At 68.5% G+C, this 111,535-nt stretch carries 104 protein-coding genes and 1 pseudogene (2 of these 105 only partly in view); 49 read left to right on the top strand and 56 right to left on the bottom strand.

The features are described 5' to 3' along the window. The 5 genes in view from hisB to AC1RUS_RS13070 are tightly spaced (at most 12 nt apart) and all read left to right on the top strand, a layout consistent with a single transcriptional unit that may run on beyond the window. Positions 1-285: the end of an imidazoleglycerol-phosphate dehydratase HisB gene (gene hisB / locus AC1RUS_RS13050; protein WP_492916731.1), read on the top strand. The gene continues 306 nt to the left of window position 1, outside the view; only the last 285 of its 591 coding nucleotides appear in the window; the start codon falls outside the window, past its left edge; its stop codon occupies positions 283-285. A 12-nt stretch (positions 286-297) separates the two neighbouring features. Next, positions 298-939: an imidazole glycerol phosphate synthase subunit HisH gene (gene hisH, locus AC1RUS_RS13055; RefSeq protein ID WP_492916733.1), complete on the top strand. Its 642-nt coding sequence runs from the start codon at positions 298-300 to the stop codon at positions 937-939. Further along, on the top strand, positions 927-1,661 hold the full coding sequence (gene hisA, locus AC1RUS_RS13060; RefSeq protein ID WP_492916735.1) for a 1-(5-phosphoribosyl)-5-[(5-phosphoribosylamino)methylideneamino]imidazole-4-carboxamide isomerase: 735 nt from the start codon (positions 927-929) through the stop codon (positions 1,659-1,661). Before hisH ends, hisA begins: the two co-directional genes overlap by 13 nt. Next, positions 1,661-2,443 carry an imidazole glycerol phosphate synthase subunit HisF gene (hisF, locus tag AC1RUS_RS13065; RefSeq protein ID WP_492916737.1) on the top strand — a complete coding sequence of 261 codons (783 nt, stop codon included), beginning with the start codon at positions 1,661-1,663 and terminating at the stop codon, positions 2,441-2,443. The genes hisA and hisF overlap by 1 nt, the downstream gene beginning before the upstream one ends. Further along, positions 2,440-2,763, top strand: a complete 324-nt coding sequence (locus AC1RUS_RS13070; RefSeq protein ID WP_492916739.1) for a phosphoribosyl-ATP diphosphatase — start codon at positions 2,440-2,442, stop codon at positions 2,761-2,763. The genes hisF and AC1RUS_RS13070 overlap by 4 nt, the downstream gene beginning before the upstream one ends. 41 nt (positions 2,764-2,804) lie before the next feature. Here AC1RUS_RS13070 and AC1RUS_RS13075 read toward each other — a convergent pair whose 3' ends face one another. Genes AC1RUS_RS13075 through timA form a run of 3 tightly spaced genes read right to left on the bottom strand, consistent with a single transcriptional unit; the run spans position 2,805 to position 5,133 of the window. Beyond that, positions 2,805-3,365 carry a Smr/MutS family protein gene (locus AC1RUS_RS13075; RefSeq protein WP_492916741.1) on the bottom strand — a complete coding sequence of 187 codons (561 nt, stop codon included), beginning with the start codon at positions 3,363-3,365 and terminating at the stop codon, positions 2,805-2,807. Between the two features lie 2 nt (positions 3,366-3,367). After that, entirely contained in the window at positions 3,368-4,528 is a 1,161-nt protein-coding gene (gene mltA, locus AC1RUS_RS13080; protein WP_492916743.1) for a murein transglycosylase A, read from the bottom strand. After that, positions 4,528-5,133, bottom strand: a complete 606-nt coding sequence (gene timA, locus AC1RUS_RS13085) for a TIM44-related membrane protein TimA (protein WP_492917112.1) — start codon at positions 5,131-5,133, stop codon at positions 4,528-4,530. The genes mltA and timA overlap by 1 nt, the downstream gene beginning before the upstream one ends. Positions 5,134-5,288: 155 nt before the next feature. Between timA and secB the strand changes: the two genes are divergently transcribed. Further along, positions 5,289-5,783, top strand: a complete 495-nt coding sequence (secB, locus tag AC1RUS_RS13090; protein WP_492916745.1) for a protein-export chaperone SecB — start codon at positions 5,289-5,291, stop codon at positions 5,781-5,783. A 189-nt stretch (positions 5,784-5,972) separates the two neighbouring features. Here the strand turns inward: secB and AC1RUS_RS13095 are convergent, their stop codons facing one another. Beyond that, on the bottom strand, positions 5,973-6,659 hold the full coding sequence (locus tag AC1RUS_RS13095; RefSeq protein ID WP_492917114.1) for a response regulator transcription factor: 687 nt from the start codon (positions 6,657-6,659) through the stop codon (positions 5,973-5,975). Positions 6,660-6,722: 63 nt separating this feature from the next. Between AC1RUS_RS13095 and AC1RUS_RS13100 the strand changes: the two genes are divergently transcribed. Further along, positions 6,723-7,232 carry a L,D-transpeptidase family protein gene (locus AC1RUS_RS13100; protein ID WP_492916747.1) on the top strand — a complete coding sequence of 170 codons (510 nt, stop codon included), beginning with the start codon at positions 6,723-6,725 and terminating at the stop codon, positions 7,230-7,232. 111 nt (positions 7,233-7,343) lie between these two features. On the opposite strand, the gene AC1RUS_RS13105 is transcribed toward AC1RUS_RS13100, so the two are convergent. After that, a complete protein-coding gene (locus AC1RUS_RS13105) occupies positions 7,344-7,991 on the bottom strand; it encodes a YggS family pyridoxal phosphate-dependent enzyme (protein ID WP_492916749.1) in 648 nt (215 codons plus the stop codon). Between the two features lie 12 nt (positions 7,992-8,003). Between AC1RUS_RS13105 and AC1RUS_RS13110 the strand changes: the two genes are divergently transcribed. Then, complete coding sequence (locus AC1RUS_RS13110) at positions 8,004-8,615, top strand: thiamine phosphate synthase (RefSeq protein WP_492916751.1); 612 nt, start codon at positions 8,004-8,006, stop codon at positions 8,613-8,615. Here the strand turns inward: AC1RUS_RS13110 and AC1RUS_RS13115 are convergent. Further along, positions 8,612-9,022, bottom strand: coding sequence for an NtrZ family periplasmic regulatory protein (locus AC1RUS_RS13115; RefSeq protein ID WP_492916753.1), 411 nt, complete (start codon positions 9,020-9,022; stop codon positions 8,612-8,614). The genes AC1RUS_RS13110 and AC1RUS_RS13115 overlap by 4 nt on opposite strands. A 249-nt stretch (positions 9,023-9,271) precedes the next feature. Between AC1RUS_RS13115 and AC1RUS_RS13120 the strand changes: the two genes are divergently transcribed. The 4 genes from AC1RUS_RS13120 (at position 9,272) to holA (ending at position 14,134) form a co-directional block, all read left to right on the top strand. Further along, complete coding sequence (locus tag AC1RUS_RS13120) at positions 9,272-9,802, top strand: DUF3576 domain-containing protein (RefSeq protein WP_492917116.1); 531 nt, start codon at positions 9,272-9,274, stop codon at positions 9,800-9,802. Positions 9,803-9,942: 140 nt separating this feature from the next. Beyond that, positions 9,943-12,549: a leucine--tRNA ligase gene (leuS, locus tag AC1RUS_RS13125; protein ID WP_492916755.1), complete on the top strand. Its 2,607-nt coding sequence runs from the start codon at positions 9,943-9,945 to the stop codon at positions 12,547-12,549. An 18-nt stretch (positions 12,550-12,567) separates the two neighbouring features. Further along, positions 12,568-13,071: an LPS assembly lipoprotein LptE gene (gene lptE / locus AC1RUS_RS13130; RefSeq protein ID WP_492916757.1), complete on the top strand. Its 504-nt coding sequence runs from the start codon at positions 12,568-12,570 to the stop codon at positions 13,069-13,071. Positions 13,072-13,081: 10 nt separating this feature from the next. Next, on the top strand, positions 13,082-14,134 hold the full coding sequence (holA, locus tag AC1RUS_RS13135) for a DNA polymerase III subunit delta (RefSeq protein WP_492916759.1): 1,053 nt from the start codon (positions 13,082-13,084) through the stop codon (positions 14,132-14,134). A 125-nt stretch (positions 14,135-14,259) separates the two neighbouring features. Here the strand turns inward: holA and ubiB are convergent, their stop codons facing one another. Beyond that, positions 14,260-15,762, bottom strand: a complete 1,503-nt coding sequence (ubiB, locus tag AC1RUS_RS13140; protein ID WP_492916761.1) for a 2-polyprenylphenol 6-hydroxylase — start codon at positions 15,760-15,762, stop codon at positions 14,260-14,262. A gap of 4 nt (positions 15,763-15,766) precedes the next feature. Further along, positions 15,767-16,525 (bottom strand): class I SAM-dependent methyltransferase, encoded by a 759-nt coding sequence (locus tag AC1RUS_RS13145; RefSeq protein ID WP_492916763.1) that lies wholly within the window; start codon positions 16,523-16,525, stop codon positions 15,767-15,769. A gap of 81 nt (positions 16,526-16,606) precedes the next feature. Between AC1RUS_RS13145 and mutM the strand changes: the two genes are divergently transcribed. Next, entirely contained in the window at positions 16,607-17,470 is an 864-nt protein-coding gene (mutM, locus tag AC1RUS_RS13150) for a bifunctional DNA-formamidopyrimidine glycosylase/DNA-(apurinic or apyrimidinic site) lyase (protein WP_492916765.1), read from the top strand. A 3-nt stretch (positions 17,471-17,473) separates the two neighbouring features. On the opposite strand, the gene AC1RUS_RS13155 is transcribed toward mutM, so the two are convergent. Next, a complete protein-coding gene (locus AC1RUS_RS13155; RefSeq protein WP_492916767.1) occupies positions 17,474-18,376 on the bottom strand; it encodes a LysR substrate-binding domain-containing protein in 903 nt (300 codons plus the stop codon). Between the two features lie 117 nt (positions 18,377-18,493). Between AC1RUS_RS13155 and AC1RUS_RS13160 the strand changes: the two genes are divergently transcribed. After that, a complete protein-coding gene (locus AC1RUS_RS13160) occupies positions 18,494-19,249 on the top strand; it encodes an SDR family oxidoreductase (RefSeq protein ID WP_492916769.1) in 756 nt (251 codons plus the stop codon). A 43-nt stretch (positions 19,250-19,292) separates the two neighbouring features. Here the strand turns inward: AC1RUS_RS13160 and AC1RUS_RS13165 are convergent, their stop codons facing one another. Next, on the bottom strand, positions 19,293-19,478 hold the full coding sequence (locus tag AC1RUS_RS13165; RefSeq protein ID WP_492916771.1) for a hypothetical protein: 186 nt from the start codon (positions 19,476-19,478) through the stop codon (positions 19,293-19,295). Between the two features lie 144 nt (positions 19,479-19,622). Between AC1RUS_RS13165 and AC1RUS_RS13170 the strand changes: the two genes are divergently transcribed. From AC1RUS_RS13170 to dnaA, 3 genes are all read left to right on the top strand, one after another. Further along, entirely contained in the window at positions 19,623-20,411 is a 789-nt protein-coding gene (locus tag AC1RUS_RS13170; protein ID WP_492916773.1) for an enoyl-CoA hydratase, read from the top strand. A 128-nt stretch (positions 20,412-20,539) separates the two neighbouring features. Then, a complete protein-coding gene (gene rpsT / locus AC1RUS_RS13175) occupies positions 20,540-20,815 on the top strand; it encodes a 30S ribosomal protein S20 (protein ID WP_421739847.1) in 276 nt (91 codons plus the stop codon). Between the two features lie 400 nt (positions 20,816-21,215). After that, positions 21,216-22,682, top strand: coding sequence for a chromosomal replication initiator protein DnaA (gene dnaA / locus AC1RUS_RS13180; RefSeq protein WP_492916775.1), 1,467 nt, complete (start codon positions 21,216-21,218; stop codon positions 22,680-22,682). Positions 22,683-22,872: 190 nt separating this feature from the next. Here the strand turns inward: dnaA and AC1RUS_RS13185 are convergent, their stop codons facing one another. Continuing rightward, complete coding sequence (locus AC1RUS_RS13185; protein ID WP_492916777.1) at positions 22,873-23,484, bottom strand: alpha-ketoglutarate-dependent dioxygenase AlkB; 612 nt, start codon at positions 23,482-23,484, stop codon at positions 22,873-22,875. Positions 23,485-23,610: 126 nt separating this feature from the next. Here AC1RUS_RS13185 and AC1RUS_RS13190 point away from each other — a divergent pair, with 126 nt between their 5' ends. The 3 genes from AC1RUS_RS13190 to dnaJ all read left to right on the top strand — a co-directional run bounded on the left by AC1RUS_RS13190 (position 23,611) and on the right by dnaJ (position 29,778). Continuing rightward, on the top strand, positions 23,611-26,220 hold the full coding sequence (locus AC1RUS_RS13190; protein ID WP_492916779.1) for a M1 family metallopeptidase: 2,610 nt from the start codon (positions 23,611-23,613) through the stop codon (positions 26,218-26,220). 350 nt (positions 26,221-26,570) lie between these two features. Then, positions 26,571-28,466: a molecular chaperone DnaK gene (gene dnaK / locus AC1RUS_RS13195; protein ID WP_492916781.1), complete on the top strand. Its 1,896-nt coding sequence runs from the start codon at positions 26,571-26,573 to the stop codon at positions 28,464-28,466. A 163-nt stretch (positions 28,467-28,629) separates the two neighbouring features. Further along, positions 28,630-29,778, top strand: coding sequence for a molecular chaperone DnaJ (dnaJ, locus tag AC1RUS_RS13200; protein WP_492916783.1), 1,149 nt, complete (start codon positions 28,630-28,632; stop codon positions 29,776-29,778). Between the two features lie 12 nt (positions 29,779-29,790). On the opposite strand, the gene AC1RUS_RS13205 is transcribed toward dnaJ, so the two are convergent. Beyond that, a complete protein-coding gene (locus AC1RUS_RS13205) occupies positions 29,791-30,351 on the bottom strand; it encodes an energy transducer TonB family protein (protein ID WP_492916785.1) in 561 nt (186 codons plus the stop codon). Positions 30,352-30,488: 137 nt separating this feature from the next. Here AC1RUS_RS13205 and rhuM point away from each other — a divergent pair, with 137 nt between their 5' ends. From rhuM to AC1RUS_RS13225, 4 genes are read left to right on the top strand one after another with little or no spacing between them, the layout of a single operon-like run. After that, positions 30,489-31,544 carry a RhuM family protein gene (gene rhuM / locus AC1RUS_RS13210; protein ID WP_492916787.1) on the top strand — a complete coding sequence of 352 codons (1,056 nt, stop codon included), beginning with the start codon at positions 30,489-30,491 and terminating at the stop codon, positions 31,542-31,544. 46 nt (positions 31,545-31,590) lie between these two features. Next, positions 31,591-34,290, top strand: coding sequence for a DNA mismatch repair protein MutS (gene mutS / locus AC1RUS_RS13215; RefSeq protein WP_492916789.1), 2,700 nt, complete (start codon positions 31,591-31,593; stop codon positions 34,288-34,290). Positions 34,291-34,311: 21 nt separating this feature from the next. Beyond that, positions 34,312-37,137: a [protein-PII] uridylyltransferase gene (locus AC1RUS_RS13220; RefSeq protein ID WP_492916791.1), complete on the top strand. Its 2,826-nt coding sequence runs from the start codon at positions 34,312-34,314 to the stop codon at positions 37,135-37,137. Positions 37,138-37,166: 29 nt separating this feature from the next. Further along, the gene (locus tag AC1RUS_RS13225) at positions 37,167-37,343 is read left to right on the top strand and encodes a hypothetical protein (RefSeq protein WP_492916793.1); all 177 of its coding nucleotides are present in this window, start codon (positions 37,167-37,169) and stop codon (positions 37,341-37,343) included. 4 nt (positions 37,344-37,347) lie between these two features. On the opposite strand, the gene AC1RUS_RS13230 is transcribed toward AC1RUS_RS13225, so the two are convergent. Then, entirely contained in the window at positions 37,348-37,701 is a 354-nt protein-coding gene (locus AC1RUS_RS13230) for a DUF2200 domain-containing protein (RefSeq protein WP_492916795.1), read from the bottom strand. A 610-nt stretch (positions 37,702-38,311) separates the two neighbouring features. After that, complete coding sequence (locus tag AC1RUS_RS13235; protein ID WP_492916797.1) at positions 38,312-38,692, bottom strand: DUF2237 family protein; 381 nt, start codon at positions 38,690-38,692, stop codon at positions 38,312-38,314. 120 nt (positions 38,693-38,812) lie between these two features. Here AC1RUS_RS13235 and AC1RUS_RS13240 point away from each other — a divergent pair, with 120 nt between their 5' ends. After that, positions 38,813-39,688, top strand: coding sequence for an HpcH/HpaI aldolase/citrate lyase family protein (locus AC1RUS_RS13240; protein WP_492916799.1), 876 nt, complete (start codon positions 38,813-38,815; stop codon positions 39,686-39,688). 8 nt (positions 39,689-39,696) lie between these two features. After that, complete coding sequence (locus tag AC1RUS_RS13245) at positions 39,697-40,731, top strand: hypothetical protein (protein WP_492916801.1); 1,035 nt, start codon at positions 39,697-39,699, stop codon at positions 40,729-40,731. On the opposite strand, the gene AC1RUS_RS13250 is transcribed toward AC1RUS_RS13245, so the two are convergent. Continuing rightward, the gene (locus AC1RUS_RS13250) at positions 40,728-41,141 is read right to left on the bottom strand and encodes an HIT domain-containing protein (RefSeq protein ID WP_492916803.1); all 414 of its coding nucleotides are present in this window, start codon (positions 41,139-41,141) and stop codon (positions 40,728-40,730) included. The genes AC1RUS_RS13245 and AC1RUS_RS13250 overlap by 4 nt on opposite strands. Next, positions 41,134-42,195 carry a MaoC family dehydratase gene (locus AC1RUS_RS13255; RefSeq protein WP_492916805.1) on the bottom strand — a complete coding sequence of 354 codons (1,062 nt, stop codon included), beginning with the start codon at positions 42,193-42,195 and terminating at the stop codon, positions 41,134-41,136. Before AC1RUS_RS13255 ends, AC1RUS_RS13250 begins: the two co-directional genes overlap by 8 nt. Before the next feature lie 133 nt (positions 42,196-42,328). On the opposite strand from AC1RUS_RS13255, the gene mdh reads away from it, so the two are divergent. Further along, the gene (gene mdh / locus AC1RUS_RS13260) at positions 42,329-43,291 is read left to right on the top strand and encodes a malate dehydrogenase (protein ID WP_492916807.1); all 963 of its coding nucleotides are present in this window, start codon (positions 42,329-42,331) and stop codon (positions 43,289-43,291) included. Positions 43,292-43,363: 72 nt separating this feature from the next. On the opposite strand, the gene AC1RUS_RS13265 is transcribed toward mdh, so the two are convergent. After that, positions 43,364-43,780 (bottom strand): CBS domain-containing protein, encoded by a 417-nt coding sequence (locus tag AC1RUS_RS13265; RefSeq protein ID WP_492916809.1) that lies wholly within the window; start codon positions 43,778-43,780, stop codon positions 43,364-43,366. 120 nt (positions 43,781-43,900) lie between these two features. Here AC1RUS_RS13265 and AC1RUS_RS13270 point away from each other — a divergent pair, with 120 nt between their 5' ends. Continuing rightward, entirely contained in the window at positions 43,901-44,407 is a 507-nt protein-coding gene (locus AC1RUS_RS13270; protein WP_492916811.1) for a DUF1993 domain-containing protein, read from the top strand. A 3-nt stretch (positions 44,408-44,410) separates the two neighbouring features. On the opposite strand, the gene AC1RUS_RS13275 is transcribed toward AC1RUS_RS13270, so the two are convergent. After that, positions 44,411-45,175, bottom strand: coding sequence for a class I SAM-dependent methyltransferase (locus tag AC1RUS_RS13275; protein WP_492916813.1), 765 nt, complete (start codon positions 45,173-45,175; stop codon positions 44,411-44,413). A 273-nt stretch (positions 45,176-45,448) separates the two neighbouring features. On the opposite strand from AC1RUS_RS13275, the gene ffh reads away from it, so the two are divergent. From ffh to AC1RUS_RS13295, 4 genes are read left to right on the top strand one after another with little or no spacing between them, the layout of a single operon-like run. Then, positions 45,449-46,969 carry a signal recognition particle protein gene (gene ffh / locus AC1RUS_RS13280; protein WP_492916815.1) on the top strand — a complete coding sequence of 507 codons (1,521 nt, stop codon included), beginning with the start codon at positions 45,449-45,451 and terminating at the stop codon, positions 46,967-46,969. Between the two features lie 23 nt (positions 46,970-46,992). Next, complete coding sequence (gene rpsP / locus AC1RUS_RS13285) at positions 46,993-47,529, top strand: 30S ribosomal protein S16 (protein ID WP_492916817.1); 537 nt, start codon at positions 46,993-46,995, stop codon at positions 47,527-47,529. 56 nt (positions 47,530-47,585) lie between these two features. Further along, entirely contained in the window at positions 47,586-48,170 is a 585-nt protein-coding gene (gene rimM / locus AC1RUS_RS13290; protein ID WP_492916819.1) for a ribosome maturation factor RimM, read from the top strand. Positions 48,171-48,182: 12 nt separating this feature from the next. Next, complete coding sequence (locus AC1RUS_RS13295) at positions 48,183-48,761, top strand: NUDIX hydrolase (RefSeq protein ID WP_492916821.1); 579 nt, start codon at positions 48,183-48,185, stop codon at positions 48,759-48,761. A gap of 7 nt (positions 48,762-48,768) precedes the next feature. On the opposite strand, the gene AC1RUS_RS13300 is transcribed toward AC1RUS_RS13295, so the two are convergent. After that, complete coding sequence (locus tag AC1RUS_RS13300; RefSeq protein ID WP_492916823.1) at positions 48,769-49,623, bottom strand: acyl-CoA thioesterase; 855 nt, start codon at positions 49,621-49,623, stop codon at positions 48,769-48,771. Between the two features lie 81 nt (positions 49,624-49,704). Between AC1RUS_RS13300 and AC1RUS_RS13305 the strand changes: the two genes are divergently transcribed. Beyond that, positions 49,705-50,625, top strand: a complete 921-nt coding sequence (locus AC1RUS_RS13305) for a histone deacetylase family protein (RefSeq protein WP_492916825.1) — start codon at positions 49,705-49,707, stop codon at positions 50,623-50,625. Positions 50,626-50,684: 59 nt separating this feature from the next. On the opposite strand, the gene AC1RUS_RS13310 is transcribed toward AC1RUS_RS13305, so the two are convergent. The 5 genes from AC1RUS_RS13310 to AC1RUS_RS13330 form a co-directional block, all read right to left on the bottom strand. Further along, positions 50,685-53,159, bottom strand: a complete 2,475-nt coding sequence (locus tag AC1RUS_RS13310; RefSeq protein ID WP_492916827.1) for a TonB-dependent receptor — start codon at positions 53,157-53,159, stop codon at positions 50,685-50,687. 281 nt (positions 53,160-53,440) lie between these two features. Beyond that, a complete protein-coding gene (locus AC1RUS_RS13315) occupies positions 53,441-53,539 on the bottom strand; it encodes a hypothetical protein (protein ID WP_492916829.1) in 99 nt (32 codons plus the stop codon). 133 nt (positions 53,540-53,672) lie between these two features. Beyond that, positions 53,673-53,939: a DUF2256 domain-containing protein gene (locus tag AC1RUS_RS13320; protein ID WP_492916831.1), complete on the bottom strand. Its 267-nt coding sequence runs from the start codon at positions 53,937-53,939 to the stop codon at positions 53,673-53,675. Next, positions 53,857-54,276, bottom strand: coding sequence for a PaaI family thioesterase (locus AC1RUS_RS13325; protein WP_492916833.1), 420 nt, complete (start codon positions 54,274-54,276; stop codon positions 53,857-53,859). Before AC1RUS_RS13325 ends, AC1RUS_RS13320 begins: the two co-directional genes overlap by 83 nt. Further along, complete coding sequence (locus AC1RUS_RS13330; RefSeq protein ID WP_492916835.1) at positions 54,273-54,773, bottom strand: PaaI family thioesterase; 501 nt, start codon at positions 54,771-54,773, stop codon at positions 54,273-54,275. The genes AC1RUS_RS13325 and AC1RUS_RS13330 overlap by 4 nt, the downstream gene beginning before the upstream one ends. A gap of 25 nt (positions 54,774-54,798) precedes the next feature. Here AC1RUS_RS13330 and AC1RUS_RS13335 point away from each other — a divergent pair. Beyond that, a pseudogene (locus tag AC1RUS_RS13335) lies at positions 54,799-55,826 on the top strand (ligase-associated DNA damage response exonuclease). A 790-nt stretch (positions 55,827-56,616) separates the two neighbouring features. Here AC1RUS_RS13335 and AC1RUS_RS13340 read toward each other — a convergent pair. Further along, positions 56,617-57,033: a PaaI family thioesterase gene (locus AC1RUS_RS13340; protein ID WP_492916837.1), complete on the bottom strand. Its 417-nt coding sequence runs from the start codon at positions 57,031-57,033 to the stop codon at positions 56,617-56,619. A 94-nt stretch (positions 57,034-57,127) separates the two neighbouring features. On the opposite strand from AC1RUS_RS13340, the gene AC1RUS_RS13345 reads away from it, so the two are divergent. The 3 genes from AC1RUS_RS13345 to AC1RUS_RS13355 all read left to right on the top strand — a co-directional run bounded on the left by AC1RUS_RS13345 (position 57,128) and on the right by AC1RUS_RS13355 (position 61,312). Then, a complete protein-coding gene (locus AC1RUS_RS13345; protein ID WP_492916839.1) occupies positions 57,128-57,850 on the top strand; it encodes a hypothetical protein in 723 nt (240 codons plus the stop codon). A gap of 29 nt (positions 57,851-57,879) precedes the next feature. Then, entirely contained in the window at positions 57,880-59,505 is a 1,626-nt protein-coding gene (locus AC1RUS_RS13350) for a cisplatin damage response ATP-dependent DNA ligase (protein WP_492916841.1), read from the top strand. 61 nt (positions 59,506-59,566) lie between these two features. Further along, positions 59,567-61,312 carry an ATP-binding protein gene (locus AC1RUS_RS13355; protein ID WP_492916843.1) on the top strand — a complete coding sequence of 582 codons (1,746 nt, stop codon included), beginning with the start codon at positions 59,567-59,569 and terminating at the stop codon, positions 61,310-61,312. Here the strand turns inward: AC1RUS_RS13355 and AC1RUS_RS13360 are convergent. Together AC1RUS_RS13360 and AC1RUS_RS13365 are read right to left on the bottom strand one after the other, a co-directional pair. Then, positions 61,309-62,508, bottom strand: coding sequence for a multidrug effflux MFS transporter (locus AC1RUS_RS13360; protein WP_492917118.1), 1,200 nt, complete (start codon positions 62,506-62,508; stop codon positions 61,309-61,311). The two genes, AC1RUS_RS13355 and AC1RUS_RS13360, sit on opposite strands and share 4 nt — an antisense overlap. A 239-nt stretch (positions 62,509-62,747) precedes the next feature. After that, entirely contained in the window at positions 62,748-63,908 is a 1,161-nt protein-coding gene (locus tag AC1RUS_RS13365; RefSeq protein ID WP_492916845.1) for a DegT/DnrJ/EryC1/StrS family aminotransferase, read from the bottom strand. Positions 63,909-64,075: 167 nt separating this feature from the next. Here AC1RUS_RS13365 and AC1RUS_RS13370 point away from each other — a divergent pair, with 167 nt between their 5' ends. Next, entirely contained in the window at positions 64,076-65,062 is a 987-nt protein-coding gene (locus tag AC1RUS_RS13370) for a mechanosensitive ion channel family protein (protein WP_492916847.1), read from the top strand. Here AC1RUS_RS13370 and AC1RUS_RS13375 read toward each other — a convergent pair. From AC1RUS_RS13375 to AC1RUS_RS13390, 4 genes are all read right to left on the bottom strand, one after another. Next, positions 64,992-66,167 carry a trans-sulfuration enzyme family protein gene (locus tag AC1RUS_RS13375; protein ID WP_492916849.1) on the bottom strand — a complete coding sequence of 392 codons (1,176 nt, stop codon included), beginning with the start codon at positions 66,165-66,167 and terminating at the stop codon, positions 64,992-64,994. The genes AC1RUS_RS13370 and AC1RUS_RS13375 overlap by 71 nt on opposite strands. Positions 66,168-66,180: 13 nt before the next feature. After that, entirely contained in the window at positions 66,181-66,486 is a 306-nt protein-coding gene (locus AC1RUS_RS13380) for a type II toxin-antitoxin system RelE/ParE family toxin (protein ID WP_492916851.1), read from the bottom strand. Between the two features lies 1 nt (position 66,487). After that, positions 66,488-66,754 carry a type II toxin-antitoxin system ParD family antitoxin gene (locus AC1RUS_RS13385; protein ID WP_492916853.1) on the bottom strand — a complete coding sequence of 89 codons (267 nt, stop codon included), beginning with the start codon at positions 66,752-66,754 and terminating at the stop codon, positions 66,488-66,490. Between the two features lie 61 nt (positions 66,755-66,815). Next, positions 66,816-68,213, bottom strand: coding sequence for a pyridoxal-phosphate dependent enzyme (locus AC1RUS_RS13390; protein ID WP_492916855.1), 1,398 nt, complete (start codon positions 68,211-68,213; stop codon positions 66,816-66,818). 138 nt (positions 68,214-68,351) lie between these two features. On the opposite strand from AC1RUS_RS13390, the gene AC1RUS_RS13395 reads away from it, so the two are divergent. Both AC1RUS_RS13395 and AC1RUS_RS13400 read left to right on the top strand, forming a co-directional pair. Next, positions 68,352-68,786: a MarR family winged helix-turn-helix transcriptional regulator gene (locus AC1RUS_RS13395; protein WP_492916857.1), complete on the top strand. Its 435-nt coding sequence runs from the start codon at positions 68,352-68,354 to the stop codon at positions 68,784-68,786. Further along, positions 68,783-69,019, top strand: coding sequence for a hypothetical protein (locus AC1RUS_RS13400; protein ID WP_492916859.1), 237 nt, complete (start codon positions 68,783-68,785; stop codon positions 69,017-69,019). The genes AC1RUS_RS13395 and AC1RUS_RS13400 overlap by 4 nt, the downstream gene beginning before the upstream one ends. Positions 69,020-69,186: 167 nt before the next feature. Here AC1RUS_RS13400 and AC1RUS_RS13405 read toward each other — a convergent pair whose 3' ends face one another. The 4 genes from AC1RUS_RS13405 to AC1RUS_RS13420 all read right to left on the bottom strand — a co-directional run bounded on the left by AC1RUS_RS13405 (position 69,187) and on the right by AC1RUS_RS13420 (position 71,691). Continuing rightward, positions 69,187-69,420, bottom strand: a complete 234-nt coding sequence (locus tag AC1RUS_RS13405) for a hypothetical protein (protein ID WP_492916861.1) — start codon at positions 69,418-69,420, stop codon at positions 69,187-69,189. Between the two features lie 152 nt (positions 69,421-69,572). Beyond that, complete coding sequence (fsa, locus tag AC1RUS_RS13410) at positions 69,573-70,226, bottom strand: fructose-6-phosphate aldolase (RefSeq protein WP_492916863.1); 654 nt, start codon at positions 70,224-70,226, stop codon at positions 69,573-69,575. A gap of 38 nt (positions 70,227-70,264) precedes the next feature. Continuing rightward, positions 70,265-71,152, bottom strand: coding sequence for a dTDP-4-dehydrorhamnose reductase (rfbD, locus tag AC1RUS_RS13415; RefSeq protein WP_492917120.1), 888 nt, complete (start codon positions 71,150-71,152; stop codon positions 70,265-70,267). Positions 71,153-71,154: 2 nt separating this feature from the next. Continuing rightward, complete coding sequence (locus AC1RUS_RS13420) at positions 71,155-71,691, bottom strand: D-glycero-alpha-D-manno-heptose-1,7-bisphosphate 7-phosphatase (RefSeq protein ID WP_492916865.1); 537 nt, start codon at positions 71,689-71,691, stop codon at positions 71,155-71,157. A gap of 100 nt (positions 71,692-71,791) precedes the next feature. Between AC1RUS_RS13420 and AC1RUS_RS13425 the strand changes: the two genes are divergently transcribed. Further along, positions 71,792-72,949 (top strand): AGE family epimerase/isomerase, encoded by a 1,158-nt coding sequence (locus AC1RUS_RS13425; RefSeq protein ID WP_492916867.1) that lies wholly within the window; start codon positions 71,792-71,794, stop codon positions 72,947-72,949. On the opposite strand, the gene AC1RUS_RS13430 is transcribed toward AC1RUS_RS13425, so the two are convergent. Both AC1RUS_RS13430 and AC1RUS_RS13435 read right to left on the bottom strand, forming a co-directional pair. Beyond that, entirely contained in the window at positions 72,933-74,225 is a 1,293-nt protein-coding gene (locus tag AC1RUS_RS13430) for a mannose-1-phosphate guanylyltransferase (RefSeq protein WP_492916869.1), read from the bottom strand. The genes AC1RUS_RS13425 and AC1RUS_RS13430 overlap by 17 nt on opposite strands. A gap of 115 nt (positions 74,226-74,340) precedes the next feature. Beyond that, the gene (locus AC1RUS_RS13435; RefSeq protein ID WP_492916871.1) at positions 74,341-76,377 is read right to left on the bottom strand and encodes an NAD(+) synthase; all 2,037 of its coding nucleotides are present in this window, start codon (positions 76,375-76,377) and stop codon (positions 74,341-74,343) included. 190 nt (positions 76,378-76,567) lie between these two features. On the opposite strand from AC1RUS_RS13435, the gene tkt reads away from it, so the two are divergent. Continuing rightward, a complete protein-coding gene (tkt, locus tag AC1RUS_RS13440) occupies positions 76,568-78,529 on the top strand; it encodes a transketolase (RefSeq protein WP_492916873.1) in 1,962 nt (653 codons plus the stop codon). 52 nt (positions 78,530-78,581) lie between these two features. On the opposite strand, the gene AC1RUS_RS13445 is transcribed toward tkt, so the two are convergent. The 9 genes from AC1RUS_RS13445 to purU form a co-directional block, all read right to left on the bottom strand. Beyond that, entirely contained in the window at positions 78,582-79,727 is a 1,146-nt protein-coding gene (locus AC1RUS_RS13445) for a glycosyltransferase family 61 protein (protein ID WP_492916875.1), read from the bottom strand. 53 nt (positions 79,728-79,780) lie between these two features. After that, the gene (locus tag AC1RUS_RS13450) at positions 79,781-81,025 is read right to left on the bottom strand and encodes a glycosyltransferase family 61 protein (RefSeq protein ID WP_492916877.1); all 1,245 of its coding nucleotides are present in this window, start codon (positions 81,023-81,025) and stop codon (positions 79,781-79,783) included. A 5-nt stretch (positions 81,026-81,030) separates the two neighbouring features. Then, the gene (locus AC1RUS_RS13455; protein ID WP_492916879.1) at positions 81,031-83,499 is read right to left on the bottom strand and encodes a glycoside hydrolase family 99-like domain-containing protein; all 2,469 of its coding nucleotides are present in this window, start codon (positions 83,497-83,499) and stop codon (positions 81,031-81,033) included. After that, positions 83,496-84,242, bottom strand: a complete 747-nt coding sequence (locus AC1RUS_RS13460; protein WP_492916881.1) for an ABC transporter ATP-binding protein — start codon at positions 84,240-84,242, stop codon at positions 83,496-83,498. Before AC1RUS_RS13460 ends, AC1RUS_RS13455 begins: the two co-directional genes overlap by 4 nt. Positions 84,243-84,248: 6 nt before the next feature. Further along, on the bottom strand, positions 84,249-85,046 hold the full coding sequence (locus AC1RUS_RS13465; protein ID WP_492916883.1) for an ABC transporter permease: 798 nt from the start codon (positions 85,044-85,046) through the stop codon (positions 84,249-84,251). 286 nt (positions 85,047-85,332) lie between these two features. Next, positions 85,333-86,202, bottom strand: a complete 870-nt coding sequence (gene rfbA, locus AC1RUS_RS13470; RefSeq protein ID WP_492916885.1) for a glucose-1-phosphate thymidylyltransferase RfbA — start codon at positions 86,200-86,202, stop codon at positions 85,333-85,335. A gap of 41 nt (positions 86,203-86,243) precedes the next feature. Then, positions 86,244-87,122, bottom strand: a complete 879-nt coding sequence (gene rfbD, locus AC1RUS_RS13475) for a dTDP-4-dehydrorhamnose reductase (RefSeq protein WP_492916887.1) — start codon at positions 87,120-87,122, stop codon at positions 86,244-86,246. Then, positions 87,122-88,189 carry a dTDP-glucose 4,6-dehydratase gene (gene rfbB / locus AC1RUS_RS13480; protein ID WP_492916889.1) on the bottom strand — a complete coding sequence of 356 codons (1,068 nt, stop codon included), beginning with the start codon at positions 88,187-88,189 and terminating at the stop codon, positions 87,122-87,124. Before rfbB ends, rfbD (AC1RUS_RS13475) begins: the two co-directional genes overlap by 1 nt. A 203-nt stretch (positions 88,190-88,392) precedes the next feature. Continuing rightward, a complete protein-coding gene (gene purU / locus AC1RUS_RS13485; protein ID WP_492916891.1) occupies positions 88,393-89,235 on the bottom strand; it encodes a formyltetrahydrofolate deformylase in 843 nt (280 codons plus the stop codon). 189 nt (positions 89,236-89,424) lie between these two features. On the opposite strand from purU, the gene argE reads away from it, so the two are divergent. Then, a complete protein-coding gene (gene argE / locus AC1RUS_RS13490) occupies positions 89,425-90,603 on the top strand; it encodes an acetylornithine deacetylase (RefSeq protein ID WP_492916893.1) in 1,179 nt (392 codons plus the stop codon). A 118-nt stretch (positions 90,604-90,721) separates the two neighbouring features. Here argE and AC1RUS_RS13495 read toward each other — a convergent pair whose 3' ends face one another. Beyond that, positions 90,722-91,741, bottom strand: coding sequence for a glycosyltransferase family 2 protein (locus AC1RUS_RS13495; protein ID WP_492916895.1), 1,020 nt, complete (start codon positions 91,739-91,741; stop codon positions 90,722-90,724). A 33-nt stretch (positions 91,742-91,774) separates the two neighbouring features. Between AC1RUS_RS13495 and rfbC the strand changes: the two genes are divergently transcribed. The 3 genes from rfbC to AC1RUS_RS13510 all read left to right on the top strand — a co-directional run bounded on the left by rfbC (position 91,775) and on the right by AC1RUS_RS13510 (position 94,608). Then, positions 91,775-92,338 carry a dTDP-4-dehydrorhamnose 3,5-epimerase gene (gene rfbC, locus AC1RUS_RS13500; RefSeq protein WP_492916897.1) on the top strand — a complete coding sequence of 188 codons (564 nt, stop codon included), beginning with the start codon at positions 91,775-91,777 and terminating at the stop codon, positions 92,336-92,338. 101 nt (positions 92,339-92,439) lie between these two features. Further along, a complete protein-coding gene (locus AC1RUS_RS13505) occupies positions 92,440-93,327 on the top strand; it encodes an alpha/beta fold hydrolase (RefSeq protein ID WP_492916899.1) in 888 nt (295 codons plus the stop codon). A 78-nt stretch (positions 93,328-93,405) separates the two neighbouring features. After that, positions 93,406-94,608 carry a threonine ammonia-lyase gene (locus tag AC1RUS_RS13510; protein WP_492916901.1) on the top strand — a complete coding sequence of 401 codons (1,203 nt, stop codon included), beginning with the start codon at positions 93,406-93,408 and terminating at the stop codon, positions 94,606-94,608. Between the two features lie 167 nt (positions 94,609-94,775). Here AC1RUS_RS13510 and bamJ read toward each other — a convergent pair whose 3' ends face one another. After that, the gene (gene bamJ / locus AC1RUS_RS13515; RefSeq protein ID WP_492916903.1) at positions 94,776-95,273 is read right to left on the bottom strand and encodes a BamJ family beta-barrel-assembly machinery protein; all 498 of its coding nucleotides are present in this window, start codon (positions 95,271-95,273) and stop codon (positions 94,776-94,778) included. 162 nt (positions 95,274-95,435) lie between these two features. On the opposite strand from bamJ, the gene AC1RUS_RS13520 reads away from it, so the two are divergent. Next, entirely contained in the window at positions 95,436-96,308 is an 873-nt protein-coding gene (locus tag AC1RUS_RS13520) for a UTP--glucose-1-phosphate uridylyltransferase (protein ID WP_492916905.1), read from the top strand. A 68-nt stretch (positions 96,309-96,376) separates the two neighbouring features. On the opposite strand, the gene queG is transcribed toward AC1RUS_RS13520, so the two are convergent. The 5 genes from queG to AC1RUS_RS13545 form a co-directional block, all read right to left on the bottom strand. Next, positions 96,377-97,528 (bottom strand): tRNA epoxyqueuosine(34) reductase QueG, encoded by a 1,152-nt coding sequence (queG, locus tag AC1RUS_RS13525; protein WP_492916907.1) that lies wholly within the window; start codon positions 97,526-97,528, stop codon positions 96,377-96,379. Further along, positions 97,509-98,195 carry an FtsZ-binding protein FzlA gene (fzlA, locus tag AC1RUS_RS13530; protein ID WP_492916909.1) on the bottom strand — a complete coding sequence of 229 codons (687 nt, stop codon included), beginning with the start codon at positions 98,193-98,195 and terminating at the stop codon, positions 97,509-97,511. The genes queG and fzlA overlap by 20 nt, the downstream gene beginning before the upstream one ends. A gap of 120 nt (positions 98,196-98,315) precedes the next feature. Beyond that, entirely contained in the window at positions 98,316-99,773 is a 1,458-nt protein-coding gene (rfaE1, locus tag AC1RUS_RS13535) for a D-glycero-beta-D-manno-heptose-7-phosphate kinase (RefSeq protein WP_492916911.1), read from the bottom strand. Between the two features lie 37 nt (positions 99,774-99,810). Beyond that, the gene (locus tag AC1RUS_RS13540; protein WP_492916913.1) at positions 99,811-100,740 is read right to left on the bottom strand and encodes a cation diffusion facilitator family transporter; all 930 of its coding nucleotides are present in this window, start codon (positions 100,738-100,740) and stop codon (positions 99,811-99,813) included. A gap of 152 nt (positions 100,741-100,892) precedes the next feature. After that, positions 100,893-101,978 (bottom strand): citrate synthase/methylcitrate synthase, encoded by a 1,086-nt coding sequence (locus AC1RUS_RS13545; protein WP_492916915.1) that lies wholly within the window; start codon positions 101,976-101,978, stop codon positions 100,893-100,895. Positions 101,979-102,054: 76 nt separating this feature from the next. Between AC1RUS_RS13545 and AC1RUS_RS13550 the strand changes: the two genes are divergently transcribed. Further along, a complete protein-coding gene (locus AC1RUS_RS13550; protein WP_492916917.1) occupies positions 102,055-103,203 on the top strand; it encodes a citrate/2-methylcitrate synthase in 1,149 nt (382 codons plus the stop codon). A 127-nt stretch (positions 103,204-103,330) separates the two neighbouring features. Here AC1RUS_RS13550 and gltB read toward each other — a convergent pair whose 3' ends face one another. Together gltB and AC1RUS_RS13560 are read right to left on the bottom strand one after the other, a co-directional pair. Further along, on the bottom strand, positions 103,331-107,848 hold the full coding sequence (gene gltB / locus AC1RUS_RS13555; RefSeq protein ID WP_492916919.1) for a glutamate synthase large subunit: 4,518 nt from the start codon (positions 107,846-107,848) through the stop codon (positions 103,331-103,333). A gap of 132 nt (positions 107,849-107,980) precedes the next feature. After that, positions 107,981-109,429, bottom strand: a complete 1,449-nt coding sequence (locus tag AC1RUS_RS13560) for an NAD(P)-dependent oxidoreductase (RefSeq protein ID WP_492916921.1) — start codon at positions 109,427-109,429, stop codon at positions 107,981-107,983. A 259-nt stretch (positions 109,430-109,688) separates the two neighbouring features. Here AC1RUS_RS13560 and AC1RUS_RS13565 point away from each other — a divergent pair, with 259 nt between their 5' ends. After that, the gene (locus tag AC1RUS_RS13565; protein WP_492916923.1) at positions 109,689-110,498 is read left to right on the top strand and encodes an undecaprenyl-diphosphate phosphatase; all 810 of its coding nucleotides are present in this window, start codon (positions 109,689-109,691) and stop codon (positions 110,496-110,498) included. A 179-nt stretch (positions 110,499-110,677) separates the two neighbouring features. On the opposite strand, the gene AC1RUS_RS13570 is transcribed toward AC1RUS_RS13565, so the two are convergent. Next, a protein-coding gene (locus tag AC1RUS_RS13570; RefSeq protein ID WP_492916925.1) for a complex I NDUFA9 subunit family protein crosses the window boundary here: on the bottom strand, positions 110,678-111,535 show its 3' portion. Its footprint extends 108 nt past the window's final position; the window shows 858 of its 966 coding nt (coding positions 109-966); its start codon lies off the right edge, out of view — the gene reads right to left on this strand; the stop codon is at positions 110,678-110,680.

Raw genomic sequence — 111,535 nt, forward strand, 5'->3', positions numbered from 1 at the left:
CTGACGCGCTGCGCCATCGATCTGTCCAACCGGCCCTATCTGATCTGGAAGGTCGACTTCAAGCGGCCCAAGGTCGGCGAGATGGACACCGAGCTCTTCAAGGAGTTCCACCACGCGTTCGCGATGAACGTCGGGGCGTGCGTGCATCTGGAGACCCTCTACGGCGACAACACCCACCACGTCGCCGAGAGCGGGTTCAAGGCCCTGGCCCGGGCGCTGCGCGAGGCGGTCGAGATCGACCCCAAGACCGGCGGCCTGGCCCCCTCCACCAAGGGCGTTCTGTAGGACACTGAGCTCATGCAGACCGTCGCCCTGATCGATTACGGGTCGGGCAACCTGCGTTCGGCCGAAAAGGCCCTGCGCGAGGCGGCCCGTCGCCAGGCGATCGCCGCTGACATCGTTGTCACCGCCGATCCCGCTCTCGTGGCCGCCGCCGACCGGGTGGTGCTGCCCGGCGTGGGCGCGTTCGCCTCGTGCCGCGCGGGCCTGGACGCCTCGGGCGTCTACGAGGCCATGAACGACGCCGTGCGCGGTCGCGGCGTTCCCTTCCTGGGCATCTGCGTGGGTCACCAGCTGCTGGCCAGCGAAGGCCTGGAGTTCGGCGTCACCCCGGGCCTGGACTGGATTCACGGCCAGGTGAAGAAGCTGGAACCCGGCGATCCGACCCTGACCATCCCGCACATGGGCTGGAACGCGATCAAGCTGACACGCGACCATCCCCTGTTTTCGGGCGTCGAAAACGGCGCCCACATGTACTACGCCAACTCCTTCGCCCTGACGCCGACCGATCCGGCCGACGTCCTGGCGACGACCGACCATGGCGGCCCGTTCACGGCGGCGGTGGTCAAGGACAACGTGGCGGGCGTACAATTCCACCCCGAGAAATCTCAAGCCGCAGGGCTATCCCTGCTCGCCAACTTCCTGGAATGGCGCCCATGATCCTCTATCCCGCCATCGACCTGAAGGACGGCCAGTGCGTGCGGCTGCTGCACGGCGACATGGAAAAGGCCACGGTCTTCAACAACAGCCCCGCCGACCAGGCCGAGCGCTTCGTGCGTGACGGCTTCTCGTGGCTGCACGTGGTGGACCTGAACGGCGCCATCGAGGGCAAGTCGGTCAACACCGCCGCCGTGCAGTCGATCCTGGAGTCGATCTCGATCCCCGTGCAGCTGGGCGGCGGCATCCGCACGTTGGAGGGCGTCGAGGCCTGGATCGAGGCGGGCGTGTCCCGGGTGATCCTGGGCACCATCGCCGTCCATGACCCTGACCTTGTCCGCAAGGCCGCCCGCCTGTGGCCCGAGCAGATCGCCGTGGCGGTCGATGTGCGCGACGGCAAGGTCGCCGTCGACGGCTGGACCGGCCTGTCGGACATCGACGCCATCACCCTGGGCAAGCGCTTCGAGGACGTGGGTGTGGCCGCTCTGATCGTCACCGACATCAGCCGCGACGGCGCCCTGACCGGCGTCAATGTCGAGGGCGTGGGCGAACTGGCCGACGCGGTGTCGATCCCGGTGATCGCCTCGGGCGGCGTCGCCGCCGTGGCCGACATCGAACGTCTGAAGGCCCGCGAGGGCGTCAAGATCGCCGGGGCCATCCTGGGCCGCTCGCTCTATGCCGGCACCATCAAGCCCGCCGAGGCCCTGACGGTGGCGGCGGCCTGATGCTGAAGACCCGGATCATTCCCTGCCTCGACGTGAAGGACGGGCGGGTGGTCAAGGGCGTCAATTTCGTGGCCCTGCGCGACGCCGGTGATCCGGTGGAGCAAGCAAGAGCGTATGACGCGGCCGGGGCCGACGAGCTGATGTTCCTGGACATCACCGCCTCCAGCGAAAAGCGCGGCCTGCTGCTGGACGTCATCTCCCGCACCGCCGAGGTCTGCTTCATGCCGGTCTCGGTCGGCGGCGGCGTGCGCCAGGTGTCGGACATGCGCCGGCTGCTGCTGGCGGGGGCAGACAAGGTCTCGACCAACACCGCCGCCGTCGAGAACCCCGACCTGATCGCCGCCGGCGCCGACGCCTTCGGGGCGCAGTGCGTGGTGGTGGCCATCGACGCCAAGCTGCGCGAGGACGGTTCGGGCTGGAACGTCTGGACCTATGGCGGCCGCAAGGACACCGGCCTGGATGTCGTCGACTGGGCGGCCAAGGTCGTCGAGCGCGGCGCGGGCGAGATCCTGCTGACCTCGATGGACCGCGACGGCGCCAAGATCGGCTACGACATTCCGCTGCTGAAGGCCGTGACCGGCGCGGTTTCGGTGCCGGTGATCGCCTCGGGCGGCGCGGGCAAGACCGAGCACCTGGTCGAGGCCGCCCGCGACGGCCACGCCGCCGCCGTGCTGGCCGCCTCGATCTTTCACTTCGGCGAGATCAGCATCGGCGAGGCCAAGCGGGCCATGGCCGAGGCCGGCATCGCGGTTCGCCTGGACGATGTGCGAGGCGCGGCGTGAGCAAGCTGTTCGATACCCTCGAGCGCCTGGCCGCCACGATCGACAGCCGCAAGGGCGGTGATACGACGGCGTCCTACACTGCCAAGCTGCTGGCCGATCCCAAGCTGGCCGCCAAGAAGCTGGGCGAGGAAGCCGTCGAGACGGTGATCGCCGCCGTGGCCCAGGGGCCTGATGCCGTCGCCTCCGAAAGCGCCGATCTGCTGTATCACTGGCTGGTGTTGCTGGCGGCTTCGGGGGTTTCGCTCGACGCTGTGGCGGAGAAGCTGGCGGCGCGTGAGGGGACCTCGGGGCTGGCCGAGAAGGCTTCGAGGCCTCAATAAGCATCGAGGTAGATGCTCCCCCTTTGGGGGAGGATCGAACGTCAGTTACCCCCCCGCCGCTTCAACGCAACGTACAGGGCCCCCTCGCCCCCATGCCGCTGATCGGCCTGGGACACCCCCGCGATCATCTCCCGCAGCGCAGGCGAGGCCAGCCACTCGGGCGTGCGCTTCTTCAGCACCCCGTGGCCGATCTTGCCCTTGCCGGTGATCACCAGCACGGCGCGGTGGCGATCCTCATAGGCGCGGCGGATGAAGGCCTCCAGGGCCGGGCGGGCCTGGTCCTGGTCGAAGCCGTGCAGGTCCAGGCGCGCGCCGATCGGGTCGTGCTCCTTGATCAGGCGGCGACGGCGATTGGGTTCGATGTGCTCGGGCGCGGATTTCGAGACCCGCGGCGCGGCCGGCTTGATCTCGGCGGGGTCGATACGCAGCGGCGCGATCGAGGCCAGGTAGGTGGGCTGGGCCTTCTCGGCCTTGGGCGCCTTGACCGGCTTGAGCTTGACCTTGGCGCGCAGCTTCAGCGGCTTGTCGCCCGGCCGGGCGCGCACCGTGTCGGCCACCATGCCCCACAGGCGCAGCTCTTCCGGGCGCGGCGGACGTTTCACGACTAGGACTTGGGAACAGGGATCAGGCGGTAGAGGCGCAGGTCGTGACGGACCCGGCCCGCCTCGGCCCCGGCCGCCGGGCCGGTGCCGGTATAGAGATCGGCGCGGACCTCGCCCTTGATCGCGCCGCCGACGTCCAGCGCCACCGCCAGGCGGCGATAGGCCGGAAAGGCGCCGGCCAGCTTCGGCGCGGCGGCGTCCAGCCAGTAGAGCTCGCCCATGGCGTGGCGGCTGGGATCGACGGCGATGGCCCGACCGGCCGGCAGCGGGATCCCCGCCGCGCCCACGGCTTCCTTGCCGTCGTCCTCGGTGATCTTAAAGAAGATGTAGCGCGGGTTCAGCTGCATGATCTCGTCGGCCTTGGGGCCGCGATTGTCGGCCAGCCAGGCGCGGATCGCGTCGCCCGAGGTGTTGTTGTCGGGCAGCAGACCCCGGTCGCGCATGGCCGTGGCGATGCCGACGAAGGGCTTGCCGTTGCCGCCGGCGAAGGCGGCGCGCACGCGACGACCGTCAGGCATCACCAGAATGCCCGAGCCTTGGATCTGCAGGAAGAACAGCTCCTCGGGCCGCATCCAGGCCAGGGGCTTGTCGGCAGTCGAAGCCTCGATGGTCGCGCGGTCGGGATAGGGCTGGAACTTGCCGTCCTTGACCCGGCCGGTGACCTTCTTGCCCGCGAAGCTGGGCTCGAACTGGCCAAGGTCCAGCACCACCAGATCGGCCGGCACGCCGCGCACCGGGGCGCTGAACTCGGCCGAGCGCGACAGGCGCGCGTCGTACTTGGGGGCGAAATAGGCGGTCAGCAGGCCCTGGTCGCCGACGGCCTGGGGCCGGAAATTGGCTTCCAGGAACAGGCGCGCGCCCCACTCCTCACGCGGACCGTCGGTGCGGGCCAGCTTGCAGACCCGGGACATCTCGGCGTCGCGGGCCGCGCCGCAGCCGGCCCGGAACGCGTCGAGGGCGGCCAGGTGGTCTTCCTCCTGCCAGCCAGGCAGCGAGGCGAAGCTCAGATAGGGACCGGATGGCGGCGGCGTGGTCGGGCCTGCCGGCGTCCCGATGGGCGGGACGACCGGTCCGGTCGCGATCGGCGGCGGGGGCGCGGTGGTCGTACAGGCCGCCAGGGTCAGGGAGACCAGAGCGGCGATCAGGCCAAGACGCGCGGACATCAGGCCTCCGCGGCGCCGACGTGGACCAGGGTCCAGTTGGGATTGGACGATTTGAGGCTGCGCTCGAACGTCCAGAGCTCGGCGGTGCGGCGGTCGTCGACGGCTTCGCCGGCGGCGCTGGTCGACCGGGCGCGGACCTCGGCCAGGATGCGGACGATGGCGCGGGCGGTGTCGCCCTCCACCGTCACCGACTCCAGGTCGACGCGCGGCGGCGACAGGATCTCGATCTTTTCCGAACGGCTCTCGGCCTCGCGGGCGACGATGGCGCTCTCGAAATTGGCCATGACGTCGGGAGCCAGCAGCGGCTTGAGCGTCTCGCGGTCGCCGGCGGCGAACGCCTTGACGATCATCTCGTAGGCGCCGCGCGCGCCGGCCAGGAAGCGGGCGGGGTCGAAGTCGGGCTGGCGGGCGCGCAGGGCCGCGACGCCTTCCAGGCGGCCGCCGACCAGGGGTTCGGCGGTCGGGACGGAGGGCGCGCCGGCCTTGGCGGGGGCGACGACATCCTCGGGTCCGCGGCCCACGCGACGGCCCAGCGTCGCGTAGAGTTGGTAGAGGACAACGGCGGCGATGACCGCAAGGACGAGAATCTGAATGAACACCTGGATATCCGCGGCTGCTTCGACTGGCGGGTCGCCATGCCTATATAGGCGAGGCGAGCTCCCGCGTCAGGCGCCCGGCGTTGCGCCAGGGCCGCCCGCGTGTTAGCAGCGCCGCTCTCTCCTAGCGGCCTTTTTAGACGCCGAGTACGGATTTATTCCTAATGACCGACACGACCGCCGCCCCCGAGGGGCCCCAGGACGACAACGCGGCCGCTCAATCGGGCATCCGCATCATCGCCCAATTCGTCCGTGATTTCTCGTTCGAGAGCCCGCATGCGCCCGACAGCCTGCGCTCGGGCACGGCCCAGCCGGCCATCGACATGGGCGTGGAAATGAACGCCCGCGGCCGCACCGACGGCCTGTTCGAAGTGGACCTGAAGCTTTCGGCCCGCGCCACCCGCGAGGACCAGGCCGTGTTCCACGTCGAGGTCGTCTATGGCGGCCTGTTCCACATCGGCGGCGTGCCCGAAGCCGATCTGGAGCCGGTGCTGCTGATCGAGTGCCCCCGCTTCCTGTTCCCGTTCGCCCGCCGCCTGATCGCCGACGTCACCAGCGAAGGCGGCTTCCCGCCCTTCCTGATCGACCCGATCGACTTCGCCGGCGTCTACGCCGCGCGCAAGGCCCAGGCCGAAGGCCAGATCGTCGGCAACGCTTAAGCGTTTCTTCGATCCGCTGAGTTGAGAAACCCCGGCGCAGCGATGCGGCCGGGGTTTTTCTTTTTGACCTTAGCAGCTGTCATCCCGACCAAGCGCGAAGCGCGCCGAGCCGGGACCGCCGTAAGCGCAGGCGCGCGCCGTGGTCCCGGGCCTTCGCTGCGCTGCACCCGGGATGACAGCTTTTTCAAATCACGGCTGCAGCCGGTACCCGCCCATCTCGGTGATCAGGATCTTGGCCACGGCCGGATCGGGCTCGATCTTCTGGCGCAGGCGATAGACGTGGGTTTCCAGCGTGTGGGTGGTGACGCCGGCGTTGTAGCCCCAGACCTCGGTCAGCAGCTCCTCGCGCGACACCGGCTTGGAGCCGGCGCGATAGAGGTACTTGAGGATGTTGGTTTCCTTCTCGGTCAGCCGCACCTTCTTCTGCTTTTCATCGACCAACAGCTTGGCCGAGGGGCGGAATTCGTAGGGACCGATGCGGAACAGCGCGTCTTCCGAGGCCTCGTAGCTGCGCAGCTGGGCGCGGATGCGGGCCAGCAGCACGCCGAAGCGGAAGGGCTTGGTGACGTAGTCGTTGGCCCCGGACTCCAGGCCGAGGATGGTGTCGCTGTCGCTGGCCGCCGCCGTCAGCATGATGACCGGCGCCATCACCCCGCCCTTGCGCATCAGCCGGCAGGCCTCGCGGCCGTCCATGTCGGGCAGGTCGACGTCGAGCAGGACCAGGTCCGGCTTGATCTCGCGCGCCATGCGCACGCCCTCGCCCGCCGTGGCGGCCTCGGCCACCGCGAACTCCTCGTGCAGGGCGAGCTGTTCGGCCAGCGCGCCGCGCAGGTCGTCGTCGTCGTCGATGAGTAGAAGGGTCTTGCGTTGCGCCATGGGTCGGAACATGCACCGCTGCGGCCCTCGGCGACAACCCTCGGGACTGTGGAGAACCCGACAATGATATTCCTGGCGCGTCCGGACGGTCATATCCGGCTGAAGGAACGCACCGTGCGCTGCGCCCTGGGCAAGGCCGGGGTCATCGCCGCCGCCGACAAGCGCGAGGGCGACAACAGGAGCCCAGTGGGAACCTGGACCCTCCGCCATGTGCTGTACCGCCCCGACGTCTATCCTGAGGGTCCGAAGACCGACCTGCCGATCCAGGCCCTGGAACCCGACGACGGCTGGTGCGACGCGCCGGGCGATCCGAACTATAACCGGCCGGTCAAGCTGCCTTATCCGGCCAGCGCCGAGCGGATGTGGCGCGACGATCCCGTCTACGACCTGGTCGGGATCCTGGCCCACAACGACGATCCGCCGGTCTCGGGGATGGGTTCGGCGATCTTTCTGCACCTGGCGCGCGACGGCTATCCGGGCACCGAGGGCTGCGTTGCCCTGGCGCGGGCGGATCTCGAGGCGCTGCTGGCGGAGGCCAGCCCGGGGGATGCAATCGGGATCGCGGCGGATTAGCGGGTCCGCAAACCTCGTCCTTCGACAGGCTCAGGATGAGGTTTTCTACGGATCGGTCTTTGCATTTGAACCTCACCCTGAGCCTGTCGAAGGGCGAGGTTCACGCCGCGCCTAGCCCCGCACCCCAAAGATCGCCGAGCCCACGCGCACCGAGGTGGCGCCCTGGGCGATCGCGGTCTCGAAATCGTCGCTCATGCCCATCGACAGCTTCGCCACACCATTGCGCTCGGCGATGGCGCGCAGCAGGGCGAAGTGCGGGGCCGGATCGTCCTCGGCGGGCGGAATGCACATTAGGCCGTCGATCGTCAGGCCCAGGTCGTCACGGCAAAGGGCGATGAAGGCCTCGGCCTCGCCCGGCGCGACGCCGGCCTTCTGCGGTTCCTGCCCGACATTGACCTGGACATAGAGGCGCGGCGCCTTGCCGGCGCGGGCGATCTCGGCGGCCAGGGCCCGGGCCAGCTTCTCGCGGTCAACCGTCTCGATGACGTCGAAGAAGCCGACCGCGTCGCGAACCTTGTTGGTCTGCAGCGGCCCGATCAGATGCAGCTCCAGGCCGTCGCGATGCGGCGTCCAGCGCTCGATCGCCTCCTGCACGCGGTTTTCGCCGAACACCCGCTGGTCAGCGGCGAGAACCGGGGCGATATGGTCCCAGGGCTGGGTCTTGGACACCGCCACCAGCGCGACCGATCCCGGCGCGCGGCCGGCCGCCGTTTCGGCGGCGGCGATACGGGACCGGATGGCAGTGAGGGCGTCGGACATGAAGGGGATCGCTTGAACGAGCTGGAAGCCCTGTCTAGGACGGCCGCGACGTATCCGCCAAGGACGGCGCGCGGAATCGTCCTGCCGTCCCTGCTTTTCTTCACCGATCCGGCGCGGGTCGCCGATCCCGTGACCGTGGCCGAGCATCTGCCGCGCGGGGCGGGGGTGGTGTTCCGGGCGTTCGGGGCCTCAGATGCGACGGATCAGGGCCTGAAGCTGCGGGCCGTCGCCGATGCGCGCGGCTTGATCCTGCTGGCCGGGGCAGATGCGGATCTGGCGGAGAGCATTGGAGCCGACGGGATGCACCTGCCCGAGCGGCTGCGGGGCGAGGCCTCGGTCCTGCGGACGAAACGACCGACCGGCCTGATCACCGTGGCGGCCCACGGCCGAGACGCCGTCCTGGCGGCGAGCACGCCCGACATCGACGCCCTGGTGATCTCGCCGGTGTTTGTCAGCAACAGCCCGTCGGCGGGCGCACCCCTGGGCGTCGACGGTCTGCGTGCGCTGCTCGAAATGACGGACAAGCCGGTCTACGCCCTGGGCGGAATCCGAACTGATACTGTCAAGTCACTGGAAAATATCGGAATCGTCGGCGTGGCGGCCGTCGAGGCGCTGGCGTCTTAGAACTTGAAGGCGGTTTCCAGCCGAACGCGCGGGGCGGGTTCGACGGGTTCGGCCTTGCGGGCGGCCAGGGCCGGGTTGGTCTCGCCCAGGGCCACGGCGCCGCCGACGCGGATCGACGGGGTCACCTTGAAATAGGCGCCGGCTTCGACGTCCTTCAGTTCCATTTCGCGGCCGACGGGCTGGTCGAGGTCGAGCTTGAGGCCCCACTTGCCCTTCTTGGCGTCCCACTGAAGGGTCTTCTTGGAATCCTGCGGGGCGAACACGCCCTTGGGGGTGGCCGTGAAGTCGTTCTTGACGGTGAAGTCAGGAGTCGGGGCTCGGGTCTTGACCTGGGCGCTGGCGATCGTCGCCGAACCCGTGAGGATCAGCGCGCAAGCTCCTGCCGTGAAAAAACGCGTCGCGAACATCGCTACTCGTCACCTGTCCCCAAAACCCCACGGACTCCATATAGGAACCCGCGCCCTTAAAAGCGATTAAAGGCCTGGCTTGAACGCGGTCAACCGGCGTTTGGTCGCATGATACCGCAATCGGCATGATTCAGACGGCGCCTGTGGCGGTCTGGTCACGCGATTCCTGTTTTGAGGCGGCGCGGCCATGCTATAGACCGGCTCCGGCCGCGGGGGCGCGCCAGAGTGCGCGATCGCGCCGGCGAGACATTGGAGCGAGGTACTATGGCGTTTGAGCGTGGGTCGGTGTTGCGCGGCGTCGCCGCTGGCGTACTGGCGCTGTCGGTTATGGGCGTGTCCGCCTGCGGCAGCACCAAGGGACCCAAGACTTTCACCACTCAGGAAGAGGGCGGCTTCCAGCCGTTCAAGCGCCTGGGTCTGGGCGGCGGCGACAAGGCCCCGGCCAGCGAGGGCTCGATCGGCGTCAACGGCTATCTGTGGCGTGCGTCGCTGGACACCCTGGCCTTCATGCCCCTGGCCTCGGCCGACCCGTACGGCGGCGTCATCGTCACCGACTGGTACGTCAGCCCGGAAAAGCCGGACGAGCGCTTCAAGGCGACCGTCTACATCCTGGACACGCGCCTGCGCGCCGACGGCCTGAACGTCAACATCTTCAAGCAGGTCAAGGACTCCGCCGGCGGCTGGACCGACGCGCCGGCCACCGACCAGACGGCGACCGACATCGAGAACGCGATCCTGACCCGCGCGCGTCAGCTTCGACTTTCGAACATCAAGGGCTAAATCGCCCCGAAAGGCCTTCGCCGCCCCCGGCGAAGGCCTTCTCGCCCGCACTTTCAGCGCGCCTCGGCCGCGAAACCGCTTATATGTCCGCGGACGCGCCTCTTGGAGCGCCTTTCCGCATATCCAGACATTCGGTTCGCATGGCCCGCTACAATCCCAAAGACACCGAGCCCAAATGGCGCAGCGCCTGGGCGGAAGCCGACGTCTTCAAGACGGCGGACATCACGGACGGCCGACCGAAATACTACGTGCTCGAGATGTTCCCGTATCCGTCGGGCCGCATCCACATGGGCCACGTGCGCAACTACGCCATGGGCGACGTCGTGGCCCGCTACAAGCGCGCCCAGGGCTTCAGCGTCCTGCATCCGATGGGCTGGGACGCGTTCGGCATGCCGGCCGAGAACGCCGCCATGGAGCGGGGCGTCCACCCCAAGGGCTGGACCTACGACAACATCGCCGCGATGCGCGAGCAGCTGAAGGCCCTGGGCCTGTCGATCGACTGGTCGCGCGAGTTCGCCACCTGCGACCCGGAATATTACGGCAAGCAGCAGGCCTGGTTCCTGAAGTTGCTGGATCGCGGCCTGGTCTATCGCAAGGAAGCCTCGGTCAACTGGGATCCGGTCGACATGACCGTCCTGGCCAACGAGCAGGTCATCGACGGCAAGGGCTGGCGCTCGGGCGCGCCGGTCGAGAAGCGCAAGCTGACCCAGTGGTTCCTGCGCATCACCGACTATGCCGACGCCCTGATCGACGGCCTGAAGACCCTGGATCGCTGGCCCGAGAAGGTCCGCATCATGCAGGAGAACTGGATCGGCCGGTCCAAGGGCCTGCGCTTCACCTTCAAGTTCGACGGTGAGGCTCCGGACGGCCACGCCGCCGGCCTGGAAGTCTACACCACCCGTCCCGACACCCTGTTCGGCGCCAGCTTCGTGGGCATCGCCCCCGAGCACCCGCTGGCCGAGCAGCTGGCGGTCGAGAACCCCGAGCTGCAGGCCTTCATCGCCGAATGCCGCAAGGGCGGCACGTCGGAAGCCGATATCGAGGGCGCCGAGAAGCTGGGCCGCGACACCGGCCTGCGCGTCGTCCACCCGCTGGACCCGACCATCACCCTGCCGGTGTGGATCGCCAACTTCATCCTGATGGACTACGGCACGGGCGCGATCTTCGCCTGCCCGGCCCACGACCAGCGCGACCTGGACTTCGCCCGCAAGTACGACCTGCCGGTGCTGCCGGTGGTTCTGCCGCCCGGCGAGGATCCGGCCACCTTCGACGTCGGCAAGGAGGCCTATGTCGGCCCCGGCTCGATCTACAGGTCGAAATTCCTGGACGGCCTGGACATCGAGGCCGCCAAGTCGGAAGCCATCAATCGCATCGAGGCGCAGGACCAGGGCCAGGGCGCGACGGTCTATCGCCTGCGCGACTGGGGCGTCAGCCGCCAGCGCTATTGGGGCTGCCCGATCCCGATCATCCACTGCGAAAGCTGTGGTCCGGTTCCGGTGCCGGAGGACCAGCTGCCGGTGGTGCTGCCCGAGGACGTCACCTTCGAGGCCGACAAGCCCGGCAACCCGCTGGTTCGTCACCCGACCTGGAAGCACACCACGTGTCCGTCCTGCGGGGCCCCGGCCCAGCGCGAGACCGACACGCTGGACACCTTCATGGACAGCTCGTGGTATTTCGCCCGCTTCGCCAATCCGACGGCCGACGAATGCATCGACAAGGCCTCGGCCGATCACTGGATGCCGGTCGACCAGTATATCGGCGGCGTCGAGCACGCCATCCTGCACCTGCTGTACGCTCGCTTCATCACCCGCGCCCTGAAGGACGAGGGCCTGCTGTCGGTGGAAGAGCCTTTCGCGGGCCTGTTCACCCAAGGCATGGTCACCCACGAAGCCTACAAGAACGCGGCCGGCGAGTGGGTCGAGCCGTCGGACATCCGCATCACGGTCGAGGGCAATACGCGCTCGGCCGCCCACGCCACGACCGGCGAGCCGATCACCATCGGCGACATCGAGAAGATGTCGAAGTCCAAGAAGAACGTCGTCGCCCCCGAGGACATCTTCGAGGCCTATGGCGTCGACGCCGCGCGCCTGTTCGTGATGAGCGACAGCCCGCCCGAGCGCGACGTGCAGTGGACCAACGCCGGGGTCGAAGGCTCCTGGCGCTTCACCCACCGTCTGTGGAACGAGTTCGACAGCCAGCCGGCCGGCGACTTCGCCCACGATGCGTCGGATGAAGCCGCCGTGACCCTGCGCAAGTCGGCCCACAAGCTGATCCGCTTCGTCACCGACAGCATCGAGGGCTTCCGCTTCAACAGCGGCGTGGCGCGCCTGTACGAATTCCTGAACGCCCTGAAGGCGGCTCCGGCCGCCCTGTCTGATGGGGGAAGCGCGTCGCAAGGCGTGCTGGCCGCGCGCAAGGAAGCGCTGAACATTCTGGCGCGCCTGGTCTCGCCCTTCACGCCCCACCTGGCCGAAGAGGCCTGGGCGTCGATCGGCGGCGAGGGTCTGGTGGTCGACGCGGCCTGGCCCGTGGCCGATCCGGCCCTGGCGGCCGACGACGAGCGCGTGCTGCCGATCCAAATCAACGGCAAGCGTCGCGGCGAGATCAAGGTCAAGGCCGGTACGGTCGAGGCCGAGGTCGAGAAGATCGCTCTGGCCGATCCCGCCGTTCTGGCCCACCTTGAGGGCGTCACGGTCCGCAAGGTGATCGTGGTCAAGGATCGTATCGTCAACATCGTGGCCAACTGAGACCTCCAACAGATGCCGATGAAACGCACTCTGCTCGCTGGCGCGCTGGCGCTCTCGACCCTGGCTCTGTCGGCCTGCGGGTTCACGCCGCTCTACGCAACGCCGGGCGTGACGCCGGGCCTGGCGGCGATCGAGACCGTGGCCCCGGCCGGCCGAGCTGGCTTCCTGCTGCGCGAGCAGCTGGACGACGTCCTGGCCCGCGACGCCGGCCTGGCGCCGGCTTACAAGCTGACCCTGGACGTGCGCGAGCAGCGCTACGCCCGCGGGGTGCGCGTCGACAACATCGCCAACCGCTACGAGCTGCGGATGACGGTGAAGTGGCGCCTGGGCGACGCCAAGACCAACGCCGAGATCCGCAAGGGCACGGCCGAGGCCGCCGTCACCTACGACTCCGCCGACCAGCCCTACGCCGCCATCGCCGCCCAGAACGACGGCCAGGAACGCGCGGCGACCGAGGTGGCCCGCAAGATCCAGCTCGACCTGGCCACCTGGCTGGCGGCGGGTCCGAAGACCAAGATCTGACGACCGCGTCATGATCCTGTCCAAGCGACCGGACGTCGAGCGCTACCTGAAGGATCCCAATCCCGACATCCGCGCCGTCGTGATCTACGGCAAGGATCGCGGGGTGGTGCGCGACCGCGCCGACCAGCTGGCCAAGCGCCTGTTCGCCCGCCCCGACGATCCCTTCGACACCGCCCAGCTGACCGAGAGCGACGTCGACTCCCATCCCGGCAAGCTGGAGGAGGAGCTGTCGGCCCTGTCGATGATGGGCGGCCGGCGTCTGGTGCGCCTGCGTCTGACCGGCGAAAAGGCCGGTCCCGATAAGGCCACCGCAGAGGCCCTGACCCGCCACGTCGAGGGCGAGCTCAATCCCGACGCCTTCTTCATCGTCGAGGCCGGGGCCCTGGGGCGCGATTCCACGCTGCGCAAGGTCGGCGAGAAGGCCGCCGGTTGCGCCGTCATCCCCTGTTACGAGGACGAGGCCGGCGACATGGCCCGCCTGGCCCGTGAGACCCTGGCCAAGGACAAGGTCAGCCTCAACAGTGAGGCCCTGGACCTCTTCGTTTCGCGCCTGCCCAAGGAGCGCGGCGTGGCGCGGATGGAGATCGAGCGCCTGGCCCTGTTCCTGGGCCCTGGCAGCGGCGTCAACGCCACCGCCGCCGACCTCACCGACTTCCTGGGCGTCGAGCCGGAGGCCTCGCTCAGCGACGCCGCCGCCGATGCGTTCGGCGGCCGCCTGGGTCCGGCCCAGGCCGGCCTGCGCCGCGCCGCCGCCGAAGGCGAGGGCGGTCCGGCCGCCGTGCGGGCCATGGGCTATTATCTGGGTCGACTGCGCCGCACCCTGACCCTGCACAAGAACGGCATCGACCTGGCCCAGGCCGCCAAGGCCTCCGGCGTGTTCTGGAAGCAGGAGCGCGAGTTCCTGCGCCAGGCCCGCGCCTGGACCCTGGAGACCCTGCTCGACATCCAGGGCGAGATCCTCAACGCCGACCGGGCCTGCAAGACGTCAGGGTCGCCGGATCAGCTGATCTCGGAGCGGCTGGCGTTGATGATCGCCGGCCGGGCGCGGCGGCTAGGGCTGTAGAAAGCCCCCTCTCAATTGTCATCCCGGGCGAAGCGCAGCGTAGACCCGGGACCGCAAAAGGCTCCGAGCTTCCGGCGGTCCCGGCTCTCCGCTTCGCTGCGGCCTGGATGACAGGTTTTGTTGAGCTAGAAGATCGCCGCGCCGGCGGCCAAGGCGAAGATCGCCACAACCGCGCCGGCCAGGAACCACAGCACCGGCCGTCCAGGCCGGGCCGTCGCCACCACCACCGCCGGCGCCGGCGTCTCCGCCAGTCGCGCCATCGCCTTCAGCGCCCGCAGCGCCTCTTCCGCGAAGTCGCGGACCTTGGCGGCGGGGGACAGCTCGCGGGTGATCCAGCGGCGGACCACGGGGTCGGCGGCCGCCCAGATGTCGTGGGCCGGATCGATGCGGCGGGCCACGCCCTCGACCGTGACCATGGTCTTCTGCAGCAGCACCAGCTCGGGCCGCAGGGCCATTTCGAACAGGGCGGTGATCTCGAACAGCTGGGCCAGCAGCTTGCCCATCGACACCTCGCGGGCGTCCCGGCCGAACACCGGCTCGCCGACCGCGCGCAGGGCCTGGGCGAAAGCGTCGACATCCTGGTGGGCGGGCACATAGCCGGCGTCGAAATGGATGCGGGCCACGCGCGGATAGTCGCGATTGAGGAAGCCGTAGAGGATCTCGGCCAGATATTTCCGCTCGCCCGGACCCAGCCGCCCGATGATGCCGTAGTCGACGGCGACCACCTTGCTCGGCGCGGCGACGAACAGATTGCCCTCGTGCAGGTCGGCGTGGAACAGGCCGTGGTCCAGGGCCTGGGCCAGGAAGCCGCGCGTGATGTTCTCCGCCAGGGCCTTGCGGTCCAGGCCCGGCAGGGTCAGGGCTTCGGGCGTGGACAGCGGCGCGCCGTCGGCCCAGGCCAGGGTCAGGACCCGCTTGCCGACGCCGTCCCACACCACGTTCGGCGCGGACATGTAGGCGTCCTTGGCCATGGCCTCGCCCAGCTCGGCGCAGCCGGCGGCCTCGAAGCGCAGATCCATCTCCAGGTCCAGCGCCCGGATCACCACCTCGACGAACTCGGTGGGCTTCAGGCGGCGGGCCTCGGGCACGAAGCGTTCGGCCAGGGAGGCGGCCAGGCGCAGCACGGCGCTGTCCTGGGCCACCCGCAGCTCGATGCCGGGGCGGAGCACCTTCACGGCGACTTTCGTCCCGTCCAGCAGGCGGGCCGGGTGGGCCTGGGCCAGGGAGGCGGCGGCGACGGGCTCGTCCAGCTCCGCGAACAGGGTCTCGATCGGCCGGGCCAGGTTGCGCTCGATCTCGGCGCGGGCCTGCTCCAGCGGGAAGGCCGCCAGACTGTCCTTCAGGTGCGACAGGTCCTCGGCGAAGGCGGTCCCGAAGATGTCGGCGCGGGTCGACAGGAACTGGCCCATCTTGATCGCCGCCGGACCCAGCCCCTCCAGCGCGCCGGCCAGCCGCTGCCCGGGTCGGCCCAGGCGCGCGCGAGGACCGGCGAAGATCCGCAAGGTCCTGGCGACCAGGCGCGCCGAGGGCGGCAGGACAGGGTCCAGCTCACGCGGGATCAGGGCGTCGGCCCGGACCAGGATCCAGCCCGCGCCGATCAGGCGCCAGAACGCGGACAGTCGGGCCATGGAGCTAGATCGCCCAACCCTGGTGCAGGGCCGCCACGCCGCCGGTGAAGTTGGTGTAGGTGGCCCGCTTGAAGCCGGCCTCCTGCATCATCGCCAGGAAGGTGCGCTGGTCGGGGAAGCGGCGGATGCTCTCGACCAGGTACTGGTAGGCGTCGCGATCCTTGGCGACCCATTCGCCGACCTGCGGGATGACCTTGAAGCTGTAGGCGTCGTACGCCTTGGCCAGCGCCTCGGTGGCCGGGCGCGAGAACTCCAGGCACAGGAAGCGGCCGCCGGGCTTGAGCACGCGGCGGGCCTCGCGCAGGGCCGCGTCGATGTCGGTGACGTTGCGGATGCCGAACGAGATCACGTAGGCGTCGGCATAGGCGTCTGGCAGCGGCAGGCGCTGGGCGTCGCCGACCGTCCAGGTGATCTCCGGCTCGCCGCCCTTCTCGATGCCGGCGGCGATCATCTCGGCGTTGTAGTCGATGATATTGACCAGGGCGTCGGGGCCGCCCCGGCGCTCCTGCGCGCGGCGGGCCATCCTGGCGAAGCGGCGGGCCATGTCGCCGGTGCCGCCGGCGCAGTCGATGATCACCTCGCCCGGCTGCGGATTCAGGCGCGCGGCGACGGCGTCCTTCCAGAGCCGGTGCACGCCGCCGCTCATCAGATCGTTCATCAGGTCGTAGTTCTTGGCGACGCGGTCGAAGACCCCGCGCACCAGGCCGGCCTTCACCGAAGGATCGACGTCCTTGAAACCGAAAGTCGCGGCAGGCTTGCTCATGACGTCTTTTGACCAGGCTCTCTATATGCTGGTTCGCTCTTAGACCGCGCGCCGCGTCGCGTCATCACCTTGAGGCCCTCCTTGCCCGAATTGCCCGAAGTCGAGACCGTCCGGCGTGGTCTGGAGCCTGTCCTTAGCGGCGCACGCCTGACCCGCGTGCGCGCCAACCGGCCCGACCTGCGCTTTCCGCTGCCGGACGGCTTCGTCCAGCGGCTGACGGGCGCGAAGATTCTGCGCCTGGATCGGCGGGCCAAGTACCTGCTGGCCCCGCTGGATCGCGGCGACACCCTGGTGATGCACCTGGGCATGACCGGCCGGTTCGAGATCGCCTCGCCCGAGGGGACGATCCGGCCCGGCGACTTCGTTCGCGAGGTCAAGCCCGACGACAAGCACGCCCACGTCATCTTCGAGACGGAGGACGGGGCGGTGGTCACCTATCACGACCCCCGGCGGTTCGGGTTCATGGACCTGATCCCCACCGACCGCGTCGACCGCCATCCCTGGTTCGCGACCATGGGCCCCGAACCCCTGGGCGAGGGCTTCGACGCCAGAACCCTGGTCAAGGCCTTCGCCGGCCGCAAGCAGGGGCCCAAGACCCTGCTGCTAGACCAGAAGACCGTGGCGGGCCTGGGCAATATCTATGTCTGCGAGGCCCTGCATCGGGCCCACATCTCGCCGTTCAAGCCCTCGGGCATGATCGCCGGCAAGCGGCTGGGCCCGCTGACCACGGCGATCAAGGACGTGCTGACCGAAGCCGTCGAGGTCGGCGGCTCGTCCCTGAAGGACTTCGCGGCCGCCGACGGGGCGCTGGGCTATTTCCAGCACCGATTCCGCGTCTACGACCGCGAGGGCGAGCCGTGCCCGACCCCGGGGTGCAAGGGCGTGATCGCCCGGGAGGTCCAGGCGGGCCGCTCGACCTTCTTCTGTCCGGTCTGCCAGGTCTGAGGTCTATCCGATCGGCCGGTCGCGGCTGAACACCGACGCCAGGTGGTCGATGAACGCCCGCACCGCCGGCGGCAGGCCGCGCCGCGTCGTGAAGACGATGTGCACGACGCCGTCCTCCGAGCGCCAGTCCGGAAACACCCGCACCAGCCGGCCGGTGGCCAGGTCGTCGCGGCAGGCGTGGTCGGGCAGGAAGGCGACGCCGGCGTTGGCCGCGGCCGCGTCGCGCAGGGCCAGGAAGTCGCCGCAGGTCAGGCGCGGTTCGTGGCGGATCGTCCGCGTCGCCTCGTCCGGCCCCACCAGCTCCCAGGCGATCTCGCCCGACTGGTCGGTGGGGCTGAGGGTCGGCAGGCCCGCGAGCGCCTCGATCGCCAGTCCGTCGCAACGCGCCGCCAGCTGCGGGCCCGCCACCAGGATCCGCCGCGATCGGCCCAGGGTCCGCATGGTCAGGGCTGCGTCAGTGGCCAGGACCGTGCGCACGCGCAGCGCCACATCGATCCGCTCGTCGATCAGGTCCACCGCCCGATCGACCGCGATCACCTGCAGCCGCACCTTGGGAAAGCGCGCCAGGAACTGCGGCAGGGTCGGCGACAGGCTCTCGACCAGGCCGGTGGGACAGCTGAAGCGGATGACGCCGTGCGGCTCGTTCTTGGCCTCGGCGGCGACGGCGTCGGCCTGCTCGACGTCCAGGGCCACGATCCGGCAACGCTCATAGAAGGCCTGGCCCACCTCGGTGACCCGGAACCGCCGGGTGGTGCGCTCGATCAGCCGCACGCCCAGCCGCGCCTCCAGCTGGGCGACGCGGCGGCTCAGGGTCGACTTCGGCTGGCGCAGGGCGCGGCTGGCCGGCGCGAAGCCGCCATGGGTCACGACGGCGGCGTAGAGCAAGTAGTCGTTGAGGTCCGGCATTTTATTGTCCCATTTCCGGGACAGTCATTACCATATTGCCTGGCTACCGGCCTCATCGTTCCAGAGGCATCTGTTTCTCCACGGCGAACGGTTCGCCGCAAGCCAAGGAGAATTCAGATGAGCGGTCAATTCGAAGGCAAGGTCGTGGTGGTCACCGGCGGCACCAGCGGCATCGGCCTGGCCACGGCGCGCCAGTTCGCGGCCGAGGGCGCCAGCGTCTTCATCACCGGCCGGCGCCAGGCCGAGCTGGACGCGGCGGTGGCCTCGATCGGCGGCAAGATCGTCGGCGTCCAGGCCGACATGTCCAAGCTGGCCGACATCGATCGCCTGTACGACGCCGTCCAGCAGCGCCACGGCCAGATCGACGCCCTGTTCGCCAACGCCGGCGGCGGCGACATGCTGCCCCTGGGCGCGATCACCGAGCAGCACTACGCCGACATCTTCGATCGTAACGTCAAGGGCGTGATCTTCACCGTGCAGAAGGCGCTGCCGCTGCTGCGCGACGGCTCCAGCGTGATCCTGTCGGGCTCGACCACGGCGAGCACCGGCACGGCCGCCTTCAGCGTCTACAGCGCGTCCAAGGCCGCGGTGCGCAACCTGGCCCGCAGCTGGACGCTGGACCTCAAGGATCGCGGCATCCGGGTCAATGTCGTCAGTCCCGGCCCGATCAAGACGCCGGGCCTGGTCGAGCTGGCCGGTTCGGATCCGGTCCAGCAGCAGGGACTTCTCGACTACATGGCCAGCCAGGTCCCGGTCGGTCGCGTCGCCGAGCCCGAAGAAGTCGCCAAGGCGGTGCTGTTCCTGGCCTCCGACGCCTCGGCCTTCATGGCGGGTTCGGAACTGGCCATCGATGGCGGCGTCGCCCAGGTCTAAGGCGATCCGGAGTAAGCGGCGCGCCTGGCGCGCCGCGTCTTCGTCACTCCACGGGATGGGCCCGGCCGATCGGCTCTTCGGCCGCGTCGTCCTCGTCGCCCTCTTCGGGAACGATCTGCTCGGGTTCGCCCTGCTTGGCGAGATCGCGGGCTCCGACGCCGCCGCCTTGCTGGATGTTGTGGTTCGCCTCGGGGGTGGACGGATCGTAGACGTCGTCGCGCTCGGCCATGTCGTGTCTCCTCGTGAGGCTGATCAAACGGGCCGGCGGGCCCCGCGTTCCTCCCGTCTCACCGATGCGCGAGCTTTGCCGCGCGGGGCTCCCCTTCGCCGCACGGCCCTCTATAAAAGCGACGCATCACCAAGGAGCCTCCGCGTGGCCTACGAGACCCTGATCGTCGAAACCGCCCCGGAAGGGGCCGCCGGCGTCGTCCTGATCCGCCTGAACCGTCCCGAGGCCCTGAACGCGCTGAACGCCCAGCTGCTGGGCGAGCTGGGCCAGGCCCTGGCGGCGGCCGAGGCCGACGACGCTGTCGGCGCGATCGTGCTGACCGGCTCGGCCAAGGCCTTCGCGGCCGGCGCCGACATCAAGGAGATGTCGGAGAAGTCCTATGCCGAAATGTTCAAGGCCGACTTCTTCACCGCCGGGGCCCGCGCCGTCGAGCAGTGCCGCAAGCCGATCATCGCCGCCGTCTCCGGCTACGCCCTGGGCGGCGGCTGCGAGCTGGCGATGATGTGCGACTTCATCATCGCCGCCGACACGGCCAAGTTCGGCCAGCCCGAGATCAATCTGGGCGTCGCGCCCGGCATCGGCGGCACCCAGCGCCTGACCCGCTTTGTGGGCAAGTCCAAGGCCATGGACATGATCCTGACCGGCCGGATGATGGGCGCGGAAGAAGCCGAGCGTTCGGGCCTGGTCAGCCGGATCTTCCCGGCCGACACGCTGGTCGCCGAGGTCCTGGCCATCGCCGCCAAGATCGCCGGCCAGTCGCCGCTGGCCGTGGCGATGAACAAGGAGCTGGTCCAGGCCGCCTACGAGACCACCCTCAGCACGGGCGTGGCCCTGGAGCGGCGCCTCTTCCACTCGCTGTTCGCCTTCGAGGATCAGAAGGAGGGGATGGCGGCCTTCGTCGAGAAGCGCAAACCCGCGTTCAAGGGCCGCTGACCGACAGGCGACGGAATCCGCAAACGGCCCGTTGACCCGGGCCTAGGGTTCCCGTATATCCGCGCGCTCAAGATTTTCCCTGCTTCGCGGACGTCCCGCGCGGCTGTCCGTTTCGAGGTCCAACTTCCATGGCCAACAATCCCGGCGCCAAGAAGGCGATCCGCAAGATCGCCCGCCGCACCGAGGTGAACACCGCGCGTCGTTCGCGCGTGCGCACCTTCCTCCGCAAGTTCGAAGACGCGATCTCGGCCGGCGATGTCGCCGTCGCCAAGGCCGCTTTCATCGAGGCTCAATCGGAGCTGATGCGCGCCGTTTCCAAGGGTGTGGTTCATCCGAACACGGGCTCGCGCAAGGTGTCCCGCCTGGCCGCCCGCCTGAAGAAGCTGGACAAGGCCGCCGCCTAGTCCAGATTCTAGACGAACGACGTTCGTCCAAGGATTTCAAGTATTTGTGAGGGCCGGCTGAAGCAATTCAGCCGGCTTTTGCTTTGTGTTCAACTGCACGCTTTGTTGAAATAACGACGTCCGAAAAATAGCTGACTTAACTATTCCCTTGCCAGGCGAGGGGGTCTCGCGAGTCAACAGAAATATCCGCGATCGGACGCAAGTTTTCCGTTTGACCGGCCCGGGCCGCTGGCTAGTTTAAGCGTCTCAGCGCTCTTCCAGTCCATGGATAAATGGCGGCGTCGGACAACCTGCGTCCGGCGACTAAGAACCTGTGCGTGCTGAGGAAAAACCGGTCGTTCCGCCATGGGGGGCGTGCGGCTGGGTATGCGGCGGTGTTTTTGTGCGAGGCGGTGGACTGATGACAATCAAAGGTGGGGTGGCGAGCCAAGAGTTCTCGGCTGCGATCTCTGCGGTTGCCTGTGAGCCGGCCGGTGGGGTTTGGCAAAAGGTCTGCGTGGCTTTGAAGCGCGAGCTGGGTGATGCGGCCTTCGGGTCGTGGATCGCTCCGGCCAACCTGCGCGAGGGCCCGACGGGGGACGTCATCCTGGTCACCCCGACCGGGATCGCCCGTGACTGGATCCGTCGTGGCGCGTGGCGCCGGATCGGCGAGCTGTGGACGGCCAACGATCCGATGGCCCGTCGCATCGACCTGAAGTCGCGTCTGGAATTCGAAGCCTCGTCCGGCGCCTATGTCGACGTGGCCAAGGCCGAGCCGATCGAGATCGTGCTGCCGGTATCGACCGACGCTCCGGCGGTTGCGCCCGTCGCGGCCGGCAAGGCCTCTCGGACCCAGGGTCTGCAGGAGCGCTTCACGTTCGAGACCTTCGTCCCTGGTCCCGCCAATGAATTCGCCCACGCCGTGGCGCGCCGCGTGGCGAGCTGGGCCGACGGCCACTTCAATCCGGTCCTGTTTCACGGCCCCTATGGCTTCGGAAAGACCCACCTGCTGAACGCCCTGGCCTGGGAGGCCATGCGTCAGGCTCCGACCAAGCGCGTGGTCTATCTGACCGCCGAGCGCTTCCTGTCGACCTTCGTGCGCGCCGTGATGGATCGCCAGACGGCCGCCTTCAAGGAAGAGTTGCGCGCCGCTGACCTCTTGATCATCGACGATGTCCACTTCATCGCCGGCAAGCAGTCGACCCAGGAAGAGCTGTTCCACACCCTGACCGCCTTGGTCGAGGAAGGCCGGCGCGTCGTGTTCTCGTCGGACCGTCCGCCGTCGGCCATGACCGAGATGGACGCCCACCTGCGCTCGCACCTGTCGGCGGGGCTGGTCTGCGGCCTGGAGCCGGCCGACCGCTCGCTGCGGATGGGCATCCTGGAGCGCAAGATCCAGACCCTGTCGGTGGCGCACGGCTCCGAGCCGACCATGCGTCCCGACGTGCTGCAGTTCCTGGCCGACCGCTTCACCGACAGCGTCCGCGAGCTGGAAGGCGCGCTGAACACCCTGTCGGCCCGCGCCGGCGAGGGCCTGTCGCGCCTGTCGCTCGACGAGGTGCAGGCCATCCTGCGCCCGCACCTGCGGTCGGGCGAGAAGCGCATCACCATCGACGACATCCAGAAGGCCACCGCCGACCACTACGGCATGAAGCAGGCCGATCTGCTGTCCGAGCGCCGCAACCGCGCCGTGGCCCGTCCGCGCCAGGCGGCGATGTGGCTGGCCAAGCAGCTGACCACCCGGTCGCTGCCGGACATCGGCCGTCGCTTCGGCGGTCGCGACCACACCACCGTGCTGCACGCCGTGCGCCGCATCGAGGCCCTGCGCCTCGAGGACAGCGCCCTGAACCACGACCTGGAAGTGCTGACGCGCAAGCTGCGCGGCTAGGCCGGGGCGGTCCGGGTAACCGGTTTCCGCTGCGTCAGGTATAAGATGATGAGAGGGCCGTCCCGGTGGGGCGGCCCTTTTTCGTTCGAGGCTGTCATCCCGGCCAAGCGCGAAGCGCGCCGAGCCGGGACCGCCGGGAGCGCCGAGCCTATTGCGGTCCCGGGTCTTCGCCCGGGATGACAGAGATTGGTCACCGCGCCCGCCGCAGCGTCAGATTGATCCTCCCCCCGCCCGGGACCAGGCTCGACGAGCCCGGCAGGATGCGATCCACGCCGTGGAAGGCCAGGCGCGCCGGACCCGACAGGCGGCAGACATCGCCGGAGGTCAGTTTCAGGCTCCGTGTCGGGTCCTTGCGCGACGTCCCGCCGATGCGGAACACCGCCGTGTCGCCTAGCGACACCGATAGCACCGGAAAGCGCGGATCGGCTTCGTCGCGGTCCTGGTGCAGGCCCATGCGGGCGTCGTCGCGATAGAGATTGACCAGGCAGCTGTCCGGCGGCGTCTCCGCGTCGCCCAGGCTGGCCCACAGATCGAGCAGGGGCTGGGGCAGGGCGGGCCAGGGCCGGTCCGTGCCGGGATGGTGGTCGGCGTAGCGATAGCCCGCGGCGTCGCTGGTCCAGCCCAGCGGGCCAAAGCTGGTCATGCCGACGCTCATCGCCTTGCCATAGGACGTCGCGTAGTTCGCGAACGGCGCGACCTCGGCGGCCTCGAACACGGCGGCGACCAGCGCGTGCTGGGCCTCGGCGTCCAGCAGGCCCGGCCACAGGTCGAAACCCGGAATGATGGAGAGGCGTTGGTTCATTACCGATATTTAACGCGCCGGATCCGGACGAAAGGTGTTGGTTCGCGCCTCCGGTCAGGAAGGCCGGTGGAATATTCCATTTCAAGGTCGTCCATGCGTCGTCTTTTGTCTTCCGCGGCGGTCGCCGTGATCCTTCTCGCCGCCAACGGCGCCCTCGCCGCGCCCGTCACGAAACCGGCCGCCTCGCCCACCGCCGCCAATGTCACGACCCAGCTGCCGCGCAACGTCCGGCCCTCGCACTATGACGTGGCCTTCACGCCCGACGCCGGCAAGATGAGCTTCACGGCCAGCGTCAAGATCGCCATTGAGGTGGTCGAGCCGACCAGCACCGTCACCCTGCAGGCCGCCGACCTGACCTTCGCCAAGGCCGAGATCGCCGGGATCGGCGCGGCCAAGATCAAGGTCGACGATGAGGCCCAGACCGCCAGCTTCACCTTCGACAAGCCGCTGGCCAAGGGCAAGTACGTCCTGGCCATCGACTATGCGGGCAAGATCTACACCCAGGCCGCCGGCCTGTTCGCCCTGGATTACGAGACCGAGGCCGGCAAGAAGCGGGCGCTCTACACCCAGTTCGAGAACTCCGACTTCCGCCGCTTCGTCCCCTCGTGGGACGAGCCGTTCTACAAGGCCACCTTCAGCGTCGAGGCCACGGTGCCGACCGGCCAGCTGGCCCTGGGCAACATGCCGATCGCCTCGTCCAAGGACCTGGGCGGCGGCAAGACCCTGGTCAAGTTCGCCACCTCGCCGAAGATGTCGACCTATCTGCTGTTCTTCGGCCTGGGCGAGTTCGAGCGCGCCAAGGTCAAGGCCGCCGGCGTCGACATCGGCGTGGTGGCCAAGACCGGCGACACCGGCAAGGCCGACTTCGCCCTGAAGTCGGCGGCCGACCTGCTGCCCTGGTACAACGACTATTTCGGCGTCCCCTATCCGCTGCCGGCCCTCGACAACGTCGCCGCGCCGGGCCGCAGCCAGTTCTTCAGCGCCATGGAAAACTGGGGCGCCATCTTCACCTTCGAATACGCCATGCTGCTGGATCCGAAGATCTCGACCCAGGCCGACGCCCAGCGGGTGTTCACCACCGTGGCCCACGAAATGGCCCACCAGTGGTTCGGCGACCTGGTCACCATGGCCTGGTGGGACGACCTTTGGCTGAACGAGGGCTTCGCCTCGTGGATGGAGGGCCGGGCCACCGAGCACTTCCACCCCGAATGGAACAGCGCCCTCGACGCCGTCGGCGCGCGCGAATACGCCATGGGCATGGACGCCCTGAAGACCACCCACCCGGTGGTGCAGCACGTCGAGACCGTCGAGCAGGCCAGCCAGGCCTTCGACGCCATCACCTACCAGAAGGGCGAGGCGGTGATCCGCATGCTCGAGGCCTATGTCGGCCGCGACGCCTGGCGGGCCGGCGTGCGCGCCTACATGAAGAAGCACGCCCACGGCAACACGGTCAGCGACGACCTGTGGCGCGAGATCGAGGCCGCCGCCGGCAAGCCGATCACCGACATCGCCCACGACTTCACCCTGCAGCCGGGTGTGCCGCTGGTCACCGTGACCAACGCGACCTGCGCGGCCGGCAAGACCACCCTGACCCTGACCCAAGGCCAGTTCAGCAAGGACTCTCCCGACGCCAAGCCCCTGACCTGGCGCACGCCGGTGACGGTCAAGGCCGTCGGCGGCGGCGAGGCCAAGACCCTGATCACGGGCGGCAAGGGCTCGGTCACGGTCGACGGCTGCGACCCAGTGATCGTCAACGCCGGCCAGAGCGGCTACTTCCGCACGCTCTACGGCGAGCAGCGCTTCAAGGGCGTGGTGCAGGACTTCGCCAAGCTGCCGGCGATCGACCAGCTGGGCGTGATGTCCGACGCCTGGTCGATGGGCCTGTCGGGCTACCAGCCGGCCACGGACTTCCTCGACCTGGCCAAGGCCACCCCGACCAACGCCGAGCCGCAGGTGCTGTCGAAGATCGCCAGCGTGTTCCAGTCGATCGACGGCTATTACGAAGGCATGCCGACCGAGCGCGCGGCGTTCCGCAAGATGGCCCAGGCCCGCCTCTCACCGCTGCTGGCGAAGGTCGGCTGGCAGCCCAAGGCCGGCGAGCTGGACACCGTCGCCATCCTGCGCGGCGAGCTGATCAGCGCGCTGGGCGGCCTGGGAGACCCCGCGGTGATCGCCGAGGCCAACCGACGCTTCGCCGCCGACAAGACCGACCCCTCGGCCATCCCCGGCCCGCTGCGCAAGGCCATCCTGGGCGTCGTCGCCCAGAACGCCGACGCCGCCACTTGGGACGCCCTGCACGCCCAGGCCCTGGTCGAGAAAACGCCGCTGGTCCGCCAGCAGCTCTACACCCTGCTGGCCTCGGCCCAGGACGAGGCCCTGGCCGCCAAGGCCCTGGACCTGGCCCTGACGCCGGAGCCGGGCGAGACCCAGTCGAGCACGATGATCTCCCGCGTGGCCGCCAACCATCCGGATCTGACCTTCGACTACGCCGTGGTTCACAAGGATGCGGTCAACAGCAAGGTCGACTCCAGCTCGCGCACCCGCTTCATCCCGGGCCTGGGCGCCGCGTCGTCGGATCCGGCTATGGCCGACAAGATCCGCGCATACGCGGCCGCCAACCTGGCCGAAGGCTCGCGCAAGGACGCCGAGAAGTCGGCCGCCTCGGTCGTCAACCGGGTGAAGATCCGCCAGAGCCGCCTGCCCGCCATCACCGCCTGGGTGGCCAAGGCGCAATAGCGCGCAAAGAAACTTTGGCGGCCTTGGGTCGCACATCGCAGGACTTGACGACGGCCGCGCCCCCCAGGCGTGGCCGTTTTCCCTTGTTCAGCTTGAGATTCCCCTTCGTAGAATGAGGGAATGGCCTTGCGGCGTGGTAGCTATCCCCCATATCCGCCTGCGAAGCGGGGTTGACGGGCTCGTCAACTTCGAAGAACGCATTCTGCCCGCACGACTTCGGTCGCCGCGACAGGATTGGATCAACCGTTAGAGAGTTCGACCAGACGGGGACGGAGCGAGAATAACCGGGGCGCTTGAGTCTGAGGCCCTTGTCACCGCCGTCCGCCATTCAGGAGCGACAGGTTCGTAATATGAGCAAGATTATTGGTATCGACCTTGGCACCACGAATTCGTGCGTGGCCATCATGGACGGCAAGAATCCGAAGGTGATCGAGAACGCCGAGGGCGCCCGCACCACCCCGTCGGTGGTCGGCTTCCTTGAGGACGGCGAGCGCCTGGTTGGCCAGCCCGCCAAGCGCCAGGCCGTCACCAATCCGACCAACACCCTGTTCGCGATCAAGCGCCTGATCGGCCGCAACGCGAGCGACCCGGTGGTCGAGAAGGACAAGGGCATGGTGCCCTACGAGATCGTCAAGGGTCCGACCGGCGACGCCTGGGTGAAAGCCCAGGGCAAGGACTACTCGCCGCAGGAAGTGTCCGCCTTCATCCTGCAGAAGATGAAGGAAGCGGCCGAGACCCATCTGGGCGAGACCGTGACCAAGGCCGTGATCACCGTTCCGGCCTATTTCAACGACGCCCAGCGTCAGGCCACCAAGGACGCCGGCAAGATCGCCGGCCTTGAAGTCCTGCGCATCATCAACGAGCCGACCGCGGCCGCGCTCGCCTATGGCCTGGACAAGAACGACGGCAAGAAGATCGCCGTGTACGACCTGGGCGGCGGCACGTTCGACGTCTCGATCCTGGAAATCGGCGACGGCGTCTTCGAAGTGAAGTCGACCAACGGCGACACCTTCCTGGGCGGCGAGGACTTCGACCTTCGGATCGTCGACTACCTGGCCGACGAGTTCAAGAAGGAGCAGGGCGTCGACCTGCGCAAGGACAAGCTGGCCCTGCAGCGCCTTCGTGAAGAGGCCGAAAAGGCCAAGAAGGAACTGTCGAGCACCGCTCAGTACGAAGTGAACCTGCCGTTCATCAGCATGAACGCGTCGGGCCCGCTGCACCTGAACATCAAGCTGTCGCGCTCCAAGCTGGAAGCCCTGGTGGAAGACCTGATCAACCGGACCATCGGTCCGTGCGAGCAGGCCCTGAAGGACGCCGGCCTGAAGAAGAGCGACATCGACGAAGTGATCCTGGTCGGCGGCATGAGCCGCATGCCCAAGGTCCAGCAGGCGGTGCAGGACTTCTTCGGCCGCGAGCCGCACAAGGGCGTGAACCCTGACGAAGTCGTGGCCCTGGGCGCCGCCGTTCAGGCCGGCGTTCTGCAAGGCGACGTCAAGGACGTGCTGCTGCTGGACGTGACCCCGCTCACCCTTGGCATCGAAACCCTGGGCGGCGTGTTCACCCCGCTGATCGAGCGCAACACCACCATCCCGACCAAGCGCTCGCAGACCTTCTCGACCGCCGACGACAACCAGTCGGCCGTGACCATCCGCGCCTTCCAGGGCGAGCGTCCGATGGCGTCGGACAACAAGTTCCTGGGTCAGTTCGACCTGCAGGGCATTCCGCCGGCGCCGCGCGGCGTGCCGCAGATCGAGGTCACCTTCGACATCGACGCCAACGGCATCGTCAATGTCCACGCCAAGGACAAGGCGACCAACAAGGAGCACTCGATCCGCATCCAGGCCAACGGCGGCCTCTCCGACGCAGACATCGAGCGCATGGTCAAGGAAGCCGAGGCCAACAAGGCGTCGGACGAGAAGAAGAAGGCCCTCGTCGAGGCCAAGAACCAGGGCGAGGCCATCGTGCACTCGACCGAGAAGGCCTTCGCCGAACACGGCGACAAGGTCGGACCGGCCGAGAAGTCCGCCATCGAGACCGGCCTGACCGATCTGAAGGCGGCTCTGGAAGGCGAGGACGTCGAGGCCATCCAGGCCAAGACCCAGGCGCTGATCCAGGCTTCGATGAAGCTGGGCGAGGCCATGTACGCCTCGCAGCAAGGCGCTGACGGCGAAGACGGCCAGGCCGCGGACGATGGCGTCGTCGACGCCGAGTTCGAGGAAGTCGACGAAGACAAGTCGGCGAAGTAACCTTCGCCATGCGCGCGCCGCGGAACGTTTGCCTATCGATCGTTCCGCGGCCGCGATTGCGGTCTCCGCGCGCTTTTGACGCCTTGCGTCGAGCCCCGGGCCGCCCCACCTCTCTTCCTATCAACGCCTCTCCCGTGGGCCTTTTGAGCGCCAGACGCTGACGATGCGCGACTATTACGAAATTCTCGGCGTAGCCCGAACCGCTGACGACGCGGCCCTCAAATCCGCGTTCCGCAAGCTGGCGATGGAGCACCATCCCGACCGCAATGGCGGCTGCGAGGACGCTTCGGGCCGCTTCAAGGAAATCAACGAAGCCTACAGCGTGCTGTCCGACGCCCAGAAGCGCGCGGCCTATGATCGCTTCGGCCACGCCGGCGTGAACGGCCCGCAGGGCGGCGGCGGCCAGGGCGGCTTCGACGCCAGCGACATCTTCAGCGACGTCTTCGGCGACGTGTTCGGCGAGATGTTCGGGGGCGGTCGCCGCCCGTCGAACGGTCCCCAGCGCGGCCAGGACCTGCGCTACGACCTGGAGATCACCCTCGAGCAGGCCTATGCGGGCGCCGAGGTCGAGATCAAGGTTCCGGCCGCCATCACCTGCGAGGTCTGCGACGGCTCGGGGGCCAAGCCCGGCACCAGCCCGACGGTCTGCGGCACCTGCGGCGGCGCCGGCCGGGTCCGCGCCACCCAGGGCTTCTTCGCGGTCGAGCGCGGCTGTCCCCGCTGCGGCGGTTCGGGCCGCCTGGTGCTGGACCCCTGCGCCAACTGCAACGGCCATGGCCAGGTGCGCCGCGAGCGCATCCTGTCGGTGCGCATCCCCGCCGGCGTCGACGACGGCGCCCGCATCCGCCTGGCCGGCGAAGGCGACGCGGGGGCCCGCGGCGGGCCGCGCGGCGATCTCTACATCTTCCTGTCGGTGATCCCGCACGAACTGTTCGAGCGCGACGGCCTGGACCTGCTGTGCACCGTGCCGGTGCCGATGACGGTCGCAGCCCTGGGCGGCGACATCGACGCCCCGTGCCTGCTGGGCGGCGAGGCCTGCGACGGCAACTGCAAGGTCGCGGTCAAGGTTCCCGAAGGCTCCCAGACCGGCAAGACCGTCCGCCTCAAGGGCCGGGGCATGCCGTCTCTGCGCAGCCGCCAGCGCGGCGACCTGGTGGTCGAACTCTTCGTCGAGACCCCGACCCACCTGTCGGCCCGCCAGAAGGAGCTCCTCAAGGAGCTGGCCGAGCTGTGCGGCGAGAAGCAGAACCCCAAGTCGGCCAATTTCGTCGGCAAGGCCAAGCGCTTCTGGGACGAGGTCACCGGCAGCTAGGTCGACGGCGACCTAGAGGTCCCGACCTCGTCGCCGGCTCCGTCCCAGAGCCAGGACCAGAACCGCCAGGATCAGCAGCGCCGCCGCGCCGATCACGATCGGTCCGACGTCGCCGGCCTTGGCCACGGCGTCGGTCAGCGGCTTCAACGACTGAACTTCGCCCAGGTGCTCGAAGCGGTTCTTGGCGGTCGCCGGGCTCGACGGCTTCTGCGGGCGCTGCAGCCGATTGTATTCGGGCACCTGGAAGACGATCGGGATGGTGATCTCGGGCGGCGCGCGCCCGGCCGGCAGGTCCGGCGGCAGCATCCGGAACTTCTCCGACAACGACAAGGCCGCCGCGCCGAAGCCCTCGTCCTTGGGCGACTCCGCCCGCACCACGCAGGCGTTCAGTCGCCCGTCCATCCCGACCTGGCACCTGAGCGTCGCGCGCCCGTTGATGTCGTGGCGCTGCGCGTGGTCGGGATAGAACGACGACATGTCGTCGCTGTCCGGCTTCTCGATCCAATAGGGCTTGTACCTGCCCATCACGGCCGGCCGTTCCGGAACGGCGTCGACCGCCTTGGATGCAGACATGCGAAACCCCCAACCCCAGCGCGATCTGGCACGAAGTTGCGAGAGCGGGCCAGCGGTTTGTGACGGGTAATTTCTTGTAGCGCTCAAGCCTAGGTTGTTCTACTAATGTTCTCATCAAGTTCAGCGGGGTAAGCGCTTTGGAACAGGGCGAAGCTGCACCGGTGCATCTGCTCGAAGATGCCGATACGGGTCACCGCTTTCTGATCTATGGGACCGAGCGCGGGCTCAAGGTCGAGCTACGCTACGATGGTGATGCGTTATGGATGACCCAGGCGCAGATGGCGGCGCTGTTTGGGCGAGACCCGTCCGTGATCTATCGTCATGTGACCAATATCTTCGAGGAAGGTGAGCTCGTCGAAGCGGATAACTTGCAAAAAATGCAAGTAATTGGCTCTGGCCGTCCGGGCACACTCTATAGCCTCGATACGGTCATTTCCGTCGGCTACCGGGTCAGCTCCGCCCAGGCCACGCTGTTTCGGAAATGGGCGACGAGCGTGCTCGTTCGGTTCGCGACCAAGGGCTTCGTGGTCGATGTCGAGCGGCTGAAGGACGAGAACGATCAGGATCGTGTCCGCGAACTGCGCGAAATCGTCCGCGACATTCGGGCGTCGGAGGCCAACGTCTATGCTGAACTTCGCCGGATTTGTTCCCTATGCCAGGACTATGAGCCGAGCTCCCCGGCGGCGGCCGATTTCTATCGGCGAACTCAAGCCAAGCTCTTCTATGCCGTGGTGAACCAGACGCCGTCCGAAGTGCTGAAGGCGCGTTCGGATGCGGCGGAGCCCAACATGGGCCTTCAGACAGGGCCGAAGGACGAGATCCGACAGGCTGACGCCATCGTCGCCAAGAACTATCTCGCGCCCGCCGAATTGAAGGAGCTGAACAGGCTGACGACCATCCTGCTCGACATTTTCGACGATCAGCTCGAGATCGGCAGGCTGGTTTTGATGGAACAGGCCTCGCGGCTTCTCGATCAGCAGCTCGCGAGTCTGAACCGCCTTGTTCTGGATCACGGCGGCCGTGTCCGCCATGATCAGGCCGAAGCTCGCGCCAAGGCGGAATACAAGGTGTTCGATGAGGCTCGGAAGGCCGCCAGGCGCGAAGAGGCGGATCGCGGGCTGGCGGAACTCAAGCAAACCGAGAGCGCGCTGCCCAAGACGCGGAGAGTCCAAAGTCGGCCTGAGAAACCTTAACGCCGCCCCTTAACGCGGGCCGCGACGCTCTGTAGTTTCCCGGGCGATGAACGCGCCCGTTTCCCAGACCGTCCAGACCTATGACGCCACCGGCGCGACGCCGGTGATGCAGCAGTTCTTCGAGATGAAGGCGCGCCAGCCCGATGCGCTGATCTTCTTCCGGATGGGCGATTTCTACGAGCTGTTCTTCGATGACGCCTACAAGGCCGCCGCCGCCCTGGGCATCTCCCAGACCTTCCGGGGCACCCATGCCGGCGAGCCGATCCCGATGGCGGGCGTGCCGCAGCACGCGGCCGAGGCCTATCTGTCGAAACTGATCCGCCTGGGCTTCAAGGTCGCCGTCTGCGAGCAGATGGAGGACCCGGCCGAGGCCAAGAAGCGCGGCTCCAAGTCGGTGGTCCGCCGCGACATTGTCCGCGTTGTGACGCCCGGCACCCTGACCGAGGACGGCCTGCTGGACGCCCGGGGCGCCAACCGCCTAGCCGCCGTCGCGGTGCGGGCCGGGCAGGCCGCCGTGGCCTCGGTCGAGCTGTCGACCGGCGAGGTCGAGGTGTTCTCCGTGGCCAAGGATGCGGTCGCCGCGATCCTGGCCGCCCTGGCTCCGTCCGAGACCCTGGTGGCCGACCGGCTGCTGTCGGACGACAACCTGTCCCAGACCCTGAAGATCTGCGGCGGCCTGGTGCAGCCGATGCCGTCGGCCCTGTCGGAGCCGCAGGCGTCGGAGACCCGCGTCAAGCGGCTCTACGGCGTCGACACCCTGGACGGCTTTGGCGGGCTGTCGCCGGCCGAGATCGGGGCCCTGGGCCTGATCGCCGCCCACCTGGAAATGACCCAGGCCGGCAAGCTGCCGGCGCTCCGTGCGCCCCGGCGGGCGGCCGAGGCCGATGTCATGGCCATCGACCCGGCCACGCGCGGCAGCCTGGAGATCGACCGCACCCAGTCGGGCGACCGCAATGGCTCGCTGCTGGCGGTGGTCGACCGCACCATCACCTCGGGAGGCGCGCGTCTGCTGGCCTCGCGCCTGGCCCGGCCGCTGCTGGACACTGCCGCCATCGATTGCCGCCTGGACGCGGTGGAGTGGTTCGTCGAGCACCGCCAGCTGCGCCAGCGCCTGCGCGAGGTGCTGAAGGGCTCGGGCGACATGGCCCGCGCCCTGTCGCGCCTGGCCCTGGGACGCGGCGGCCCGCGCGATCTGGGCTGCATCCGCGACACCCTGAAGACCGGTCAGAGCCTGGCGGCGATGATCGCCGGCTCGGGCGACGCCCTGACCTCGCCGCCGTTCGAGCTGGAGCACGCCTTCCGCGCCCTGACGCCGTCGCTGCACGAGGGCCTTTCGGGCTTCCTGGAGGCGCTGGAGACGGGCCTCGGTCCCGACCTGCCGGCCCTGGCCCGCGACGGCGGCTTCGTGGCCGCCGGGGTGCGCGAGGAGCTCGACGAGGCCCGCTCGCTGCGCGACGACAGCCGCCGGGTGATCATCGGCCTGGAGACCCAGTTGGCGGCCGAGAGCGGCGTGCCGCTGAAGATCCGCCACAACGGCGTGCTCGGCTATTTCGTCGAGGCCACGGCCGGCAAGGCCGACCCGCTGTTCCAGCCGCCGCTGAACGCCACCTTTATCCATCGCCAGACCCTGGCCAACCAGGTCCGCTTCACCACGGTGGAGCTGGCCGACCTCGACGCCCGCATCGCCCAGGCCGCCGAGCGCGTGCTGGCCATGGAGATCGCCGCCTTCGAGACCTGGCGCGAGGTCGCCCGCCTCCTCGCGGATGCCATCCAGATCGCCGCCGAGGCTCTGGCCAGGCTCGATGTCGCCGCCGCCCTGGCCGAATGGGCCGAGGACGCCGGCGCGGTGCGGCCGATCGTCGACAAGTCCCTGGCCTTCGACGCGCGCGGCGCCCGCCATCCGGTGGTCGAGGCCGCCGTGAAGCGGGCCGGCGACCCCTATACCCCCAACGACTGCCGGCTGGACGCCTCGGGCGAGATCGCCGCGCGGCTGTCGATCGTCACCGGTCCGAACATGGCCGGTAAGTCGACCTTCCTGCGCCAGAACGCGCTCTTGGCCATCCTGGCCCAGTCCGGCTGCTATGTGCCCGCCGCCAGCTTCCGTCTGGGCGTGGTCGATCGGCTGTTCAGCCGCGTGGGCGCGGGCGACGACCTGGCCCGGGGCCGCTCGACCTTCATGATGGAGATGGTCGAGACCGCCGCCATCCTGACCCAGGCCGGGCCGCGCGCGCTGGTGATCCTGGACGAGATCGGCCGGGGCACGGCCACCTATGACGGCCTGGCCATCGCCTGGGCCTGCGCCGAGGCCCTGCACGACACCAACCGCTGCCGCGCTCTGTTCGCCACCCACTATCACGAGCTGGCGACCCTGGAGGAACGGCTGGACCACGTCTCCAACCTGTCCCTGCGGGCCAAGGAGTGGAACGGCGACTTGGTCTTCCTGCACGAGGCCGCGCCCGGTCCCGCCGACCGCTCTTACGGCGTACAGGTGGCCAAGCTGGCCGGCGTGCCCGGACCGGTCGTGGCGCGCGCCCGTGAGGTGCTGGACCGCCTGGAGACCAAGGACGAATCACCGGCCAAGCTCGACGACCTGCCGCTTTTCGCCGTCAGCCAGGCCATGTCGGCGCCTGCCAAGGCGGCGCCCAGCGTCGTGGATGCGGCCCTGAAGGACCTGGACGTCGACGGCATGTCGCCCCGCGAAGCTCTTGAGGCGCTTTATCGCCTTAAGGGTCTGCTCAAGACCTGACGGGTAAACCATATAACCATCATGCCCCGTCGCCTTCGCCCCACCCCGCTGGAACATGTCGTCGACGGTCACGCCCTGCGCGCCCGTCTGTCCGCCGCCGCTTTGGACGCCCTCGGCGATGAGGCCGCCCAGCGCGCCCGCGCCATCGAGATTCTCAAGCAGGCGCTGTTTCGCGGCCGGATGATCGCCAAGGAGCGGCTGGAGAACGGGGCGGGCGGTCTTGAGACCTCGCGCCTGCTCAGCGGCGTCACCGACGAGGTGATCACCGCCCTCTACGACTTCACGACGGTGCACGTGTTCCGGGCCCGCAACCCCACCGAGGGCGAGCGCCTGTGCCTGCTGGCCGTGGGCGGCTATGGCCGGCGCACCCTGGCGCCGTTCAGCGACATCGATCTGCTGTTCCTGCGGCCCTACAAGCAGACGCCGCATGCCGAGAGCGTGATCGAGTTCATGCTCTATGCGCTGTGGGACCTGGGCTTCAAGGTCGGCCACGCCTCGCGCACCGTCGAGGAATGCGTGCGCCTGTCGCGCGAGGACTACACGATCCGCACCTCGATCCTGGAGGCCCGCCGCCTGACCGGCGACGAGCGCCTGGGGGCCGAGCTGAAGAAGCGGTTCCAGGACGACGTGATGAAGGGCACCGGCGCCCAGTTCGTCGCCGCCAAGCTGAAGGAGCGTGACGATCGCCAGGCCCGCGCCGGCGCCAGCCGCTACATGGTCGAGCCCAACGTCAAGGAAGGGAAGGGCGGTCTTCGCGACCTGCACACCCTGATGTGGATCGCCGAATATCTGCACCCCGTCGATCGCCCGGAAGACGTCTTCAAGCTGGAGGTGTTCGACCGCCGTGAAGCGAAAGCCTTTATCCGCGCCTTCGACTTCCTGCACGCCGTGCGCGCGCACCTGCATTTCACGACGGGCCGCCCCGAAGAGCGCCTGACCTTCGACCTGCAGCCCGAGATCGCCCGCCGCATGGGCTATGGCGACCGGGGCGACGCGCCGGCGGTCGAGCGCTTCATGCGTCGCTACTTCCTGATCGCCAAGGAGGTCGGGACCCTGACCCGCGCCTTCTCGGCCAAGCTGGAAGCCGAGCACTTCAAGAACGAGCCCAAGGGCATTTCCCGCTTCCTGCCGGGCGGCGGCCGACCCAAGCGCAAGGCGCTGGACGTCGACGGCTTCTACGAGGACGGCGGTCGTCTGAACATCGACGGGCCCGAGGTGTTCGAGGCCGATCCGGTCAACCTGATCCGCCTGTTCAAGATCGCCGACGAGCGCGATCTGGACCTGCATCCCGACGCCTTCACGGCCGTGACCCGCAGCCTGGGCCTGATCACCTCGCGCGTGCGCCGCGACGAGGAGGCGACGAAAGCCTTCCTGCACCTGCTGGCGCGCGGCAAGCGCAGCTACCGCACCCTGACCCTGATGAACGACGCCGGCGTGCTGGGGCGCTTCATCCCCGAGTTCGGCCGCGTCGTGGCCCAGATGCAGTTCAACATGTACCACTCGTACACGGTGGACGAGCACACCCTGCGGGCCGTGGGCATCATCGGCGACATCGCCGCCGGTCGCCTGGCCGACGAGCATCCGCTGGCCGTGTCGATCATGCCGCTTATCGAGGACCGCGAGGCCCTGTTCCTGGCCATGCTGCTGCACGACACCGGCAAGGGCGGGGTGGGCGGCCAGGAGAAGGCCGGGGCCCGCTCGGCCCGCAGCGCCTGCGAACGCCTGGGTGTCGACCGACTGAAGGTCGAGCTGGTGGCCTGGCTGGTCGAAAACCACCTCGTGATGAGCGACTTCGCCCAGAAGCGCGACGTCTCCGATCCCGGCACCGTCGCCGCCTTCGCTCGCATCGTCGAGAACCCGGAGCGCCTGCGCCTGTTGCTGGTGATCACCGTCGCCGACATCCGTGCCGTGGGTCCAGGCGTCTGGAACGGCTGGAAGGGCCAGCTGCTGCGCGAGCTCTACAACGCCACCGAGGCGGTGTTCCGGGGCGGTCGCGGCAGCGACGCCGCCGCCAATGTCCAGCGCCACCAGGAAGCCCTGGCCGAGGCCGCGCGCGACGCCCTGGTCGCCGATGACCCCGCCGCCAAGGGCTGGGCCTCGGCCATGGAAGCCGCCTATTTCGGAGCCTTCCAGGCCCAGGAGCTGAAGGACCACGCCGCTCTGGCCCGCCGCGCCGCCATCCAGGGCGGGGCCGCCGCCGAGGGCAAGGTGACGCCCGGCTCCAACGCCGCCGAGATCGTGGTCGCCGCCAAGGACCGGCGCGGCCTGTTCGCCGACCTGGCCCTGGCCATCTCGTCGCTCGGCGGCAACGTCGTCGGCGCCCGGGTCTTCACCTCCCGCCAGGGCCAGGCGCTGGACGTCTTCCATGTGCAGGACGTCACCGGCGCCCCGCTGGGCTGCGAGAACCCCCGGGCGCTGCGCCGCATGGCCGACGCCCTGGAGGCCGCCAGCCGCGGCGACACCCTGAGCTTCGAGCCCCGGCGCGGCGGCGAGCTGTCGCGCACGGCGGCCTTCTCCATCGCCCCGAGCGTGGTGCTCGACAACGAGTCCTCGGATGACGCCACCGTGGTCGAGGCTTCGGGCCGCGACCGCCCGGGCCTGCTGCACGCCCTGGCCCAGACCCTGGCGCAGAACGGCCTCTCCATCCAGTCGGCCCATATCGATGGCTATGGCGAGCGGGCGGTCGACGCCTTCTACGTCCAGACCGCCGAGGGCGGGAAGCTCAGCGAGACCCGCAGGCTGAACGCCCTGAAGGCGGACCTCCTGGCGGCGCTGGAACAGAACGAAGCCGGGGCGCCCAATACGCGTCCGGGCCTGAAACGCGCGCGAGCCAGCGTGGCGCGGTAAAGACGGCCTGGGCCGACGAGAGGAACGCGATGAAGCCGCCGATCAAACGCCTGACCGACCTGAAGCCCGCCGCGCCCGCCGCCCAGGCCGGCGCCTATGCGCGGCCCACGCCCAAGGTGGTGCGGCGCAAGAGCGCCAAGGTGCTGACCGACGCGGAAAAGGCGGCTTTCCTGGCTTCGCGGCCGGACCTGACCTCGAAGTCCTGAAGCGTCAGGCCCTGAGGATCTTGGCCATCGGCCGTCCCTTGGCCAGTTCGTCGACCAGCTTGTCCAGATAGCGGATCTCGCGCATCAGCGGATCCTCGATCGTCTCGATGCGAACGCCGCAGATCACGCCCTTGATGTCGGCCCGGGCGGGATGGAGCTTGGGGGCCTGGGCGAAGAACGTCTCGAAGTCCGATCGCCGCTCCAGCTGGTCGTCGAACGCTTCGCGACTGAAGCCGGTCAGCCACAGGATGATCTCGTCCACCTCGGCCCTGGTCCGCCCCTTCTTCTCCGCCTTGGCGACGTAGTGCGGATAGACGCTCGCGACGCTGGTTGTGTAGATTCTGTGCTTGGTCGTCACGATCCGGCTCCGGGCTCGAAGGGCTCCGCGAGATTAACGGCTGGGGCTGGGGACGGCTACCGCGCGGGTGCGAAACGCGCCTCGGAACCCCTCCCTCTTCCTCTGGGAGAGGGGGCAGATGGCCGCGAACACCGTGCGTTCACGCTCTCAATCCCAACGATTTCAACGCCCTGCAACTTTCTCGCACCGCGCTTTCCGCCGCGCCCGAAACCACCCCCATACTCAATCCCACCTGACGGCACGGGAAGGGCGTCCGGCCGGCGACTGCGACGGCTGTCAGGGGTGATTGCGCGGGAGCGAGGATGGGGGACGTAAACCCATCCATCGGGGAAGAGCCAAGGTCCCCGCCCGTCCGAAGGTTCGCTCCGGGTCCCTCCGGAATCGGCGTGGCTTGCAGCCCCAGGGCTGGGTCCGTCGCGAGGCAGGGGAAATCCGGGTGGGGCAAAGGGTTGAACAAGACCCGCGCGCCCCGGCCAGAGGGAAAACGGTCACGCGGAGCGTCTGTCTTCGTCGAAACGGTACTCATCTAACTCACATCCGGGCGAGGCCCGGGCGCTCCGCACCTCTTCCCACCCCATCGCAGCGAAAGCGCGAGGCGGCGAAGCCGTGCCTAGACCGCCGCGTGGTCCTTCAGGACGCCCAGCGGAACGATGGCCAGCATCTCCTCATGGCTGGCCTCCAGCACCACCTGCGGGGCCATGCCGGCGTCCAGGGCTTCCTTCCAGCGCCCGGCGCACAGGCACCAGCGGTCGCCGGCCTTCAGGCCCTGGAAGGCCAGCTCAGGGCGCGGCGTGGACAGGTCGTTGCCCATGCTCTTGGAGAAGGCCAGGAACTCGTCGGTCATGATGGCGCAGACCGTGTGCAGGCCCAGGTCGTGCGGCCCGGTCTCGCAGCAGCCGTTGCGGTAGAAGCCGGTCACCGGGTCCAGCGAGCAGGGCTTCAGCTCGCCGCCCAGCACGTTCTTGGCCCTGTCGTCATAGCGCGTCGTCATGCCCTGATCCTAACCCGCTTCGCGCGATCCGGGACCAACATTAGCGCGCCTTACGCGTGATGGGTTTTACCAAGGCCCGTCGATGCTTAAGAAGGAAGCCAAGACTCGTGGGGAGTTTCGATGTCCGACGTCGCCAGGCCGCGCCGCAGCGCCCTCTACATGCCCGCTTCCAATGCGAAGGCGGTGGAGAAGGCGCGCACGCTCGACGCCGACGTGATCGTGCTGGACCTGGAAGACGCGGTCGCCCCCGAGATGAAGGCGGCCGCGCGCGACGCTGCCGTGGCGGCGGTCAAGGCCGGCGGCTTCGGCTCCCGTGAGATCGTCATCCGCACCAATGGCCTCGACACCCCCTGGGGCGCCGATGACCTGAAGGCCGTGGCGGAAGCTGGGCCCGACGCGGTGCTGGTCCCCAAGGTCAATGACGCGGCCGACGTCCACGCCTACGAGGCCGCCCTGCATGCGGCCCCGATCAAGACCCGGCTGTGGACCATGATCGAGACCGGCAAGGCCGTCTTCCACCTGTGGGAGATCGCCGCGGCCAGCAAGTCGACCCGGCTGTCGGTCTGGGTGATGGGCGTCAACGACCTGGCCAAGGAGATGCGGGCCCGCCAGACGCCCGACCGCGCGCCGTTCCTGCCGCTGCTGTCGCTGTCGGTGGCCGCCGCCCGGGCCCACGGTCTGAGCATCCTGGACGGGGTCCACAACGACATCGAGGATCTGGAGGCGCTGGAGGCCGTCTGCGCCCAGGGCGTCGACTTCGGCTTCGACGGCAAGACCCTGATCCATCCCAAGCATCTGGAAATCTGCAACCGGGTATTCTCGCCCACCGAGGGCGAGATCGCCTGGAGCCGTGCGGTGATCGCCGCCTTCAAGGCGCCCGAAAACGCCGGTAAGGGGGCCTTGCGGGTCGAGGGCAAGATGGCCGAACGGTTGCATCTGGCCCAGGCCGAACGCCTGGTCGCCGTGGCCGCCGCCATTGCCGCCAAGGCCGCTTAAGGATGTCGATGCGGGTTTTCCTTCTCTCCGCCGTTCTGATCGCCGGGCCGGTCCTGGCCCAGGAGGCGCCGGTGGCGACCGCGCCTCAGTCGACCGTCGCCACGCCGACTCCGGCCCCCGCGCCGGCCTCGACCGATCCGATCCAGACCCCGCCCGCGCCGGCCCCGAACCAGCAGGTTCCGGCCGCCATCGATCCGCTGGGCGACCTGATCGACCAGACCGGCACTACCGACGAGGAAGACGCGACCCCGACCGCGCCGGTCCCCTATCACAAGCCGACCATCCTCCCGATCCCGGCCCCCGAAGCGCCCGCCCCGGCCTATCCGCCGTCGGGCCAGCCGGCCGTGACCCAGGGCGCCTATGTCCCGGCCGAGCAGATCTACGAGCTGCGGGTCAAGGGTTCGATCGTCGCCGCCCAAGGTCTGCAGGGCCCGCTCGACGGCGGCTGGAAGGTGGCGGGGCCTGACGGCTCGGTGCTTTACGCCCTGCAGATGGTCGATCCGGCCGGCGGCTACGGTCCGGTCGAGGGTGCCTGGCGCGACGTCCGGCGGGCTGGAGCCGTGGGCTCCACGGGCCTGATCGAGAGCGTCGAGCGCTCGGGCTCGGACCTGATCGTGCGCTTCAGCCCCAAGGCCGGCCAGTCGACCGTGCTGACCCTGCGCCCCACCGGCGAAACCCGTTGGGCCGGCGACCTGGTCGAGGCCGGCGCCGCCCGGTCGGTGGTCGCCGAGCGCGAGGCGCCGCCCAGCCTGCCGCCGGGCTATGTGATCCAGAGCCGGGGTCCGGTGATCTGGGGCGCGGCCCGCGCCGCCGCCAGCCGTCCGTCCGCCCCCGCGCCGGTCGCCTGCTCGACCAAGGGCAAGAAGGGCAAGGCCCTGAAGGCGGCCAAGGCCAAGTGCGCCGCGGTCGCCAAGAAGAGCGGCGGCAAGGGCAAGGCCACGGCGTCGAAGGGCAAGGGCTCCAAGGCCAAGGCGACCCCGGCCCGCAAGGGCAAGGCGACGGCCAAGAAGGCTTCGACGAAGAAGAAGCCGAAGCTGCGCTAGAGCTGCAGCGCGGATCTCGCCGCCGCGATGGCCTGGTCCAGCGCCTCGGCCGCATAGGCCTCGCCCGGCCTGTGGCCCCAGACCGGACCCGGCCAGGCCGGATCGCCGACCCGCCGGCCGATGACGTGGACGTGCAGCTGCGGCGTGACATTGCCCAGGGCGCCGACATTGAGCTTGTCGACCTGAAGGCCCAGGGTCCGCACCGCTGCTCCGGCCAGGACGATCTCGTCCATCAGCGCCACACGGTCGACGGGCGACAGGTCCTCGATCTCGCGCAGGCCGGCCTGGCGGGGGATCAGCACGATCCACGGATAGCGGGCGTCCAGCTGCAGCCGCGCCTCGCACAGCGGCAGGTCGCCCAGCGCGGCGGAGGTGGCCACGAAGGCCGGATCGAGGACGAACTCAGCCACGCGCCGTTCCTCGTTTGGGAACCGCCGCCCAATAATCGAAGTCGAGGATGACGTGGTCATTATAGGCCCCGGTCTCGTCCTTGCCGGGGAAGTCGTCGCAGGGCCGGTCGCGGGTGGCCACCATCCGCAGCCGCAGGGCCCCCACGCCGTCGCCCAGGTCGGCCTTGTCCAGCACCTCGCTCCAGGCGAACACCGTGCCGCCGGCGAAATAGGGGCTGACATGGCGCCCGCCATTGATGGCCAGGATCAGGCCGGCGCTCTGCAGGCCGTTGAACGACAGCGCCTTGGCCGTCGAGATCACCACCCCGCCATAGACCAGCCGCCGGCCCGACGGGTCCTTGGACCGCTCGAACTGGTTGAAGTGCACCTTGGCGGTGTTCTGCCACAGCCGCGTGGCCATGGCGTGCTCGGCCTCCTCGATCGCCATGCCGTCGACATGGTCGATGCGCTCGCCGATCTCATAGTCCTCGAAGGCGTGCGGCGCGCCGGCAAGGGCCCAGTCATACTTGGAGAAATCCAGGGTGGCCGGGATGATCAGGTCCGTCGCCGCCACGGCCTCCGCCAGCTCGGGCGCCGACTGCTCGACGAGCTCGGCCTCTGCCGAGCGCTTGCGCACCATCACCCAGCGCACATAGCGCAGCACGGCCTTGCCATGCTGATTGGTCCCGGTGGTCCGCACATAGACGACACCGGTCTTGCGGTTGGAGTTTTCCTTCAGCCCGATCACCTCGGACTCCGCCATCAGGGTGTCGCCGGGATAGACCGGGGCCAGGAACAGGCCCTCGGCGTAGCCCAGATTGGCCACGGCGTTCAGGCTGATGTCCGGCACGCTCTTGCCGAACACGATGTGGAAGGCGACCAGCGGATCGACCGGGGCCGCGGGGAGGCCGCAGGAACGGGCGAATTCATCGGACGAGAAGAGCGCAAAGCGCGGTCCGTAGAGCGCCGTATAAAGCGCCACATCGCCCGCCGTGACCGTTCGCGGCGTGGCGTGGACCAGGGTCTGGCCCAGCCGGAAGTCCTCGAAATAGCGCCCCGGATCGGTCTTGCTCATCCCCACGCGTCCTTATCGTTGTTCAGACAGTTCTGCCGCAGTGCAGCGAATGGGGAAAGAGGGCTTGAGAGTAAGGCCCGGCGGGCGTAGACCGCGCGCGACATTTCTCGTCCACAGCCTTGATGGAGACCCCATGGCTCGCGCGAAGATCGCCCTCATCGGCGCCGGTATGATCGGCGGCACCCTGGCCCACATCGCCGCTCGCGAAGAGCTGGGCGACGTGATCCTGTTCGACATCGCCGAGGGCACCCCGCAGGGTAAGTCGCTCGACATCGCCGAAGCCTCGGCCGTGTTCGGCAAGGACGTCGCCCTGAAGGGCGCCAACGACTACGCCGACATCGCGGGCGCCGACGTCTGCATCGTCACCGCCGGCGTGCCGCGCAAGCCGGGCATGAGCCGCGACGACCTGCTGGGCATCAACCTGAAGGTCATGAAGGCCGTCGGCGAAGGCATCAAGGCCCACGCTCCCAACGCCTTCGTCATCTGCATCACCAACCCGCTCGACGCGATGGTCTGGGCCCTGCAGCAGTTCTCGGGCCTGCCCAAGGAAAAGGTCATCGGCATGGCCGGCGTCCTGGACTCGGCGCGCTTCGCCTACTTCCTGGCCGAAGCCACCGGCGTGTCGGTCGAAGACATCCACGCCTGGACCCTGGGCGGTCACGGCGACGACATGGTGCCGATGGTCCGTCACTCGACGGTCGGCGGCCTGCCGCTGCCGGAACTGGTCAAGCAAGGCTGGCTGACCCAGGAAAAGCTCGACGCCATCGTCAAGCGCACCCGCGGCGGCGGCGGCGAGATCGTCGCCCTGCTGAAGACCGGTTCGGCCTTCTACGCCCCGGCTGAATCGGCCATCGCCATGGCCACCAGCTACCTGAAGGACAAGAAGCGCGTCCTGCCGTGCGCCACCTTCCTGACCGGCCAGTACGGTCTGGACGGCCTCTATGTCGGCGTGCCGGTCGTCATCGGCGCCGGCGGCGCGGAAAAGATCGTCGAGTTCGAAACCAACGAAGACGAAAAGGCGATGTTCGCCGCTTCGGTCGCGTCGGTTCAGGGCCTGATGGAAGCCTGCAAGGCCATCGACCCCTCGCTGGTCTAGGTCTTCAGCACTCCGAAACGACGAAGGGCGGCTCCTCGCGGAGCCGCCCTTTTTCTTTGGATGTCGAGACGCCTAGTCGTCGGCGGAGATGTCTTCCAGCGTCTTGCCGACCTGCTTGGCGCCGTAATCCTTGGCCACGTCGCCCAGGGACAGGATGCCGGTCAGCTTGCCGGAATCGTCGAGGACGACCAGGCGGCGGATCTGGTGATTGGCCATCTTGGCGGTGGCGTCGGCGAGGCTGTCCTCGGCGGTGATGCTCTGGACCTCGCCCTCGCTCATCGCCTCGGAGATCGGCGAGTCGAAGCTGCGGCCCTCGGCGACGACCCGCAGGACGAGGTCGCGGTCGGTGACCAGGCCCACGACCTTGCCGTTCTCGACGATCGGCACGGCGCCGCTGTCGATCTGGGCCATGGTCTGGGCGACCTTGCGGATGGAGTCGCTCGGGGCGGCCGTGACGACCTGTTGGGTCATGGCGTCGCTGACTTTCATGGGGAAACCTCAAAGGTTGAACTCAAGGTTCGTAAACCCCCGGCTATCGCCTCGCGTTCCGTGCTTCCCGTTCGCGGCCTGCCGCCCTATCTGTGCGCGGACCCTTCAAGCGGAGCTTTCATGTCCATTTCCATCCACCAGGCCAGCGTCCCCGTCTTCGTCCAGGGCCTGAAAGGCCTGAAGGGCGTGCTGACCAAGGCCCAGGCTCACATCGAGGCCAAGAAGATCGATCCCGAGGCCCTGCTGAAGGACCGGCTCTATCCGGACATGTTCCCGCTGATCCGCCAGGTGCAGATCGCCACCGATTTCGCCAAGGGCTGCGCCGCGCGCCTGGCCGGCGAGGAGGTTCCGGCCTGGGACGACACCGAGACCAGCTTCGACGAACTGATCGCTCGCATCGACCGCGCCATCGCCTATGTCGAAGGCCTGGACCCCGCCGCCTTTGCCGGCGCCGAGGATCGCGACATCACCCTGGTGCGCCGTGGCGAGACCAGCGTGGTCAAGGGGCTGGCCTATCTGCAGACCCAGGCCCAGCCGAACTTCTTCTTCCACCTGACCACGGCCTACGCCGTCCTGCGCCACAACGGCGTCGAGATCGGCAAGCGCGACTATCTCGGCACGGCGTAAGCCTCAGGGTTTGCGATAGACGTGTATGGCCCCGGCGCCGCCGATATCGACCGGGGCCATCGCCACCTCCAGGCCCGCCGCCTGGGCATAGGGATCCGGGTCGGCGATATAATAGGTCAACCGCTCGCGGCTGTGGCTGGGCGCCGCGCCCGGGGCCTTCGTCGTCACATAGTCCAGCACCAGGTCCATGCGGCCGATCTTCGGATTGAAGCCGCGATCGAGCACGAACAAGGCCAGGCTGCCGCCGTCGGCCAGGGGCTGGACGAAGACCGGCCGGTCCGCTGGCGGCGCCGGCTGGCGCATCTGGTCCTCCAGCGGCAGATGGAAGGCGGCCAGGCCTCCCGGGCGAAGATGGCGGACCACGCCCTTGAACACGTTCCGCCACGCCGCCCCGGCCGGCGCGTGGGCCAGGGTGAAGAAGGTGCAGAACACCGCGTCGAAGGTCTCGCCCAGGCTCAGCGAGGCCATGTCGCCCCGCACCAGCTTCAGCCGCGACGCCGCCTCGGGCGTCAGGGCCTGACGCTTGGCCTCCGCCTGACGCAGCATGGTCGGGGCCAGGTCGAGGCCGGTCACCGAATGGCCGCGCGCCACCAAGTCCAGCGCGATCCGGCCCGTGCCGACGCCGATCTCCAGCACCGTGCTGGGACCGTCGAGCAGGCCGGCATAGACCTCGATGTCGCCCGTCAGGCTTTTGTCGGCGGCGGTCAGGAGATCATAGTGAAGCGCCGAGGATCCGCTTTCCGCGTAGTAGGGCTTGGTCGACGCCATGGATCTCGCGGAGCTTGAGGTTGCCGGACCGGCAAACTGGAAGATCGACGACGGTCTTGTCCAGTGCGCGTCGTGATCGGGGCACTTTGACTCTTCCCCATTTTCTGTGCATAAGCGCGCCCTTCCGGCGCTTCATCAGCAGCGCCTCTACCGTCACGACCCCAGCCCGCTAGCGCGGGATCCATCTGGACGAGGACGGCGAGGACCCCCGTCGACGTGATCGTCCACGGGGGCTGATCGCGTTTGGAGCTTTGGGTTCAAACAGGGTTCGACATGTTCGACGGCCTTACAGAGCGGCTCTCCGGCGTCTTCGACCGTCTTGGCGGTCGCGGCGTGCTGTCCGACAAGGACATCGACGAGGCCCTGCGCGAGGTCCGCGTCGCCCTGCTGGAAGCCGACGTCGCCTTGCCGGTGGTCAAGGACTTCATCAGCAAGGCCAAGGAACTGGCCTCGGGCGAGGCGGTCATCCGCTCGGTCAAGCCGGCCGATCAGGTGGTCAAGATCGTCTATGACGGCCTGGTCGACATGCTGGGCGGTGAGGTCCCCACGGGTCTCAACCTGGCCCTGAACCCGCCGTCGGTGATCCTGATGACCGGCCTGCAGGGCTCGGGCAAGACCACCACGACCGGCAAGCTGGCCCTGCGCCTGAGCAAGAACGAGCGCAAGAAGGTGCTGGTCGCCTCGCTCGACACCCGCCGTCCGGCCGCCATGGAACAGCTGGCCCTGCTGGCCAAGCAGGTCGAGGTCGAGAGCCTGCCGATCGTCGCCGGCCAGAGCGCCGTCGACATCGCCAAGCGGGCGATGAGCGCCGCCAAGCTGGGCGGCTATGACGTCCTGATCCTCGATACCGCCGGCCGCACCACGCTGGACGAGGCGATGATGAGCGAAGCGGCGGAAATCGCCCGCATCGCCGTCCCGACCGAAACCCTGCTGGTCGCCGACAGCCTGACCGGCCAGGACGCGGTCCGCACCGCCAAGGCCTTCCATGAACGCCTGCCGCTGACGGGCCTGATCCTGACCCGCGCCGACGGCGACGGCCGGGGCGGCGCGGCGCTGTCGATGCGCCATGTCACCGGCCTGCCGATCAAGTTCCTCGGCGCCGGCGAGAAGATCGATGCGCTGGACGTGTTCGACGCCCGCCGCGTGGCCGGCCGGATCCTGGGTCAGGGCGACGTCGTCGCCCTGGTCGAGAAGGCCGCCCAGGACCTGGACCACGCCGAAGCCGAGCGCATGGCCAAGAAGCTGGCCAAGGGCCAGTTCGACCTCAACGACCTGTCGTCCCAGCTGTCCCAGATGCAGAAGATGGGCGGGATGGAAGGCATCATGGGCCTCCTGCCGGGCGTCCAGAAGGTCAAGAAGCAGATCGCCGAAAGCGGCATCGACGACAGCATCTTCCGCCGCCAGCAGGCGATCATCAGCTCGATGACCAAGCTGGAGCGCAAGAAGCCCGACATCCTGGCCGCCTCGCGCAAGCGCCGCATCGCGGCCGGCGCCGGGGTGGACGTGGCCGAGGTCAACCGCCTGCTGAAGCAGCACCGCCAGATGGCCGACATGTTCAAGGCGATGTCCAAGGACGGCGGCAAGAGCCTGGCCAAGATGGCCGGCATGATGGGCGGCGGCGACATGTCCCGCCTCAAGGCGATGGGCGGCGGCAAGGTCGCCCCGCCCGAACAGAATTCCGCGGGAGGCCTGCCGGGTCTTCCCGGTCTCGGCGGTGGCGGCGACGCCAAGCCGAACCTCCTTTCCGGCCTGGGCGGCGGTCTGCCGCCCGGTTTCAACCCGTTCAAGAAATAGAACTCAAACTAAGGACTGCCCCAATGCTGAAGATCCGTCTCGCCCGTGGCGGCGCCAAGAAGCGCCCGTACTACTCGATCGTCGTCGCTGACAGCCACTCGCCGCGCGATGGCCGTTTTATCGAGAAGGTCGGCACCTACAACCCGCTCCTCAAGAAGGACGACGCCGCTCGCGTCACGCTGAAGGTCGAGTCGATCCAGGCCTGGATCGCCAAGGGCGCCCAGCCGACCGACCGCGTCGCTCGCTTCCTGGCCGATGCCGGCATCGGTTCGTGGACCCACGGCAACAACCCGCAAAAGGGCGCTCCGGGCAAGAAGGCCCAAGAGCGTAACGCCGAGCGCGCTCAACGCGAAGAAGACCGTAAGGCCGCCGAAGCCCAGGCCAAGGAAGACGCCAAGGCCGCCGCCGAAGCCGAAAAGGCCGCCGCCGCTGAAGCCGCCGCCGCTGCGGCCGCCGCTGCTGCTGCTCCGGCCGAGGAAGCTCCGGCCGCCGAAGAGGCTCCGGCCGCTGAAGCCGCCGCTGAAGAAGCCCCGGCTTCGGAAGAAACCACCGAAGGCTAAGGCCTTTGACGTTGTCGCCCCGGTCTTCGGATCGGGGCGGCGATGTCGTCTCGTCGATGAGCAACACGCCCTCCGCCAACCTGATCCTCGTCGGCCGCGTCGCCGGCGGCTTCGGCGTGCGCGGCGAGGTGAAGATCACGACCTATACCGAAGACCCCAAGAGCCTGGCCGGCTTCAAGGCGCTGACGCGTCAGGACGGCTCGCCGGCCCTGACCATCCTCTCGGCCCGCGTGGCCAAGGAAGGCCTCGTCGCCCGCTGCAAGGGCATCGAGACCAAGGACGCCGCCGACGCCCTGCGTGGTCTGCGCCTCTATGTTCCCCGCGAGGCCCTGCCCGAGCCCGACGAGGACGAATATTACCTGACCGATCTGGTCGACCTGCCCGTGCGCCATGTTTCAGACAACGCCCTGCTCGGGTCGGTGAAGAGCGTGCAGAACTTCGGGGCCGGCGACCTGCTCGAGATCCTCCCTGCCTTGGGCGGCCAAACCTGGTACCTGCCCTTCACCCGGGCGGCCGTGCCCGAAGTGAAGATCGCCGAACGCTTGATCCTCGCCGACCCGCCCGCCTTGGTGGGAGAACCGGAAGGCCCGGTCGAAGAGGCCGATGACGACGCCGAGGGCGTCGAGCGCAATTACGACTAGGAGCTCCAGGGCATGGCGTCCGACGGGAAGTGGCGGGTCACCGCTTCGCGCTATGTCCACAAGGATCGCTGGATCGCCCTTCGGGCCGACGACTGCGTCACCGACGAAGGGGCCGTGATCGCGCCCTTCTACGTCCTGGAATATCCCGACTGGGTCGAGATCGTCGCGCTGGACGCCGACGACAACCTGCTGCTGGTCAAGCAGTACCGCCACGGCATGGGCGGCTTCACGATCGAGCTGCCGGCCGGCGGCATGGAGCACTCCGACACCGATCCTTGTGCGGCGGCGAGGCGTGAACTGATGGAAGAGACCGGCTGCGCCGGCGACTTCAGCCTGGTCGGCGAGGCCTGGCCCAACGCCGGCACCCACACCAACCAGGTCCACACCATCCTGGCGCGGAACGTCGTTCAGGTCGCCGAGCCCAACGACGATCCCACCGAGCGGATGGAGCGGTTCTGGGTCCCGGCCGCCGAGGCGGTGCGCATGGCCCTGGCCGGCGAATTGACCGTGGGCATGCAGATCGGCTCGCTGTTGCGCGCCCTCGTCCACGCCGGCGTGGCGACGATCGCGGTCGCGAAGACCTCGGCCTAGGCGTCGGCTACTTCCGCACCCGCATCAGGCATTCCTGGGCCACCGAGGCCAGCAGCTTGCCGTCCTGGCTGAACATCTGGCCGCGCACCAAACCGCGGCCTTGCGAGGCGCTGGGGCTGTCCTGGGCGAACAGGGTCCAGTCGTTGAAGTCGAACGGGTGGTGGAACCACATGGCGTGGTCGAGGCTGGCGGCCTGCAGACCCGGCGTCGTCCAGATCAGGCCATGCGGGCGCAGGGCGCTTTCCATGAAGGCCATATCCGAGGCGTAGGCCAGCGCGGCCTGCTGCATCTTGATGTCGTCGCCCAGCGGGGCGCGGGCTCGCAGCCAGACTTCCTTGGTGCCGGACTTCTTCTCGGGCTTCACCGGGTTCTGCGGGTCGACCCAGCGGATGTCGATCGGGCGCGGCTTTTCCAGGAAGGCCAGCATCTTCGGATGGATCTGGTCGCCCAGCGACCGCAGGAACTCGCCCTCGGTCGGGACGGTGTCCGGGGCCGGTGCGTCGGGCATCGGCGACTGATGCTCGAAGCCCTGTTCCGGCGTTTGGAACGAGCAGGCCAGGTTGAAGATCTGCTCGCCGTGCTGGATCGCCGCCACCCGGCGGGTGGTGAAGGTGCCGCCGTCACGGGCCCGCTCGACCTCATAGAGCACGGGGGCGTTCACATCGCCGGGGCGGATGAAATAGGCGTGCAGCGAGTGGCAGATGCGCTCGGGCACGGTCTTGTAGGCGGCGAGCAGCGCCTGGGCGATGACCAGCCCGCCGAAGATGCGCGGGAAGCCGTCATTCGGGCTGACGCCCCGGAACAGGTTCACCTCGATCGGTTCGAGGTCGAGGATGTCGGCGAGGTTCTCGGTCGTCTGCATGGTGCAGTGCGATATTCCTCTAGCGCCACCGGGGCAAGTCGCGACCTTGCGCCAGCACTATGCGATGACCATCGTTGCAGGATGTCCTCACCTTCCAGACCGCCGGTCGTCCACCATCCCGCATTCCGCGCCGAAATGCCGGCGGGGCACCGCTTCCCGATGGACAAGTTCTCGCGCCTGGCCGCCCTGCTGGAAGCCGAGGGCGTTCCGGGACCGGACGGCTTCCATCGCCCGGAACCGATCGACCTCGAGACCCTGCGGCTGGTCCATGACGAGGCCTATGTGCGCGGGGTGATCGAGCTGTCCCTGCCGGCCGACGTCGTCCGCCGGATCGGCATGCCCAACACCGAGTCCGTCGCCCTGCGGGCCCGGGCGGCGACCGGCGGCACGCTGCTGGCCGCCCGGCTGGCCCTGCAGCACGGGATCGTCTGCAACACCGCCGGCGGCAGCCATCACGCCTCGACCGACAGCGGGGCAGGCTTTTGCGTGTTCAACGATGTCGCCGTGGCCGCGCGACGGCTGCTGGAAGAGGGCGCGATCGGCAAGGCGCTGGTCGTCGATCTCGACGTGCACCAGGGCGACGGGACGGCGAAAATCTTCGAGGGCGATGCGTCGGTTTTCACCTTCTCGATGCACGCGGAGAAGAACTTCCCGGCCCGCAAGGCCGCCAGCGACCTCGACATCGACCTGGCCGACGGCACGGGCGACGAGGCCTATCTGGCGACGCTGAGCGACATCCTGCCGGCCCTGATCGACCGGGTGGATCCGGACATCGTGTTCTTCAACGCAGGGGTCGACCCGCATGCCGACGACAAGCTGGGGCGGCTGTCCCTGACCAATGACGGCATCGGCCGGCGCGAGGCCTATGTGCTGGGCCTGTGCCTGGCGCGGGACATCCCGGTCACGGGCGTGATCGGCGGTGGCTACGACCCCGACATCGACCGGCTGGCCGATCGCCACGCCATCCTGCACCGCACGGCCGCCGGCCTGCTGGGCGCATAAAAAAAGGGGCGGCCCATCGCTGGACCGCCCCGAAGTCTGCTGGGAAGGAAAAACGGACCCTAGAAGGCGGTCCGCAGGCTGATCACCGCAGCGCGCGGCGCGCCGAGCAGGGCGTAGGGCTGGCCGTAGCCGGCTGCGCCCGGGGTCGCGCTGGTCGTCGTTCCGCTGAGGTTGCCGTAGTACTTCTCGTCGAAAAGGTTGGTCACGTTCAGCTGAACGTAGGACTTCTTCCAGCCGTCGCCGCCGATATCGTAGCGGATGTCGGCGTCCCACACGGTGTAGTGCGGCACTTCCAGATCGTTGACGTCGGTGATGTAGCGGTCGCCGACGAACTTGCCCTGGATGCCGAACGAGAACCGGCCCACGTCATAGGTCAGGCGGCCCGAGAAGGTCCACTTCGGGGTCTCGACCACCTGCTTGCCGGCGGTCATGGCGTAGCCGAGCGTGCTGCTGACATAGAGATTGTCCTGCAGCTTGGCGTCGGTATAGGCGGCCGAAGCGTAGGTCGTCAGATGCTCGTCGATGCGCCATTGAACCTGACCGTCGACGCCCTTGATTTCAACCGCGCCGACGTTGCGGTCGATATAGGTGTTGTCGGTCGGGTCGACGGTGCTGACGATCCGGTTCTTGATCTCGGTCTTGTAGGTGCTGATCGAGGCCATGACGCTGGGCGTATGGAAGCGATAGCCGATCTCGGCGGTCTTGCCGGTTTCCGGCTCGACCGAGCCCAGGGCGCCGGTGCTGGTCAGGGTGTAGAGGTTGTCGACCTTGGGCGACGACATCTGCTCGGAATAGCTGACATAGACCGCGCCGGTGTCGTTCAGGCGATAGGACAGGCCGACATTGGGCAGGACCGCGTCGAAGCTGCGGGTCGCGGCGAACGGCGAGAAGTAGGTCGAGCCGTTGATCACGACCGATTGGGCTACCGCGCCCTTGGCCAGGGCGGCGGTCGAGGTCGCCGTCTTGGACGTGCAGTAATAGGTCGTCGAGCCGGCCTTCGAGTAGCAGTACTGGTGCAGTTCGCGGTCCAGGGTCGGGAAGCGGACGCCGATGTTGGCGACCAGCCGCTCGTCCAGGAACTCGCCGCGATACTCGACGCTGGGCTGCTTGAAGGTGGCTTCCGAGAAGCGGTTGCGCTTCTGGGCGACCTGGCCGTCGGCGTTGTAGATCGGCGTGCCGTAGCCGTCCTTGCCGCTGAACACGTCGGCCGCGAAGCCGTCGCTGGTCAGCAGGCTGTACTCGCCGGTCTGGCGCGTCTGGGCCTGGTCGAAGGCGTAGGCGAAGCGCACCCGGTGATGGTCGGTGACGTCCCAGATCAGCGAGGTGTTGACGCCATAGCGACGGGTGTTGGTGTTGCTGGGCGAATAGACCTGGACGGTGTCCTTGGTGTCGCCGTCGCCGTTCAGGTCGACGCCCGACGTGCCGGCCGCGTTCAGCAGCTGGATCGCGGTTTCCGACAGGCTGGTCGTGCCGCCGCCATTGGCCAGAGTGTAGTTGAACGAGGGGTCGACCGTCAGCTTGACGTTCGGCGCCAGGGTGAAGCGCGACTGGCCGCGGATGGTGCCGGTGTTCGACGGGTTGATGCGCGGGCCGTAGAAGCCCAGCAGGGTCGTCGAATTGCCGGTCGGGACGGTGTCGGCCGTGCCGTTCACCGCGGTCGGCGTGGTCCATGAGGTGTTGTAGTCGACGTCGTCGCCATAGCGGTCGACGTCGGCGGCGATCGAGGCCGTCGAGGTGGCCAGATAGGGCGCGTAGTAGCTGGAGTTGCGGTTCTCGTTGTAGTTCAGGTTCAGCGCCAGGAAGTCGCCCGGCTTGACCAGGTCCTGCTCGATGCGGGCGTTGATCTGCTTCTTCTCGAGCGAGCCTTCGCCCTTGAACTTGTCGTATTTCTGGTAGCTGGCCGAGACCCAGGCGCGGGTTCCCAGCGGACCGAAGTCGCCGGTCTGGACCAGGCCGAACACGCGGCGATAGTTGTCGGTGCCCAGGCCGGCCTTCAGCACGACGCCGGCGTCGTGGGTGGCCTTCAGGGTCGTGTAGTTGATCACGCCGGCGGTGGCCGAGGCGGTGACGGTGTCGGCGTCGGTCGAGCCGGTGTTGACGTTGGCCTGCTCGATCAGCTCGGCGTCGACCTGCTGGTTCGAGTAGATCGCGTAGTTGCCGCCGTCGTTCAGCGGCACGCCGTCGACCAGGAAGCCGATATGGGCGCCGTCCTGGCCGTGCAGGCGGATCGAGCCGCCCGACGAGCCGTAGGGGTCGCTGTTCTGGAAGACCACGCCGGGCACCAGGTTCAGCGACTGCAACACGGTCTGGCCGTCCTGCTGGCGAGCCAGGAACTGGTTGGTGATGGTGTATTTCGACTTCGGCGCCGTCTCGGCGGCCATCGCGCCGTCGATGGTCTTGGGACCCTTGGCGGCGGTCACGACCAGCGTGTCGAGCTCGCTGGTGGCGGTGGACTGGGCGAACGCCGCGGAGCCGATGAGCAGGCTGCCGACAAGCGCGCTCGAGGCCAGGAAGGCCTGTCGTCTGGCTGTCATGTTTGAAACATCCCCTGTTTGAAATCCGAACCAAACCGCGACACGGCGTCGGAACGACAAGGGTTTAGAGGGTCAGTTTCGACCCAGTATGACCGCTATCCGGCCATATATCGCCGCAATATTACGTCAACAGCGGCAAATGTATTCAAGATGACGGGGTCTGTAGTCTTGGGAAATGTTGAACGCTTGAGAGTTGTGCGTCCTGGCGGCGTCTGAAACGCCTTGCTCCGCCGAGGCCGTCCGGTGGGGACAGCCGCCCGGCGGAGCTACGCGGCGATCACTTAGAAGCTCGTGACGAGCGAACCGGCGATCACGACGAGCGGCAGAACCGCGAGAACCAGGGTGGCGACGTTGGCGAAGGCGTTGGACTTGATGGTCATGGTCTTGATCCCTTTGTTGGCCGGCGCGGTTGTTCGCGTCCGGTGATGAGGGATATAGGCCCGCCGTTTGGTGAATACCCGTTACCTTTGCGTCATGAAGGCTTTTTAAGAAACTTCCAGCCATCAATTCGCATTACATTGGTGTAATTTTATGTGATCGACACCTATCGGAGCAATATTTTACTTCATCCCACACCGCTTCCCATTTCTTGCGCCACGTAAACGGCCGCCCACAGGCCAGGCATGGCTTGGAGGGCAGGTCGCCCTTGCGCACGGCCTTTCCGCCATCGCGTCCGCCCCGTGACGCGCGGGTCACCTCACTCCTCCGACGGCGCGACCAGGAAGATGCCGCGCAGCGTGGCGATCGGCGCGGCGCGGGTTTCCTGCCAGGCCTCGACATGGACGTTGGCGACCCGCCGGCCCAGCTTCTTGATGCTGGCCCGGGCGTAGGTGGTCAGAGGCCGGCCCGAGCGCAGATATTCGATCGAGACGTCGATGGTGCGCGGCTGACGCTTCATCGGCGAGGCCACCGACAGCTGGGCCAGGGCCGTCATCTCCATGAAGGCGCCCAAAACGCCGCCATGGATGGCCGGCAGCATGGGATTGCCGACGATGTGGTCGGCGAAGGGCAGGATGGCCGTCATCTCGTCGCCGGCCAGCTCGGCCGTGATCCCGAGGAACCGGGCGTAGGGGATCGAGCCGAGAACGGCGACCAGGCGGGTGTCGGCGTCGCTCATGCCGCGCCTCCCGTGGTCGGAGGCTTGGAGCGCGGCGGCTTCAGATTGGCGCCGGGCTTCTTGCCGGCGCTGCTGTCGAGCATGAAGGTCGCCTGGGCGGTGGCCACGGGATCCTCCGGGTCGTCCTCGTAGGCGACCGCGCGGACGAAGGCGACCGAGCGGGTGACCTTGTAGCAATGGGCGCGGGCCAGCACGTCGCGACCCGGCTCGGCCGGACGCATGTAGTCGATGCGCAGGTCCAGGGTGGCGATCGAGGTCCAGGCCTCCAGCGCCGCATGCACCGCCTGGCCGCTGGCGTGGTCGAGCAGGGTGGTCATGACCCCGCCGGCGATGACGCCGGTCTCGGGATCGCCGACGATCTCGGGCCGATAGGGCACCTTGAGGATGGCGACCGCGTCGCCGATCTCCAGGGTGGTGAAGCCGAGCGCCCGCGCCTGCGGGCTGCCCTCGTTCATCGCCGTGGCGATGAGGCGGGTCTGTTCATTGTGCTCACTCATGGAACTAGGATTAGCAGCGCGAGCGTTGTCATATCCACTGTGATCAAGCCTGAAGACCTTCTCTGTCCCCGACCGGACGGGCTGTATTGCCCGCCAGGGGATTTCTATATCGACCCGGTCCGGCCCGTGGACCGGGCGGTGATCACCCATGGCCACGCCGACCACGCTCGTGCTGGCCATGGGACGGTGGCGGCCACGCCCGAGACCCTGGCGATCATGGCCACCCGCTATGGCGAGGATTTCACCGAGCGGCGCCAGAGCGTGCCTTACGGCGAGAGCATCACCCACAATGGCGTCGAGGTGACGCTGGTCCCGGCCGGCCACGTGCTGGGCTCGGCCCAGGCGGTGGTGCGCTGGAAGGGCCTGACCATGGTGGTCTCCGGCGACTACAAGCGTCGCCGCGACCCGACCTGCGCGCGGTTCGAGCCAGTCCCCTGCGACGTGTTCATCACCGAGGCCACCTTCGGCCTGCCGGTGTTTCGCCATCCCGACGACAAGGGCGAGATCGCCAACCTGCTGGCCAGCGTCGCCCAGTTCCCCGAACGCACCCACCTGGTCGGGGCCTACGCCCTGGGCAAGGCCCAGCGGGTGATCAGGCTGCTGCGCGAGGGCGGCTGGGACCAGCCGATCTATGTGCATGGCGCGCTGGAGCGGCTGAACGCGCTGTACGAGGCCCATGGCGTCGACCTGGGGCCGCTGCTGCCCGCCACCACCGGCCAGGCCAAGAAGGACTTCGCCGGCCAGATCGTCATCGCCCCGCCCTCGGCGATCGCCGACCGCTGGTCGCGGCGCTTCCCCGATCCGGTCGACTGTTTCGCCTCGGGCTGGATGCGGGTGCGGGCGAGAGCCCGCCAGCGGGGAGTCGAATTGCCGCTGATTCTCTCCGACCATGCCGACTGGGACGAGCTGACGGCGACCTTGAGCGAGCTGCGGCCGGGCGAGGTGTGGATCACCCATGGTCGGGAGGAGGCCCTTCTGCGGTGGTGCGAGCTGGAAGGCCTGCCGGCCCGGGCGTTGCGGCTGGTGGGGTATGACGAGGAGGAGGGGGAGTGATTTCTGGTGCTCCTTCTGACGCCGTGGAGGACCCCCTCCGGCCCCCTGGGCCACCTCCCCCAAAGGGGGAGGATCTACGCCGCGCAGATGCTCCCCTTCGGGGGAGCTGTCGCGGAGCGACTGAGGGGGTCCTCACGAGCGTCGGCAACCTCGCGCTTTCGCTGCGATGGTGGGAAGGGTCGCGGAGCGTCCGGACGACGTCCGGATGAGCGTGTTTCTAAGTACCGTTTCGACGAAGCCGTCCGCTCCGCGTGACCGTTTTCCCTCTGGCCGGGGCGCGCAGGCCTGTTCAGCCTTTTGCCCCACCCGGATTTGTCCTCCTCGCGACGGACCCAGCTCGAAAGCTGCAAGCCACGCCGATTCCGGAGGGACCCGGAGCGGACCTTCGGACGGGCGGGAGCCTTGGCTTGCTCCCGATGGGCGGGTTTACGTCCCCCGCCCTCGCTCCCGCGCGATCACACCCCAAGGCCCATCAGGTCGCCGGCCGACGTCCCTTCCCTTGCCTTGGGCTAGGAACAGTATGAGGGCCGTTTTCGGCGCGGTGGAAAGCGCTATCTGAGAAAGTCGTAACGTGTTGAATTTGCGGCGTTCGGCATCACGATTTCAACGGATAGAGCGAGTTCTATCCTCGCGCTCAGCCCAAAATTCTTGTCATCCCGGAAGCCTCGCAGAGGCTGTCCGGGGCCCAGGGGCCAAGGCAGTGCGGTTGCCCCTGGGTCCCGGCTCTCCGCTTCGCTGCGGCCGGGATGACAAACGTTTTGCGAGAGATGACGAACAGGGCGCCGACCCCTCACACCACCTTGAACGTCGCGTGCGCCCGCGCCACCGGCTTGCCGTCCGCCAGCACGGTGGCGTCGGCGTAGCAAAGGCTCTTGCCCAGCTTGATAAAGTCGGTGTCGAACGCCAGCCATTGGCCGAGCTTCGCCGCGCCCAGATAGTCGACGGACAGCGACACCGTCACCAGGCCGTTGGAGGGGATCTTCTCGCGGGTCAGCTGGACGCCGCACGACAGGCCCATGGCGTTGTCGGCCAGGGCGGCGATCAGCCCGCCGTGGGGCGCGCCGCGAGAATTGGTGTGCGGGTCGCGGATCTCGAGCCCCAGCACCCAGCGATCCTCCCGGATGTCGGCGTAGAGCGGCTCCCACGGCGTGGTCAGCGGGCTCTTGCGGGGATGGGGAACGAACGGTTCGGGCGGCTGGAAGCTCATGACCGGTCTCCTGGTCCGTCAATTCAAACATGTGTTTGAATTGACTTCAAGCGCCTTGGCCATGCTAGCGTTTGCGCCGAAGCGGGGAGAGCCGATGGCCAGGACGGATGGCGGGCGCAAGCTGGACGCGGCCAAGGTGGTCGAAACCCTGGACCACCTGCGGGCCCGGGTGTCGGAGCGTTTTCCCGACGCCGGCCTGGCGCGGGTCTGCGCCGAACTGACCGCGACCGCCCGCATCACCGAAAAGCGCGCCAGGCGGCTGTCGCGGCCCTATCTGGGCCTGCGGTTTCTGGTCCTGGCCATCGTCGTGGTCGCCATCGGCCTGGAGGTCGGGCTGTTCGCTCGGCTCGACTGGATGGCCAGCCTGAACAAGGCCGACAGCTTCGGCCTGGCCTCGGGCCTGGAGTCGGCGGTCAACCTGATCGTGCTGTCGGGGGCGGCGGCCTGGTTCCTGTTGTCGCTGGAGACCCGCTGGAAACGCGGCCGGGTGCAGAAGGCCCTGCACGAGCTGCGCTCCTACGCCCACGTCATCGACATGCACCAGCTGACCAAGGACCCGACCCTGGTGCTGGGCCCGCGCACCGCCTCCTCGCCGGCTCGCGAGATGAACCGCTTCCAGCTGGCCCGCTACCTGGACTATTGCGCCGAGATGCTGGCCCTGACCGCCAAGCTGGCGGCGCTCTATGCCGGCGAGAGCGACGATCCGGTGATCGTCTCGGCGGTCAACGACATCGAGACTCTGACCTCGGACCTGGGCCGCAAGATCTGGCAGAAGATCATGATCCTGGGCCAGCTCGACGAAACCCGCGCAAGCTGACCTGAACCGAGCGGGCGGGGAGGCGTTCGATGTCCATGCGCGCCTTCGCCACCCTGCTGGACCGGCTGTCCCTGACCAGCTCGCGCAACGCCAAGCTGACCCTGATCGAGGATTTCCTGCGCGGCCAGCCCGACCCGGATCGCGGCTTCGCCCTGGCGGCCCTGACCGGCGCCCTGTCGTTCTCGGCGGCCAAGCCGGCCTTCATCCGCAAGGCGATCGAGGCGCGGATGGACGCTCAGCTGTTCGCCTGGTCCTACGACTATGTCGGCGACCTGGCCGAGACCGTCGCCCTGGCCTGGCCGGCGCGGCCAGGCCCCAATCGCGAGCCGGAGCTTTCGGAGGTGATCGAGGCCCTGCGCACCGCCTCGCGCTCCGAGGTGCAGCGGCTGATCGAGGGCTGGCTGGACGCCCTGGACGCCGACGGCCGCTGGGCGCTGCTGAAGCTGATGACCGGCGGCCTGCGGGTGGGGGTGTCCTCGCGCCTGGCCAAGCAGGCCTGCGCCAACCTCGGCGCCAATCTGCGTGGGGGGGTCGAGATCGGTGAGATCGAGGAGATCTGGCACGCGCTGGAGCCGCCCTATGGCGATCTCTTCGCCTGGCTGGAGGGCCGCTCGGAACGGCCTTCGCCCGACGCGCCGGGACGCTTCCGGCCGGTTATGCTGGCCCAGGCGATCGACGAGGCCGTGGACTTCGCCAAGCTCGATCCCGCCGCCTACGTCGCCGAATGGAAGTGGGACGGCATCCGCGTGCAGGCGGTGAGCGAGCGCGGCGAGCGGCGGCTCTACACCCGCACCGGCGACGACATCTCGGCGACCTTTCCCGACGTGCTGGCGGCGCTGGATTTCGACGGGGCGATCGACGGCGAACTGGTGGTGATCCGCGACGGGGCCCTGGCCTCGTTCGGCGACCTGCAGCAGCGGCTGAACCGCAAGAGCGTCGACGCCAAGCAGCTTGCGGCCTTCCCGGCCGGGATCCGCGCCTATGACCTGTTGCTGGACGGCGAGACCGACGTGCGCAGCCTGCCCTTCGTCGAGCGGCGGGCGCGGCTGGAGGCCTTCGTGGCCCGGATCGACAGCCCGCGCATCGACCTGTCGCCTTTGCAGCCCTTCTCGACCTGGGAGGAACTGACCGCCCTGCGCGCCGAGCCGCCGGAAGGTGACGCCCAGCTCTCCGAAGGCCTGATGCTGAAGCGCCGCGACAGCGTCTACGAGCCCGGCCGCCCCAAGGGGCCGTGGTTCAAGTGGAAGCGCGATCCCCGGCTGATCGACGCGGTGCTGATGTACGCCCAGCGGGGGCATGGGAAGCGGTCCAGCTTCTATTCCGACTATACCTTCGGCGTCTGGCGCGAGGACGAGCGGGGCGAGCGGGCCCTGACCCCGGTGGGCAAGGCCTATTTCGGCTTCACCGACGAGGAGCTGAAGCAGATCGACAAGTTCGTGCGCGACAACACCATCGAGCGGTTCGGGCCGGTGCGCTCGGTGCGGGCCGATCTCGATTTCGGCCTGGTGTTCGAGGTGGCGTTCGAGGGGCTGCAGCGCTCGACCCGGCACAAGTCCGGCGTGGCCATGCGCTTCCCGCGGATCAGCCGAATTCGCTGGGACAAGCCCGCGCGCGAGGCCGACGTACTCGAAACGCTGGAGCGAATGCTCGACTAGCGGATAGCGTTCATCTGTTGTTTGCCATGTCCGACTAGGCCCGGGGTCCAGGAGATCGCGTATGCCTCAGTTCCTGGACTCCCTGTTGCCGCACCTGCCGGCCAACGCCGACGAGCGCTACAAGCAGATCGTCGTCCGCTGCGGGCTGACGGGCCTGCTGGCCTGGGCCCTGCACCTGGTGGGGCGAGGCGACCTGATCGTCTTCTGGCTGCTGACCAGCGCCACGGTCCAGACCCTGGAATTCATCGCGGTGCGGCCGTTCGCCAAGGGCCGCTTTCCCAGCCGAAACGTCCACGGCCATGTTGTGCTAGCGCTGGCGGCGATGGCGGTGATGGCCATCGTCCACGCGGTGGTCGCCACCCTGCTGTGGATGGGCGGCGAGATGGTTCTGGTGGTGGTGGGCCTGCTGGTGCTGGCCGGCGGCATGCTCAACAACGTCGCCTCGGGCGTCGACTGCCGGCCGCTGTTCTATATCGGGGCCACGCCCTACGCGCTCAGCCTGGCGGCCATGCCGCTGTGGTTCTGGCAAAGCCGGCCGCACGGCCTGGTGACCATCCTGGCGGCGACGGTGGTGTTCTTCATGCTGGTGGTGCACGGCATCTGGAGCCGGATGCACCTGGCCCGCCGGGCGGTGATCGCCGCGCGCGAGGACGCCGACGCCCGCCGCATCCAGGCCGAGGACGCCGTGGCCGACCGCGCCGCCATGGCCGCCATCGTCAGCCACGAGCTGCGCACCCCGCTGTCGGCGATCCTGGCGGGGGCCCACCTGATCCGCCGGGGCTCGAGTCCCGAGAAGACCACGGCCACCGCCGACCTGATCGTCGACGCCGGCCACCTGATGACCGGCCTTCTGACCGACATGCTGGACCAGGCCAAGATCGAGGCCCGGGCCATGAGCCTGGAGGAGCGCGACTTCGACCTGCTGGGCGCGATCCGCGACGCCACCCGTTTCTGGACCGCCGGGGCGTCGGCCAAGGGCCTCAGCCTGCGCGAGCCGCCGGGCGAGCAGCCGGCGGTCTGGGTGCGGGGCGACCCGTTCCGCCTGCGCCAGATCCTCAACAACCTGCTGTCCAACGCCGTGAAGTTCACCGACGAGGGCGAGATCGCCCTGCGCCTGGACGCCGAGCCGGCGGGCGAGGGACGGCTGAAGGTGGTGATCGAGGTGCAGGACAACGGCTCCGGCATCGCCCCCGACGCCATGGCGCGGCTGTTCACCCCCTACACCCAGGCCTCGCAAGAGACGGCGCGCACCTATGGCGGCACGGGCCTGGGCCTGGCGGTCAGCCGGCAGCTGGCGCGGCTGATGGGCGGCGAGCTGGACGCCCGTCCTGGCCTGCCCCAGGGCGCGATCTTCCGCCTGGCCCTGACGCTCGCCCAAGGCCGCGAGGAGAAGGTCGCCGCCGTCGCGCCGGACGAGGCCGGGGCCCCGTCGATCGCGGCGCTGAACATCCTGGCGGTCGACGACCACGAGGTGAACCGCCGGACCCTGGCCCTGGTGCTGGAGCCGCTGGGCGTGACCCTGGCGACCGCGCCGGACGGGCTGGCGGCGCTGGAGCGCCTGGCCGTCGAGCGCTTCGACATCGTGCTGATGGACGTCAACATGCCGGGCCTGGACGGCCGCGAGGCCACGCGCCGTCTGCGGGCGAGCCAGGGGCTGAACCACGATGTGCCGGTGATCGGCTTCAGCGCCGGCGTAGCCACCGAGGAGGTCGAGGCCTGCCGCGAGGCGGGCATGACCGACTGGCTGGCCAAGCCCCTGGACATCCGCGCCCTCTACGCGGCGCTGGACCGCGCCAGGACTGCTTAAGCCGCCGACGGGCCGGCGTGGAACAGTCGGCCCTTCTCGGTGATCAGCACGGCGATCAGGCCGGCGAGGCCAAAGCCGGTGAAGCCCAGGGTCAGGGGCACGACGGTGCCGTCGAACAGCTGGCCGATCCAGAAGCCGAACAGGGCCCCGCCGATGGTGGTCATGAAGCCCTGCACCGAGGCCGCCGTGCCGGCCAGGTGGCCCAGGGGCTCCATGGCGATCGAGCCGAAGTTCGACATCGTCAGGCCGAAACAGAACATCATTGAGGCCTGCAGGATGGCGAAGGTCCACAGGGTCTCGTGACCGCTGAGCGCGACCAGGGCATGGATGCCGGCGCAGGTGATGTAGCCGCACAGGGCCGCGTGCGAGACCAGCCGCATGCCCAGCTTGCCGACGATGTGGGAATTGACCAGCGAGGCGACGGCGATGCCGGCCGCGATGCCCGCGAAGATCACCGTGAACAGCTTGCCCGCCCCCAGCACGTCGACGAACACCTGCTGGGCCGAGTTCAGGAAGCCGAACAGGCCGCCCAGCACCAGGGTGGCGGCCAGGGTGTAGCCGACGGCGACGCGGTTGGTGAGGCACTCCTTGAAGGCCGCCAGCACGGGCGCGACTTCCAGCGGCACGCGGTCATCGGGGTGCAGGGTCTCGGGCAGCTTGATCGCCGCCCAGGCGATGACCAGCAGGCCGAAGATGGCCAGGACGCCGAAGATCCACGGCCACGGCGCGACCAGCACGATGGCCTGGCCCACCGACGGGGCGATGATCGGCACGGCCAGGAAGACGATGAACGACAGCGACATCACCCGCGCCATCTGCCGGCCGCTGTAGCAGTCGCGGACGATCGACACCGACAGCACCCGGGTGGCCGCCGCCCCGACGCCGCACAGGGCGCGGGCGATCAGCAGCATCTCGAACGAGGTCGAGAACGCGCACAGGCCGGCGAACAGCACATAGAGCGCCAGCCCGACCATCAGCACCGGCTTGCGCCCGAAACGGTCGGCCAGCGAGCCATAGAACAGCTGCGCCGCGCCGAAGCCCAGCAGGTAGGCGGTGATGATCCACTGGTGCTTGTTGGCGCTGAGCACGCCCAGCGAGTCGCCGATCTGCGGCAGGGCGGGCAGCATGGAGTCGATGGCCAGGGCGTTGGTGGCCATCATCGCCGCGATCAGGGCGACGAACTGCTTGAAGCCCATGCCGGGGTGCGGCGGAGGGTTGGTCGTGTCGGACATGCTGTCTTCCGCCGGACGCCGTGGCGCCGGCGGGCGCGAGACGCGTGTGGGGCGGGATATAGGGCGGCTTGTTCGTCGCGCATACCCCTTGCCCCCTCCGCGCTTCGCGCTCCTCCCCCATAGGGGGAAGATGAGTCGGCGCGTTTCATCTGCCCCCTATGGGGGCGGACGATCGCGAAGCGATCAGGTGGGGGCCAGTGACCTCAGCCGTTGAAGGCCCGGATCGCGTCGATGATCTTCGCCTGGTCGGCCTCGCCCAGATAGGGGTGCATCGGCAGGGCCAGCACCGTCTCGGCCTTGGCTTCCGTCACCGGCAGGCCGCCGGCGCCGCGCGGGAAGTGGGCGTAGGGCGCCTGGACGTGCATCGGCACCGGATAATAGACCGCCGTCGGCACGCCTTGGGTCTTCAGGTGCGCGGCCAGGCCGTCGCGGTTCTCGTGTTCGATGACGTACTGGGCCCAGACCGACACGCCGCCGTCGATGACCTTGGGCGTGGCCAGCACCGCGCCCGCCAGGCCGTCGGCGTAGCGGTTGGCCACGACCTGCCGCAGGTCGATCTCCTCCTGGAAGATGGCCAGTTTCTCGATCAGGATCGCCGCCTGGATCGTATCGAGGCGCGAGTTCATGCCGATGCGGGTGTTGAGATACTTGGGGTCGTGGTCGAAGGTCTTGCCTTCCAGGTCCGGACCGACCGCCTTGCCGTGGACGCGGTAGCTGTCCATCAGGTCCCACAGCACCGGATCGTTGGTCAGCACCGCCCCGCCGTCGCCGTAGCAGCCCAGGGGCTTGGCCGGAAAGAAGCTGGTGGTGGCCACATCGGCCCAGTGCAGCGGATGCTTGCCGTCGAGCGTGCAGCCGAAGCCCTGGGCGCTGTCGGAGATCAGCTTCAGCCCCTCGCGATCGCAGATGGCCTTGAGGGCCGGATAGTCGGCGGGCTGGCCGAAGAGGTCGACGGCGATCACCACCTTGGGCTTCAGCTTGCCGTCGGCCTTCACGCCGGCGATGGCGGCTTCCAGCTTGGCGGAGTCCAGGTTGAAGGTGTCGGGCAGCACGTCGACGAACACCGGGGTCGCGTCGACCCACGGCACGACTTCCGGCGTCGCGGCGAAGGTGAAGGACGGGCAGAACACCGCGTCGCCCTTGCCGATCCCCCAGGCCATCAGCGGCAGCGCGATGGCGTCGGTGCCGTTGGCGCAGGAGAGGGCGAGCTTGGCCTGGCCGAACGCGGCCAGTTGGGCCTCGAACTCGCGAACCTGCGGGCCCATCACATAGGCGCCGCTGTCGAGCACCTTGGCGATGGCGACGTCGATCTTGTCGCGGATCCGGCGCTGCTGCGCGGCGAGGTCGATGAAGGGCATGCTCATGGGCGGCGCTCTTAAGGGCGGATCGAGGCGAGTTCGAGCCAATTGATGTAACCGACTGTTTCGAAACGACGAAGCGCGGCCGCATCTTTCGGCGGTGCGGCGTGTCGGGAACACGACGCGGGGCCTCGCCGTTGACCGCTCGTGGCGGGGGCGCCATCGAGACCTTCATGACCAAGACCAGTATCATTCCGCCCGACGCCAAGCTTCCTTCGATCGCCAATGTGAAGGCCGACGAGACCATGCTGGGGCACTTCCTCGACTGGCTGGGCAAGGTGGCGGTGAACCTAGTGGTCGCCGCCCTGATCCTGCTGCTGACCTTCTGGATCGCGGGCTGGCTGTCCAATGTCGCCAAGCGGGGCCTGGGCCGCGTGCACCGCAAGAACCCTGACCCGACGCTGGAGAGCTTCCTGTCGTCGCTGGTGCGCTATGCCGTCGTGGCCGTGGGTCTGGTGGCGGTGTTGCAGCAGTTGGGCGTGCAGGCCACCTCGATCATCGCCGTGCTGGGTGCGGCCTCGCTGGCCATCGGCCTGGCCCTGCAAGGCGCGCTGTCGAATGTGGCGGCCGGGGTGATGATCCTGCTGTTTCGTCCGTACCGGGTGGGCGACACCATCGAAACCTCGACCCGCATCGGCACGGTCAAGGCGCTGGACCTGTTGTTCACCGAGATCGCCACGCCCGACAACATCAAGGTGATGATCCCCAACAGCAAGGTGTTCGGCGACGTCATCATGAACTACTCGACTCACCGCAATCGCCGGGTCGATGTTCTGTTCAAGGTGCCGCTGAAGACGGACCTGGTCGCCGTGCTCAAGCGCCTGCGCGAGCGCGCCGAGAGCGATCCGCGCATTCGCAAGGACCCGGCCGTGCAAATCGAGGTCACCGACCTCTCCGAGGCCTTCGCCCAGGCGGCGATCCGCGCCTGGACGGCCAGGGAAGACTTCGCCTCGGTCAAGACCGACCTGATGCTGGCCGCGCACCTGCTGGCCGACGATCCGGCGCGCGTCGACCTGGAGCCGCCGCGCCCGACCAAGGCCAAGGACCCCTCGCCGGTCATGCCGGGCGAGGGGGAGCATCACCTGATGTTCAAGCTGCCAAGGCCGCGTCGAGGTCGGAAATCAGATCCGAGCAAGACTCGATCCCCACCGAAAGCCTGACCAGGCCGTCGGAAATCCCCAGGGCCGCGCGCTGCTCGGCCGGGATCGAGGCGTGGGTCATGATCGCCGGATGCTCGATCAGGCTTTCGACCCCGCCAAGGCTTTCGGCCAGGGTGAACAGGCGCGTGCGCTCCAGCATCCGCCGGGCCGGGGCCAGGCCGCCCTTGACGTCGACCGAGATGATGCCGCCGAAGCCGTTCAGCATCTGACGCTTGGCCAGGTCGTGCTGCGGGTGGCTCGGGAGCCCCGGATAGATCACCCGCTCGATGTCGGGCCGGGCTTCCAGCCACTGGGCGATGGTCAGGGCGCTCTGGCAGGCGCGCTCCATGCGCAGGGCCAGGGTCTTGACGCCGCGCAATGCGAGAAAGCTGTCGAACGGGCCCAGCACCGCGCCGACGGCGTTCTGCAGGAACTTCATCTGGGCGGCCAGTTCGGCGTTGTCGCCTACCACAGCGACGCCCGCGACCACGTCGGAGTGGCCGTTCAGGTACTTGGTCGCCGAGTGCATGACGATGTCGAAGCCCAGCTCCAGGGGGCGCTGGACGTAGGGGCTGGCGAAGGTGTTGTCGGCGACGGTGATCAGGCCGCGCTTTTTCGCGAGCTCGGCGATGGCGGCCAGGTCGGCCAGGCGCAGCATCGGGTTGGTCGGGGTCTCCACCCAGATCATCCTGGTCTCTGGGGTGATGGCGGCTTCGATGGCCGACAGGTCGCCCATGTCGACGAAGCTGAACTTCAGACCCGCCGAGCGCTTCCGCACCTTGTCGAACAGCCGAAACGAGCCGCCATAGAGGTCGTCGCTGGCGATCACATGCGCGCCGCTGTCCAGCGTCTCGAGGATGGTCGAGGCCGCCGCCAGGCCGGAGGCGAAGGCGAAGCCCGCCGCGCCGCTTTCCAGGTCGGCGATCGACCGCTCGAAGGCGAACCGGGTCGGGTTGTGGCTGCGGCTATATTCGAAGCCCTTGTGCTCCCCGGGGCTTGACTGGACATAGGTCGAGGTCGCGTAGATCGGCACCATCACCGCCCCAGTCGTCGGGTCGGGGAACTGCCCGCCGTGGATGGTGCGGGTCTCGAAGGCGAGACGGTTCTTGCCGGGGGTGTCGGTCATGCGGGCTCGCGGGTCAGAGAGACTTCAGGATTTCGGCTAGGTCGCGAGCGCCATGGAGCATGCGGGCGATCACTGGCGGACTAGGCGTGGGGTCATAGACGAGAACGTAAGGGTAGCCCTTCATCGGAAACAAGCGAAACGGACGACGCACGAGGTTCGGCTGTTCGACGCCCAGATGGGGGTTTCGGCCCAAGGCGTCGGCCGCGTCCGTCATGGTCGCCACAAGTTTCAGGGCCGCGCGCGGACTATCGTGAGCAATCCAGCGGGCCGCCGCATGAAGCTCTCGCCGCGCCTGTGGCGTGATCGACGCCGACGGCACGCTACCAGTTCGCGGTTTCGCGACCCACGGCCTCGATGATGGCCCTCATTTCCGTGGCGACCTCAGCGGCGGTGAAATAACCATCACGGTCGGCTTCCGCGATGGCTTCATCCAAGGAAGCATTCAAGCGCTGCCGGCGTTCCTCGGCCTGAAGCAACAAACGCAGACCCGAATTGACCACGTCGCTGACGTCCTCGTAGCGGCCCTCGGCCACGCAGTCCTGTGCGAACTTTTCCAAGGCCGGCGGCAATTGGACTTCAATGGTCATGCGATCCTCGTCTTGATCCTCGCCACCGCAGCATGACTCCGCGAGAACGTTTCCGCAACAATCACGCGCTCATCCGCAGGTGATTGATCAAATCCACCCGGGTGATCACGCCCAGGAACTGTTCGCCCTCGCAGACCAGGGCCACCTCGTCGCGATCGAAGACTTCCGGCAGGGCGTCGACGCCCTGGGTCGACTGCAGGGTGTTGACCGCGCGGGTCATGGCGCTGCCCACGGGGGTCTTGAACCGCAGGTCGCGTTCCTCGTCGCCCTCGACGGCGGCCAGGATGTCGCTTTCGTCGAGGATGCCGACCAGCTTGCCGTGATCGACCACCGGCAGCTGGCTGACGTCGCTTGAGCGCATGCGGTTATAGGCGGTCAGCAAGGTGTCGTCGGAGCCGATGGCCACCACGCCGCCGTCGACATAGCGCTTGGCGATCAGGTCGCGCAGGTCGCCGTGCAGCTCTCGGCCGTCGAAGCCGTGGGCCGCCAGCCAGAAGTCGTTGAACATCTTGGTCAGGTATTTCGAGCCGGTGTCGCAGACCAGGGTGACCACCCGCTTCGGCTCGGTCTGTTCGCGGCAGTATTTCAGCGCCGCGGCCAGCAAACAGCCCGACGACGAGCCGCCCAGGATGCCTTCCTTCTTCAGCAGCAGGCGGGCGGTGTCGACGCTCTCGCGGTCGCTGATCGAATAGGCCTTGGAGACCAGGTCCATCTGGGCGTTGTCGGGGATGAAGTCCTCGCCGATGCCCTCGACGATCCAGCTGCCGGCCTCGCCGAAGGTTCCGGTGGCCACGTAGTCGCACAGGATCGAGCCGACCGGATCGGCCAGCACCATCTGGGTCTTCGGCGAGTGCTTTTGCATGAAGCGGCCGACGCCGGTCAGGGTGCCGCCCGAGCCGACGCCGACCACGATGGCGTCGATGTCGCCGTCCATCTGGGCCAGCAGTTCGGGGGCGGTGGTGGTCTCGTGGGCGTAGGGATTGGCCGGGTTCTCGAACTGGTTGGCGTACAGCGAGCCGGGGATCGACTGGGCCAGGGTCTGGGCCATGTCCTGGTAGTATTCGGGGTGGCCCTTGCCGACGTCGCTACGGGTCAGGCGCACGTCCACGCCCATGGCCCGCAGGTGCAGGATCTTCTCTCGCGCCATCTTGTCGGGAACGATCAGGATCAGCTTGTAGCCCTTTAGCGTCGCCACCTGGGCCAGACCCAGGCCGGTGTTGCCGGCCGTGGCCTCGATGATGGTGCCGCCAGGCTTCAGCCGGCCGTCCTTCTCGGCCGCGTCGATCATGGCGCGGGCGACGCGGTCCTTGATCGAGCCGCCGGGGTTCTGGTTTTCCAGCTTCAGGAACAGGCGGCAAAGGCCGGTGTCGAGGTTCTTGACCTCGATCATCGGGGTGTTGCCGATCAGGTCGAGCGCGGACCCCACGACGGGCGGAAGCGCGGTTTTGGGGTCGTTCATGGCGCAGCTCCGCGTCCTTGAGAAACGATTTCCCCTAGATAGGGCCGGTTCGCGCAAGAAGCAAAGGGGCAGGCCAAGCTCGACGAACGCCGATCGTTCGGGATTTACGAAGTAATGGCGCGATCCTAGCGTCACCGCATGACCGATCGTTTCGCCACCGACTTCGAGGCCCTGTTCCGCACCGTCTATGTCACGGCCGCGCGGCGCGTGCGCGACAAGCGCGAGCGGCTGTCGCCCGAGACCGTGGCCCTGCTCGACCACCTCGCGGCGGCCGGCCCGCTGACGTCCTCGGAGCTGTCCAGGCACATCGATCGCGCACCCAGCACGCTGAGCGAAATGGTCGACCATCTGGTCGGCAAGGCGCTGCTGACCCGCGACCGGGATCCCCTCGACGCTCGCCGCAGCCTGATCTGGCTGACCCCGACCGGCCAGGCGGCCCTGACCGAGGCGCGCGAGGTGCTCGATCACGACCAGCTGGCGCGCGCCGCCGCCGGTCTTTCGCCCGAGCAGCGCGACGCCCTGCTCGATCTCTTCCAGACCTTCGTCGCCCAGCTGAAAGGAGCCCGACCATGAGCCACAACTGCGAAAGCTGCGGCCAACCGATCGAGAACGGCCACTACTGCCAGTACTGTGTCACCGAGGACGGGACCTTGCAGGACTTCGACACCCGGTTCGAGCGGATGGTGCAATGGCAGGAGCGGCGCGGCAGTCCGCGCGGCCAGGCCGAGACCGAGACGATCGCCTACATGGCCAGGATGCCGGCCTGGAAGGATCACCCCCAGGTGCTGGCGCGGCTCTCGGCCTGAGGCTTTCTAGACGCCAAAATTCTTGTCATCACGGCCGCACCCCGGCGAAGGCCGGGGGAGAGCCGGGACCCAGCACAGCCGCAATGCGCCGGCCCCTGGGTCCCGGCAGCGCTACGCGCTTCCGGGATGACAAGCATTTTGGACCTCTAACGAGGTAGAAGGCGGCTCTAGGCCTGGCCAGCGGTGCCGCGCAGGCGCAGCCACTCGCTGGCGAACTTGGCGCTGATCTTGGCGTCCTCGAACACCACCCGGCGCAGCTGGCCAGCCAGCTCAGGGGCGTCGTGGATGATCACGAAGGGAAAGCCGTTCGCCGACAGGAAGCCGCGGACGAAGGTCGAGAAGCGGTCGGCCTCGTCGGAATTGGCGAGGCGGATCTCGGCGGTGGCGTCGGTCGGGACCATGGCGGTCTCCCCTGTGGCAGCCCCACCCTAACGCACGAATTCGCATTTGCGAACCAGCTTCGCCGCTGCGAAATAATCCGTGATAAGTTTACAGCGATCCGGCAGGCCCGCGTGGGGTTCGCCAGATCGCTGTAATCCTTATGGAATCGGTCTTAGAGGATCGACTGGCCGGTGCCCGCCCAGTCCTTCAAAAACTGCTCCAGACCCTTGTCCGTCAGCGGATGCTTGTAGAGGTCGGAGAACACCGAGGGCGGGATGGTCACGACGTCGGCGCCGACCAAGGCGGCCTCCTTGACGTGGGCGACGTTGCGCACCGAGGCGGCCAGGATCTCGGTCTCGTAGCCGTAGTTGTCGTAGATCGTGCGGATGTCGCGGATCAGGTCCATGCCGTCGAAACCATAGTCGTCCAGGCGGCCGATGAAGGGCGAGACGAAGGTCGCGCCGGCCTTGGCGGCCAGCAGGGCCTGGGTCGGCGAGAAGCACAGGGTGACATTGGTCGAGATGCCCTCGCTGGCGAAGGCGGCGCAGGCGATCAAGCCGTCGCGGGTCAGCGGGATCTTGACCACCACGTTGGGGGCGATGCCGGCCAGCTTCTTGCCTTCGGCGATCATCGCCTCATGGGTGGTGGCGGCGACTTCGGCGCTGATCGGGCCGGGCACCAAGTCGCAGATCTCGGCGATCACTTCCAGCATCGGACGGCCCGACTTGGCGATCAGGGTCGGATTGGTGGTGACGCCGTCCACGAGACCCGTGGAATTGAGGTCGGCGATGACCTTGGTGTCGGTGCTGTCGAGGAAGATCTGCATGATGCTCTTACGCTGAATTTATGGGGGTTTTGCCCGGTTTATCGCGCCGGGGCCGGCCACGCCAGCACAAGCTGGTCCGCGACGCGCTCGACAGCTGACCGCCAGGGTTGTGGCGTGAAATCGAACACCCTGGCGAGTTTTCCGCTGTCCAGCGGCGAGCGCGGCGGACGGGCGGCGGGCTCGGCGAAGGCGGCCTGGGTTGTCGGCTCCAGCCGGGCGCGGGTCAGCGGATCGCGGTCGATGGCGGCCTTGGCGAAGTCGAAGCGACTGGTCTCACCGGCATTGGCGAAGTGGAAAAGGCCAAAGGCCGGGTCCGCGGCCTCAGCGCTGGCCCAGCGCCTGGCGTTGGCGACCATGAAGCCGGCCAGGGCCTCGCCGTCGGTCGGGCTGCCATGCTGGTCGGCGACCACCTTCAGCACGTCGCGAGAGCGGCCCAGCTCCAGCATGAACGAGACGTAGTTGCGGCCGTAGCGGGAGAACACCCATGACACCCGCAGCACCGCCGTGCGCGGGTGGGCCAGAACGGACTCTTCGCCCGCCAGCTTCGAGCGGCCATAGACGCTGATCGGTTCGGCGGGGTCGGTCTCGACATAGGGCCGGCTCGTCTGGCCGTCGAAGACGCTGTCGGTCGACAGATGGACGAAGGGCAGGCCGCGCTCGGCGCAGGCCGCCGCCATGGCGCCCGGCGCGGTCGCGTTGACCGCGAAGGCGGCTTCCGGCTCGGCCTCGGCCTTGTCGACCATGGTGAAGGCGGCGGCGTTCCAGACGAGATCGCAGTCGGCCGCCAGGATCGCCGCGCGGATGGCGGCCGGGTCGGTCAGTTCGACCTGCGCCCGCGACAGGGTGGTGAGTTCGACCTGGCCTTGCGCGGCCGCGACCAGCGCCTGGCCGACCTGTCCCGTCGCGCCGAACTGCAGGACTTTCAGGGTCATTTGAGGCCCGGGACCCGGTCGCCCAACACCGCGACGACGAAGGCGTGCAGGTCGCCGCCGGGGAACAGGTAGCCCGGCATGCCGGCGCGACGGCCGGCTTCGACGTCGCTGTCCTTGTCGCCGATGATCACCGCCTCGGCGGGCGTCAGGCCGGCGTCGGCCAGCCCGCGCAGCAGCATGCCGGGATTGGGCTTGCGGTCGGGATGGTCGGCGACGCGATAGGCCGGGGTGGCGGCGTCTTCGTGGTGGGGCGCGAAATAGAAGGCGTCGATCTTGCCGCCCAGCGGCGCCAGCTGCTTCTGCATCTCGGCATGGAAGCCGTTCATGGCCGCCTCGTCGAAATAGCCGCGCCCGATCCCCGACTGGTTGGTGACCACCATCACCTTCAGCCCGGCGCGGGTCAGGGCCGCCACCGCCTCGCGCGCGCCGTCGATCCAGTCCAGCTTTTCGGGATCGCTGACATAGCCATGATCGATGTTGAGAACGCCGTCCCGGTCGAGGAAGACGGCGCGAAGAGGCGGCTGGGTGTCCATGGATCGAGCTTTATCGCCTGAGAGCGCATCGCAACAAGGCTCCGTCTTGGCGGGACCCGCCGACTTCGCCTAGAAAACACCCGCACCTGGAGAGCACCCGATGACCGACGCCTTCGCCGACGCCGTTCGCCTGCGCGATTTGCTGAAGGGATGGGCGCTGTCCGCGGCCTTTCCGCTCTGGTGGAAGGTCGGCGCAGACCATGCGGGCGGCGGGTTCTTCGAGACCATCGAACAGTCGGGCGAGGCCAAGGATTCACCGCGTCGGGGCCGGGTGCTGCCACGCCAGATCTACGCCTTCTCGACCGCTGGCGAGCTGGGCTGGGATGGCCCCTGGCGCGAGGCGGTCGATCACGGTCTGGACTATTATCTGAAGGTCTATCGCAAGCCTGACGGCCTGTTCCGAGCCCTGGTCGGGCCGGGCGGCGTCAGCCTGGACGACAGCGCCGCGCTGTATGATCAGGCCTTCGCCATGTTCGCCTTGGGCCTGGCCACCAAGGTCAGGCCGGAGCGCACCGACCTCAAGGCGATCGCCGTGTCGGTGCGCGAGACCCTGATGGCGACGCTGAAGCATCCGCTGGGCGGCTTCCACCTGACCGTCCCCGAGACCCTGCCGTTGCAGTCCAATCCGCACATGCACCTGTTCGAAGCCTGCCTGGCCTGGAACGAGGTCGACAGCGATCCGGCCTGGCGCGCCCTGGCCGACGAAATCGCCGAACTGGCGCTGTCCAAGTTCATCTCACCCGAGACCGGCGCGCTGCGCGAGTTCTTCGCCGCCGACTGGAGAACCGGTCCGGGCGTCGACGGCCGCATCTGGGAGCCGGGCCACCAGTACGAGTGGGGCTGGCTGTTGCTGCGCTGGGGCAAGCTGGCCGGACGCCCCGACGCCATCGCCGCCGCCCTGCGCATGCTGGACCTGGCCGAAGCCGTCGGTTGCGACGCTGATCGAGGCGTGGCGATCAATTCCATGCTCGACGACATGAGCGCTCACGACGCCGGCGCGCGCCTGTGGCCGCAGACCGAACGCATCAAGGCCGGCGTCCTGGCCGCCGAGATCACCGGCGATGACAAGTGGTGGGGCGTGGCGGCGGCGGGGGCCGAAGGACTGTTGCAGTATCTGCGTACGCCCGTGCCGGGACTGTGGCGCGACAAGCTGAAACCGGACGGCTCCTTCGTCGAGGAAGCCGCGCCGGCCAGTTCGTTCTACCACATCGTCTGCGCCATCGGAGAGATGGACCGAGCGGTTACAGCCGCCGCGTGACGAGCAGGGTCGCGGCGGTCGAGGCGGTGACCGAGGTCGCCGCTTCGATCGTCTTCAGCGCGCCGTCCAGGCTGGTGTCGCCGGTCAGCACCTGAACCGACCCGACGGGAAGCTCGGCGCTCTCGCCGGCCTTCAACGTCCAGACCGACACTTCCGAGCCGCCGACGGTGCTCAGCACCTTGCGCGGACCATCGCCGCGGTCGCGGCCGGTGGCGATCGAACGGCCATCGCGCTTGAGGCCGTCGACCAGGGTCTTCACGGCCTGGCTGGCGTCGCGATGACAGACCAGGATGGCGTCGGGTTCTGCCACCACCACGATGTCCGACAGGCCGATGACGCCAACGAAGGGTCCGGTCGAGCGGACCAGCACGTTCTGGCTGTCGATCAGGGCCACGTCGCCGGACGCGGCGTTGCCGGCCTCGTTCTTGGGGAAGGCGTCCCAGATGGCGTCCCAGGCGCCCAGGTCCGACCACGAGAAGGCGGCGGGGACGACGGCGGCCTTCTTCGTCCGTTCCATCACCGCATAGTCGAGCGAGATCTTGGCGGCGCCGGAGAAGGCGGCCTTGTCCAGGCGGGCGACGCCGTCTGTTATGGTCAGGGCGGCCACGCAGGCGCGGGCGGCGTCCGAGATGCTGGGCTCGAAGGCGTCGAGTTCGCCCAGCAGCATGCCGGCCTTGAAGGCGAAGTTGCCGCTGTTCCACAGATAGCCGTCGTCGACATAGCCCTCGGCGGTGGCGCGGTCGGGCTTCTCGACGAAGGCGGCGACGGTGCTGACGCTGCCGTCCAGCAGCGCCTCGCCGGGCTGGATATAGCCGAAGCCGGTGGCTGGGGCGGTCGGCTTGACGCCGAAGGTGACGATCCAGCCCTCGGCCGCGGCCTTGGCGGCGGTGACGGCGGCTTCGCCGAAGATCTCGGGCTGCGCGATATAGTGGTCGGCGGCCAGCATCAGGGCCACGCCCTCGGGGTCGCGCGACTGGACATAGGCGGCCGCAGCGGCGACGGCTGGGGCCGAGTCGCGGGCCTCGGGTTCGACCAGTATGGTGACCGGTACGCCGATCTCGGCGGTCTGGGCCAGCACGAAGTCGACCATGGCGCCGCCGGTGACAATGACGATCTCGGCTCGGCCGGGCAGGGTCGCCACTCGCAGCACGGTGTCCTGGAAGCTGGACTTGTCACCGATCAGCTTCAGGAATTGCTTGGGCTGGTCAGCCCGCGACGCTGGCCACAGACGCGTGCCCGAGCCGCCGCACAAGATCACCGGATAAATCGCGCTCACAGGTCCCCCACAGTCTCTCGACCCCCACTCAGGATCGAAGCGTCAACTAGCACGGGTCTCTTAACGGCCGCTGGTGACGAACCGCACAAAGCTCGAACTTTTTAGCGCGATCGCCTCAGATCGCCGTATTGGCGTGCAGTTCCGCCAGCCAGATGTCGGCGGCGGCGTCCGAGGGCATGCGCCAGTCGCCGCGTGGCGACAGGGCGCCGCCGGACGAGATCTTCGGGCCGTTGGGCATGGCCGAGCGCTTGAACTGGTTGGCGAAGAAGCGCTTCAGGAAAAGCTCCAGCCAGCGCTTGATCTCGGCCAGGTCGTGGCTCTTGCGCTGAGCGTCCGGCGTTCCGACCGGCCAGGCGCCGAGGGTCGCGTCATGCCAGGCGGTCCAGGCCAGGAAGGCGATCTTCGATGGGCTCATGCCGTAGCGGGTCAGGTAGTAGAGGTTGAAGTCCTGAAGGGCGTAGGGCCCCACGAAGCTCTCGGTGGCCTGCACCTGCTCGCCCGGCACCAGCTCCGGCGAGATCTCGGTGTTGAGGATGTCTTCCAGCAGGTCGGCGGTCGCCGCGTCGACGTCGCCCGAGGCGGCCACGAAGCGGATCAGGTGCTGGATCAGGGTCTTGGCCACGCCCGAATTGGGATTGTAGTGGCTCATCTGGTCGCCGACGCCGTAGGTGCACCAGCCCAGGGCCAGCTCCGACAGGTCGCCGGTGCCGACGACCAGCGCGCCGTTGTGGTTGGCCAGGCGGAACAGATAGTCGGTGCGCAGGCCCGCCTGGATGTTCTCGAAGGTCACGTCATAGACCGGCTCGCCCCGCGAATAGGGGTGGTCCAGGTCCTTCAGCATCTGCTCGGCGGCCGGGCGGATGTCGATCTCGTCGGCGCTGACGCCCATCGCCGTCATCAGCTTCCAGGCGTTGGACTTGGTGCGGTCCGAGGTCGCGAAGCCGGGCAGGGTGTAGGCCAGGATGTTGGCGCGCGGCAGGCCCAGCTGGTCCATCGCCTTGGCGGCGACGATCAGGGCGTGGGTGGAGTCGAGGCCGCCCGAGATGCCGATGACGAGCTTTTTCAGGCCGGACGCCTCGACCCGGCGGGCCAAACCCTGGACCTGGATATTGTAGGCCTCGTAGCAGTTCTCGCGCAGCTTGGCGGGGTCGGACGGCGTGAACGGAAAGCGCTCGACCGCGCGGGCCAGGGCCAGCTCGCCCTTGGGCGGCGTGAAGTCGAACGGCGCGATCCGGAACGGCGTCGCGGGCGGAGCCAGGGTCGTGGCGTCGCCGAAGCTGACCACCCGCATGCGTTCCTGGCGGATGCGGTCGACATCGACGTCGGCCATGGCCATCACGGCCGTGGTCGAGAAGCGTGGCGTTTCGGCCAGCAGGGCGCCCAGCTCGTGGATGTCGGCGTGGCCGTCCCAGGCGACGTCGGTCGAGCTCTCGCCCGCCCCCGCCGCCGAATAAACATAGGCCGCGATGGCCCGCGCCGACTGGCTGGCGCACAGCAGGCGGCGGGTCTCGGACTTGCCGATGGTGATGTTGCTGGCCGACAGGTTCAGCAGGATCTCGGCCCCGGCCATGGCCTGGGCGGTGCTGGGCGGGGTGGGCGTCCAGACGTCCTCGCAGATTTCGACGCCGACCGTGAACGGCGACGGGCCGCCACAGCGAAGAAGGATATCCGTCCCGAACGGCACGGTCTCGCCGGCCAGGGTCAGGGTCTTGCCGACCGCGCCCGCGCCCGGCGTGAACCAGCGCCGCTCGTAGAATTCGCGATAGTTGGGCAGAAAACTCTTGGGGATCACGCCCCGCACCTGGCCGCCCTGGATGGCGACGGCGGTGTTGTAGAGCCGACCGCCGTCGCGCAGCGGCGCGCCGACCACGAACAGGGGCGCGAGCGTTTCGCTGGCCTGGGCCAAGGTTGTGATCGCCGCCTCGACCGCGTCGAGCAGGGCGTCCTGTTGCAGCAGGTCGTCGATCGAATAGCCGGTCAGGCCCAGCTCCGGGAACACCAGCACGGCCACGCCGGCCGCGTCGGCCTCGCGCACCAGGTCCAGCACGCTGACGGCGTTGGCGGCCGGATCGACCAGCTTGACCTTGGGCACGGCGGTGGCGACGCGGACGAAGCCATGGCGGTAGGGCGAGAAGAACGGAAGGTTCGCCAAGGCTGGCCCCTTAGTTATGCTGAAAATGAGCATAAGTCTCGATCCAGCTATAGCCCGTCCGGCCGTTGTTGCAAAGCACCGATGCGACATCGAAGTGTCACGCGAAAGCCCGCGAAACTTGACCCACGGGGGTCATCGTGCGACCTCGCGCCCGCGCAGCCCTGCATAACAAACGACAAAGTCGACCCCCATGCCCGTTTCGCCCATCAAGATGGCCGACGCGATCCGCGTCCTTTCCATGGACGCGGTCCACAAGGCCAAGTCCGGACACCAAGGCATGCCGATGGGCATGGCCGACGTCGCGACGGTGCTTTGGGGCAAGTTTCTGAAGTTCGACGCCAGCAAGCCCGACTGGGCCGACCGCGACCGCTTCGTGCTGTCGGCGGGCCACGGCTCGATGCTGATCTACAGCCTGCTTCACCTGACCGGCTTCAAGGCCGTGACGATGAAGGAGATCGAGAATTTCCGTCAGTGGGGCTCGCTCACTCCCGGCCACCCGGAAGTGCATCACACCCCCGGCGTCGAGACCACCACCGGTCCGCTGGGCCAGGGCCTGGCCACCGCCGTCGGCATGGCCATGGCCGAGGCCCACCTGTCGAGCCGCTTCGGCTCCGACCTCGTCGATCACCGCACCTGGGTGATCGCTGGCGACGGCTGCCTGATGGAAGGCGTCAGCCATGAAGCCATCAGCATCGCCGGCCGCCTGAAGCTCAACAAGCTGACGGTGCTGTTCGACGACAACAACACCACCATCGACGGCGTCGCCACCATCTCCGAGACCGGCGATCAGGTCGCGCGCTTCAAGGCCGCCGGCTGGGCGGTCAAGGTCGTCGACGGCCACGACCACGGCAAGATCGCCGCCGCCCTGCGCTGGGCCACCAAGCAGGACCGCCCGACCATGATCGCGTGCAAGACGCTGATCTCGAAGGGCGCGGGTCCGAAGGAAGGCGACCCCCACAGCCACGGCTACACCCTGTTCGACAACGAGATCGCCGCCTCTCGCGTCGCCATGGGCTGGGACGCCGCGCCGTTCACGGTGCCGGACGACATCGCCAAGGCCTGGAAGAGCATCGGCCGTCGCGGCGCTAGCGTCCGCAAGCGTTGGGAAGGCCGCCTGTCGGCCTCGCCCAAGGGCGTCGAATTCAACCGCGCGATCTCGGGGGCCCTGCCGGCTAACGCCTTCGAGGCTGTCGACGCCCACATCGCCAAGATGGCCGAGACCAAGCCGGCCAACGCCACGCGCGTCCACTCCGGCGCGGCGCTGGATCACCTGATCCCGTCGATCCCGGAAATGATCGGCGGCTCGGCCGACCTGACCGGCTCGAACAACACCCTGGTCAAGGGCATGGGCGCGTTCGACACGCCCGACTATGCCGGCCGCTACGTCCACTACGGCGTGCGCGAGTTCGGCATGGCCGCGGCGATGAACGGCATGGCGCTGCATGGCGGCGTCATTCCCTATTCGGGCACCTTCCTGGCCTTCGCCGACTACAGCCGCGCCGCCATCCGCCTGGGCGCGCTGATGGGCGCCAAGGTCATCCACGTGATGACCCACGACTCCATCGGCCTGGGCGAAGACGGCCCGACCCACCAACCGGTCGAACACGTGGCGTCCCTGCGCGCCATTCCGAACCTCCTGGTCTTCCGTCCGGCCGACGCGGTGGAAGCCGCCGAGTGCTGGAAGGTCGCGCTGGAGCAGACCACGACCCCGTCGGTCATGACCCTGTCGCGCCAGAAGACCCCGGGCGTCCGCGCCTCGGGCGAGCAGAACCTGTCGGCCAAGGGCGCCTATGAGCTGCTGGCGGCCGAGGGCGGCGAGGCGGCGGTGACGATCTTCGCCACCGGCACCGAGGTCGGCGTGGCTGTCGCCGCGCGCGATATCCTGCAGGGCCAGGGCAAGCCGACCCGCGTGGTCTCGGTTCCCTGCTGGGAGCTGTTCGACAAGCAGCCGGCCGACTACCGCAAGGCCGTCATCGGCACGGCGACCAAGCGCGTCGCGGTCGAGGCGGGCATCCGCCAGGGCTGGGAGCGCTTCATCGGCGAGGACGGCGCGTTCGTCGGCATGACCGGCTTCGGCGCCAGCGCCCCGTTCGAGCGGCTCTACAAGGAATTCGGCATCACCGCCGAGGCGGTGGCGAAAGCGGCCGAGTAGGACGACAGAGGCCCTCGCTTCCGGCGGGGGCCTTTTTCTTGGCCTGCCAAGCTCAGCCGGCGAGGGCGCGCTCGATGCGCGGCAGGTCGGCGACGATCTCGCCGGTCTCGGAGGCCGTGTGGATCACCGGCCAATAGGCCAGGTCGTGCACCGCCGCCTGGCGCAGGAACCACTGATCGGTCACCGTGTCGGGCGTCAGCTCGATCACCCGCCGCGCGCCGCGCAGCAGCGGGGCCAGGGTCTGGCCTGAACCCCAGGCCGACACCAGCACCTCGGCCCGCGCGATGGTCCGGGCCTGGTCGGCGGCGTCCATCACCGCCGGGTCTATGATTGAAAAGCCGCGCGCGACCAACAGGGCCTCCAGGGCGTCCTGGTCGCGCACCGCCCGGGTCTCGCCCGCGCCCCGCCGGACATAGACGCCCGGCAGCGGGGGTTCCGTCCCGGCGGCGGGCGCCAGCACCTCGCGCAGCCAGGCGAAGAACGGGATCGAGAAGGCGCCGGGGAAATAGACCCCGTGGCCGGCCAGGGCCGAGGAGACGCCGGCCTGCTCGAACAGCACGACGGACTTGCGCAGGACCCGCCGCGATGCGGCCGGGACGCCGCAGCGCTCCAGCAGCGGCTCCATCCAGGGCTTGGGCAGCGGCCAGTGGGCCAGCCGCGCCTCGCCCGAAGCCAGCAGATCGCGGAACAGATAGACCTGCAGCAGGCCGTCCAGCACGAAGTGACCGAAGGCCTGGTAGCCGTAGTGGCAGAACGGGATCGAAAGGCCGGGCACGCGCTCGACAGCCGAGGCGGGCAGAACGCGGGTGGGACCGACATCGGCCTCGACCAGGTGGGCCGGCATGTGGTCGACGCCGCCGACATTGAACTCGTCGATCAGGCCCAGGCCGGGAGCGAAGATCCCCGCGCTCAGCCGCAGCATGCCCAGGTCCCGGCCGCGCGCCACCACGAAGCGGCGCGACTGATAGAGCGTGCAGTGGATCGCGTGGTCGGGGTTGGCGGGGCGCTCGGCCTGTGGCGCGACCACATGGCTGATGTCCAGCAGGTCGCCGGCCCAGCTGTGCTCGACCTTCAGCGCGGGGCGGGGCGCGCGCAGGCCGGCGCGCCAGGTGAGGCGGGTCAGCGGGCCGGGTCGCCGCGCGGGGTCGAAGCGGTCCAGGCCGAGCTCTTCCAGGGAACCGCCGTGCGGCAGGTGCATGATCGCGCAATTCAACAGACGGTTCGGGCGCCGGGCCCGAGGGTCATTCCGCTCTAGAGGCGCGCGTCGAGGAACTCAAGGAAAGCCTGCAGCGGCGTGCGCCACTGGAACGAGGTGTTGGGCCGAAGCAGACCGTCGATGACGATCTCCTTTTCCTCGATCGGCGAAGGGGCGAAGAAGCCATGCCAGTCGGCCCCGACATAGTGGCAGACTCCCCGCACCCAGATGCCCGTGAAGTTGCTGGGCTGGATCTCGAACACCTTCGCGCCCGGCTTGCAGAACAGGGTGTTGGCCAGGGCGGCGCCGGTCGGGGCGACGATGAGGTCGGCGTCGCGGAAGAGGGCGATCTGCCGGTCCACCGACAGCAGCTCGGGCTTGACCACCGTGAAGCCGCGCCCCTCCAGCTCGGCTTCCAGCTCGCCTTCGTTGACCATCAGCCGCTTGTCGTCGCCGCGCCGGCTGACATAGATCCGCCGGGCGCCGCCGTCGGCGACGTTGGTATTGGCCAGCATCCGCTCGCGCACCCAGTCCAGCGGATGGTTCGGGGCGTGCAGGAAGTGGTCCATGGTGCTGGCGAAGACAACGTCGCCCAGGCTGATCAGCGGGGCGGCGATCTCGACCGGACGCGACACGGGCTCGGCGCCGAGCAGCAGCCGCACGCCCTGACGCTGCCAGTCGGTCAGGGGCGGGGCGATCAGGCGGCGCTCGTCCAGCAGGCCGGCCAGCTTCAGCGTCGCCAGGCCCGGCAGGCAGTCCAGCAGGAAGTGTCCGTAGTTGAACCGTCCGCCCCAGGCCATGAACACCGCGGCGCTGTTGACGTGCGGCAGGCGGGCCGGCGGGGCCATGGTGGCCAGACCGCCGGCGACGGTCACATAGGGCAAGGCCCCCAGGGTTGGGGTCAGGTACAGGGCCTCGCCGATCGACGACTTCATCACCTGGCCCGACCGGTCGATCACCGCGCCGAACTCGGGCGCATGCAGCACGTCGCGGAGGCGGCTGATGGTGACGCCGTAGGCCGGAGCCCCGCCCGCGCCGGCGTGCCACTCGGGGCAATCCTCGCCGGCGGTGCGCCCGATCAGGCGTTCGCGCATCACATCCTCGCGGATGTGGTGGTCGTGGGTGAACCGCATGACGCCCCCCGTCGCCGACGACGCGAAGGCCTCGCCCAGGCTGTCGACGTGGGGCAGGGCGGTCAGGTCTGGAACGACCTTCAGGTCGAGCGCGCGTCGCCACAACGGCGCGGAGCGCGGTCGCAGGCGATGCATGGCCCGAGTCAGACGGCCGGAAAGGTCAAGCATCCGCGCTACAGATCCCACTGAACGCTGTGTCCCCCCGCGCTGACCACGGCGCCCATGGCGCGTTCGAACGCGTGGGCGAGCGTTCCGTCAATGCGACCCAGCTCAGGTTCGAAGGGATAGTCCTGGATCGGCGCGGCGTGAAGAGCCTTGAAGGCTTTCATGCGACCCCAGAACATCGATCCGGCCGCGAACTCGGTTTCGGCGTTGTGCCGGAAGCCCAGTTTGCGGGCCAGAACCGCCATGGCCGGGCCGTTGTTGAACATCACCGCGTGGTCGCCCAGCCGCATGCGGGCGCTGGCCGGGGCCAGCAGGCCCAGGCGCGGATCGCCGGCGAAACGGGCCAGGGCGGCGTCGGTCGCAGCCGGGGCGATCAGGCCCTCCAGCAGGGTGTCGCGCCACTGGGCTCCGTCGGACAGGTGGGGCGACTTCTTGGAGTGGACCTTGCAGAACACGCCATAGCCCAGGTCGTCGGCCAGTTTCAGCGCCAAGAGGAACGGGGCGATGTCGCGGCCCTGGTTCGGGGTCGGGACCAGGCGCGCGCCGGGAATGGCCCTGGCCAGGGCGGCCAGCTCGGCGTCCGACCACAGGTCGGGGAAGGTGACGATGACGTCCAGCCGGTCGCGCAGCGGGGCGACGCGGGCGGCGAACTCCTCGATCAGGTCGGCGTAGAAGACGTGCAGCAGCAGGACGGCGTCGTGGGTCTTCGGCGCGGCGGCCGAGGCGACGACCAGCGGATGGTCGGCGGCGATGCGCGGGGCGCGGGCCTCGATCGCCGCACGCAGGGCCTGGGCCGAGCCGTGGCCGAACCAGCGGTCGGGCTCGAGATAGGCGCCCTCGCCCCACTCGTTCCAGGCGTTGACGAACACCAGACGCTCGCCGGCCGGCGCCAGGCGCGCGGTGCAGTCGAGCGCGGCGCCGGCCCAGCGGTGGAAGAGATCCGGGGCGGCGTTGTGAAACACATTGCCCATGCCCGGCTTGCGGGCCTCGTTGTCCCAAGACGGCATCACGCCGGGATAGCGGCGCGGATCCTCGCGACCCGCCAGGTTGTCGACACGGTCGTCGACCACGGCGGCGTAGTCGTAGATCTTGCCGCCGAAGCTGGTGTTCAGCAGCTGGACCTCGCGGGTGATCTCGCCGACCGCCAGGGCGTGGGGCGGGAACTCGACCAGACCGTCGAAGCCGGCCGCGCGGTACTCCGAAAAGCCGAAGGCGTTGGTGCACAGCAGGAACAACTCGCCCAGCCCCGCCGCGCGGGCTCGCTCGCGCCAGCGGGTCACGGTGGCGACGGCGTCGGGCAGGATGTCGGGGCGATAGACGACGATCAGCGGCTTGCCGTCGATCCGCACATAGCGGGGCGAGGCGATGTAGCGGGCCAGGTCGTCGAACAGGGCTACGTCGTCTTCGGGCGAGTGGTTCTGGGCGATCAGGACGTCGGATTCCTGGCCGTCCCACCGCCGGGTCCAGTTCTCATTGGCCCAGCACAGGGCGAACGGCAGGTCGATGGTCTCGTCGGCGACGAAGGCGTCCAGCGGCCGTTCCAGCAGGCGGTGGCCGCCGAACCAATAGTAGTGGAAGCAGAAGGCGTCGACGCCGGCCAGGTTGGCCAGGCGGGCCTGGTCGCGCAGGGTCTCGGGCGCGCGCAGGTCGTAGAAGCCCAGCTCGCCGGGCAGGCGCGGCTGCAGATGGCCGGCGAACTGCGGCGTGGCCTTGCTGACATTGGTCCACTCGGTGAACCCCTTGCCCCACCACCGGTCGTTCTCGGGAAACGGGTGGAACTGCGGCAGGTAGAAGGCCAGGACCTTGGGCGTGTCGGCGGCGCGGCGGGGCGCCGTCAGGGCCGGGGCGGCGAACTGCGGGCTGCGCAGGTTGCGGGCCACCTCGAAGCTTCGCACATAGGCGTCGCGCCAAGGCCCTCGGCCGAACGGCGCGGCCTGCAGCAGACGGCTGAGGCCATGGCGCGGATCACGGGCCGCGGCGGCGGTCAAGCGCAGGGCGTTCTGCGCCCGGCCGGGCAGGCGGCGGGTCACCGAGCGGATCAGCCGGCGCGGACCCGAGATCCGCCGCACGTTGGGCGAGGGCTCGGACGCCGGCTCGACGGAAAACTCGGTCACCTCGAACACGCAGGGTTCGCTGGACGGGTCGAAGCGGATGCGGCGCAGGCCGCCGGCGTTGGAATGGGCGACCGCCGTGTAGACGCCCTCTGAGACGTAGCCGAGCGCCTTGCGCGACTCGGCGCTGAAGCCGTCGCCCCAGTCCACATAGATACAGGGCTCGACGATCTTGCCTTCCAGAGCTTTCAGCCGGACGGTGACCCGCGCAGCCGACGCGCCCTCGAAGCGGGCTCGCTCATCCTTCTCGACCCGCCAGAGCATCTGGGGATCGTCGGTCACGGCCCGGAACCGACCGGGCGTCTCGGCGGGGGCCAGGCCCTTCAGCGCAGTGGGAAGTCTTGCCTGGGGATGTCTGGCGCTCACGCGGCGTTGCTTCTCTCGATCCATTCGGCGGTCGAGCCCTGGAAGGTCGGCACGCCGCCCTCCATGGTCATGATCCGGTTGCAGACCTTCCGCGCCAGGCTGTGGTCGTGGGTGGCGATCACCACGATCTTGGCCTTGTCGACCATGCTTGTCAGCCGCGCCGCGGCCTTTTTCTGGAACTCGGCGTCGCCGGCGCTGATCCACTCGTCCATGATCAGGATATCGGCGTCCATCTGGGTGGCCACCGAGAAGGTCAGGCGCGCCATCATGCCGGCCGAATAGGTCTTGAACGGCATGTGGACGAAGGCGCCCAGCTCGGAGAACTCGATGATGTCGGGCAGGCGGCGCTTGATCTCGCGATCCGGCATCATCTGCATCATCGCCAGGTTCTTGATGTTCTGCAGGCCCGACGCTTCGGGGTCCAGGCCGATGCTCATCGAGATCATCGAGCTGACCTTGCCGCGCACGTCGACGACGCCGGCGCTGGGCTCATAGACGCCGGCCAGCACCTTCAGCAGCGAGGTCTTGCCCGAGCCGTTGTGGCCGATCAGGGCCAGGCGGTCGCCCTCGGCGAGCTTGAAGTTGATGTTCGACAGCGCCCGGATGATCGTGACGTCCTTGCCGGCCCGCATCATCCGGCCGCCCACGGCCATGTCGAGCACCGCGTTGCGGAGCGACTGGGCGCGCACGCTGTAGAGATTGTAGTCGAGCGTGACGTCTTTGAGTTCGATGGAACAGGTCATCTTGCCCTACAGCCAGAACACGACGCGACGGCGGAAGAAGGTCAAGCTTACCACCGCGGCCACGGCGCAGGCTCCCAGGATCGCCAGGGAGGCGATCAGGTCGCCGGTCGGGATGGGATGGCCCATCAGCGGCTGGCGCAGCATCTCGAGCGTGTGCGCGAACGGATTGAGGTCGACGACCCAGTGCATGTGCTCGGGCACCTGGGCCCGGCGCCAGAACACCGGCGTCAGCATGAACAGGCCCTGGGCGACGAAGCTGGTCATGTAGTTGATGTCGCGGAAGCGCACCGACAGCATGCCCAGCGGAATGCTCAGGAAGAAGGCGATCAGCAGCACGATCGGCAGGGCGACCAGCAGCTCCCAGTGCGGGACCACGGCCAGCCGCAGCACCAGCATGATCAGCCACAGGCCGACGATCTGGTGGAAGAAATTGATCAGGACGCGGCTGATCTGCATGTAGGCGTGGAAGCTGACGGGCAGCTTCTGGACCTGCATCACGCCCGAGCCGGTGACGAAGGTGTTGGCGATCTCGGGCAGGACGCCGCCGGTCAGTGACCACGACACCACGCCGATCATGATGAAGGGCAGGCTGTCGCGGAAATTGCCGCCGAACATCTGGCCGAACACCAGGGCCAGGGACAGGGCGGTGGCCAGGGTGCTGCTGGCCAGCCAGAAGGGGCCCAGCAGGGTGCGGCGATAGCGGGTGGCGGTCTGCTCGATGCTGACGCGCCACCACAGGGGCGCCAGGCCGGCGCCGCGATACAGATCCTGTATGGCGGCTTTGAAACTCCCGACGAGGCTCATTCAGAAGCCATTCCTGCTGGCGGCAAACAAATCTGGACACTCACTCGAACCGTTGGCGCCGAGCGAAATTCCCCAAACACCTCGTCCCACCGAAGCGGGCGCCTTCTTAACAGGCCTTTGGAGCTTGTGAAACATTTCATCCGGCGGTCCCGACCCGCTGATTCTCCTGGAGGTTTAGGCCGCTTCGCGCTCCCGAAACAGAGGCGAAAACTCCGCCGGCCGCCCGCCTAGCGACACGCCGCTCAAGGACGATCGGGACGGGCGGCGAACGCTCCGGGGGAAGGCTTCAGCTGACGGCGATCGAGCGCAAATAGGCGCCGTATGGCGACTTCTGTAGGTCGTGGGCCAGCTTCAGCAGCTGGTCGGTGTTGATCCAGCGGTTCTGGTAGGCGACTTCCTCGCAGCAGCCGATCTTCAGGCCCTGGCGGTGCTCGATGGCCCGCACGAATTCCGAGGCTTCCAGCAGGCTGTCGTGGGTGCCGGTGTCGAGCCAGGCAAAGCCCCGGCCCATCCGCTCGACCGACAGGGCGCCGTTCTCGAGATAGATGCGGTTGATGTCGGTGATTTCCAGCTCGCCGCGGGGCGAGGGCTTCAGGTCGCGGGCGTAGTCGACGACCTTGTTGTCGTACATATAGAGGCCGGTAACCGCCCAGTTGGAGCGCGGCTGGACCGGCTTTTCCTCGATGGTGATGGCGCGGTTGTTGTCGTCGAACTCGACCACGCCGTAGCGCTCGGGATCCTTGACCAGATAGGCGAAGACCGAGGCGCCGTTCTGGGCGCGGGTCGCCGCGCCTTCCAGCATCCGGCCCATGCCGGCGCCGTAGAACAGGTTGTCGCCCAGGATCAGGGTCGAGGGGCCGGTACCGACAAACTCCGCGCCGATGCGATAGGCGTCGGCCAGGCCGGTTGGCTCGGCCTGCTCGGCATAGACGAAATTGACGCCCCAGCCCGAACCGTCGCCCAGCAGGCCCTGGAACAGCGGCAGGTCGCGGGGCGTGCTGATGATCATGATGTCGCGGATGCCCGCCATCATCAGGATCGAGATCGGATAATAGATCATCGGCTTGTCGAAGACCGGCAGCAGCTGCTTGCTGACGCCCAGGGTCACCGGATGGAGGCGGGTGCCCGATCCACCGGCCAGGATGATGCCCTTCATAGGAATAGTACCTCTACTGCCCCGAGCGGCCTGGGCCGTTCTTAGCGGTGGCCCTTGGCGGCAAGATATCTGTCCAGAGCGTCTTGCCATGCCGGCATCGTCCGGCCCAGCGCCTTTTCGACCTTGCCGTTGGCCAGGACGCTGTAGGGCGGCCGGCGGGCGGGGGTCGGAAACTCGCTCGTGGGGATCGGCGACACGGTGGCGGACACGCCCGCGCGGTCGATGATGGCCTCGGCGAACTGATGCCAGCTGGCCGCGCCGGAATTGACCACGTGATAGAGGCCGGCGCGGGCCTCGACCTTGATCAGGTCGAGAAGGGCCTCGGCGGCGTCCCATGAACTGGTCGGCGACATGATCTGGTCTGCGACGACCTTCAGCGCGCCGCGCTCGCGGCCGAACTTGATCATGGTCTCGACGAAGTTTCCGCCCTTGCCGCTGGCCCCGGCCACGCCGAACAGCGAGGCCACGCGGGCGACGATGACGTCATCATGCTCCAGCCGGGCCAGGTTTTCGCCCAGGGCCTTGGTCGCGCCATAGACATTGACCGGCGCCGCGCCGGCCTCTTCGTCCAGCGGCGTGCGTTGAGCCTGGCCGCCGAACACATAGTCGGTCGAGACCTGCACCAGCCGCGCCTTCCTGACCGAGCAGACCTTGGCCAGCGCCTCGGCGAATTGGGCGTTGATGGCGAGGGCCGGAGCCGGGTCTTTCTCGCAGTCGTCCACCCGAGTGACGGCGACGCTGTTGATGGCGACGTCGAAGTCGAGATCCGCCAAGGCCGTGTCGAGACCCGCGCGGTCGGCGGCGTCGAACCGCGGGCGCTGCAGGGCGATCAGGCTAAGGCCGCGCGTCGCAGCGATGGCCGAGATGTCCTGGCCCAGCTGGCCGTTGGCCCCGAACAGGGCGATCCGGGGAGTCGACATCAAGCCGACTTCAGGCCCAGGCGCTGGCCGTCATAGCGCTCGCGCAGCGGCCGCCACCAGTCCTCGCGGGCCAGGTACCATTCGACGGTCTTGCGCAGGCCGGTGTCGAAATTCTCCTGCGCCTTCCAGCCCAGCTCGGTTTCCAGCTTGGTGGCGTCGATGGCGTAGCGGGCGTCGTGGCCGGGGCGGTCATGGACGAACTGGATCAGGTCGCGGCGCTTGAGGCCGGCTTGGGGCCGCAGCTCGTCCAGCAGGTCGCAGATGGCTTCCACCACTTCGAGGTTGGTGCGCTCGTTGCGGCCGCCGACATTGTAGCTCTCGCCGACCACGCCCTTGGTGGCGATCAGCACCAGCGCCTTGGCGTGGTCGTCGACATAGAGCCAGTCGCGGATGTTGTCGCCCTTGCCATAGACCGGCAGCGGCTTGCCCTCGAGGGCGTTCAGAGTGACCAGCGGGATCAGCTTCTCGGGGAAGTGATAGGGGCCGTAATTGTTCGAGCAGTTGGAGACCACCACCGGCAGGCCATAGGTGTGATGCCAGGCGCGGACCATGTGGTCGGACGAGGCCTTTGAGGCCGAATAGGGCGAGCGCGGATCATAGGGCGTGGTCTCGGAGAACAGCCCCTCGGCGCCCAGGCTGCCGAACACCTCGTCGGTCGAGATGTGGTGGAAGCGGAAGGCTTCGGCCGCGGCGCTGTCCAGCGTCCGCCAGTACTCCAGCGCCGCCTGCAGCATCACATAGGTGCCGATGACATTGGTCTGGATGAAAGCGCCGGGGCCGGTGATCGAGCGGTCGACATGCGACTCGGCGGCCAGATGCATGATGTGGGTCGGCTTGAACGCGGCGATCGCCTGGGCGACCGCGCCGGCGTCGGCCACGTCGCCCTTCACGAACGAATAGGCGTTGTTGCCCTGGATGTCGGCCAGGCTGGTCTCGGACGCCGCATAGGTCATGGCGTCGAAATTCAGGATGGCGACGTCGCCGCCCAGGCTCGCCAGGTAGCGGCAGACCGCCGATCCGATGAAGCCGCAACCACCGGTGACCATGATGCGGAGGTTATGCGACATGGGGGCCCTTCCGAGAACTAAGCCCGCCCCGTAGCTCAGAAATCCCCGCCGATGCAACCCGGGGCCTTGGATCGGGCGCGTTGGCGAGGAGCCGAAACCTCGTCCTTCGACAAGCTCAGGATGAGGTTTCTACTGCTGGGCCTCTAAATGGACCTCATCCTGAGCTTGTCGAAGGACGAGGTCCACGCAAGGCGCGGGCGGCCTTAGTCCGTGAACACCACCGTCTTGCGGGCGTTGAGCAGCACGCGGTCTTCCAGACGGTAGCGCAGGGCCCGGGCCAGCACGCGGCGCTCGATGTCGCGGCCCTTGCGGATCAGGTCCTCGGGCGTGTCGCGATGGCTGATGCGCTCGACGTCTTGTTCGATGATCGGACCTTCGTCCAGGTCGCCGGTGACGTAGTGGGCGCTGGCCCCGATCACCTTCACGCCGCGCGCATGGGCCTGGTGATAGGGCTTGGCGCCCTTGAAGCCGGGCAGGAACGAGTGGTGGATGTTGATGCAGCGTCCGGCCAGCTTGGCCGACAGGCCGTCCGACAGCACCTGCATGTAGCGGGCGAGAACGACGATGTCGGTCTTTGTCTCCTGGATCAGTTTCCAGAGCTCGGCTTCCTGCTCGAACTTGGTCTCCTTGGTCACCGGCAGGTGATGGAAGGGCAGGCCCGACAGGTCGACATTGGCGTAGGTTTCGGCCGGGTGGTTCGAGACGATCCCGGCGATGTCCATCGGCAGCTCGCCGATCCGCCAGCGATAGACGAGATCGGCCAGACAGTGGTCGAACTTGCTGGCCAGGATCAGCACGCGATAGCGGTCGGTGCGATTGCGCAGCGTCCACTTCATCGACAGGGCGGTCGCCACAACCGTGAAGTCGGCGCGCAGGGCCTCGCGATCGGCGGCGTCGGCGTCGAACACCACGCGCATGAAGAACTGACCGGTCTCCTGGTCGTCGAACTGCTGGGCGTCGAGGATGTTGCAGCCACGCTCGAACAGGAAGGCGGAGACCTTGGCGACGATGCCGCGCTGGTCGGGGCAGGAGAGGGTCAGGATCATGGTCCGCTCCCTCTAGAGACCTTCCGCGCCGAAGAAAAGCGCCAGGCCGCGCCGGGCGAGCACGAAATCGCTCGCGACGGGAGGAAATCGTCGCCGGTTCGGCACGGTCTTGCCCCGTCGGCGATCACTGGTCGCGATCTTGCCCGACCCGGGTAGGCGGCGCGGCCGGAACGGGTCTAGGCTCGGGCCATGTCCTCCTCTTCCGAAGCGCTTTCCGACCGCGCGATCGACGTCCTGGCCAAGCTGGTCGCGTTCGACACCACCTCGCGCCTGTCCAACCTGGCCCTGATCGAGTGGGTCGAGGCCTATCTGTCGAACCTGAACGTGCCCTCGCGGCGGGTGCCCAATGTCGACGGCACCAAGTCCAACCTGCTGGCCACCATCGGCCCGGCGGTCGAGGGTGGGGTCGTGCTGTCGGGTCATACCGACGTGGTGCCGGTCGATGGCCAGCCGTGGTCGACCGATCCTTTCGTGCTGACCGAAAAGGACGGTCGCCTCTACGGGCGCGGGACCTGCGACATGAAGGGCTTCCTGGCGCTGGCCCTGGCCGCCGCGCCGGACCTGGCAGCCGCGACGCTGAGCAAGCCCGTTCACCTGGCCTTCTCCTATGACGAGGAAGTCGGCTGCCTGGGCGCGCCCGACATGATCGCGGTCATCGCCCGCGACCTGCCCAAGCCGGCTCTGGTGGTGGTCGGCGAGCCCACCGACATGGTCGCGGTCAGCGGCCACAAGGGCATCGCCTCGTTCCGGGTCACGGTCAGCGGCCGCGAAGCCCACTCCAGCCTGACCCACCTGGGCGTTTCGGCCAACATGGCGGCGATCAAGCTCATGGCTGGCCTGGTCGAGCTCTCCGAAACACTGGAGCGCGAGGCCGACCCCCATTCGCCGTTCACGCCCAAGGGCGCGACCCTGACCATCGGCCAGGTCAATGGCGGCACCGCCGTCAATATCCTGGCCCGCGAATGCGTGTTCATCTTTGACCTTCGCACCCCGCCGGGACTCGACCCGATGGCGATCCTGGCCGACTTCTTCGCCAGGGCCGAAGCGATGGACGCCGAACTGAAGGCCCGTGCGCCCGAGGCGGGAGTCAAGGTCGAGCGCCGCTCGCTGACGCCATCCTTCGCGCCCGAGGTCGACGGCGTGGCCGAAGCCTTCGCCCGCCGCATGGCCGGCGACAACGGCCCGGCCCGCGTGGTGCCCTATGCCGCCGAGGCCGGACAGTTCCAGGGCGCGGGGTTCTCGACGGTGATCTGCGGGCCGGGGTCGATCGACCAGGCGCACCAGCCGGACGAGTTCGTGGAGATCAGCCAGATGCAGCGCGGGGCGGCGTTCATGGCGCGGTTGGTGGAGGATCTGTCTGCCAAATGACGGGGGCCACAACCTCGTCCTTCGACAAGCTCAGGATAAGGTTTTGGGCTGCACAGGTCGTAATTGGACCTCATCTTGAGCCTGTCGAAGGGCGAGGTCCGCAACCCGTGTGGCGGCCCTACCGAAGCTTCCGAATAATGATCCGTCGCCCGATGAACGCGGCCGGGTCGATCGCCATCACGCGCAGGATCGACAGCCACCCCGCCTTGCGCCGCGTCTGGACCGCCTTGCGGTCGGCCAGCACGGCCTTGAACGCATCACCCTTCAGCGCCGCGCGAATGCCCCGCACCGCCGGCCCGGCGTCGCCCCGGCGCAGGTGTAGCAGCAACAGCCCACTGGTCACGGCCACGTGCAGCGGCGTGGTCAGCCACAGGAGCGCGGTCGGAGTGTTCTTGACGAAGGTCCATATTCGGTTGCGCGAGCCGTGGAAGATCGCGAAGTCCGAGCGCACGCCGGTGCTGGCCGAGCCGACATGGGCCACGCGGGCGTCGGGGAGCAGCAGGGTCTTGCGACCGGCCAGGCGCAGGCGATAGCCCAGGTCGACATCCTCGCAGTAGCAGAAGAACCGCTCGTCGAAGCCGCCGAGGTCTTCGAACAGCGCCTTGTCGATCAGCATGGCCGCGCCGCAGGCCGAAAACACCTCGCCCTCGTGGACGGCGCTCGACAGCTTGCGGCCGTAGCCGCCCCGGAACGGGATGCCGGCGGACGTCATGTTGTCGCCGGCTCCGTCGAGCACGCTCGGATCGTCCGCCGAGGTCTGCAGCGAGGCGAAGCTCTCGACGGCCGGATGCCGCGCCGCGCCGTCGATCAGGGCCTGCAGCCAACCCGGCTCGGGAAAGGCGTCCGGGTTGAGCAGGGCCAGCCAGCGGCCGCGCGCGCGTTTCACCGCCAGATTGTTGCCGGCGGCGAAGCCAAGATTGGCGTGCGGCTCGAGGAAGACGATCGACGGATCGGCGGCCACTGCGGCCTGGGGCGCGCCGTCGGTCGAGGCGTTGTCGACCAAGAGGATCTCGAAGTCACGGAAGGTCTGGGCCGCCAGGCCGGCCAGGCAGCGCGCCAGGGTGGGGCCGCTCTCGTACGAGACGATGATCACGCTGACGCTGGGCGCGCTCTTGTCATCGGCGTTCACAGACGGCATCGGTGGCGAGCGAGTCCCTTGAGAGTTCCGGCCATGAAAATCACGCCCCTGGCGATTCCCGAAGTCCTGCTTATCACGCCCGCCCGCCATGGCGACGAGCGTGGCTGGTTTTCGGAGACCTTCCGCCAGTCGGCGCTGGAGGAGGCCGGATTCACCCGGATCTTCGTGCAGGACAACCACGTCCGCTCGACCACGCGCGGCATCCAGCGCGGCCTGCATTACCAGAAGCCGCCGCACGCCCAAGACAAGCTGCTGCGCTGCGTCGTGGGCGCGATCTTCGACGTCGCGGTCGACATCCGGAAGGGCTCGCCGACCTATGGCCAGTGGGTGGGGGCCGAGCTGTCGGCCGAGAACCGGCAGCAACTGCTGGTGCCGCAGGGCTTCGCCCACGGCTACTGCACGCTGACCGACGACTGCGAGGTGCTTTACAAGTGCACCGATTATTACGCGCCCTCGGCTGAAGGGGCGGTGCGCTGGAACGACCCGGCGGTCGGCATCGACTGGACGATCCCCAACAGCGAGATCGGCGCCAACGCGCGGGATGAGGCGGCGCCATTGCTGGCCGAGATCGACTCGCCTTTTGTCTACGGGGGCTAGTCACTCGCCCCTCCGCGCTGGCGCGCTCGATCTGCCCCCTATGGGGGCGGACGGCTGCGGAGCAGCCGGTGGGGGCAAGTCGCGGAACCACGGAGAACCACATGACCGCCTTCACCGACCTCTTCTGGACCTCCGGCGACGGCCTGCCGCTGCACGCCCGCGACTACGCGCCCGTCGGCAAGGTCATGGGCCTGCCGGTGATCTGCATCCACGGCCTGACCCGCAACGCCCGCGACTTCGAGGATCTGGCTCCCAGGATCGCCGCCACGGGCCGCCGCGTCCTGGCGGTCGACGTGCGGGGCCGGGGCCTGTCGGCCCGCGATCCGCAGCCGATGAACTATCAGCCCGGAACCTATGCCGGCGACATCGTCGCCCTGCTGGCGGCGACCGGGATCGAGCGGGCGGTGTTCGTCGGCACCAGCATGGGCGGACTGATCACCCTCGTCCTGGCCGCGTTCAAGCCCGAGGCCATCGCCGCCGCCGTGCTCAACGACGTGGGCCCCGAGCTGTCGCCCGTCGGCCTGGCCCGTATCGCCGGTTATGCGGGCGGCGCCAGCCGGTTCGAGACCTGGGCGGAAGCCGTCGCCTATGCCCAGTCGATCAACCAGGCGGCTTTCCCCGCCTATGGCGAGGCCGAGTGGGACGTCTTCGCCCGGCGGCTGTTCGATGAGGCGGACGGCGGTTTCGTCCTGGCCTACGACCCCGACATCTCGGCGCCGATCAAGGCCGCCGCCGCGGCGGGCCAGGAGGGCGGTTCTGCCCTGGCGCCGGACATGTATCCGCTGTTCCGGGCCCTGACCAAGGACCGGCCGGTGCTGCTGGTGAGGGGTGGGATCTCCGACCTGATCGACCCGCCAATCGTCGCGCGCATGCGCGCCGCCGCGCCCGACATGGCGGTGGTCGAGGTTCCCGGCGTCGGCCACGCGCCGATGCTGACCGAGCCGGAGGCCTGGGCCGGGATAGAAAACCTGCTGGACCGCGCGCCCTAACAGGCGTGCCCGGACGGCTCGGCTGTGTTAGACGCCCGCCACGGCTCGTTTTCGCCGCGCCCAGAGTGCTGATCCGCCATGACTCTCGACCTCGCCGCCATCAAGGCCGCCGCCGGCCGTCTCCAGGGACACGTTGAGCGCACCCCGTGCCGCTACTCCAAGACCCTGTCGAAGATTACCGGCGCCGAGGTGTGGGTGAAGTTCGAGAACCTGCAGTTCACCGCCGCCTACAAGGAGCGCGGGGCGCTCAACAAGCTGATGCTGCTCTCGGAGGCCGAGAAGGCCAAGGGCGTCATCGCCGCCAGCGCCGGCAACCATGCCCAGGGCCTGGCCTATCACGGCGCCCGCCTGGGCGTGCCCGTGACCATCGTCATGCCCAAGACCACGCCTTTCGTGAAGGTGCAGCATACCCGCGACTTCGGCGCGACGGTGATCATCGAGGGCGAGACCTATGACGACGCCAACGCCCACGCGCTGAAGCTGCGCGAGGAGCAGGGCCTGACCTTCGTCCACCCGTTCGACGACTACGACATCATGGCCGGCCAAGGCACCATCGCCCTGGAGATGCTGGAAGACGCGCCCGACCTGGAAATGCTGCCTGTGCCGATCGGCGGCGGCGGACTGATCAGCGGCGTGGCCACGGCCGCCAAGGCGCTGAAGCCCGACATCCACATCATCGGCTGCGAGCCGGCGATGTATCCGTCCTTCACCGCCAAGATGCGCGGCGTGGCGGCCCATTGCGGCGGCCAGACGATCGCCGAGGGCGTTGCGGTCAAGAAGGTCGGCGAGCTGACCTATGGCGTCGCTCGTCCGCTGATCGACGATGTGCTGTTGCTGGAAGAGCCGCATATCGAGCAGGCGGTGGCGCTCTACTGCAATGTCGAGAAGACCATCGCCGAGGGCGCCGGAGCGGCCTCGCTGGCGGCGCTGCTGGCCTATCCGGAGCGCTTCCGGGGCAAGAAGTGTGGCCTGATCCTGTGCGGCGGCAATATCGACACCCGCCTGCTGGCCTCGGTGCTGACCCGCGAACTGGTCCGCGCCCAGCGCCTGGTGTCCCTGCGCATCGTCGGTGACGACCGTCCGGGCCTGCTGTCGACCGTGGCCCACGTGATCGGCTCGATGGGGGCCAACATCATCGAGGTCAACCACAACCGCCTGGCCCTGGACGTCCCGGCCAAGGGCGCGGAGTTCGACATCACCATCGAGACCCGGGATGCGCAGCACACCCAGGAGATCATCGACGCGTTGCGCGAGAAGGGTTACCCGCCGCGGGCGGTGTAGTCGGAGCCGGGACGCCCCCTCCGTCACGATGCGTATTCGCATCGCGCCACCTCCCCCGTTTCACGGGTGAGGAGGAAGGCTGCTGATTTCCTCCTCCCATGCGAAGCGGGGGAGGTGGCGCGGCGCCGATAGGCGACGTGACGGAGGGGGCGTCCCGCCGTCAGCCGCTATTCCTTGATCGTCCCCTTCGGCGCGCGCAGCACGTCGATCAGCTCGATCCTGAAGATCATCACGCTGTTGCCCGGGATCGGGCCCTTGTCCTGCGCGCCGTAGCCCAGGGCGGGAGGCACATAGAGCATCCACTCGTCGCCGGCCTTCATGCGCTGCAGGGCGATGATCCAGGCCGGCACCAGGCCGTCCAGCGGGAACGACGCCGGCACGCCGCGCTCGTAGCTGCTGTCGAACACCGTGCCGTCGATCAGCTTGCCCTCGTAGTGGACCTTGACCTCGTCGGCGCGGGTGGGGTGCATGCCGCCGTTCGGGCCCGAGCGGATGACCTTGTACTGCAGGCCCTCGGGCAGGGTGATCACGCCCGGCTGCTTGGCGTTCTGGGCCATGAAGGCGTCGGAGGCGGCCAGGTTCTCCTTGGCCTTCTTGCTGCCGCAGCCGGCCAGGGACACGGCGACGCCGGCGGTCAGGAGGGTGAGCAGGGCGCGGCGGTGCATGGCGGTCTCCGGTCGGTTTGGCGGTTCAGCTAGCAGGCCCCGCGCGAAGATCAATCGTCCGCGCCTCGGAACCGGTCCGCCGGCGACGATTTCATCGAACGGTGGTGGTGTTTCCCGCAAGCGCCTTCTAGAAACCTCCCGCAGTGAAACCCTGAGGCGCGCATGAAACCCGTTCGCAAGGCTGTTCTTCCCGTTGCTGGCTTTGGCACCCGCGTGTTGCCCGGCACCAAGACCACCCCGAAGGAACTGCTGAACGTCGTCGATCGGCCCATCCTATCCTACATCATCGCCGAAGGCCGCGCGGCCGGGATCGAGCACTTCGTCTTCGTGACGGGCCGCAACAAGGGCGCGATCGAGGACTATTTCGACCACCAGGTCGAACTGGAGGCCGCCCTGGCCGCCAAGGGCAAGACCGCCCTGCTCGACGAACTGCTGGCCGAACTGCCCAAGCCCGGCGAGATGAGCTTCGTGCGCCAGATGGCTCCGCTGGGCCTGGGCCACGCAGTGTGGTGCGCCCGCGACATCATCGGCGACGAGCCCTTCGCGGTGATGCTGCCCGACATGGTCATGCACGCCCAGAAGTCGGCCCTGGCCCAGGCCATCGAGGCCTATGACCAGGTCGGCGGCAACATCGTCGTGGTCGAGCCCTGCCCCGAGGGCCAGGCTCACCAGTACGGCATCGTCGCCTTGGACGGCCAGGACGGCCGCCTGAACCGCATGACCGGCATGGTCGAGAAACCGCCGAAGGGCACCGAGCCCTCCAACCTGTTCATCTCGGGCCGCTACATCCTGCAGCCGGAGATCTTCGACCTGCTGGCCAGCCAGGAGAAGGGCGCCGGCAACGAGATTCAGTTGACGGACTCTATGCTGAAGCTGCTGACCCAGCAGGACTTCCATGCCCTGGAATACGAGGGCCTGACCTACGACTGCGGCGACAAGATCGGCCTGCTGCGGGCCAATGTCGCCCTGGCGCTGGCGAACCCGGAGCTGGGCGCTGCGGCCCGGACGGCGATCGAGGATTTGTTGAAGTTGTAAGACTCGCCCCCACCTGACCGCTTCGCGGTCGTCCGCCCCCATAGGGGGCGGATAGGATCATCTTCCCCCTATGGGGGAGGAGGGTCGCGAAGCGGCCCGGAGGGGGCAAGTGTCCACTCCGCCAAGACATCGGGGTCGTATTCGGCAAATGTCGGAAGCAGTTCCGGCCTAAGCCGCCGCGCCGCCCACACCGCCGCGCCGCGCACCATGGCCGCTGGGTCACGCAGCAGCGGCTCCACCACGGCCATCAGCCCCACATCCCCGCTGTTGCCGATCGCATAGAGCACGTTCCGCACGAACCGATCCCGCCCGATCCGCTTGATCGGGTTCTTCGAGAACAGCGCCCGGAAGCTCGCATCGTCCAGCCCCGCCAGCTCGGCCAAGGTCGGCTGACGCAAGGCGTCCCGCGCCACCAGCTTGGCCTCGCTCGATAGGCTGGCGAACTTGTTCCACGGGCAGATCGCCAGGCAGTCGTCGCAGCCATAGATGCGGTTGCCCAGCGCCGGCCGGAACTCGGCCGGGATCGGACCGGCCAGTTCGATGGTCAGGTAAGAGATGCAGCGCCGCGCATCCAGCTGGTGCGGAGCCGGGAAGGCGTTGGTCGGGCAGATGTCCAGGCATGACCGGCACGAGCCGCAATGGTCCACCTCGGCGGCGTCCGGCGGCAGGTCCAGCGTCGTCAGCACCGAGCCCAGGAACAGCCACGAGCCGAACTGCCGCGAGACCAGGTTGGTGTGCTTGCCCTGCCATCCCAGGCCGGCGCGCTGGGCCAGGGGCTTTTCCATCAGCGGCGCGGTGTCGACGAACACCTTCACCTCCTGGCCGAACCGGCGGTGCATCCAGCCGGCCAGCTCCTTCAGGCGCTTCTTGATGACGTCGTGGTAGTCGTCGCCTTGCGCATAGACCGAGATCGCGGCGCGGTCGCCGGCCTCCAGCTGCCCGAGCGGATCGATGTCGGGGCCGTAGTTGACGCCCAGCACCACGGCCGAGCGGGCGTCGGTCCACATGGCGGTGGGATGGCTGCGGCGCTCCAGCGTCTCCTCCATCCAGCCCATCGCGCCGTGGCGCTGGGCCTCGACGAAGTCGCGCAGCCAGTCGCCGTTGGGCCAAGCCGCCGCCGCGTCTGCGAAGCCGCAGGTCGAGAAGCCCAGGCGCAGGGCCTCGGCGCGGATCTCGTCCTTCAGAAGCTGGTTCGGATGACTAGAAGTCGAGGTCGTCATAGTGCGCGGCCGGCGCGAGGCCGGGCCAGCGATCGGCCAGGATGGGCCTGAAGCAGGGCCTCGATTTGAGCTTCATGTACCAGGTCTTGGCGGTCGGGAAGTCCTTCCACGGGACGTCGCCGAAATAGTCGATCACCGACAGGTGCGCGGCGGCCGCGAAATCGGCCAGGCTCATGCGCCGTCCGGCCAGCCAGTCGCGGGTCTGCAGCAGGCCGTCGACATAGGCCAGGTGATGGCGCAGGGCCTCGCGGCCGCGCCGCAGGGCCGAGAGGTCCGGGGCGCCCAGCCGCAGCAGGCGCTTTTCCATCTTCTCGTGCAGCAGGAAGCCGTTGACCTCGTTGTCGAACTTGCGGTCGAACCATTGCAGCAGACGGCGGGCCTCAGCGCGCTCGCCGGCGTCGCGGCCCAGCAGGGCCGGCTCGGGATCCTGCTCCTCGATGTGCTCGAGAATGGCGCGGGTCTCGCAGACCACGGTCTTGCGCTCGTGGCGGACCTCGACCAGCACCGGAGTCAGGCCCGACGGGTTCAGCGCCAGGAAATCGGGCGCGCCTTCCCAATAGCGAACCTGAACCTCCGAGAAGGCCAGACGCTTTTCGCCCAACGCCAGACGCACCTGCCGGGAGGCGGGGTCCAGGGGGAAATGATGAAGGGTGCGATCGACGCTCATGCCCACGCGCATTCAGGCTGCATCAAAAGAGCGATGCGCCGCTTTGCTTAACAAGAGATTGCTGAACGGCGTTTACCTTGGCGAAACAGGGCTTTGCGCGTCGTTTTAACTCGGAAAAGCTCAAGCTTGAGCATTCATCCGGCTGATCAGGGCCGTCGTGCTCTGACCTTGCTTGAGGTCTGCCAGCAGCACCTTGCCGCCATAGCCCAGCACCACGTCCGAACCGACCACGGTCTCGACGGTGTAGTCGGCGCCCTTGACCAGCACGTCGGGGTGGAAGGCCTTGATCAGCTCCAGCGGGGTTTCCTCGCCGAACAGCACCACAAGGTCCACCGACGACAGCGACGCCAGCACCGTGGCGCGGCCCTGCTCCTTCTGCACCGGCCGGGTCGGGCCCTTCAGGCGCGAGACCGAGGCGTCGGTGTTCAGGCCCACGATCAGGCGGTCGCAGGCGGCCTTGGCCTGGTCCAGCAGCGAGACGTGGCCGGGGTGCAGCAGGTCGAAACAGCCGTTGGTGAAGCCGACGGTCAGCCCCCGCGCCCGCCAGCCGGCGACGATGTCGCGGGCGTGGTCACGGTCGGCGATCTTGACCTCGGCCGGCTGACCGGCGGCCGAGCGGGCCAGGGCGGTGAGTTCGGCGGCAGTGACGACGTCGGTGCCCAGCTTGGCCACCACCAGACCGGCGGCGAGATTGGCCAGGCGGGCGGCGTCGCTCAGCGCGGCGCCGGCGGCGATGGCCAGGGCCAGGGTCGCAGCCACGGTGTCGCCGGCCCCGGAGACGTCGAACACCTCGACCGCGCTGGCCGGCAAGTGGACGGGCGCTTGCCCACGGACGCTCAGCGTCATGCCGGCCCCGCCCCGGGTGACCAGGGCGGCGTCGAGCGTCGGCGCCATGGCCAGGATCGCCGCGCCGGCCTCTTCGGAGGCCTCGTCGCTGGCGTCGGTGATCCCGGTGGCCTCGGCGGCTTCCTTGCGGTTGGGCTTGATCAGGGTCGCGCCGTCATAGCGGGCGAAGTGGCGGCTCTTGGGATCGACGATCACCGGCTTGCCGGCGGCGCGGGCCGCGTCGATGGCCCCGCGCACGACCGCGTCGGTCAGCACGCCCTTGGCGTAGTCGGACAGCACCACCACGTCGGCGGCGGCCAGGTGCTGGTTGAAGGCGGCCAACAGGTCGGAGGCCTCGGCGGGCCCGCGATCCTCGCGGTCGACCCGCAGCATCTGGTGGCTGCCGGAGATGTAGCGGACCTTTTCGGTGGTGCGGCGGGTGCGATCGGCGACCAGATGGGCCTCGACGCCCGTCTCGTCGCCAAGCATGGCGGTCAGGGCGCGGCCGGCCTCGTCATCGCCGATCAGGCCGATCAGCATGGCCTTGCCGCCCAGGGCCGCGACGTTGCGGGCCACATTGCCGGCCCCGCCCAGCATGGCGGTCTCACGCTCGACGGCGATCACCGGCACGGGGGCCTCGGGCGAGATGCGGTCGACGGCGCCGTAGATGAAGCGGTCCAGCATCACGTCGCCCAGCACCAGCACGGTCTTGCCGGCGAAGGCGTGGGGCAGTTGGGCCAGGGTGTCGTCCATGAAGCGGCGGCTCGTGTCTTGAAAGGTCCGGCGGTTACTAGCCGTGCTGGGCCTCGGCGAACAGCCCGCCGTGGCTCTCGGCCTTACCCCGGGGGTCGGGGTGAATGATGATGTCGGCGGCCGGGAAGGCCTCCAGCAACCGGTTCTCGGCATTGACCATGATGGTGTGGGCCTCGGCCAGCGAGATGCCGGCGTCCAGGTCGGCGTGCATCTGCATGTGGATATAGGGACCCGAAGCCCGGGTGCGCAGCTGGTGCACGCCCAGCACGCGCGGATCCTCGGTGGCCAGCGCGACGATGCGCTTGCGGTCCTCGTCGGGCAGTTCGCGGTCCATCAGCTGGCTGGAGGCCTCGCGGAACACGCCGATCGCGCCCCAGATCAACCACAGCGCCACGATCAGGCCGGCGACGGCGTCGATCCAGCCGATCCCCAGCAGGGAAGCCGCGCCGATGCCGACCAGGGCGACGGCGTTGGAGCCCAGGTCTGCGGCATAGTGAGCGCGGTCGCCCGACACGGCGATCGAGCCGGTCGATTTCAGGACCTTCGACTGGGCGATGATCAGGCCCAGGGTCAGGACGATCGAGACGACCATCACCGCCATGGCGATCAGGCCCTGCTCGACAGGCCTGGGGTTCAGCATGGCGCGGATGGCCTCCTGGCCGATCAGGGCTCCCGACGCGAAGACCAGGCCGCCCTGCATCAGGCTGGAGAAGGCCTCCGCCTTGCCGTGTCCGAACCGGTGCTCGGCGTCCGGCGGCACGGCGGCGTAGCGTACGGCGAAGAAGGTGATCAGCGAGGCCACCAGATCCAGCCCCGAGTCCGACAACGAGGCCAGCATCGCCACCGAGCCGCTGGCGGTCCAGGCCAGGGCCTTGACCACGATCAGGATCGCTGCGACCGCCACTGACAGGGCGGTTACGCGCCGGGTGGCGGCCAGGGCTTCGGGCGAGGCGGCGGAGAGGGACATGGTCTCTCTGTAGCGCAACCGCGTCAGACCTCAAAAACCCCGTCATCCCCCGACTTGTTCGGGGGACCCAAGCCGAGCCGGAAGAGCGCGCTCGTTTGGCGCCGCTTGGGTACCCGCATAAAGCGGGGGATGACGATTTTGATGGGGCGGGGCTAAGCCGCCGCCCTCACCCCCGGCCCCACGTAAACCGACTGTGGCCGGATCAACTTCCCGCCCGCCAGCTGCTCCCGCGCATGGGCGATCCAGCCCGCCGTGCGGCCCATGGCGAACACGCAGGTGAAGCTCGCCGGCGGCAGGCCCAAGGCCTCCAGCAGCAGCGCCGTGTAGAACTCGACGTTCGTATCGAGCGGCCGGTCGGGCTTGCGCTCGCGCAGGATCTGCAAGGCCGCCTGCTCGACGGCCTCGGCGAAGGCGACGCGGCCGGGCAGGGTCTTCGACGCGCCCGACAGCTTGCGGACGGCGGCCTTCAGGGCGTCGGCGCGCGGGTCGCGGACGCGATAGATGCGGTGGCCAAAGCCCATCAGCCGGTCGCCGCGCGCCAGGGCCTTTTCCAGCCAGGGCCGGGCGTTCTCGGGCGTGCCGATGGCGTCCAGCATGTCGATCACCGGGCCGGGCGCGCCGCCGTGCAGCGGGCCTTTCAGGGCCGAGATCCCGCCCAGCACCGCCGAGGTCAGGCCCGCGCGGGTCGAGGCGATCACCCGGGCCGCGAAGGTGGAGGCGTTCAGGCCATGGTCGCAGACGGTGACCAGATAGGCGTCCAGGGCCTGGGTCTCGGCGTCGCTGGCTGGCCCGCCTCGGGTCATCCGCAGGATGTCGGCGGCGTGCGACAGGGCGGGGTCTGGCGCGACGGGCGCCTTGCCGGCGGCGACGCGCAGCACGGCGGGGGTGAAGACGGCCGGGGCGGCCAGCAGCAGCAGGGCGGTGGAGAGGTCATCGCCGTCGGGCAGGCGGGCCAGCAGGGCGCGCATGGCCTCGACGGGATCGCGCTTTGCGAGGGTCTCGTCCAGCGCGTCGACCTCGGCGAAAGCCTTGACCCGGGCCGCGCCGAGGGCGGGCGTGAGGTCGGCGGGCGCGTCTTCGAAGAAGCCGTCGAACAGCAAGTGAGCGGCCTGTTCGTAGGTCGTCTGGCCCGACAGATCCTCGACGGCATAACCGCGGATGACCAGGCGGCCATGGGCGCCGTCGACGTCGGACAGAACAGTGTGGGCGGCGATCACGCCTTCAAGACCTTCGGACATTGTCGGGTCTCCTTTCGCCGCGCAATTCGCGCCGTCAACGCTTGATCGTCAATCTTGATCAATATAATCAATCTATATGGCGAACGACTGGCTGGACGCGGAACAGGTGCTGGAGCGGTTGGGGATCCGACCGCAGACCCTCTACGCCTATGTCAGCCGGGGCCGGATCGAGGCCGCCGCCCATCCCGACGATCCCCGCCGCAGCCTCTATCGCGCCTCCGACGTCGCGGCCCTGGCTCAGCGGAAGGCCCGGGGTCGCCGCGCCGCGGACGTGGCGGCCGAGGCCATCGCGTGGGGCGAGCCGGTGCTGGCCTCGGCGATCACCACGGTGGCGGGCGGCAGGCTCTGGTACCGGGGTTGCGATGCGGCCGTGCTGGCCCGCGATCACACGCTGGAACAGACCGCGAGGCTGCTGCGCGGCGGCCACGGCGCGGCGTTGAAGGCGACGCGAGGGCGCGATGTCGTGACGGGCGAGACGGCGCGAGCGCGGTTGTTCAACGCCTTGGCGGCTCGCGCTGGAACGGAAGCGCCGGCGCGGGGCCGAGCGCCCCTGGCCTTGGCCATGGAAGCGGCGGGCCTGCTCGACGCGGTGGTCGACGCGGCGGCGGGCGAGGTCACCGAAGGGGCGGCGCATCAGCGTCTGGCGCGGGCCTGGGGCGTCGACGCGTCGGGGGCGGAGCTGCTGCGAACGTCGCTGGTGCTGCTGGCCGACCACGAACTGAACGCCTCGACCTTCGCGGCGCGGGTCGCGGTGTCGACGGGGGCGTCGTTGTCGGCGGCGGCGCTGGCCGGGCTGTGCGCGCTGTCGGGGCCGCTGCACGGCGGCATGGCGGCGCGGGTCGAGGCCTTCGTCGCCGAGGCCGATCGGGTCGGCGCCGCCAAGGCGGTGAGCGCGCGGCTGGCGCAGGGCGCGTCGATGCCGGGGTTTGGGCATCCGCTCTATCCGGACGGAGATCCGAGGGCGCGGGCGCTGCTGGAGGCGTTCGAGCCGCCGGCCTTGCTCGTGGATTTGCGGCGGGAGACGGAAGGCGCGACGGGGCAGCTGCCGAATATCGACTTCGCGCTGGTGGGCTTAGCGAGGGCTTTGAGCCTGCCAACCGACGCGCCGTTCATCCTGTTCGCGGTGGCGCGCACGGCGGGATGGCTGGCGCATGCGATCGAGCAGATCCAGACCGGAAGGCTGATCCGGCCGAGGGCGCGGTATGTCGGCGAGGCGCTCGGCTAGGCCGTTGAGGACCCCCTCAGTCGCTCCGCGACAGCTCCCCCAAAGGGGAAGCATCTCGTCAGCGCGGAGCAGATCCTCCCCCTTCTGGGGGAGGTGGCCCAGAGGGCCGGAGGGGGTCCTCCCGGATTTAGGCCGCGACCACCTCCGCCGCCAGCGGCTGCGGCAGACGGCTCACCATCTCCTTCGGGCAGACCTGCCAGAACAGGTCGCGCACCCGGTCCCAGTCGCGCAGCAGGCTCTCGGCGAAGGCCGAGTCCGTCTCGCGGGCGTGTTCGGCCACCAGGGACCGCAGCACGCCTTCCCAATAGGGCGAGGCCAGGCGCTGGACGAGGATGCTCTCGGGATTGACGTTGGCTTCGAACCGGCCGTGCTGGTCGAGGACAAAGGCCATGCCGCCGGTCATGCCGGCCCCGAAGTTGCCGCCCGTCGGGCCCAGGATCACCACCTGGCCGCCGGTCATGTATTCGCAGCCATTGGCCCCGCAGCCCTCGACCACCGTGGTGGCGCCCGAGTTGCGGACCGCGAAGCGCTCGCCCGCCTGGCCCGCCGCGAACAGCCGGCCCGAGGTCGCGCCGAACAGCACGGTGTTGCCCAGCAGAGCGTTGCTTTCCGGGGCCGCCAGCGAGCGCGACGGCTTGATGACGATCGTCGCGCCCGACAGGCCCTTGCCGACATAGTCGTTGGCCTCGCCGGTCAGTTCGATCCGCAGGCCCTGGACCGCGAAGGCCCCCAGGCTCTGGCCGGCCGAGCCCTTGAGCTGGACGGTCAGGTGGCCGGCGGGCAGGCCCTTCATGCCGAACTTGCGCACGATATGGCTGGACGTGCGGGTGCCGATCGTGCGCGCGGTGCTGCGGACCGTATAGGTCAGCTGCATCTTCTCGCCGCGTTCCAGCAGGGGCGCGGCGTCGCGGACGATCTGGGCGTCCAGGGTGTCGGGAACGGCGTTGCGGCCGACCACGGTGTTGTAGGGCTTGTTGGCGCCCGGATCGGCGCGGACCAGCAACGGGTTCAGGTCGAGGTCGTCCAGGTGCTCGCCGCCGCGGCTGACCTGGGCCAGCAGGTCGGTGCGGCCGACGATTTCCTGCAGGCTCTTGAAGCCCAGGCCCGCCAGGATCTCGCGCACCTCTTCGGCGATGAAGGTGAAGAGGTTGATGACCTTTTCCGGCGTGCCGGTGAACTTGGCGCGCAGGGCCTCGTCCTGGGTGCAGACGCCCACGGGACAGGTGTTGGAGTGGCACTGGCGCACCATGATGCAGCCCATGGCCACCAGCGAGGCGGTGCCGATGCCGAACTCCTCGGCGCCCAGCATGGCGGCGATGACGATGTCGCGACCCGTACGCATGCCGCCGTCGGCCCGCAGCACCACGGAGTGGCGCAGGTTGTTCAGCGTCAGCACCTGGTTGGCTTCCGACAGGCCCATCTCCCACGGACCGCCGGCGTACTTGACCGAGGTCTGGGGCGAGGCGCCCGTGCCGCCGACACCGCCGGCGACTAGGATCACGTCAGCCTTGGCCTTGGCGACGCCGGCCGCGATGGCGCCGATGCCGGTCATGGCGACCAGCTTCACCGTCACGCGAGCGACCGGGTTGATTTGCTTTAGGTCATAGATGAGCTGGGCCAGGTCCTCGATCGAGTAGATGTCGTGGTGCGGCGGCGGGCTGATCAGCATGACGCCGGGCGTCGCGTGCCGCAGCCGCGCGATCATCTCGGTGACCTTGAAGCCGGGCAGCTGGCCGCCCTCGCCGGGCTTGGCGCCTTGGGCGACCTTGATCTCCAGCTCGACGCACTGGTTCAGATATTCGGCGGTGACGCCGAACCGGCCCGAGGCCACCTGCTTGATGGCGCTGTTGGGGTTGTCGCCGTTCGGCAGAGGCTTGTAGCGCGCCGAGTCCTCGCCGCCCTCGCCCGAGACCGACTTGGCTCCGATGCGGTTCATGGCGATGTTCAGCATGCCGTGGGCTTCAGGGCCGAGGGCCCCGAGGCTCATGCCGGGCGTGACGAAGCGCTTGCGGATCTCGTTGACGCTCTCGACGTCGTCGGTCGAGATCGGGTTACGGTCCGAGCGCCAGTCCAGCAGGTCGCGCAGCTGGATCGGCTTTTGCGTGCGTAGGCCGTTGGACCAGCGGCGATAGAGCTCGTAGTCGCCGGTGTCGCAGGCGCTCTGCAGCGTGTGGATCAGGCGCGCCTCGAAGGCGTGGGCCTCGCCCGAGCGGCGCAGCTTGTAGAGGCCGCCGACCGGCAGGGTGACGGCGGCGCTGTCCCAGGCCTTGCGGTGCAGCTCGACCGCCTTGCTCTCGATGCCGGCCAGGCCGATGCCCGAGATGCGCGAGGGCATGCCGGGGAAGAACTCGGCCGCCAGCGCGCGCGACAGGCCGACGGCTTCGAAGTTGTAGCCGCCGCGATAGGACGAGATGACGCTGATGCCCATCTTGGAGATGATCTTCAGCAGGCCGCCCTCGATGGCGCCCTTGAAGTTCAGGCACACGTCGCGGAGGGTCTTGTCGCCGATCAGGCCGCGCTCCAGGCGATCCTGGAAGGTCTCTTGCGCCAGGTAGGCGTTGACCGCCGTGGCGCCCACGCCGACCAGCACCGCGAAATAGTGTGTGTCGAGGCACTCGGCCGAGCGGACGATGATCGAAACGTAAGAGCGCAGGCCCTTGGCGACCAGGTGGGCGTGGACGCCGCCGGTGGCCAGGATCATCGGCAGGGCCACGCGGTCGGCCTGGCTGGCCTCGTCGGTCAGCACGATGGCGCCGCAGCCGCGCAGGACGGCGTCCTCGGCCTCGGCCCGGATGCGGTCCAGGTTGGCGCGCAGGGCGTCGCCGGCCCGGGCCTCGGGGGCGGGCAGGGGCATGGTGCAGTCGATGACCGCGACGTTCTTCTCGCCCAGCAACTCGTGGATGCGGACATACATGCCGGTGGTCAGCACCGGGCTCTGCAGCACGTAGACGTCGGCCTGGGCCGCGTCCTGGGCCAGGATGTTGCCGAGGTTCTTGAACCGGGTCTTCAGGCTCATGACGTTGGTTTCCCGCAGCGGATCGATCGGCGGGTTGGTCACCTGGCTGAAGTTCTGGCGGAAGAAGTGGCTGAGCGGACGGTACTTTTCCGACAGCACGGCCAGCGGGCTGTCGTCGCCCATCGAGCCCACGGCTTCCTTGCCGTCCTCGACCATGGGAGCCAGGATCATCTCGAGGTCTTCGAGGCTGAAGCCGGCGGCGGCCTGGCGGCGGGTCAGCTCCTCGCGCCCGTAGCTGCGCGGCTCGGGACCGGGCGCGATCTCCTTTTCGAGATCGACCATGTTGCCCAGCCACTCGGTGTAGGGGTGGCGGCCGGCCAGTTCGTCGATGATCTCGTCTTCGCCGTAGAGGCGGCCCTGGGCCAGGTCGATGGCGATCATCCGGCCCGGCGCGATGGCCAGCTTGCGGGTGATGCGGTTCTCGGCGACGCCGCACATGCCGGCTTCCGAGCCCATGATCACCAGGCCGTCGTCGGTATAGGCCACGCGCAGCGGGCGCAGGCCCGAGCGGTCCTTGCCGGCCACGACCCAGCGGCCGTCGGTGGCGCACAGGGCGGCCGGGCCGTCCCACGGCTCCATCACGGCGTTGCAGTAGCTGTAGAGCGCCTGGTGCGAGTCCGAGAGGTTTTCACCCGAGGCTTCCGGCACCAGCAGGGCCTTGGCCATCGGCGCGTCGCGGCCGGCGCGGACCAGCACCTCGAAGGTGTTGTCGAGCGAAGCCGAGTCCGAGCCGCCGGGCTGGATCACGGGCTTCACGTCGTCCCCGAACTCGCCGAAGGCCTGGGCGGCCATCTTGATCTCGTGGGACTTCATCCAGTTGATGTTGCCCTTGATGGTGTTGATCTCGCCGTTGTGGGCGAGCATCCGGAAGGGCTGGGCCAGGCGCCATTCGGGGAAGGTGTTGGTCGAGTAGCGCTGGTGGAAGATCGCCACGGCGGCGGCGAAGCGCTCGTCCTTGAGGTCGGGATAGAACTCGTCGATGGCCTCGGCCAGGAACATGCCCTTGTAGATCAGCGACTTGGCCGACAGCGAGCAGATGTAGAAGCCCGACAGGTTCTGGGCGTGGACGCGCTTTTCGATCCGCTTGCGGCACAGGAATAGGGCGCGCTCCAGGGCCTCGCCTTCCAGGCCGGCCGGGGCGGCCAGCATGATCTGCTCGATTTCCGGACGGGTGGCGTTGGCCTTCTCGCCGATCACGGCGGTGTTCACCGGCACCTGGCGCCAGCCATAGATGTAGAAGCCGAACCGCAGGGCTTCGGCCTCGACGATCGTGCGGCAGGCTTCCTGAGCGCCCAGGTCGGTGCGCGGCAGGAAGATCTGGCCCACGGCGATGGCGCCGGCGCGCAGAGCGTGGCCGGTGCGGCGGACCTGGTCGGTGAAGAAGTCCTGCGGGACGGACAGCAGGATGCCGGCGCCGTCGCCGGTCTTGCCGTCGGCGTCGACCGCGCCTCGGTGCCAGAGGGCTTTCAGGGCCTTGATGGCCAGTTCGACCACTTCGCGGCGCGGCTGGCCGTCGATGGCGCAGACCAGGCCGACGCCGCAGGCGTCGCGCTCGGTGGTCGGGTCATAGGCGTGGCCGTCGATCAGGCGCTGGCGGTTCTTCAGATAGAGGTCGATGTTCTGGGCCATGGTGGCCTCCGAAGAAGGTTCTTGGTCCGCCCTCGTCCTTCGACAAGCTCAGGATGAGGGCTACTGGATCGTCTCTGGCAGTCTGGTTTCCTCATCCTGAGCTTGTCGAAGGACGAGGAAACCAGCCGCGCCTTATTCCGCCGCGATCAGCGCGGGTGCGCCGAGCTTGGCCGTCAGATAGCGGTGGATGGCGTCGGCGGCGTCGCGGCCGTCCTTGATCGCCCAGACCACCAGCGAGGCGCCGCGGACGATGTCGCCGGCGGCGAACACGCCGTCCAGATTGGTCATCTGGTTGCGGACGTCGGCCTTCACGGTGCCCCAGCGCGTGGTCTTCAGGTCGGGAGCAGACCAGGCCTGCGGCAGGTTCTCGGGCTCGAAGCCCAGGGCCTTGACCACCAGCTGGGCCGGACGATCGAAATCGCCGCCCTCGATCTCTTCCGGCGACTGGCGGCCCGAGGCGTCCGGGGCGCCCAGGCGCATGCGGATGGCGCGCACGCCGGTCACGGCGTTGGCGTCGCCCGACAGGGCGCGGGGGGCCGCCAGCCATTCGAAGGTCACGCCTTCTTCCTCGGCATTGGCCACTTCGCGCAGCGAGCCCGGCATGTTGGCCTTGTCGCGGCGATAGAGGCAGGTGACCGAGGTCGCGCCCTGGCGGATGGCGGTGCGCACGCAGTCCATGGCGGTGTCGCCGCCGCCGACCACGACCACGTCCTTGCCCGAGGCGTTCAGTTCGCCGCTGTCATAGGCCGGGACGTCGTCGCCCAGGGTCTTCTTGTTCGAGGCGATCAGATAGTCGAGGGCCGGGACCACGCCGGCGTTGCCCGCGCCGGGGGCCACCAGGTCGCGCGCGGCGTAGACGCCCACGGCGATCAGAACCGCATCGTGCTGTTCGCGCAGCTGCTCGAGCGTGGCGTCCTTGCCGACCTCGAAGCCCAGCTTGAAGACCACGCCGCCGTCGGCCAGCCGCTGGGTGCGACGCTCGACGACGTCCTTCTCCAGCTTGAAGCCGGGAATGCCGTAGATCAGAAGGCCGCCGGCGCGGTCGTGGCGGTCATAGACGACGACGTCATAGCCCTGCTCGCGCAGGATCTCGGCGGCGGCCAGGCCGGCGGGGCCCGCGCCGACGACGCCGACCGACTGGCCGCGCGCGGGTCCGGCGACCAGCGGCTTGACCCAGCCCATCTCCCAGGCCTTGTCGGTCAGGTAGCGCTCGACCGAACCGATCGTCACCGTGCCGTGACCCGACTGCTCTATGACGCAGTTGCCTTCGCAGAGACGATCCTGCGGGCAGATTCTACCGCAGACCTCGGGCATCGAGTTGGTGGCCTGGGACAGCTGATAGGCTTCCTCCAGGCGGCCCTCGGCGGTCATCCGCAACCAGTCGGGGATGTTGTTGTGCAACGGGCAGTGGGTCTGGCAGAACGGCACGCCGCATTGCGAGCAACGCGAGGCCTGCTCGTTGGCTTTCGCGTCGATGAAGTCGGCGTAGATCTCGTGGAAGTCGCCGCTACGAGCGTGCGCCGCACGCTTTTCAGGCGTCTTGCGGGCGACCGTCGTGAATTTCAGCATGCGCTCGGCCATGCGGCTTCCCCAATCCCGACTTCTGGGCCCTGCTTGCAGGGTAAAAATTGCGTTCCGCGGCCTATTACGGACTCTTTTCCGCAAGAAGAATGCGGTGGTCTACAAAATAGACGAATTTATCCTTGGCGACCGCAGGGTCATTGCGAGCGACTCGCAATCGATAGGCTAAATAGTCCACTTTGTGGATTAACGCTGTCTTTACCGTGTCAGGCGCACGCCAAGCGACGACGTTTAGAGGCCATGCGCCTGGGGGAATGACATGCCGGATTGGCTGATCGCGATCGTGCTGGGCCTGGTTGAGGGCCTCACCGAATTCATCCCTGTCTCGTCGACGGGCCACCTGCTTCTGACCAAGATCGCCCTGGGCCTGACCGATCCGGCCTGGGACACCTTCATCGTCCTGATCCAGCTGGGCGCGGTGCTGGCGGTGGTCGCGGTCTACTTCCAGCGCCTGTGGAACGTGGTGATCGGCCTGCCGACCAAGCCGGAGGCCCGCCGCTTCGCGCTCAGTGTGATCATCGGCTGCGTTCCGGCCTTCGCCGCCGGCCTGGCCCTGCACGGCGTCATCAAGCACTTCTTTGAGAACCCGTTCCTGCCGCAGGTGATCTGCGTGTCGCTGATCGTCGGCGGCGTGCTGCTGCTGGTCGTCGACAAGAAGGCTCCGCCGGCCCGCGAGCTGGACGGCATGGCGCTGAGCCTGAAGACCGCCTTCCTGATCGGCCTCTTCCAGTGCCTGTCGCTGGTGCCGGGCGTGTCGCGCTCGGGCTCGACCATCGTCGGCTCGATGCTGCTGGGCGTGGATCGCAAGGCGGCCGCCGAGTTCAGCTTCTTCATGGCCATCCCGATCATGGTCGGCGCCTTCGCGCTGGACCTGCTCAAGAGCTACAAGGACATCGATCCCAGCCACGCCGGCGCGATCGCCATCGGCTTCGTGGTGTCGTTCCTGTCGGGCCTGCTGGTGGTCAAGACCATGATCGCCTTCATCGGCAAGCGCGGCTTCGCGCCGTTCGCCTGGTGGCGGATCGTGGTGGGCGTGATCGGCCTGGGCCTGATCTACATTCCGCGCTGACAGCTCGTCCTTCTCCCCTTGTGGGAGAAGGTGGCCCCGGCGAATGCCGGGGTCGGATGAGGGGTCGCAGAACGCAAAAGCCGCGCCCGGTCTTTCGACGGGCGCGGCTTTGATTTTGAGAAACCCTCATCCGGCGCTGCGCGCCACCTTCTCCCGCAAGGGGAGAAGGGAAGTATTTCCTAGAACGCCCCCGCGGGCGTAGCGGCGTACTGGCCGCCCTTGCGATAGCGGTAGAGGTAGGACGGCACGATGGCCTCGACGCTGGTCGGGACGACGCCGGCCTCGGCCAGGCCCGGGAGGCCGTGATCGGCGACATTGTCGGTCTTCAGCAGCTCGACCTGATCGCTGGCCAGCGGCGGGGCGATCGGAACGAGGCCCGCCATGAAATCACCGGCCTTGCCGATCAGCGAGGCGGCGAACCACGGCACCGGCACAAGCACCCGCTCGCGGCCGGTCTCGGTGAGGATCAGCTCCAGGATCTGGCGCATGGTGTAGACGGTCGGACCGCCCAGCTCATAGGTCACGCCCTCGGCCGCGGGGCTGGAGACCGCCTTGGCGATCACGGCGGCCACGTCGCCGACGAACACCGGCTGGAAGCGAGTGTCGCCGCCGACCAGCGGCAGGGCCGGGGACAGGGCGGCCATCTGGCCGAACTTGTTGAAGAAGCTGTCGTCCTGGCCGAACACCACCGACGGGCGGACGATCACGGCGCCCGGGAAGGCGGCGCGGACGGCCGCTTCGCCCTCGGCCTTGGTGCGCGCGTACTTGGACTCGGAATTGGCGTCGGCGCCGATGGCGCTGATCTGCACGAAGCGGGTGACGCCGGCGACCTTGGCGCGCTCGGCGACGGTCTTGGCGCCCATCACGTGGACGGCCTGGAACTTCTGGCGACCGCTCTCCCAGAGCAGGCCCACCAGGTTGACGCAGCCTTCCGCGCCATCCAGGGCCCGCGTCACCGAGGCGACGTTGCGGACATTGGCCTGGACCACCTCGATCTGACCGACGTCGCCCAGCATCCGCATCTTGTAGGCGAGGTT

Source organism: Caulobacter sp. GW821-FHT10F06 (genome assembly GCF_058809215.1).

Excerpts from the sequence above, each read along its gene's own strand:
- AC1RUS_RS13510 (WP_492916901.1), top strand. The coding sequence starts at position 93,406 with ATGACTCTCGACCTCGCCGCCATCAAGGCCGCCGCCGGCCGTCTCCAG.
- dnaJ (WP_492916783.1), top strand. The coding sequence starts at position 28,630 with ATGCGCGACTATTACGAAATTCTCGGCGTAGCCCGAACCGCTGACGAC.
- AC1RUS_RS13145 (WP_492916763.1), bottom strand. The coding sequence starts at position 16,525 with ATGAGCAAGCCTGCCGCGACTTTCGGTTTCAAGGACGTCGATCCTTCG.
- AC1RUS_RS13220 (WP_492916791.1), top strand. The coding sequence starts at position 34,312 with ATGCCCCGTCGCCTTCGCCCCACCCCGCTGGAACATGTCGTCGACGGT.
- rfbA (WP_492916885.1), bottom strand. The coding sequence starts at position 86,202 with ATGAAGGGCATCATCCTGGCCGGTGGATCGGGCACCCGCCTCCATCCG.
- AC1RUS_RS13275 (WP_492916813.1), bottom strand. The coding sequence starts at position 45,175 with ATGGCGTCGACCAAGCCCTACTACGCGGAAAGCGGATCCTCGGCGCTT.
- hisA (WP_492916735.1), top strand. The coding sequence starts at position 927 with ATGGCGCCCATGATCCTCTATCCCGCCATCGACCTGAAGGACGGCCAG.
- AC1RUS_RS13245 (WP_492916801.1), top strand. The coding sequence starts at position 39,697 with ATGCGGGTTTTCCTTCTCTCCGCCGTTCTGATCGCCGGGCCGGTCCTG.
- AC1RUS_RS13330 (WP_492916835.1), bottom strand. The coding sequence starts at position 54,773 with ATGAGTGAGCACAATGAACAGACCCGCCTCATCGCCACGGCGATGAAC.
- AC1RUS_RS13320 (WP_492916831.1), bottom strand. The coding sequence starts at position 53,939 with ATGTCGAGGCCTGGCAGGAAACCCGCGCCGCGCCGATCGCCACGCTGC.
- AC1RUS_RS13235 (WP_492916797.1), bottom strand. The coding sequence starts at position 38,692 with ATGACGACGCGCTATGACGACAGGGCCAAGAACGTGCTGGGCGGCGAG.
- dnaA (WP_492916775.1), top strand. The coding sequence starts at position 21,216 with ATGACAATCAAAGGTGGGGTGGCGAGCCAAGAGTTCTCGGCTGCGATC.
- holA (WP_492916759.1), top strand. The coding sequence starts at position 13,082 with ATGATCCTGTCCAAGCGACCGGACGTCGAGCGCTACCTGAAGGATCCC.
- rfbC (WP_492916897.1), top strand. The coding sequence starts at position 91,775 with ATGAAAATCACGCCCCTGGCGATTCCCGAAGTCCTGCTTATCACGCCC.
- bamJ (WP_492916903.1), bottom strand. The coding sequence starts at position 95,273 with ATGCACCGCCGCGCCCTGCTCACCCTCCTGACCGCCGGCGTCGCCGTG.
- argE (WP_492916893.1), top strand. The coding sequence starts at position 89,425 with ATGTCCTCCTCTTCCGAAGCGCTTTCCGACCGCGCGATCGACGTCCTG.
- AC1RUS_RS13450 (WP_492916877.1), bottom strand. The coding sequence starts at position 81,025 with ATGCTTGACCTTTCCGGCCGTCTGACTCGGGCCATGCATCGCCTGCGA.
- AC1RUS_RS13395 (WP_492916857.1), top strand. The coding sequence starts at position 68,352 with ATGACCGATCGTTTCGCCACCGACTTCGAGGCCCTGTTCCGCACCGTC.
- AC1RUS_RS13350 (WP_492916841.1), top strand. The coding sequence starts at position 57,880 with ATGTCCATGCGCGCCTTCGCCACCCTGCTGGACCGGCTGTCCCTGACC.
- AC1RUS_RS13560 (WP_492916921.1), bottom strand. The coding sequence starts at position 109,429 with ATGGCCGAGCGCATGCTGAAATTCACGACGGTCGCCCGCAAGACGCCT.
- tkt (WP_492916873.1), top strand. The coding sequence starts at position 76,568 with ATGCCCGTTTCGCCCATCAAGATGGCCGACGCGATCCGCGTCCTTTCC.
- AC1RUS_RS13305 (WP_492916825.1), top strand. The coding sequence starts at position 49,705 with ATGTCCTCACCTTCCAGACCGCCGGTCGTCCACCATCCCGCATTCCGC.
- AC1RUS_RS13520 (WP_492916905.1), top strand. The coding sequence starts at position 95,436 with ATGAAACCCGTTCGCAAGGCTGTTCTTCCCGTTGCTGGCTTTGGCACC.
- mltA (WP_492916743.1), bottom strand. The coding sequence starts at position 4,528 with ATGTCCGCGCGTCTTGGCCTGATCGCCGCTCTGGTCTCCCTGACCCTG.
- AC1RUS_RS13165 (WP_492916771.1), bottom strand. The coding sequence starts at position 19,478 with ATGGCCGAGCGCGACGACGTCTACGATCCGTCCACCCCCGAGGCGAAC.
- AC1RUS_RS13105 (WP_492916749.1), bottom strand. The coding sequence starts at position 7,991 with ATGTCCGACGCCCTCACTGCCATCCGGTCCCGTATCGCCGCCGCCGAA.
- rfbD (WP_492916887.1), bottom strand. The coding sequence starts at position 87,122 with ATGTCGACTCCCCGGATCGCCCTGTTCGGGGCCAACGGCCAGCTGGGC.
- AC1RUS_RS13365 (WP_492916845.1), bottom strand. The coding sequence starts at position 63,908 with ATGAGCATGCCCTTCATCGACCTCGCCGCGCAGCAGCGCCGGATCCGC.
- leuS (WP_492916755.1), top strand. The coding sequence starts at position 9,943 with ATGGCCCGCTACAATCCCAAAGACACCGAGCCCAAATGGCGCAGCGCC.
- AC1RUS_RS13505 (WP_492916899.1), top strand. The coding sequence starts at position 92,440 with ATGACCGCCTTCACCGACCTCTTCTGGACCTCCGGCGACGGCCTGCCG.
- ubiB (WP_492916761.1), bottom strand. The coding sequence starts at position 15,762 with ATGGCCCGACTGTCCGCGTTCTGGCGCCTGATCGGCGCGGGCTGGATC.
- fsa (WP_492916863.1), bottom strand. The coding sequence starts at position 70,226 with ATGCAGATCTTCCTCGACAGCACCGACACCAAGGTCATCGCCGACCTC.
- AC1RUS_RS13345 (WP_492916839.1), top strand. The coding sequence starts at position 57,128 with ATGGCCAGGACGGATGGCGGGCGCAAGCTGGACGCGGCCAAGGTGGTC.
- AC1RUS_RS13540 (WP_492916913.1), bottom strand. The coding sequence starts at position 100,740 with ATGTCCCTCTCCGCCGCCTCGCCCGAAGCCCTGGCCGCCACCCGGCGC.
- rpsP (WP_492916817.1), top strand. The coding sequence starts at position 46,993 with ATGCTGAAGATCCGTCTCGCCCGTGGCGGCGCCAAGAAGCGCCCGTAC.
- AC1RUS_RS13270 (WP_492916811.1), top strand. The coding sequence starts at position 43,901 with ATGTCCATTTCCATCCACCAGGCCAGCGTCCCCGTCTTCGTCCAGGGC.
- AC1RUS_RS13425 (WP_492916867.1), top strand. The coding sequence starts at position 71,792 with ATGACCGACGCCTTCGCCGACGCCGTTCGCCTGCGCGATTTGCTGAAG.
- AC1RUS_RS13300 (WP_492916823.1), bottom strand. The coding sequence starts at position 49,623 with ATGCAGACGACCGAGAACCTCGCCGACATCCTCGACCTCGAACCGATC.
- AC1RUS_RS13255 (WP_492916805.1), bottom strand. The coding sequence starts at position 42,195 with ATGAGCAAGACCGATCCGGGGCGCTATTTCGAGGACTTCCGGCTGGGC.
- AC1RUS_RS13460 (WP_492916881.1), bottom strand. The coding sequence starts at position 84,242 with ATGACCTGTTCCATCGAACTCAAAGACGTCACGCTCGACTACAATCTC.
- AC1RUS_RS13310 (WP_492916827.1), bottom strand. The coding sequence starts at position 53,159 with ATGACAGCCAGACGACAGGCCTTCCTGGCCTCGAGCGCGCTTGTCGGC.
- AC1RUS_RS13100 (WP_492916747.1), top strand. The coding sequence starts at position 6,723 with ATGATATTCCTGGCGCGTCCGGACGGTCATATCCGGCTGAAGGAACGC.
- AC1RUS_RS13565 (WP_492916923.1), top strand. The coding sequence starts at position 109,689 with ATGCCGGATTGGCTGATCGCGATCGTGCTGGGCCTGGTTGAGGGCCTC.
- AC1RUS_RS13545 (WP_492916915.1), bottom strand. The coding sequence starts at position 101,978 with ATGTCCGAAGGTCTTGAAGGCGTGATCGCCGCCCACACTGTTCTGTCC.
- gltB (WP_492916919.1), bottom strand. The coding sequence starts at position 107,848 with ATGGCCCAGAACATCGACCTCTATCTGAAGAACCGCCAGCGCCTGATC.
- rfaE1 (WP_492916911.1), bottom strand. The coding sequence starts at position 99,773 with ATGGACGACACCCTGGCCCAACTGCCCCACGCCTTCGCCGGCAAGACC.
- AC1RUS_RS13240 (WP_492916799.1), top strand. The coding sequence starts at position 38,813 with ATGTCCGACGTCGCCAGGCCGCGCCGCAGCGCCCTCTACATGCCCGCT.
- rpsT (WP_421739847.1), top strand. The coding sequence starts at position 20,540 with ATGGCCAACAATCCCGGCGCCAAGAAGGCGATCCGCAAGATCGCCCGC.
- AC1RUS_RS13550 (WP_492916917.1), top strand. The coding sequence starts at position 102,055 with ATGGCGAACGACTGGCTGGACGCGGAACAGGTGCTGGAGCGGTTGGGG.
- AC1RUS_RS13340 (WP_492916837.1), bottom strand. The coding sequence starts at position 57,033 with ATGAGCTTCCAGCCGCCCGAACCGTTCGTTCCCCATCCCCGCAAGAGC.
- purU (WP_492916891.1), bottom strand. The coding sequence starts at position 89,235 with ATGATCCTGACCCTCTCCTGCCCCGACCAGCGCGGCATCGTCGCCAAG.
- hisF (WP_492916737.1), top strand. The coding sequence starts at position 1,661 with ATGCTGAAGACCCGGATCATTCCCTGCCTCGACGTGAAGGACGGGCGG.
- AC1RUS_RS13355 (WP_492916843.1), top strand. The coding sequence starts at position 59,567 with ATGCCTCAGTTCCTGGACTCCCTGTTGCCGCACCTGCCGGCCAACGCC.
- AC1RUS_RS13225 (WP_492916793.1), top strand. The coding sequence starts at position 37,167 with ATGAAGCCGCCGATCAAACGCCTGACCGACCTGAAGCCCGCCGCGCCC.
- AC1RUS_RS13360 (WP_492917118.1), bottom strand. The coding sequence starts at position 62,508 with ATGGGCTTCAAGCAGTTCGTCGCCCTGATCGCGGCGATGATGGCCACC.
- rimM (WP_492916819.1), top strand. The coding sequence starts at position 47,586 with ATGAGCAACACGCCCTCCGCCAACCTGATCCTCGTCGGCCGCGTCGCC.
- mdh (WP_492916807.1), top strand. The coding sequence starts at position 42,329 with ATGGCTCGCGCGAAGATCGCCCTCATCGGCGCCGGTATGATCGGCGGC.
- lptE (WP_492916757.1), top strand. The coding sequence starts at position 12,568 with ATGAAACGCACTCTGCTCGCTGGCGCGCTGGCGCTCTCGACCCTGGCT.
- fzlA (WP_492916909.1), bottom strand. The coding sequence starts at position 98,195 with ATGAGCGTCGATCGCACCCTTCATCATTTCCCCCTGGACCCCGCCTCC.
- rfbB (WP_492916889.1), bottom strand. The coding sequence starts at position 88,189 with ATGTCGCATAACCTCCGCATCATGGTCACCGGTGGTTGCGGCTTCATC.
- AC1RUS_RS13265 (WP_492916809.1), bottom strand. The coding sequence starts at position 43,780 with ATGAAAGTCAGCGACGCCATGACCCAACAGGTCGTCACGGCCGCCCCG.
- AC1RUS_RS13495 (WP_492916895.1), bottom strand. The coding sequence starts at position 91,741 with ATGCCGTCTGTGAACGCCGATGACAAGAGCGCGCCCAGCGTCAGCGTG.
- AC1RUS_RS13375 (WP_492916849.1), bottom strand. The coding sequence starts at position 66,167 with ATGACCGACACCCCCGGCAAGAACCGTCTCGCCTTCGAGACCCGCACC.
- AC1RUS_RS13370 (WP_492916847.1), top strand. The coding sequence starts at position 64,076 with ATGACCAAGACCAGTATCATTCCGCCCGACGCCAAGCTTCCTTCGATC.
- secB (WP_492916745.1), top strand. The coding sequence starts at position 5,289 with ATGACCGACACGACCGCCGCCCCCGAGGGGCCCCAGGACGACAACGCG.
- AC1RUS_RS13385 (WP_492916853.1), bottom strand. The coding sequence starts at position 66,754 with ATGACCATTGAAGTCCAATTGCCGCCGGCCTTGGAAAAGTTCGCACAG.
- AC1RUS_RS13325 (WP_492916833.1), bottom strand. The coding sequence starts at position 54,276 with ATGAGCGACGCCGACACCCGCCTGGTCGCCGTTCTCGGCTCGATCCCC.
- AC1RUS_RS13115 (WP_492916753.1), bottom strand. The coding sequence starts at position 9,022 with ATGTTCGCGACGCGTTTTTTCACGGCAGGAGCTTGCGCGCTGATCCTC.
- dnaK (WP_492916781.1), top strand. The coding sequence starts at position 26,571 with ATGAGCAAGATTATTGGTATCGACCTTGGCACCACGAATTCGTGCGTG.
- AC1RUS_RS13445 (WP_492916875.1), bottom strand. The coding sequence starts at position 79,727 with ATGCACCTGCCGCACGGCGGTTCCCTGGAAGAGCTCGGCCTGGACCGC.
- AC1RUS_RS13400 (WP_492916859.1), top strand. The coding sequence starts at position 68,783 with ATGAGCCACAACTGCGAAAGCTGCGGCCAACCGATCGAGAACGGCCAC.
- AC1RUS_RS13205 (WP_492916785.1), bottom strand. The coding sequence starts at position 30,351 with ATGTCTGCATCCAAGGCGGTCGACGCCGTTCCGGAACGGCCGGCCGTG.
- AC1RUS_RS13390 (WP_492916855.1), bottom strand. The coding sequence starts at position 68,213 with ATGAACGACCCCAAAACCGCGCTTCCGCCCGTCGTGGGGTCCGCGCTC.
- AC1RUS_RS13465 (WP_492916883.1), bottom strand. The coding sequence starts at position 85,046 with ATGAGCCTCGTCGGGAGTTTCAAAGCCGCCATACAGGATCTGTATCGC.
- AC1RUS_RS13405 (WP_492916861.1), bottom strand. The coding sequence starts at position 69,420 with ATGGTCCCGACCGACGCCACCGCCGAGATCCGCCTCGCCAATTCCGAC.
- AC1RUS_RS13420 (WP_492916865.1), bottom strand. The coding sequence starts at position 71,691 with ATGGACACCCAGCCGCCTCTTCGCGCCGTCTTCCTCGACCGGGACGGC.
- AC1RUS_RS13160 (WP_492916769.1), top strand. The coding sequence starts at position 18,494 with ATGAGCGGTCAATTCGAAGGCAAGGTCGTGGTGGTCACCGGCGGCACC.
- AC1RUS_RS13315 (WP_492916829.1), bottom strand. The coding sequence starts at position 53,539 with ATGACCATCAAGTCCAACGCCTTCGCCAACGTCGCCACCCTGGTTCTC.
- queG (WP_492916907.1), bottom strand. The coding sequence starts at position 97,528 with ATGACGACCTCGACTTCTAGTCATCCGAACCAGCTTCTGAAGGACGAG.
- mutS (WP_492916789.1), top strand. The coding sequence starts at position 31,591 with ATGAACGCGCCCGTTTCCCAGACCGTCCAGACCTATGACGCCACCGGC.
- AC1RUS_RS13295 (WP_492916821.1), top strand. The coding sequence starts at position 48,183 with ATGGCGTCCGACGGGAAGTGGCGGGTCACCGCTTCGCGCTATGTCCAC.
- AC1RUS_RS13095 (WP_492917114.1), bottom strand. The coding sequence starts at position 6,659 with ATGGCGCAACGCAAGACCCTTCTACTCATCGACGACGACGACGACCTG.
- AC1RUS_RS13185 (WP_492916777.1), bottom strand. The coding sequence starts at position 23,484 with ATGAACCAACGCCTCTCCATCATTCCGGGTTTCGACCTGTGGCCGGGC.
- hisH (WP_492916733.1), top strand. The coding sequence starts at position 298 with ATGCAGACCGTCGCCCTGATCGATTACGGGTCGGGCAACCTGCGTTCG.
- AC1RUS_RS13155 (WP_492916767.1), bottom strand. The coding sequence starts at position 18,376 with ATGCCGGACCTCAACGACTACTTGCTCTACGCCGCCGTCGTGACCCAT.
- ffh (WP_492916815.1), top strand. The coding sequence starts at position 45,449 with ATGTTCGACGGCCTTACAGAGCGGCTCTCCGGCGTCTTCGACCGTCTT.